Origin of the sequence: Pseudomonas sp. GD04019, from assembly GCF_029837695.1 — a bacterium.
Taxonomy (GTDB): Bacteria; Pseudomonadota; Gammaproteobacteria; order Pseudomonadales; family Pseudomonadaceae; genus Aquipseudomonas.
Map to the genome: position 1 here is coordinate 1 of NZ_JAOEEA010000013.1, position 112765 is coordinate 112765.

The 112765-nt window shown below is 65.8% G+C and carries 107 protein-coding genes, 5 tRNA genes, 3 pseudogenes and 1 riboswitch (1 of these 116 cut by a window edge); of the genes and pseudogenes, 34 read left to right on the forward strand and 81 right to left on the reverse strand.

The genetic code is table 11. The features are described from left to right. The 3 genes from N7607_RS19000 to N7607_RS19010 all read right to left on the reverse strand — a co-directional run. The coding region (locus N7607_RS19000; protein ID WP_279865202.1) for an ATPase, T2SS/T4P/T4SS family at window positions 1–690 on the reverse strand (690 nt) is incomplete at its 3' end. A gap of 236 nt (window positions 691–926) precedes the next feature. Further along, on the reverse strand, window positions 927–3668 hold the full coding sequence (locus tag N7607_RS19005) for a peroxidase family protein (RefSeq protein WP_279865201.1): 2742 nt from the start codon (window positions 3666–3668) through the stop codon (window positions 927–929). 145 nt (window positions 3669–3813) lie between these two features. Continuing rightward, on the reverse strand, window positions 3814–6447 hold the full coding sequence (locus N7607_RS19010; protein ID WP_279865200.1) for a LuxR C-terminal-related transcriptional regulator: 2634 nt from the start codon (window positions 6445–6447) through the stop codon (window positions 3814–3816). Window positions 6448–6720: 273 nt separating this feature from the next. Here N7607_RS19010 and N7607_RS19015 point away from each other — a divergent pair, with 273 nt between their 5' ends. After that, window positions 6721–7365 carry a type II secretion system protein N gene (locus N7607_RS19015; protein WP_279865199.1) on the forward strand — a complete coding sequence of 215 codons (645 nt, stop codon included), beginning with the start codon at window positions 6721–6723 and terminating at the stop codon, window positions 7363–7365. A 5-nt stretch (window positions 7366–7370) separates the two neighbouring features. Next, a complete protein-coding gene (gspD, locus tag N7607_RS19020) occupies window positions 7371–9332 on the forward strand; it encodes a type II secretion system secretin GspD (protein ID WP_279865198.1) in 1962 nt (653 codons plus the stop codon). Window positions 9333–9404: 72 nt separating this feature from the next. Here the strand turns inward: gspD and N7607_RS19025 are convergent, their stop codons facing one another. The 14 genes from N7607_RS19025 to leuC all read right to left on the reverse strand — a co-directional run bounded on the left by N7607_RS19025 (window position 9405) and on the right by leuC (window position 25767). Beyond that, window positions 9405–10616 carry an O-succinylhomoserine sulfhydrylase gene (locus tag N7607_RS19025; RefSeq protein ID WP_279865197.1) on the reverse strand — a complete coding sequence of 404 codons (1212 nt, stop codon included), beginning with the start codon at window positions 10614–10616 and terminating at the stop codon, window positions 9405–9407. Between the two features lie 14 nt (window positions 10617–10630). Beyond that, entirely contained in the window at window positions 10631–12136 is a 1506-nt protein-coding gene (gene purF, locus N7607_RS19030) for an amidophosphoribosyltransferase (protein ID WP_279865196.1), read from the reverse strand. 42 nt (window positions 12137–12178) lie between these two features. Continuing rightward, a complete protein-coding gene (locus tag N7607_RS19035; protein ID WP_279865194.1) occupies window positions 12179–12733 on the reverse strand; it encodes a CvpA family protein in 555 nt (184 codons plus the stop codon). Between the two features lie 92 nt (window positions 12734–12825). Then, on the reverse strand, window positions 12826–13446 hold the full coding sequence (locus tag N7607_RS19040) for an SPOR domain-containing protein (protein WP_279865193.1): 621 nt from the start codon (window positions 13444–13446) through the stop codon (window positions 12826–12828). Then, a complete protein-coding gene (folC, locus tag N7607_RS19045; RefSeq protein WP_279865192.1) occupies window positions 13430–14728 on the reverse strand; it encodes a bifunctional tetrahydrofolate synthase/dihydrofolate synthase in 1299 nt (432 codons plus the stop codon). Before folC ends, N7607_RS19040 begins: the two co-directional genes overlap by 17 nt. Continuing rightward, the gene (gene accD / locus N7607_RS19050; protein WP_137972535.1) at window positions 14725–15600 is read right to left on the reverse strand and encodes an acetyl-CoA carboxylase, carboxyltransferase subunit beta; all 876 of its coding nucleotides are present in this window, start codon (window positions 15598–15600) and stop codon (window positions 14725–14727) included. The genes folC and accD overlap by 4 nt, the downstream gene beginning before the upstream one ends. Before the next feature lie 131 nt (window positions 15601–15731). Beyond that, window positions 15732–16352: a phosphoribosylanthranilate isomerase gene (locus tag N7607_RS19055; RefSeq protein WP_279865190.1), complete on the reverse strand. Its 621-nt coding sequence runs from the start codon at window positions 16350–16352 to the stop codon at window positions 15732–15734. 56 nt (window positions 16353–16408) lie between these two features. Further along, complete coding sequence (gene truA / locus N7607_RS19060) at window positions 16409–17266, reverse strand: tRNA pseudouridine(38-40) synthase TruA (RefSeq protein WP_279865189.1); 858 nt, start codon at window positions 17264–17266, stop codon at window positions 16409–16411. A gap of 3 nt (window positions 17267–17269) precedes the next feature. Next, window positions 17270–20137 carry a FimV/HubP family polar landmark protein gene (locus N7607_RS19065; RefSeq protein WP_279865188.1) on the reverse strand — a complete coding sequence of 956 codons (2868 nt, stop codon included), beginning with the start codon at window positions 20135–20137 and terminating at the stop codon, window positions 17270–17272. 153 nt (window positions 20138–20290) lie between these two features. Beyond that, a complete protein-coding gene (locus N7607_RS19070) occupies window positions 20291–21295 on the reverse strand; it encodes an aspartate-semialdehyde dehydrogenase (RefSeq protein ID WP_279865187.1) in 1005 nt (334 codons plus the stop codon). Between the two features lie 119 nt (window positions 21296–21414). Further along, entirely contained in the window at window positions 21415–22527 is a 1113-nt protein-coding gene (gene asd / locus N7607_RS19075) for an aspartate-semialdehyde dehydrogenase (RefSeq protein WP_279865186.1), read from the reverse strand. Window positions 22528–22583: 56 nt separating this feature from the next. Continuing rightward, entirely contained in the window at window positions 22584–23666 is a 1083-nt protein-coding gene (leuB, locus tag N7607_RS19080; RefSeq protein WP_279865185.1) for a 3-isopropylmalate dehydrogenase, read from the reverse strand. Between the two features lie 14 nt (window positions 23667–23680). Further along, entirely contained in the window at window positions 23681–24328 is a 648-nt protein-coding gene (gene leuD / locus N7607_RS19085; RefSeq protein ID WP_279865184.1) for a 3-isopropylmalate dehydratase small subunit, read from the reverse strand. 11 nt (window positions 24329–24339) lie between these two features. Further along, window positions 24340–25767, reverse strand: coding sequence for a 3-isopropylmalate dehydratase large subunit (gene leuC, locus N7607_RS19090; RefSeq protein ID WP_279865183.1), 1428 nt, complete (start codon window positions 25765–25767; stop codon window positions 24340–24342). Window positions 25768–25942: 175 nt separating this feature from the next. On the opposite strand from leuC, the gene N7607_RS19095 reads away from it, so the two are divergent. Then, window positions 25943–26821 (forward strand): LysR family transcriptional regulator, encoded by an 879-nt coding sequence (locus N7607_RS19095; protein ID WP_279865182.1) that lies wholly within the window; start codon window positions 25943–25945, stop codon window positions 26819–26821. A gap of 116 nt (window positions 26822–26937) precedes the next feature. Then, the gene (locus N7607_RS19100) at window positions 26938–29850 is read left to right on the forward strand and encodes an EAL domain-containing protein (protein WP_279865181.1); all 2913 of its coding nucleotides are present in this window, start codon (window positions 26938–26940) and stop codon (window positions 29848–29850) included. A 222-nt stretch (window positions 29851–30072) separates the two neighbouring features. On the opposite strand, the gene N7607_RS19105 is transcribed toward N7607_RS19100, so the two are convergent. Further along, a complete protein-coding gene (locus tag N7607_RS19105; RefSeq protein WP_279865180.1) occupies window positions 30073–30522 on the reverse strand; it encodes an Hsp20 family protein in 450 nt (149 codons plus the stop codon). Between the two features lie 110 nt (window positions 30523–30632). On the opposite strand from N7607_RS19105, the pseudogene N7607_RS19110 reads away from it, so the two are divergent. Beyond that, window positions 30633–31378 (forward strand): annotated as a pseudogene (locus tag N7607_RS19110) (SDR family oxidoreductase). On the opposite strand, the gene N7607_RS19115 reads toward N7607_RS19110, so the two are convergent. Then, window positions 31375–32343: a tRNA-dihydrouridine synthase gene (locus tag N7607_RS19115; protein ID WP_279865179.1), complete on the reverse strand. Its 969-nt coding sequence runs from the start codon at window positions 32341–32343 to the stop codon at window positions 31375–31377. The pseudogene N7607_RS19110 and the gene N7607_RS19115 overlap by 4 nt on opposite strands. Before the next feature lie 92 nt (window positions 32344–32435). Between N7607_RS19115 and N7607_RS19120 the strand changes: the two genes are divergently transcribed. Then, entirely contained in the window at window positions 32436–32831 is a 396-nt protein-coding gene (locus N7607_RS19120; RefSeq protein WP_279865178.1) for a hypothetical protein, read from the forward strand. Here N7607_RS19120 and N7607_RS19125 read toward each other — a convergent pair. The 10 genes from N7607_RS19125 to N7607_RS19170 form a co-directional block, all read right to left on the reverse strand. After that, window positions 32828–33277 (reverse strand): thioesterase family protein, encoded by a 450-nt coding sequence (locus tag N7607_RS19125; RefSeq protein ID WP_279865177.1) that lies wholly within the window; start codon window positions 33275–33277, stop codon window positions 32828–32830. The genes N7607_RS19120 and N7607_RS19125 overlap by 4 nt on opposite strands. Further along, window positions 33274–33924 (reverse strand): bifunctional 4-hydroxy-2-oxoglutarate aldolase/2-dehydro-3-deoxy-phosphogluconate aldolase, encoded by a 651-nt coding sequence (locus N7607_RS19130; protein ID WP_279865176.1) that lies wholly within the window; start codon window positions 33922–33924, stop codon window positions 33274–33276. Before N7607_RS19130 ends, N7607_RS19125 begins: the two co-directional genes overlap by 4 nt. Before the next feature lie 153 nt (window positions 33925–34077). Further along, on the reverse strand, window positions 34078–34941 hold the full coding sequence (locus tag N7607_RS19135) for an alpha/beta fold hydrolase (RefSeq protein WP_279865175.1): 864 nt from the start codon (window positions 34939–34941) through the stop codon (window positions 34078–34080). 43 nt (window positions 34942–34984) lie between these two features. Next, on the reverse strand, window positions 34985–35524 hold the full coding sequence (locus N7607_RS19140) for a TetR/AcrR family transcriptional regulator (protein ID WP_279865173.1): 540 nt from the start codon (window positions 35522–35524) through the stop codon (window positions 34985–34987). 158 nt (window positions 35525–35682) lie between these two features. Next, window positions 35683–35758 (reverse strand) — tRNA-Glu (locus N7607_RS19145). A gap of 49 nt (window positions 35759–35807) precedes the next feature. Then, window positions 35808–35883: transfer RNA gene (locus N7607_RS19150), tRNA-Ala, on the reverse strand. A gap of 43 nt (window positions 35884–35926) precedes the next feature. After that, window positions 35927–36002: transfer RNA gene (locus N7607_RS19155), tRNA-Glu, on the reverse strand. A 46-nt stretch (window positions 36003–36048) separates the two neighbouring features. Next, window positions 36049–36124 (reverse strand) — tRNA-Ala (locus tag N7607_RS19160). A 155-nt stretch (window positions 36125–36279) separates the two neighbouring features. Beyond that, the gene (gene gltX / locus N7607_RS19165; RefSeq protein ID WP_279865171.1) at window positions 36280–37764 is read right to left on the reverse strand and encodes a glutamate--tRNA ligase; all 1485 of its coding nucleotides are present in this window, start codon (window positions 37762–37764) and stop codon (window positions 36280–36282) included. Window positions 37765–37792: 28 nt separating this feature from the next. Continuing rightward, complete coding sequence (locus N7607_RS19170; RefSeq protein WP_279865170.1) at window positions 37793–38707, reverse strand: LysR family transcriptional regulator; 915 nt, start codon at window positions 38705–38707, stop codon at window positions 37793–37795. Between the two features lie 106 nt (window positions 38708–38813). Between N7607_RS19170 and N7607_RS19175 the strand changes: the two genes are divergently transcribed. The 3 genes from N7607_RS19175 to N7607_RS19185 are packed head-to-tail and all read left to right on the forward strand — an operon-like array spanning window position 38814 to window position 42320. After that, the gene (locus N7607_RS19175) at window positions 38814–39863 is read left to right on the forward strand and encodes an HlyD family secretion protein (RefSeq protein ID WP_279865169.1); all 1050 of its coding nucleotides are present in this window, start codon (window positions 38814–38816) and stop codon (window positions 39861–39863) included. A 49-nt stretch (window positions 39864–39912) separates the two neighbouring features. After that, on the forward strand, window positions 39913–41403 hold the full coding sequence (locus N7607_RS19180) for an MDR family MFS transporter (protein ID WP_279865208.1): 1491 nt from the start codon (window positions 39913–39915) through the stop codon (window positions 41401–41403). Between the two features lie 23 nt (window positions 41404–41426). After that, entirely contained in the window at window positions 41427–42320 is an 894-nt protein-coding gene (locus N7607_RS19185) for an EamA family transporter (RefSeq protein ID WP_279865168.1), read from the forward strand. A 109-nt stretch (window positions 42321–42429) separates the two neighbouring features. On the opposite strand, the gene uvrB is transcribed toward N7607_RS19185, so the two are convergent. Next, the gene (gene uvrB, locus N7607_RS19190) at window positions 42430–44445 is read right to left on the reverse strand and encodes an excinuclease ABC subunit UvrB (protein ID WP_279865167.1); all 2016 of its coding nucleotides are present in this window, start codon (window positions 44443–44445) and stop codon (window positions 42430–42432) included. 187 nt (window positions 44446–44632) lie between these two features. Here uvrB and N7607_RS19195 point away from each other — a divergent pair, with 187 nt between their 5' ends. Both N7607_RS19195 and N7607_RS19200 read left to right on the forward strand, forming a co-directional pair. After that, on the forward strand, window positions 44633–45829 hold the full coding sequence (locus tag N7607_RS19195; RefSeq protein WP_279865166.1) for an aspartate/tyrosine/aromatic aminotransferase: 1197 nt from the start codon (window positions 44633–44635) through the stop codon (window positions 45827–45829). Window positions 45830–45898: 69 nt separating this feature from the next. Continuing rightward, window positions 45899–45974: transfer RNA gene (locus N7607_RS19200), tRNA-Asn, on the forward strand. A gap of 175 nt (window positions 45975–46149) precedes the next feature. Here N7607_RS19200 and N7607_RS19205 read toward each other — a convergent pair. Further along, window positions 46150–46509: a DUF5064 family protein gene (locus N7607_RS19205; RefSeq protein ID WP_279865165.1), complete on the reverse strand. Its 360-nt coding sequence runs from the start codon at window positions 46507–46509 to the stop codon at window positions 46150–46152. Window positions 46510–46575: 66 nt separating this feature from the next. Beyond that, the gene (locus N7607_RS19210) at window positions 46576–46893 is read right to left on the reverse strand and encodes a DUF2288 domain-containing protein (RefSeq protein ID WP_279865164.1); all 318 of its coding nucleotides are present in this window, start codon (window positions 46891–46893) and stop codon (window positions 46576–46578) included. 326 nt (window positions 46894–47219) lie between these two features. Between N7607_RS19210 and N7607_RS19215 the strand changes: the two genes are divergently transcribed. From N7607_RS19215 to N7607_RS19260, 10 genes are all read left to right on the forward strand, one after another. Continuing rightward, window positions 47220–48341, forward strand: coding sequence for a branched-chain amino acid ABC transporter substrate-binding protein (locus tag N7607_RS19215; protein WP_279865163.1), 1122 nt, complete (start codon window positions 47220–47222; stop codon window positions 48339–48341). 117 nt (window positions 48342–48458) lie between these two features. Continuing rightward, complete coding sequence (gene livH / locus N7607_RS19220; RefSeq protein ID WP_279865162.1) at window positions 48459–49382, forward strand: high-affinity branched-chain amino acid ABC transporter permease LivH; 924 nt, start codon at window positions 48459–48461, stop codon at window positions 49380–49382. Further along, on the forward strand, window positions 49382–50638 hold the full coding sequence (locus N7607_RS19225; protein ID WP_279865160.1) for a high-affinity branched-chain amino acid ABC transporter permease LivM: 1257 nt from the start codon (window positions 49382–49384) through the stop codon (window positions 50636–50638). The genes livH and N7607_RS19225 overlap by 1 nt, the downstream gene beginning before the upstream one ends. Beyond that, a complete protein-coding gene (gene livG / locus N7607_RS19230) occupies window positions 50635–51402 on the forward strand; it encodes a high-affinity branched-chain amino acid ABC transporter ATP-binding protein LivG (protein WP_137972504.1) in 768 nt (255 codons plus the stop codon). The genes N7607_RS19225 and livG overlap by 4 nt, the downstream gene beginning before the upstream one ends. Before the next feature lie 2 nt (window positions 51403–51404). Continuing rightward, window positions 51405–52106, forward strand: coding sequence for an ATP-binding cassette domain-containing protein (locus tag N7607_RS19235; protein WP_279865158.1), 702 nt, complete (start codon window positions 51405–51407; stop codon window positions 52104–52106). Between the two features lie 214 nt (window positions 52107–52320). Continuing rightward, window positions 52321–53532, forward strand: coding sequence for a serine/threonine transporter SstT (sstT, locus tag N7607_RS19240; protein ID WP_279865157.1), 1212 nt, complete (start codon window positions 52321–52323; stop codon window positions 53530–53532). 135 nt (window positions 53533–53667) lie between these two features. Next, window positions 53668–54219, forward strand: a complete 552-nt coding sequence (locus N7607_RS19245; RefSeq protein ID WP_279865156.1) for a DUF4166 domain-containing protein — start codon at window positions 53668–53670, stop codon at window positions 54217–54219. Between the two features lie 2 nt (window positions 54220–54221). After that, window positions 54222–54725 carry a metal-dependent hydrolase gene (locus tag N7607_RS19250; RefSeq protein ID WP_279865155.1) on the forward strand — a complete coding sequence of 168 codons (504 nt, stop codon included), beginning with the start codon at window positions 54222–54224 and terminating at the stop codon, window positions 54723–54725. Next, a complete protein-coding gene (locus N7607_RS19255) occupies window positions 54716–55180 on the forward strand; it encodes an SRPBCC family protein (protein ID WP_279865154.1) in 465 nt (154 codons plus the stop codon). Before N7607_RS19250 ends, N7607_RS19255 begins: the two co-directional genes overlap by 10 nt. 68 nt (window positions 55181–55248) lie before the next feature. Next, window positions 55249–55596, forward strand: a complete 348-nt coding sequence (locus N7607_RS19260) for a hypothetical protein (protein ID WP_279865153.1) — start codon at window positions 55249–55251, stop codon at window positions 55594–55596. On the opposite strand, the gene N7607_RS19265 is transcribed toward N7607_RS19260, so the two are convergent. The 4 genes from N7607_RS19265 to N7607_RS19280 all read right to left on the reverse strand — a co-directional run bounded on the left by N7607_RS19265 (window position 55593) and on the right by N7607_RS19280 (window position 58075). Next, window positions 55593–55982, reverse strand: coding sequence for a DUF488 family protein (locus tag N7607_RS19265; protein ID WP_279865152.1), 390 nt, complete (start codon window positions 55980–55982; stop codon window positions 55593–55595). The two genes, N7607_RS19260 and N7607_RS19265, sit on opposite strands and share 4 nt — an antisense overlap. Before the next feature lie 3 nt (window positions 55983–55985). Further along, window positions 55986–56288 (reverse strand): DUF5629 family protein, encoded by a 303-nt coding sequence (locus N7607_RS19270; RefSeq protein ID WP_279865151.1) that lies wholly within the window; start codon window positions 56286–56288, stop codon window positions 55986–55988. Beyond that, a complete protein-coding gene (locus N7607_RS19275) occupies window positions 56285–56926 on the reverse strand; it encodes a DUF480 domain-containing protein (RefSeq protein ID WP_279865150.1) in 642 nt (213 codons plus the stop codon). The genes N7607_RS19270 and N7607_RS19275 overlap by 4 nt, the downstream gene beginning before the upstream one ends. A gap of 63 nt (window positions 56927–56989) precedes the next feature. Then, window positions 56990–58075 (reverse strand): diguanylate cyclase, encoded by a 1086-nt coding sequence (locus tag N7607_RS19280; RefSeq protein WP_279865149.1) that lies wholly within the window; start codon window positions 58073–58075, stop codon window positions 56990–56992. A 132-nt stretch (window positions 58076–58207) separates the two neighbouring features. On the opposite strand from N7607_RS19280, the gene N7607_RS19285 reads away from it, so the two are divergent. Together N7607_RS19285 and gap are read left to right on the forward strand one after the other, a co-directional pair. Continuing rightward, complete coding sequence (locus N7607_RS19285; protein WP_279865148.1) at window positions 58208–58882, forward strand: hypothetical protein; 675 nt, start codon at window positions 58208–58210, stop codon at window positions 58880–58882. A gap of 75 nt (window positions 58883–58957) precedes the next feature. Beyond that, window positions 58958–59995, forward strand: a complete 1038-nt coding sequence (gene gap / locus N7607_RS19290; protein WP_279865147.1) for a type I glyceraldehyde-3-phosphate dehydrogenase — start codon at window positions 58958–58960, stop codon at window positions 59993–59995. Here the strand turns inward: gap and N7607_RS19295 are convergent. From N7607_RS19295 to N7607_RS19355, 13 genes are all read right to left on the reverse strand, one after another. After that, complete coding sequence (locus N7607_RS19295) at window positions 59992–60507, reverse strand: GNAT family N-acetyltransferase (RefSeq protein WP_279865146.1); 516 nt, start codon at window positions 60505–60507, stop codon at window positions 59992–59994. The genes gap and N7607_RS19295 overlap by 4 nt on opposite strands. Then, a complete protein-coding gene (locus N7607_RS19300) occupies window positions 60504–61595 on the reverse strand; it encodes a PLP-dependent cysteine synthase family protein (RefSeq protein WP_279865145.1) in 1092 nt (363 codons plus the stop codon). The genes N7607_RS19295 and N7607_RS19300 overlap by 4 nt, the downstream gene beginning before the upstream one ends. A 10-nt stretch (window positions 61596–61605) precedes the next feature. Then, window positions 61606–62511: a DMT family transporter gene (locus N7607_RS19305; protein WP_279865144.1), complete on the reverse strand. Its 906-nt coding sequence runs from the start codon at window positions 62509–62511 to the stop codon at window positions 61606–61608. A gap of 94 nt (window positions 62512–62605) precedes the next feature. Then, window positions 62606–63133 carry a hypothetical protein gene (locus N7607_RS19310; RefSeq protein ID WP_279865142.1) on the reverse strand — a complete coding sequence of 176 codons (528 nt, stop codon included), beginning with the start codon at window positions 63131–63133 and terminating at the stop codon, window positions 62606–62608. Between the two features lie 85 nt (window positions 63134–63218). Continuing rightward, window positions 63219–63551, reverse strand: a complete 333-nt coding sequence (locus N7607_RS19315) for a Na+/H+ antiporter subunit G (RefSeq protein ID WP_279865141.1) — start codon at window positions 63549–63551, stop codon at window positions 63219–63221. Beyond that, a complete protein-coding gene (locus tag N7607_RS19320; protein WP_137972488.1) occupies window positions 63548–63817 on the reverse strand; it encodes a K+/H+ antiporter subunit F in 270 nt (89 codons plus the stop codon). Before N7607_RS19320 ends, N7607_RS19315 begins: the two co-directional genes overlap by 4 nt. After that, complete coding sequence (locus tag N7607_RS19325; RefSeq protein WP_279865140.1) at window positions 63802–64299, reverse strand: Na+/H+ antiporter subunit E; 498 nt, start codon at window positions 64297–64299, stop codon at window positions 63802–63804. Before N7607_RS19325 ends, N7607_RS19320 begins: the two co-directional genes overlap by 16 nt. After that, window positions 64296–65783 (reverse strand): monovalent cation/H+ antiporter subunit D, encoded by a 1488-nt coding sequence (locus N7607_RS19330; RefSeq protein ID WP_279865139.1) that lies wholly within the window; start codon window positions 65781–65783, stop codon window positions 64296–64298. The genes N7607_RS19325 and N7607_RS19330 overlap by 4 nt, the downstream gene beginning before the upstream one ends. Next, complete coding sequence (locus tag N7607_RS19335; protein ID WP_279865138.1) at window positions 65780–66127, reverse strand: Na+/H+ antiporter subunit C; 348 nt, start codon at window positions 66125–66127, stop codon at window positions 65780–65782. The genes N7607_RS19330 and N7607_RS19335 overlap by 4 nt, the downstream gene beginning before the upstream one ends. Beyond that, window positions 66127–68928, reverse strand: coding sequence for a monovalent cation/H+ antiporter subunit A (locus N7607_RS19340; RefSeq protein WP_279865137.1), 2802 nt, complete (start codon window positions 68926–68928; stop codon window positions 66127–66129). Before N7607_RS19340 ends, N7607_RS19335 begins: the two co-directional genes overlap by 1 nt. Window positions 68929–69139: 211 nt before the next feature. Next, a complete protein-coding gene (locus tag N7607_RS19345) occupies window positions 69140–69634 on the reverse strand; it encodes a thioesterase family protein (protein ID WP_279865135.1) in 495 nt (164 codons plus the stop codon). Window positions 69635–69775: 141 nt separating this feature from the next. Continuing rightward, window positions 69776–70099, reverse strand: coding sequence for a DUF2834 domain-containing protein (locus N7607_RS19350; protein WP_279865134.1), 324 nt, complete (start codon window positions 70097–70099; stop codon window positions 69776–69778). A gap of 71 nt (window positions 70100–70170) precedes the next feature. After that, window positions 70171–70635, reverse strand: a complete 465-nt coding sequence (locus N7607_RS19355) for a glycine zipper 2TM domain-containing protein (RefSeq protein WP_279865133.1) — start codon at window positions 70633–70635, stop codon at window positions 70171–70173. Window positions 70636–70795: 160 nt separating this feature from the next. Between N7607_RS19355 and N7607_RS19360 the strand changes: the two genes are divergently transcribed. Beyond that, window positions 70796–71038 carry a hypothetical protein gene (locus N7607_RS19360; RefSeq protein ID WP_279865132.1) on the forward strand — a complete coding sequence of 81 codons (243 nt, stop codon included), beginning with the start codon at window positions 70796–70798 and terminating at the stop codon, window positions 71036–71038. Window positions 71039–71048: 10 nt separating this feature from the next. Here N7607_RS19360 and N7607_RS19365 read toward each other — a convergent pair whose 3' ends face one another. The 11 genes and pseudogenes from N7607_RS19365 to dinG form a co-directional block, all read right to left on the reverse strand. Continuing rightward, on the reverse strand, window positions 71049–72185 hold the full coding sequence (locus tag N7607_RS19365; protein ID WP_279865131.1) for a glycerate kinase: 1137 nt from the start codon (window positions 72183–72185) through the stop codon (window positions 71049–71051). A 7-nt stretch (window positions 72186–72192) separates the two neighbouring features. Next, on the reverse strand, window positions 72193–72870 hold the full coding sequence (gene pdxH / locus N7607_RS19370) for a pyridoxamine 5'-phosphate oxidase (protein ID WP_279865130.1): 678 nt from the start codon (window positions 72868–72870) through the stop codon (window positions 72193–72195). A gap of 73 nt (window positions 72871–72943) precedes the next feature. Further along, window positions 72944–73606, reverse strand: a pseudogene (locus N7607_RS19375) (OmpA family protein); the annotation flags it as partial. Between the two features lie 23 nt (window positions 73607–73629). Continuing rightward, window positions 73630–74775, reverse strand: coding sequence for a serine hydrolase (locus N7607_RS19380; RefSeq protein ID WP_279865129.1), 1146 nt, complete (start codon window positions 74773–74775; stop codon window positions 73630–73632). Window positions 74776–74926: 151 nt separating this feature from the next. Beyond that, window positions 74927–77209 carry a beta-agarase gene (locus N7607_RS19385; protein WP_279865127.1) on the reverse strand — a complete coding sequence of 761 codons (2283 nt, stop codon included), beginning with the start codon at window positions 77207–77209 and terminating at the stop codon, window positions 74927–74929. Between the two features lie 66 nt (window positions 77210–77275). Further along, window positions 77276–78382, reverse strand: coding sequence for a hypothetical protein (locus tag N7607_RS19390; protein WP_279865126.1), 1107 nt, complete (start codon window positions 78380–78382; stop codon window positions 77276–77278). Beyond that, complete coding sequence (locus N7607_RS19395; RefSeq protein WP_279865125.1) at window positions 78379–79092, reverse strand: hypothetical protein; 714 nt, start codon at window positions 79090–79092, stop codon at window positions 78379–78381. Before N7607_RS19395 ends, N7607_RS19390 begins: the two co-directional genes overlap by 4 nt. Beyond that, on the reverse strand, window positions 79089–80057 hold the full coding sequence (locus N7607_RS19400; protein ID WP_279865124.1) for a hypothetical protein: 969 nt from the start codon (window positions 80055–80057) through the stop codon (window positions 79089–79091). The genes N7607_RS19395 and N7607_RS19400 overlap by 4 nt, the downstream gene beginning before the upstream one ends. Before the next feature lie 9 nt (window positions 80058–80066). Further along, entirely contained in the window at window positions 80067–81098 is a 1032-nt protein-coding gene (locus N7607_RS19405; RefSeq protein WP_279865123.1) for a glycosyltransferase family 2 protein, read from the reverse strand. Between the two features lie 241 nt (window positions 81099–81339). Beyond that, complete coding sequence (locus tag N7607_RS19410; RefSeq protein ID WP_279865122.1) at window positions 81340–82164, reverse strand: SDR family NAD(P)-dependent oxidoreductase; 825 nt, start codon at window positions 82162–82164, stop codon at window positions 81340–81342. Window positions 82165–82192: 28 nt separating this feature from the next. Then, window positions 82193–84340, reverse strand: coding sequence for an ATP-dependent DNA helicase DinG (gene dinG / locus N7607_RS19415; protein WP_279865120.1), 2148 nt, complete (start codon window positions 84338–84340; stop codon window positions 82193–82195). 80 nt (window positions 84341–84420) lie between these two features. Here dinG and N7607_RS19420 point away from each other — a divergent pair, with 80 nt between their 5' ends. After that, the gene (locus tag N7607_RS19420; RefSeq protein ID WP_279865119.1) at window positions 84421–84885 is read left to right on the forward strand and encodes a DUF2269 family protein; all 465 of its coding nucleotides are present in this window, start codon (window positions 84421–84423) and stop codon (window positions 84883–84885) included. 63 nt (window positions 84886–84948) lie between these two features. Here the strand turns inward: N7607_RS19420 and N7607_RS19425 are convergent, their stop codons facing one another. Beyond that, window positions 84949–85686, reverse strand: a complete 738-nt coding sequence (locus tag N7607_RS19425) for an OmpA family protein (RefSeq protein WP_279865118.1) — start codon at window positions 85684–85686, stop codon at window positions 84949–84951. A gap of 132 nt (window positions 85687–85818) precedes the next feature. Further along, window positions 85819–86172, reverse strand: a pseudogene (locus tag N7607_RS19430) (OmpA family protein); the annotation flags it as partial. A 435-nt stretch (window positions 86173–86607) separates the two neighbouring features. On the opposite strand from N7607_RS19430, the gene N7607_RS19435 reads away from it, so the two are divergent. From N7607_RS19435 to N7607_RS19445, 3 genes are all read left to right on the forward strand, one after another. After that, a complete protein-coding gene (locus N7607_RS19435) occupies window positions 86608–87105 on the forward strand; it encodes a DUF6231 family protein (RefSeq protein ID WP_279865117.1) in 498 nt (165 codons plus the stop codon). 4 nt (window positions 87106–87109) lie between these two features. Then, window positions 87110–87580 (forward strand): YchJ family protein, encoded by a 471-nt coding sequence (locus N7607_RS19440; RefSeq protein ID WP_279865115.1) that lies wholly within the window; start codon window positions 87110–87112, stop codon window positions 87578–87580. Window positions 87581–87691: 111 nt separating this feature from the next. After that, the gene (locus N7607_RS19445) at window positions 87692–88756 is read left to right on the forward strand and encodes a hypothetical protein (RefSeq protein ID WP_279865207.1); all 1065 of its coding nucleotides are present in this window, start codon (window positions 87692–87694) and stop codon (window positions 88754–88756) included. Between the two features lie 39 nt (window positions 88757–88795). On the opposite strand, the gene N7607_RS19450 is transcribed toward N7607_RS19445, so the two are convergent. Then, the gene (locus N7607_RS19450; RefSeq protein ID WP_279865113.1) at window positions 88796–89371 is read right to left on the reverse strand and encodes a hypothetical protein; all 576 of its coding nucleotides are present in this window, start codon (window positions 89369–89371) and stop codon (window positions 88796–88798) included. 112 nt (window positions 89372–89483) lie between these two features. On the opposite strand from N7607_RS19450, the gene N7607_RS19455 reads away from it, so the two are divergent. From N7607_RS19455 to N7607_RS19465, 3 genes are all read left to right on the forward strand, one after another. Then, a complete protein-coding gene (locus N7607_RS19455) occupies window positions 89484–89978 on the forward strand; it encodes an LEA type 2 family protein (RefSeq protein ID WP_279865111.1) in 495 nt (164 codons plus the stop codon). A gap of 4 nt (window positions 89979–89982) precedes the next feature. After that, window positions 89983–90183, forward strand: a complete 201-nt coding sequence (locus tag N7607_RS19460) for an SEC-C metal-binding domain-containing protein (protein ID WP_081963338.1) — start codon at window positions 89983–89985, stop codon at window positions 90181–90183. Window positions 90184–90290: 107 nt separating this feature from the next. Further along, complete coding sequence (locus tag N7607_RS19465) at window positions 90291–92828, forward strand: penicillin acylase family protein (protein ID WP_279865109.1); 2538 nt, start codon at window positions 90291–90293, stop codon at window positions 92826–92828. A gap of 59 nt (window positions 92829–92887) precedes the next feature. Here N7607_RS19465 and N7607_RS19470 read toward each other — a convergent pair whose 3' ends face one another. From N7607_RS19470 to N7607_RS19485, 4 genes are all read right to left on the reverse strand, one after another. Further along, on the reverse strand, window positions 92888–93943 hold the full coding sequence (locus tag N7607_RS19470) for a fatty acid desaturase (RefSeq protein WP_279865107.1): 1056 nt from the start codon (window positions 93941–93943) through the stop codon (window positions 92888–92890). A 41-nt stretch (window positions 93944–93984) separates the two neighbouring features. Then, complete coding sequence (locus N7607_RS19475; RefSeq protein ID WP_279865105.1) at window positions 93985–95016, reverse strand: DUF2156 domain-containing protein; 1032 nt, start codon at window positions 95014–95016, stop codon at window positions 93985–93987. Window positions 95017–95020: 4 nt separating this feature from the next. Beyond that, entirely contained in the window at window positions 95021–95881 is an 861-nt protein-coding gene (locus N7607_RS19480) for a metal-dependent hydrolase (protein WP_279865104.1), read from the reverse strand. A gap of 232 nt (window positions 95882–96113) precedes the next feature. Next, window positions 96114–97487: a CSLREA domain-containing protein gene (locus tag N7607_RS19485; protein ID WP_279865103.1), complete on the reverse strand. Its 1374-nt coding sequence runs from the start codon at window positions 97485–97487 to the stop codon at window positions 96114–96116. Between the two features lie 571 nt (window positions 97488–98058). Here N7607_RS19485 and N7607_RS19490 point away from each other — a divergent pair. The 3 genes from N7607_RS19490 (at window position 98059) to N7607_RS19500 (ending at window position 100897) form a co-directional block, all read left to right on the forward strand. Further along, the gene (locus N7607_RS19490; RefSeq protein WP_279865102.1) at window positions 98059–98736 is read left to right on the forward strand and encodes a polysaccharide lyase family 7 protein; all 678 of its coding nucleotides are present in this window, start codon (window positions 98059–98061) and stop codon (window positions 98734–98736) included. Between the two features lie 240 nt (window positions 98737–98976). Then, window positions 98977–99456 (forward strand): hypothetical protein, encoded by a 480-nt coding sequence (locus N7607_RS19495; RefSeq protein ID WP_279865100.1) that lies wholly within the window; start codon window positions 98977–98979, stop codon window positions 99454–99456. Between the two features lie 157 nt (window positions 99457–99613). Next, window positions 99614–100897, forward strand: coding sequence for an outer membrane protein transport protein (locus N7607_RS19500; RefSeq protein WP_279865099.1), 1284 nt, complete (start codon window positions 99614–99616; stop codon window positions 100895–100897). Window positions 100898–100961: 64 nt separating this feature from the next. Here N7607_RS19500 and N7607_RS19505 read toward each other — a convergent pair whose 3' ends face one another. The 14 genes from N7607_RS19505 to cobO all read right to left on the reverse strand — a co-directional run bounded on the left by N7607_RS19505 (window position 100962) and on the right by cobO (window position 112567). Continuing rightward, window positions 100962–101510 (reverse strand): glutathione peroxidase, encoded by a 549-nt coding sequence (locus N7607_RS19505; RefSeq protein WP_279865097.1) that lies wholly within the window; start codon window positions 101508–101510, stop codon window positions 100962–100964. 74 nt (window positions 101511–101584) lie between these two features. Further along, entirely contained in the window at window positions 101585–101707 is a 123-nt protein-coding gene (locus N7607_RS19510) for a hypothetical protein (RefSeq protein WP_279865209.1), read from the reverse strand. Beyond that, complete coding sequence (locus tag N7607_RS19515) at window positions 101704–102912, reverse strand: MFS transporter (RefSeq protein ID WP_279865096.1); 1209 nt, start codon at window positions 102910–102912, stop codon at window positions 101704–101706. Before N7607_RS19515 ends, N7607_RS19510 begins: the two co-directional genes overlap by 4 nt. Before the next feature lie 25 nt (window positions 102913–102937). Then, the gene (locus N7607_RS19520; protein WP_279865094.1) at window positions 102938–103351 is read right to left on the reverse strand and encodes a MarR family transcriptional regulator; all 414 of its coding nucleotides are present in this window, start codon (window positions 103349–103351) and stop codon (window positions 102938–102940) included. Window positions 103352–103592: 241 nt separating this feature from the next. After that, window positions 103593–104330: an adenosylcobinamide-GDP ribazoletransferase gene (locus N7607_RS19525; protein ID WP_279865092.1), complete on the reverse strand. Its 738-nt coding sequence runs from the start codon at window positions 104328–104330 to the stop codon at window positions 103593–103595. Next, a complete protein-coding gene (cobC, locus tag N7607_RS19530) occupies window positions 104330–104902 on the reverse strand; it encodes an alpha-ribazole phosphatase family protein (protein ID WP_279865090.1) in 573 nt (190 codons plus the stop codon). The genes N7607_RS19525 and cobC overlap by 1 nt, the downstream gene beginning before the upstream one ends. Continuing rightward, window positions 104899–105954: a nicotinate-nucleotide--dimethylbenzimidazole phosphoribosyltransferase gene (cobT, locus tag N7607_RS19535; RefSeq protein WP_279865089.1), complete on the reverse strand. Its 1056-nt coding sequence runs from the start codon at window positions 105952–105954 to the stop codon at window positions 104899–104901. The genes cobC and cobT overlap by 4 nt, the downstream gene beginning before the upstream one ends. Next, window positions 105951–106472, reverse strand: coding sequence for a bifunctional adenosylcobinamide kinase/adenosylcobinamide-phosphate guanylyltransferase (gene cobU / locus N7607_RS19540; protein ID WP_279865088.1), 522 nt, complete (start codon window positions 106470–106472; stop codon window positions 105951–105953). Before cobU ends, cobT begins: the two co-directional genes overlap by 4 nt. A gap of 96 nt (window positions 106473–106568) precedes the next feature. Beyond that, entirely contained in the window at window positions 106569–108023 is a 1455-nt protein-coding gene (locus N7607_RS19545; RefSeq protein WP_279865086.1) for a cobyric acid synthase, read from the reverse strand. After that, window positions 108020–109006 carry a threonine-phosphate decarboxylase CobD gene (gene cobD, locus N7607_RS19550; RefSeq protein WP_279865084.1) on the reverse strand — a complete coding sequence of 329 codons (987 nt, stop codon included), beginning with the start codon at window positions 109004–109006 and terminating at the stop codon, window positions 108020–108022. The genes N7607_RS19545 and cobD overlap by 4 nt, the downstream gene beginning before the upstream one ends. Continuing rightward, complete coding sequence (cbiB, locus tag N7607_RS19555) at window positions 108999–109904, reverse strand: adenosylcobinamide-phosphate synthase CbiB (protein ID WP_279865082.1); 906 nt, start codon at window positions 109902–109904, stop codon at window positions 108999–109001. Before cbiB ends, cobD begins: the two co-directional genes overlap by 8 nt. Next, the gene (gene bluB, locus N7607_RS19560; protein ID WP_279865081.1) at window positions 109901–110551 is read right to left on the reverse strand and encodes a 5,6-dimethylbenzimidazole synthase; all 651 of its coding nucleotides are present in this window, start codon (window positions 110549–110551) and stop codon (window positions 109901–109903) included. Before bluB ends, cbiB begins: the two co-directional genes overlap by 4 nt. Further along, on the reverse strand, window positions 110548–111840 hold the full coding sequence (locus N7607_RS19565) for a cobyrinate a,c-diamide synthase (RefSeq protein WP_279865080.1): 1293 nt from the start codon (window positions 111838–111840) through the stop codon (window positions 110548–110550). Before N7607_RS19565 ends, bluB begins: the two co-directional genes overlap by 4 nt. A gap of 115 nt (window positions 111841–111955) precedes the next feature. After that, a complete protein-coding gene (gene cobO / locus N7607_RS19570) occupies window positions 111956–112567 on the reverse strand; it encodes a cob(I)yrinic acid a,c-diamide adenosyltransferase (RefSeq protein WP_279865078.1) in 612 nt (203 codons plus the stop codon). A gap of 130 nt (window positions 112568–112697) precedes the next feature. Next, window positions 112698–112765, reverse strand: a riboswitch (cobalamin riboswitch); it runs 150 nt beyond the window's last position.

The following is a 112765-nucleotide window of genomic DNA, read 5'->3' on the forward strand; positions in this document are numbered from 1 at the left end:
CTGTTTGTCCAGCAGACGCAGTACCACCCGCTCACCATTGGCCGACGGCAGTGTGGATACGCGGATATCGACTTCGCGGCCGCCGACCTTGAGCGAGATACGGCCGTCCTGCGGCACCCGCTTTTCGGCGATGTCCAGGCGCGCCATGACCTTGACCCGCGAGACCAGCAGCGCGGCCAGCTCGCGGCGTGGCTCGATCACTTCGCGCAGAATGCCGTCGACGCGAAAGCGTACGACCAGGCGTTTCTCGAAGGTTTCCAGGTGGATGTCAGAAGCACCGGCCTTGATCGCCTCGCTGAGGATGGCGTTGATCAGGCGGATGATCGGCGCGTCGTCTTCCTGCTCCAGCAGGTCACCGGATTCGGGGGTGAGTTCGGCCAGGCTGGCCAGGTCGAGTTCGGCGCCAAGGCCCTCGGCCATCTGCCGCACCTCAGAGGAGTCGCGCTGGTAGGCCAGGGTCAGTTCCTGCTCGAAGGCTTCGGGCTCCAGCCAACGCAGCGGCAGCACACGACCGGCGAAACGCTGGGCCTCCTGCACGGCCGCCAGGCTGGCGCCGCGGCGCACCTGCAGCTGTGCCTGGCCAAAGGGCTCGCGCAACAGCACGCCGTGGCGTTTGGCGAAGGCGAATGGCAGGGAGCGCAAGGCCGGACCTGCCGGAGCCGCTAGTGCGGCGTGGGTATCGGTGGACATGTGCGGGCCCGTTCCTGAAACAGAAGATCCATCTAGCTGTTGTTTTTGTTGTTATGCGGCACGACTGAGGCGCCAAGTTAACGGATTTCCAGGCAAAACTGCAGTGCGGATTTCGCAGCTTTGTACAAACAGCGACAACACTAGCGGCGAATTGTTATGGCCGCGGGTCGGAATACATCGGGCAGACAAAAAAGAACCCCGGCATTTGCCGGGGTTCTGCTACCGCAAGAAGCTTATTACTTGTCTTCGCTGCGCTGGTGCTTGAAGAACACACCGTTGTCGCCGAAGGACGAGGCGATGAACGGAGAGGTCAGCTCCATCTCGCCGATCTTCACCGCGCTGTTGCGACGCTGCTGGGCATAAGTGCGGCTGATCGACGGAATGATCGAGGTCTTGATCTCCATCGAAGTGGCATACACGTCATACAGCTTGGTACCGGCATTGAGCGTCACCAGGTCGCTGCGGAAGTCGTGCGCGGCTGTGGAGAACAGGTTGCGCACTTCCGCTTTCGGCACGAAGTAGATCTGCGTCGGCGCCTTGACCGCAGTCACGGCCTGGCCGGTCTGGGTGACCTCGGCCATATCGTCGACCCGCAGCTGGGTCGGCTTCAGCGTCACCGCGGCGAACAGCACCTGTAGGCCGAAGTTGTCGGTGCCTTCCGGCAGGACGATCTGCGACATCTCGTTGGCAAAGAAGTTGTAGTTCTGCCCTTGGCCGCTCCAGCTGGCCAGTGCCGAGACATTGCGCGAAGGCTTGCCATCGACGAAGGCCTTCCAGGCCATGCCCGGCTGAACACTGCCACCAGACGGATCGGCGGCCAGCGACAAACGCAGCAGACCGCTATCCGCTCCCTGGAACAGACCAGTGTAAGGATTGCCGGGCACCGGATTGAACTTGACCTTGGCCATCACGCCACGCTGATGCATGCCCTTCTCGTAATCGGCCGGCACCACGTCGCTCTCTTCACGCACCTTCTTCCACAGGGTATTGGCCAGCAGGGCCGAGGTATTGATGCCCTCCAGCGGCGGCAGCTGACCTTCAGTGTACTGGGTACGCATGGCACCGTTGACCCACAGGTTGTCCTGCTTGGCCTTGGCCGGCCAGGTCTGGTAGTCGGCCGGAATGTTCAGACCCCAGGGCTTGAAGGCGTTGGCCACGCCCACCAGGCTGCTGTCGAGCTGCGGGTTGTGACGCTTGATCACGTCGACCATGGTGGTGTTTTCGACCCAGGCCAGGCCTTCCGCGGTGTAGATCTCCGGGCGGTAGTCCTTGGTGTAGAAGCGGTCGGTCATCAGACGACGCGAGGCGTTCATGATGAAGATCTGGAAGGCAGTTTCACCGAAGGCGAAGCCGTCCGGGCGCACGGTCTCGGCCAGCATGCCGACCAGGGTGTCGATCTTCTCGATGTCGTTGCCGTACACGCGCTTGAGGTTGGCCAGGGTGGCCGGGTCCTTCGTCAGGTCCTCGAACTTGGTGATCGGATTGAGGCCGATCTCGCGACGAAACTCGTTGTAGCGCGGTACGCCACGTTCGCGATCACGCAGCACGTCAATGGTCGCCAGGTCGATGTTGCCGACCAGCGGAATCGACAGATTGCGCAGGAAGTTCGGGTAGTTGTTGAGGGTCAGCGAACCCGGATTGGTGATGCCGAAGGAGTACCACAGGCGATCCGCGTGCTCGCCGTTGAGTAGGTTCTCGGCGTCGCGATCACGAGTATTCTGCAGCTGCACCGAGCGCGCGATGACGTTGGATCCGATGTCATAGACGTCTACCTTGTCACGCATCAGCGGGTGCATACGATAGACCGCGACGAACTCCTCGGTCAGCGTGTAGGGCACGCCGTAGTTGTTCGGGTTGGTCGAACCAACGATCCCGCTCAGGGCATGGGAGATGGTCGAGCTGCCGACGTTGGTCGGATCGACGCCCAGGATGCGCAGGACGAAGGAGTTCGAACCGGCCAGGTCTTCCTGCAGCATGCGCGCTTCGGCCTGGTATTTATCGCGATTCGGGCCGGAGCCCAGCAGCCCCCACCAGTTGGCGTACATGGCACGCTCGGTGACGGGGTTGGCGATCACCGCCGGGGTCCACTCCACGGTATGGATCTTGGCCATCAGCGCGGCGTTGACCAGGCGCGCATGGTCATACAGCCACTGGTCATCCTTGCCCGGATACTTCTGCTTGAGCATGGTGGCGATGGCGTTGTGTTCCTTGGTGAACAGCTGGTGCAGCATGCTCAGGCCGACCCACCAGTTCTCGTTGAAGCCGGTGATCGGCTTGCCGCTGATGAACTCGGTCGGCAGGGTGCCATCCGGGTTGATCTTCAGCTTACCGTCGACGAAAGAACGCACCTTGTCGTTGGTTTCCTTGCTGCTGCCGTACAGCTGCGAACCGTCCCACCAGTGGGTGTTGTGGTTGCGGTAGGTGGCCGGCTTGCCGGCGTCGGCGGCAGTGCGGGTCGGGTCGGCCTGGGTGCGGCGCACGGACATGGTGCCGGAGCCGAGCACGTCACCGGCCGGCAGCGGAACCTGAATCGGATTGGCTTCGGCGTTGGGGCCGTGCTCCACCCAGTCGTGCACCATGAACTGGATCCAGGAGGCGGCGATGAAGTTGAGGCTGGGCGCTGGCTTGAACTCGCCTCGGGCCATCAGCAGGTTACTCACTTCCCGCGGGTTGGGGCTGAGCAGGGTGTCGGATTCGGTTTCGCCATGGGTCACGGCGGGGTTCACGTTGCGGCCGAAGCGGCGGTAGACGGAGCCTTCGGCAGGGTTCGCGAGGATGTTGCAGGTACCGTCCTCGGTACGGGCCACCTGGCTACGCGCGTCACAGGTGATCTTGGCGTTGGCGGCAGGCAGGTTGTCGACGTCGAACAGGTTTTCCTTGAACAGCACATCGCGCTCCAGCGCGAGTGAGATCAGGGCGGCGTAGATGCCCAGAGTGCCGAACTTGACCAAGCTCGGCCATGTGACCCAAACAGACATGGCGTTATCTCCCGATTCTTCTTGTACTAATACGGTTGAATGCCGGTTTACCGGCTGGCGGGAGATTAGGGATTTGCGCGCCCCCCTCCCCCCTCCCGCGGGAGGGGGGAGCGGGAATCGGGACTACCGTCGGTCAGGCAGGTGCTCAGGCGCCGCGCTGCTGCATAGCGAGGATGGCTTCGGTGCGACCGGAGAGATTGAGCTTCGAGTAGATGTTCTTCAGGTGCCACTTGGTGGTGGACAGGGCGATGCCGGTGCTGGCGCTGATTTCCGTGTTGGACAGCCCCTTGAGCAGGCAGGCGAAGATCTCCGCTTCCTTGTCGGTGAGCAGGCTGACCAGGTCCGGCAGCGCGGTGGCGGGCGCCTGACTCTCGGCCAGGAGGAACTCGGCGTAGGCCTCGCTGTAGGCTTCCGGCACCTGCAGCTGGCCCGAGCGCAGCAGGCCGAACACCGCCTCGGCGAAGCCGGGCGCCTCGTCGAACACCGAACGGTTGATATTGACGATGCCGAAGCGCGCCACCAGTTCCAGCAGCGCCTTGATCTGCTGTTCCGGGGTCTGCTGCGGCGCGCTCTGCACCAGCAGGTTGGCCTCTACCACCAAGGCCCGTGCCTTCATCTCGCTCTGCTGCAGAGACTGCGCCAGCACCTTGAGGATGCGACAGGCGCGCGGCTGGGCGCCACGCATCACCAGCCAGTACACCGCGGCCAGACCGTAACGCTCCCAACATTCGTCGTAGGGCCTCACCCTCTCCCACTCGCCGGCCGCCAGGCGCTCCTCGATACCCAGGCGCTGGGCCAGGCTATCCAGCGCTGCCAGGCGCCCGTCGAGATAGGCCTGGCGCATGCTCTCCTGGGCCACCTGGCTGGCGAAGCGTGCGTAGTTGCCCAGCTGCAGGATGCGCGACAGCTGCTCCAGCAGCCGCCCGGCGCGGCCCTGGGACTGGCGCCGATAGAGCAGGCGCGACAGGGTGATGTGCACGGTGGCGATGGTTTCGGTGGCCGAGGACGAGGTGACCATGGCCATCAGGTCCTCGCACAGTTGCTGCGCCGCGGCCAGCTGATTCTGCTCGTACAGCGCCACCACCATGGCGGTGGCGCGATTGAGCCAGGCCGGCGAGGAGCGCTCGGTGCGCTGATAATCCTGGCACACGTCCTTGCGCGCACTGGTGGCGCGCCCGGCATTGCGGTTGCACAGGGCGATGATCAGGTCGGCGTAGCTCTCCAGGAACAGCTGGCCGGTGCGCGCCAGCAGCGCCTTGGATTCCAGAGCCAGCTGGATCGACTGCTCCAGACGCCCGTGCATCAGGTGGTGGTAGGCCAGGATGGTCAGGGCCAGGGCACGGATATCCGAGGAGATGCCGGGGGCCAGCAGGTCCGACCAGCGCTCGCCAGGGTCGAACGCCAGGTCGTACTGGAACAGCTCCAGGTTCAGCGCCAGCAGCTGACGGGTCGGCGCCTCCAGCCCCGGGCGATCGGCGCAGCGCTCCGCCAGTTCGTCCACGCAGTAGCGCGCCTGGTGGAAGCGCCGCGACAGGGTCAGCGCGTAGGTCATCGGCACCAGCAGACGCGGCCGCTCGCACAACTCGGCTTCGCTGAGCGGTTCCAGCCACTTCAACACCTCGGCGAAGTGGCCGCTGCGCACCCATTGCTCGCACGCCTCCTCCAGCAGGCAGTGGAACAGCGCCTGGTCGCCGCTGCGCTGGGCATGCTGCAGGGCCTGCTCCAGATCGCCACGGGTATGGAAATGCAGGGCCGCGCGGCGGTGCAGCACCGGCACCTGCTGCGGCTGGTGCATGGCCAGGCGCTTGGCCAGGAAGTCGTGCAGCAGCGCATGGTATCGGTAGTGGCCGGGCAACTGGTCCACCGGCAGCAGGAACAGCTCGCGGGCGGCCAATTCCTCCAGCAGCAGCGCCGAGCCGGTGCGATCGAGGACCTGGTCGCACAGCTCGCCATCGAAGCGCTCGAAGATCGCGCAGCTGAGCAGGAAGTCATGCATTTGCGGCGACAGGCGCTTGAGCACCACATGACCGAAGTAGTCGACTATTTCCGGCTGGCTGCCGTTGAAACGCTCCAACGCCACCGTGCCGAAACGGGCGTAGGCCAACAGCGCCACCTTGACCCCGGCCATCCAGCCCTCGGTCATGGCCATCAGGCTGTCGACATAAGCCGGGCTGAGATCGGGCCCGCCGAGGTGGGCGTTGAGCTGCTGGATTTGCAGCGGCGACAGGCGCATGTCGTGCTGGTCGATGCACAGCAGCTTGTTCTCCAGCTTCAGGCGGCTGAGGGAGAAGCCAGGATGATTGCGCCCGGACAGCACCACCCGGGTACCGCCCGCCAGGCGCTCGAGCATGGCCGAAAGCACTTCTAGGATGGTCGGCTGGCTGATGAACTGGAAATCGTCGAGGACGAGATAGAGTTCACCGTCGACGCGGTTCAACGCATCGGCCAGGTATTCGCCCACCACCTCGGGCGCCTGGTACATCTCGGCGGCGAAGGGGTTGAACCAGGAGACGTCGAAGTCTTCGACCAGGGCGCGGATGCCCTCGGCCAGGTGGCGGAAGAAACGCACCGGCTCGTTGTCACGCGCCTGCAGCGGGTAATGCACCACACTGCGCCCGGGCCTGCCCGCCTGCCAGTGGGCCAGCAGCGTGGACTTGCCGGAGCCGGCGGGAGCCAGCAGCACGGTCAGGGGAAATTGCGCGCAGTGATTGAGCAGCTCGAGCAGCTCAGCACGGGCGAACCCCACAGGAACCGGGGCAGGCGGTTTGCGATCTTCCATTGCAGTGATCCGTCAGGCTTATTTTTATTGTTGAACGGGAAGCACGTGGGAGCCGATGATAGCGGCTCGTTTCCAGGAAGTTTCGAAACATTTCACGCTTCTGGCCGCCACTCGACATGCGGCAACAGTGCGCAAACACGCAGATAGATCAAGCAGGTGCGCCATGGACAGGATACTTGCGGTATGGTTGACGGCGCCCGCAGAGTACGGGCCCAACCGATGCGAGCCGAACAGAGCCCGCACGAATAAGAAGAACAACGGGGGATTCATGCTTTGAGCGCTACCCGCATCCGCCTTCCCGCCTGGCTGCAACGCCATGGCGTGACCGGCCTCTGCCTGCTCGTGGTGCTGCTCATGACATTGGGCCTGACCAAGCAGAGCGTCGACCTGCTGCGCCTATTGCGCAGCGAAGCGCCGAGCGTGCCGGCCGCCGCCACGGCCGCGCAGCCGCAGCAGGTGTCCCTGCAACAGCTGCAGAACCTGTTCGGCACCCCGGCCCGCCCCGCCGGTGATCAGAACGCGCCGCCCACCAAGCAGCAGATGACCCTGGTGGCCAGCTTCGTCAATCCGGACGCCCAGCGCTCCACGGCCATCATCCAGGTCGCCGGCGACAAGCCCAAGCGCATCGGCGTCGGCCAGGAGATCAACTCCAGCACCACCCTGCAGGCCGTACACAAGGACCATATCGTGCTCGACCGTGGCGGCCGCGAGGAGAGCCTGCACTTCCCGGCCCTGCGTTCGCCCACGCTGACACCTTACTCCGCCGATCCCTATTCACCGCAGGAACCCACTGCCCAGCAACTGGAACAGCTGCAGGACGAAGACGTCCAGGCTTTGCAACAGCGCATCCAGGACCTTCAACAACGCATGGAAGGCGACGGCGACATGTCCGCGCCCGAAACACCGGAAGCCGAATAAAGCCCATGACCGACTCCAAATTCCTGTCGCAGAAACGCCTTCCCCTCGCCCTGCTGCTGGCCGCGAGCTGCCTCGCCGCCCCGCTGCCGCAGGCCATCGCGGCCGAGCCGGCAGCCACTACCCAGGGTGCCGAGACCTGGACCATCAACATGAAGGACGCCGACATCCGCGACTTCATTGATCAGGTGGCGGAAATCTCCGGCGAGACCTTCGTCGTCGATCCACGGGTCAAGGGCCAGGTCACGGTGATCTCCAAGACCCCGCTGGGGCTGGAGGAGGTCTATCAGCTGTTCCTCTCGGTGATGAGCACCCACGGCTTCAGCGTGCTGGCCCAGGGCGACCAGGCGCGCATCGTGCCGGTCACCGAGGCGCGCAGCGCCGCCAATAGCAGCCACGCCGCACCCGACGACGTGCAGACCGAGCTGATCCAGGTGCAGCACACCTCGGTCAACGAGCTGATCCCGCTGATCCGCCCGCTGGTGCCGCAGAACGGCCACCTGGCCGCCGTGGCCGCCTCCAACGCACTGATCATCAGCGATCGGCGGGCCAACATCGAACGCATCCGCGAGCTGATCGACCAACTCGACTCCCAGGGCGGCGGCGACTACAACGTGATCAACCTGCAGCACGCCTGGGTGCTGGATGCTGCCGAGGCCCTGAACAACGCGGTGATGCGCAACGAGCGCAAGGACGGTTCCGGCACGCGGGTGATCGCCGATGCCCGCACCAACCGCCTGATCATCCTCGGCCCACCCGCTGCCCGTCAGCGCCTGGCCAACCTGGCCCGCTCGCTGGACATCCCCAGCACCCGCTCGGCCAATGCCCGAGTGATCCGCCTGCGCCACAGCGATGCCAAGAGCCTGGCCGAGACCCTCGGCGACATCTCCGAAGGCCTCAAGGCCCCCGAGGGCGGGGGCGAAGCGGGCGGTACCAGCAAGCCGCAGAACATCCTGATTCGCGCCGACGAGAGCCTCAACGCCCTGGTGCTGCTGGCCGAGCCGGACACCGTGGCGACCCTGGAAGAAATCGTGCGCAACCTCGACGTACCGCGCGCCCAGGTGATGGTCGAGGCGGCCATCGTCGAGATCTCCGGCGACATCACCGATGCCCTCGGCGTGCAGTGGGCGGTGGACGCCCGCGGCGGCACCGGTGGCCTGGGCGGGGTCAATTTCGGCAACACCGGTCTGTCGGTCGGCACCGTGCTACGGGCCATCCAGGAGGACGAGATCCCCGACAATGTGACCCTGCCGGATGGCGCCATCATCGGCATCGGCACCGATCATTTCGGCGCGCTGATCACTGCTCTCTCCGCCAACAGCAAGAGCAACCTGCTGTCCACGCCCAGTCTGCTGACCCTGGACAACCAGCAGGCGGAGATTCTGGTAGGCCAGAACGTGCCGTTCCAGACCGGCTCCTACACCACCGACGCCTCGGGGGCGAACAATCCCTTCACCACCATCGAGCGCGAAGACATCGGCGTGACCCTCAAGGTCACCCCGCACATCAACGACGGCGCCACCCTGCGCCTGGAGGTGGAGCAGGAGATCTCGTCGATCGCGCCCAGCACCGGGGTCAACTCCCAGGCGGTGGACTTGGTGACCAACAAGCGCTCGATCAAGAGCGTGATCCTCGCCGATGACGGCCAGGTCATCGTGCTCGGCGGGCTGATCCAGGACGACGTCACCAGCACCGACTCCAAGGTGCCGCTGCTGGGCGACATCCCGCTGATCGGCCGGCTGTTCCGCTCGACCAAGGACACCCACATCAAGCGCAACCTGATGGTCTTCCTGCGCCCGACCGTGGTCCGCGACCGTGCCGGCATGGCCACATTGTCGGGCAAGAAATACAACGACATCAGCGTGCTCGGTGCCGACGAAGACGGCAATAGCCAGCTGCCGGGCGATGCCGTGCGCCTGTTCGACAAGCCGGGAGCTGCCGCCATCGACCTGCGCAAGGCAGAGGAATGACGGTGATAGCAATGAAAAACGCCGCTCACTGAGCGGCGTTTTTCATTGCAGGTTCGTGATCGAATCAGCCGCTTATAGCGCGGCCAAACCACGGGCCAGGTCGGCCTTGAGATCGGCCACGTCTTCCAGCCCCACGGCGACGCGGATCAGGTTGTCGCGAATGCCGGCATTGGCCCGCTCCTGCGGCGACAGGCGGCCGTGGGAGGTGGTCGCCGGATGGGCAATGGTGGTCTTGGTGTCACCCAGGTTGGTGGTGATCGAGATCACGCGGGTCGCGTCGATGAAACGCCACGCCGCTTCCTTGCCGCCCGCGACCTCGAAGCTGACCACCGCACCGAAGGCACTCTGCTGCCGCTTGGCCAGCTCATGCTGCGGGTGGCTGGGCAGGCCGGAGTAGTAGACCTTGTCGATGCCCGGCTGGGTCTCCAGCCACTGGGCCAGTTGCAGGGCGCTGGCACTGTGGGCCTGCATGCGCACGCGCAGGGTTTCCAGGCCCTTGAGGAACATCCAGGCGTTGAACGGGCTGAGGGTCGGCCCGGCCGTGCGCAGGAAGCCCACCACCGCTTCCATCTCGGCCTTGCGCCCGGCGACCACGCCGCCCAGGCCGCGGCCCTGGCCATCGATGTACTTGGTCGCCGAATGCATGATGATGTCGGCGCCAAGCGCGAGCGGCTGCTGCAGGGCCGGGGTGCAGAAGCAGTTGTCCACCACCAGCAGCGCCTTGCGGGCATGGGCGATCTCTGCCAGGGCGGCGATGTCGACCAGTTCGGCCAGCGGATTGGACGGCGACTCGACGAACAGCAGCTTGGTATTGGGCTTGAAGCCCGCTTCCCAGGCAGCCAGATCGGCCAACGGCGGATAGTCCACCTCGATGCCGAAGCGCTTCAGGTACTTCTCGAACAGGCTGATGGTCGAGCCGAACACGCTGCGCGACACCAGCACGTGGTCGCCGCCGCTGCATTGGCTCATGACGATGGCCAGGATCGCCGCCATGCCGGACGCGGTGGCGACCGCTTGCTCGGCGCCCTCCAACGCGGCGCTGCGCTCCTCGAAGGCTCGCACGGTCGGGTTGGTATAGCGCGAGTAGACGTTGCCCGGCACTTCGCCGGCGAAACGCGCGGCGGCATCGGCGGCGCTACGGAACACGTAGCTGGAGGTGAGGAACATGGCCTCGCCATGCTCGCCCTCCGGCGTGCGGTGCTGGCCGGCACGCACCGCCAGGGTGTCGAAGCCAACGCCTTCGAGGTCGCTGTCCAGCCGCCCCGCTTCCCAATCCTGGCTCATGGCTGCTCCCGCTCTCAGTCGTTGTGCAGATCGATGATGGCGCTGACCATCGGGCTGCCCGCCTTGGCCGCATCGTTACGCGCCTGCTCGATCTTGTGCAGATAGTGCTCGTTGACGTCGCCGGTCACGTACTGGCCATCGAACACCGCGCAGTCGAAGTGCTCGATCTTGATCTTGCCGCCACCGACCGCCTCTTTCAGGTCGTCCAGATCCTGGTACACCAGCCAGTCGGCGCCGATCAGCTCGGCCACTTCCTCGGTGCTGCGACCATGGGCGATCAGCTCGTGGGCGCTCGGCATGTCGATGCCATACACGTTCGGGTAGCGTACGGCCGGAGCCGCCGAGCAGAAGTAGACGTTCTTGGCGCCGGCCTCGCGGGCCATCTGGATGATCTGCTTGCAGGTGGTGCCGCGCACGATGGAGTCATCCACCAGCATCACGTTCTTGCCGCGGAATTCCAGCTCGATGGCATTGAGCTTCTGCCGTACGGATTTCTTGCGCGCGGCCTGGCCGGGCATGATGAAGGTGCGACCGATGTAGCGGTTCTTGACGAAGCCCTCGCGGAACTTCACGCCCAGATGGTTGGCCAGCTCCAGGGCAGAAGTACGGCTGGTGTCCGGGATCGGGATGACCACGTCGATGTCGTGATCCGGACGCTCGCGCTGGATCTTCTCGGCCAGCTTCTCGCCCATGCGCAGGCGGGCCTTGTACACCGACACGCCGTCCATCAGCGAGTCCGGGCGGGCCAGGTAGACGTGCTCGAAGATGCACGGCGAGTACTGCGGATTCGATGCGCACTGGCGGGTATGCAGCTTGCCGTCTTCGGTGATGTACACCGCCTCGCCCGGGGCCAGGTCGCGGATCAGGCTGAAGCCGAGCACGTCGAGGGCGACGCTCTCGGAGGCGATCATGTACTCCACGCCCTCGTCGCTGTGACGCTGGCCGAAGACGATCGGGCGAATCGCGTGTGGGTCGCGGAAACCGACCACGCCGTAGCCGGTGATCATCGCCACCACCGCGTAGCCACCGCGACAGCGGGCGTGCACACCGGCAACGGCGGCGAACACGTCTTCCTCGGTGGGCTGCAGCTTGCCGCGCACCGCCAGTTCATGGGCGAACACGTTGAGCAGCACTTCCGAATCGGAATTGGTGTTCACGTGGCGCAGGTCGGACTCGTAGATCTCGCGCGACAGCTGCTCGACATTGGTCAGGTTGCCGTTGTGCGCCAGGGTGATGCCGTATGGCGAGTTGACGTAGAACGGCTGCGCCTCGGCTGAGCTGGAGCTGCCAGCGGTGGGATAGCGCACGTGACCGATGCCGACGTGACCCACCAGGCGCTGCATGTGGCGTTGCTGGAAGACATCGCGCACCAGGCCGTTGTCCTTGCGCAGGAACAGACGCCCACCGTGGCTGGTGACGATGCCGGCAGCGTCCTGGCCGCGATGCTGGAGCACGGTAAGGGCGTCGTACAGGGACTGATTGACGTTGGACTTACCGACGATACCGACGATGCCGCACATGTGACGCAACCTCTGTGTAGTGAATCAGGTAGTTCCAGGCTCTTACGGCAGTTTAGGCTGCAAGAGACCCTCGTAGGACGGAAGCTCGGGCGTCTGCGTGATGCCGCTGGCGAGCCACTGGCTGGTCAGGCTCAGAATCAGATTCTTCGACCAATCCGCCACCATCAGAAAATGCGGCATCAGGGTCGACTGCTGCCACCATTCATCCTGTTGTACCGGGGCCAGGCTGACCAGGCCCACCAGTACCACCACCAGCAAGGCCCCGCGCGCCGCGCCGAAGACCATGCCGAGAAAACGGTCGGTGCCTGACAGGCCGGTTACCCGGATCAGCTCACCGATAAGGAAATTGATCAGTGCCCCGACCAGCAGGGTCACGATAAACAGAATGGCGGAGGCCGCGATGACGCGCATCGACGGCGTCTCGATGAAATCCGTCAGGTGCTGCGACAGGGCGCCGCCGAACATCCAGGCGACCACACCGGCGATGATCCAGGTCAGCAGCGACAAGGCCTCCTTGAAGAAGCCGCGGCGCAGGCTGATCAAGCTGGAAATGGCGATGACGGCGATGATCGCCCAATCGACCCAAGTGAATGCCACGTTGCTGCCTACAGACGGGAAAGGCGGCGAATTCTAGCAGAGCGTGCCCGGCCGGGTAAGCCGGGGCTGCTATATGGCTCCGATAGAGGAAATCAGCCGTTTTCCGGCTGGAAACGCACCACGAAGCCCTTGAGATTCTGCTGGCGATTGAGCAGATCGCGCAGGCGATCGGCCTCGGCGCGCTCGATCACCGGGCCGACGAAGACCCGGTTCATGCCGTCAAAGCTGCGGATATAGGCGTTGTAACCACCGCTGCGCAGTGTCTGCTGCAGCTTCTCGGCACCGGCGCGACTGGACAGGCTGGCCAGTTGTACCGACCAGCTGACCGGCAGGTTATTGGCATCCAGGCCACTGGCCGGCTTCGTTGCAGCCTGGGTCGGTGCGGGAGTCTCCGCAGGCGGCGGGGTCTGGACCTGAGCTTGCACCTGCGGCTCGGCAACAGGCTGGGTCGGCGCGGCAATCGGCTCACTGGATGTCTGCGGCACCGGCTCCACCGGCGGCACCTCGTCCTCGGCCACCGGCTCGGGCACCACCACCGGCTCCAGGGCAACATCCGGCATGCTCGGCCTGTCCGGCATAGCCGGTGCATCCACCGTCACCTGGCGCAGCTCGTCCTCACGGGAAAACAGCATCGGCAGGAAGATCACCGCCAGCGCCACCAGCACCAGCGCGCCGACGATCCGCTGCTTGAGCCCCTTATCCAGCACTGCCATTGCCTGCCTCCGCCTGTTGGCCGAGCCACTCCAGGGCTTCGGCCACGCAATAGAAAGATCCGAACACGAGAATTTCGTCGTCCTCGCTCGCCTGGCCACACTGTACCAGCAATGCCTCGGCCACGCTGGCGCAGGCACGCACATCCGCGCCCAGGTTGTGCAGCGCCGCCTCCAACTCGCCAGCCGGACGACTGCGCGGGCTATCCAGCGGCGCCACTGCCCAGCCCTGCACTTCGAGCTGCAGCGGCGCCAGCACGCCCTCCAGATCCTTGTCAGCGAGCAGGCCGAATACGGCGAGACGCCTACCCTTGAGCGGCCGCGCGGCCAGGCGCGTGGCCAGGTACTCGGCGGCATGCGGGTTGTGACCGACGTCCAGCAGCAGCGTCAGCGCCCTGCCCTGCCAGGTCACGCGGCGCACATCCAGGCGACCGGTCACGCGCGTACGCTGCAGCGCAGCGGCCAGGCTTTCCGGCTGCCAGGCCATGCCCAGCACGGCATAGGCCTGCAGAGCCAGGGCGGCGTTTTCCATGGGCAGATCGAGCAACGGCAGATCGTGCAGCTCCAGCACGCGGCCATCGGCGGTCAGGCCACGCCAGTGCCAACCGCCTTCGCTCACCGCCAGGTCGTAGTCGCGTCCGCGCAGGAACAGCGGGCAATCCAGCTCGGCCACACGCTGCAGCAATGGCAACGGCGGGTCCAGGTCGCCACAGAACGCGGGCTTGCCCTGGCGCAGGATGCCCGCCTTCTCGAAGGCCACCGACTCGCGGGTATCGCCGAGCCAGTCGGCATGGTCCAGACCGATGCTGGTGACCAGCGCCAGATCGGCGTCGACCAGGTTGACCGCATCCAGCCGACCGCCTAGGCCGACTTCCAGGACCACGGCGTCCAGCGCTGCGCGTTCGAACAGCCAGAAAGCCGCCAGGGTGCCCATCTCGAAATAGGTCAGGGAAATCTCGCCGCGCCCAGCTTCGACTGCCGCAAAAGCCTCGCAGAGCTCAGTGTCGCTGGCATCGCGCCCTTCGAGCTGGACGCGTTCGTTGTAGCGCAGCAGATGCGGCGAACTGTAGACGCCGACCTTGAGCCCCTGCTCACGCAGCAGGGAGGCCAGAAAGGCGCAGGTGGAGCCCTTGCCATTGGTACCGGTGACGGTGATCGCCAACGGCGCGGGCTTGCCCAGGCCAAGCCGGCGAGCTACCTCGCGACTGCGCTCCAGGCCCATATCGATGGCACTGGGATGCAGCTGCTCCAGATAGCTCAGCCAGTCGGCGAGGGATCGGCTCATGCGGTGGCCGCGGGAGTCGGCAGATGCTGCAGCTGCGCCAGCAGGCGGGCCAGGCGCGGGCGCAGATCGTTGCGGTGGATGATCATGTCGATAGCGCCGTGTTCGAGCAGGAACTCGCTGCGCTGGAAGCCTTCCGGCAGCTTCTCGCGCACGGTTTGCTCGATCACCCGCGGACCGGCGAAGCCGATCAGCGCACGCGGCTCGGCGACGATCACGTCACCGAGCATGGCCAGGCTGGCGGAAACGCCGCCGTAGACCGGATCGGTCAACACGGAAATGAAGGGAATGCCCTCTTCGCGCAGACGCGCCAAAACGGCGCTGGTCTTGGCCATCTGCATCAGGGAGATCAGCGCCTCCTGCATGCGCGCGCCACCGGAGGCGGCGAAGCACACCAGCGGGCAGCGCTGCTCCAGCGCGGCGTTGGCGGCACGTACGAAGCGCTCGCCGACGACGGCGCCCATGGAGCCGCCCATGAAGCTGAACTCGAAGGCACAAGCCACCACGGGCATGCCCTGCAGTTTTCCGCTCATGGACACCAGCGCGTCTTTCTCGCCGGTCTCTTTCTGCGCGCTGGCGATGCGGTCCTTGTATTTCTTGCTGTCACGGAATTTCAGGCGATCCACCGGCTCCAGCTCGGCACCCAGCTCCTCGCGCCCCTCGGCGTCGAGGAACAGGTCCAGGCGGGCGCGTGCATCGATGCGCATGTGGTGGTTGCACTTGGGGCAGACGTCGAGGGTTTTTTCCAGTTCGGGGCGATAAAGCACGGCATCGCAGGATGGGCACTTGTGCCAGAGCCCTTCGGGCACCGAGCTCTTCTTGACCTCGGAACGCATGATCGAGGGGATCAGCTTTTCTCTCAACCAGTTGCTCATGCTTACTCTCCGTAGCTGTTCGGGGTCTTGGGCGACCCAGGCAAACTCTGATTCAGGCCGAAGGCGACGGCTGCCGCCTCCCGGCCGGGGCGCAATGGGTTATGGACGGCAGGCGCCTGCCCGTCGTCACATCAACCGCCACGCGCCGCGCGAATGAAAGCCTCGACCTTTTCTGCATCCTTGATGCCCTTGCTCGCCTCGACCCCGCCGCTGACATCCACTGCATAGGGATGCACCCGAGCCACCGCCGATGCGACGTTATCCGCATGCAGGCCGCCGGCCAGAATCAGCGGCTTGCTCAACCCCTCAGGCACCAGTGACCAGTCGAAAGCCTCGCCAGTTCCGCCGGGCACGCCCTCGACATAAGTATCGAGCAGAATGCCTTTGGCTCCAGGGTAACGGTTCACCTGAGCAGCGATGTCGTCGCCGGCCTTGACCCGCAGCGCCTTGATATAGGGGCGATGGATGCTTTCGCACTGCTCTGGAGACTCGTCACCGTGGAACTGCAGCAGGTCCAGCGGCACGCTGGCGAGGATCCGCTGCAGTTCATCGCGATTCATATCGACGAACAGGCCGACCGTAGTCACAAACGGCGGCAGCGCAGCGATGATCACCTGCGCCTGTTCGATGCCGACGGCGCGTGGGCTCTTGGAATAGAACACCAGACCGATGGCATCCGCTCCAGCCGCGGCTGCGGCCAGCGCATCCTCGACCCGGGTGATTCCGCAGATTTTGACGCGAACGGCTGTCAACGTGCCGGCACCTTCTGAGAACGAAAAATCGATGGTAGCAAAGCTGCGAGGCAGTTTCAGCCGAAGCTTTGCGGCAACGAGGAGAGGAAATGCGGCCCCAGGTAACGCTGCGGCAACTCGAACTCCTCGGGATACTCCACCTGCACCAGATAGAGCCCATAGGGATGCGCCGTCACGCCACCGGCGCGGCGATCACGCGAGGCCAGGGCATCAAGCACCCAGGAGGGCTCCCGCTCTCCGGCGCCAATGGTCATCAGGACCCCGGCGAAATTCCGCACCATGTGGTGCAGGAAGGCATTGGCACGCACATCGATGACGATGAAGCGGCCGTGCTCGATTACCTCGAGGTGGTGCACCGTCTTCACCGGTGACTTGGCCTGGCACTGCACCGCGCGGAACGAGGTGAAATCGTGCGTGCCGACCAGGTGGCGGGCCGCTTCACGCATGCGCGCCACGTCCAGCGGGCGGTAGTTCCAGGTGACTTCCTCGGCCATATGCGCAGGCCGGATATGGTCGTTGTAGATCACATAGCGGTAGCGCCGGGCACAGGCCTTGAAGCGGGAGTGGAAATGCGCCGGCATGACCTTGGCCCAGGTCACGCTGATATCGGCAGGCAGGTTGGCGTTGGCGCCCATCACCCAGGCCTTGAGCGGACGCTCGGCATGGGTGTCGAAGTGCACCACCTGGCCACTGGCATGCACACCGGCATCGGTCCGCCCGGCGCACATCAGGCCGATCGGCTCGGCGGCCACCTGCGACAGCGCCTTTTCTAGCGACGCCTGCACCGTGGGCACGCCACTGTCCTGGCGCTGCCAGCCGCGGTAACGGGTACCCTTGTACTCGACGCCAAGAGCGATTCTGAAAACGCCAGGGGCGGCCATTTCGGCCGCCCCTGTTGGTGTTGCATCAACCATGGATCAGCTCAGTTTGGAGATCAGATCGCGAGCTTCCTGCTGCTGACCTTCGCTACCCTCGGCAATCACTTCGTCGAGGATGTCACGGGCGCCTTCGCTGTCGCCCATGTCGATGTAGGCACGCGCCAGGTCGAGCTTGGTGGCGGTTTCATCGGTACCCGAGAGGAAGTCGAAGTCGTCGTCCACGTCCAGACCTGCTGCAGTAGAAGAAGCTTCTGGCAGGGAGGCCGGCAGCTCGTCGGCCAGACCGCTGCTCAGCTGATCCAGCTCGGCGGAGACTTCATCCAGCTGGGCAGCGAAGCTGTCGTCGGCCGGAGTGCTGGGAGTCTCTTCGGCGAGAGACAGATCGAAATCGGCCGGCATGTCCAGATCGACTTCGCCACTTGCAGCGCTGGAGGCGATCGGCTCGTCATCCAGGCTCAGCATGAAGTCGTCGTCGGCAGCGGTCGCGCTCGGCTTGCCGTCGGTTTCCAGATCCAGGCTGAAATCGGCCAGATCGTCACCCAGGGACAGGCTATCGTTGGTGCTTTCGCCACTCAGGTCGAGATCGAAGTCCATGTCGGCGCTGGCGGTGCTCGCCGGCGCAGCCGGAGTGTCGAAGTCCAGACCGGAATCCAGGTCCAGATCGCCCAGGGTGGTTTCGGCAACCGGAGCGGCGGGCTTGGACGGCTCGTCGAGATTGACGTCCAGATCATCCAGGCTCAGGTCGAAGGAGTCATCCAGATCGGAGGCTGCGGCTGGCTGCTGAGCCACCGGCTCGTCCAGGGTCAGGTCGTCTAGGCTGAACGCATCCAGATCGTCGGACGCGGCGACCGCGCCACCGGCAGCCAAGGCGGCCACGGCCATCGCCGGGTACTTGGCCTTCAACTGATCGACGGCACCGGCAGAACCGCCGATTTCGCGCAGCTCCTGCTCCTGGCGGGCGAAGCCATCGCGGTCACCCAGCTCGGCATAGACTTCCATCAACTTCAGGCGCAGATCGCTACGGTGCGGCTCGTCGTTGATCGCGTTGTGCAACAGCTCGGCGGCCTGGGTGAACTTGCCGTAGGCGATATAGATATCGGCCTCGCCCAAGGCATCGGCGGTTTGCGGCGCGACACGCTCTTCGGCCTGCTCGCGCACCACGGTTTCGCCAGAGGCATCACCGAGACCGGCGAAGCTGTCATCCGGCAGATCCATGTCACTGGCGAACGCGTCGTTGTCGTCATCGGCGGCCAGGCTGTTCTGCAGCTCGGCCTCCTTCATTGCATTGCGGCGCGACAGCACCATCAGACCGACCAGCAGCACCAGCAGCGCACCACCGCCGACGGCGCCGAGCAGCATCGGGTTGGCCAGCAGCTGGTCGACCATACCTTGCGGCTCGGGCTCCTTGACTACCGGAGCAGCAGGCTTGACGGCCTGGGCGGGCTTGGCCGGCTGAACCGGCTTGGGAGCGGCAGCAGGTTTGGCCGGCTGAGTGGCAGGCGCCTCAACTACCGGCTTAGCCGGCTCGGTCTTCGGGGTAGTTTCTTCGTAATTGAAGTCGGTAGTCGCTGGCTTCTCGACCGGAGGCACGGCTGCCGGCTTGGTCTCGGCGGTCGGCACAGGCGGTGCAACCGGCTTCTCTACCGGTTGTTCCGCGGGCTTGGTCGCGGTGACCGGCGCGGCCGGAACTGCCGGAGCGGCTGGCTGGGCGGGAGTCGCGGCAGCCTTGTTCTGCTGAGCCAGATCGGCCTGCAGCTTGGCCAACTGGCTGTCTTTCAGCTCGAGCAGGCGCTGGGCCTTGTCAAGCTGGCTCTGCAGGTCGGCCATGCGGCTCTTCAGCTCGGCGCTCTCACGACGGCTGGAGTCCAGGCTTTCCTTGGTCACGGCCAGTTGATCATTGAGCGCCTTGCTGTCGCCCTTGCCCTTGTCGCTACCGGCAGTGGACTTGCCACTGTCGGCGGCCACCAGCTTCAGGCTGTCCTTGGCATCGGCCTTGGCCGGAGCGGCACCGGCGCTGTCGCGCTTGGTGGCATCCAGTTGGCGGGCGCTACTGGCGGCGACGCTGCGGCCTTCGCGCCAGGCAGTGTTCTGCTCGCCAACCTGAGCGATGGCCTCGCTCTGGCTGCGGCTCTTGACCTGGGCGTCGGTCGGTAGGCGCAGCACCTGGCCGCTCTTCAGGCGGTTGATGTTGCCGTCGACGAAGGCACCCGGATTGAGATCCTGGATGGCCAGCATGGCCTGGTGCACAGAACCGCTCTGGCGGCTGCGCTGGGCGATCTCCCACAGGGTATCGCTGGAAGTGGTCTGGTATTGGTCGGCGTCGATCTTGGCGGTGGCCGGGGTGGCGGCAGGCTTCGCAACCGGCGCAACCGGCGCAGCCGGACGGGACGGAGCGGCGGCGCTCGGCGTTACCGTGCGCGGGGTCGGCGCAACGGTCTGCGGACGCGGAGTCGGAGCGGCGGCTACCGGCAGACGCGGCGCGGCAGTGACTACCGGACTCGGCGAGTACATCGGTGGATCCAGCAGCAGGGTGTACTCGCGCAGCAGGCGGCCGTTCGGCCACAGCACTTCGACCAGGAAGTTGACGTAGGGCTCGCGCACCGGCTTGGTCGAGGTGATGCGAATCACGCTCTTGCCGTTGGGCTTGATGATCGGAGTGAACTTGAGATCGGTCAGGAAGTACTGACGATCAACACCCGCCTTGTTGAACTCTTCAGGCGAGGCGAGCGTCGGGATTACTTCGGTCTGCGCCAGATCGCGCACTTCGAGCAACTCGATCTCCGCCACCAGCGGTTGGCTCAGCGAGGACTGCAGGTCGATTTCCCCCAGCCCCAGTGCATGTGCCGTACCCGAGGTCAGCGCGGAAGCAGCCGCAATTGCCAGCACCAGTTTGCGAACCCGAACCATAGCGTAATCCCTTGTTTTATCTTTTTTTCTCGTTGAACGAGAGGATTTGAAGTGCGCTGCCTGCACCCACCCGAAAGCGGCTCCCCGTCAGCGAACTACCAAAACAGTATTGCCAAGCTAGAATAATTCTTCAAATTTGGGGCTAAGTATCTTTTACAGATAGTGTTTTATCAACAACTCACCAATTTGCACAGCATTGAGCGCGGAGCCTTTTCGCACATTATCTGACGCAATCCACAAATTAAGCTCAGCTGGATCATCCAGGCCAGCGCGCAGGCGCCCTACATAGAGTTCATCCTGCCCCACCGCATCGCCGACCACGGTTGGATAATCGCCCTGCTCCACCAGCTCGATCCCGGCCTGCTGCTCCAGCAGCGCAGCGACTGCGGCCACATCCACCGGCCCTGCGGCCTCCAGGCAAACGGCCAGACTGTCGCCGAAGAACACCGGCGCCACGCAGCAGGTAACGGCTACTTTCAGCCCATCGATCGCCAGCACCTGTTTCAACTCGTCGGCAATCCGGCGCTCCAGACGCGCATGACCGCCCTCTTCCACTTCGCCGAGCTGCGCCAGCAGATTGAAGGCCACCTGGCGACCAAATACCTGCGGCTCCAACGGACGCATGTTGAGCAATTCGGTCGTCTGCCGGGCCAGCTCGCTAACGCCGGAACGGCCAATAGTGGAAACGGACAACACCGCATTCACCACGATCTTGCGCAGACAGAGCTGGGCACGCAGCGGCGCCAGTACAGCGGCCAGGGCGGTGGCCGCCGGAGCCGGACTGGCCAGCAGATAGGGAGCTCCCGCCCCGGCCAACACTTCGGCATTGGCTTCCGGCACCACGGGCAGCGCCTGCGACAGGCCGCCACTCAGGTCGATTACCGAGCAGCCGGCGGCGTGTGCCTTGGCGCCATACTGGCGACTGACATCCTCGCCCGCCGCGAAGAAGGCCAGCTGTACCTGAGCGAAATCGAAGTCGGCAACCTCGCGCACCCGCAGGTTCTTGCCGCGGAAGGCCATGGCCTGGCCGACGGAATCATTTCCGGCCAGCAGGTGCAGGCCCGCGACCGGGAACTCGCGCTCCTCCAGCAGCTGCACCAGGGTTTCACCCACGGTGCCGGTGGCGCCGATCACGGCGATAGCGAGAGACTTGGACATCGGAACACCTTGAGACAGAGACGCGAGTGGGCGGCACTCTACCCTCCGCCCGAAAGGCTGACCACAGAAACAAAAAAAGGCCGTTAATCACCGGCCTTTTTTGCTGACTGCCTAACGAATCAACGCTCCAGCAGGATCCGCAGCATGCGTCGCAGCGGTTCGGCCGCGCCCCACAGCAGCTGGTCGCCGACGGTGAAGGCGCCGAGATACTGCGAGCCCATGTTGAGCTTGCGCAGACGACCGACCGGTACGCTCAGTGTGCCGGTAACGGCGGTCGGGCCCAGGTCGCGAATGCTCGCCTCGCGGGTGTTCGGCACCAGTTTGACCCAGGGGTTGTGCTGGCTGATCAGGCCCTCGATGTCGGCCATCGGCACGTCCTTGTTCAGCTTGATGGTCAGCGCTTGGCTGTGGCAGCGCATGGCGCCGATGCGCACGCACAGGCCATCCACCGGGATCGGACTCTTGAAGCGCCCGAGGATCTTGTTGGTTTCCGCCTGGCCCTTCCACTCTTCGCGGCTCTGGCCGTTGGGCAGTTCCTTGTCGATGTAGGGGATCAGGCTGCCAGCCAGCGGCACGCCGAAGTTGTCCACCGGGAACGACTCGCCACGCATGGCCTCGGCGACCTTGCGGTCGATGTCGAGGATGGCGCTGGCCGGATCGGCCAGCTCATCGGCGACGGAAGCATTGATCGCACCCATCTGCTTGATCAGCTCGCGCATGTTCTGCGCGCCGGCGCCGGAGGCGGCCTGGTAGGTCATGGCGCTCATCCACTCGACCAGACCGGCTTCGTACAGGCCACCCAAGGCCATCAGCATCAAGCTGACGGTGCAGTTGCCGCCGATGTAGTTCTTGGTGCCGGCGTCCAGCGACTGGTCGATCACTTTGCGGTTGACCGGGTCCAGCACGATCACCGAGTCATCGGCCATGCGCAGGCTGGAGGCCGCGTCGATCCAGTAGCCGTTCCAACCAGCTTCGCGCAGCTTGGGGAAGACTTCGCTGGTGTAGTCGCCACCCTGGCAGGTCAGGATCACGTCGAGGGTCTTCAGCTCGTCGATGCTGTAGGCATCCTTCAGCGGGGCGACATCCTTGCCAATCGCCGGGCCTTGGCCGCCGACATTGGAGGTGGTGAAGAACACCGGCTCGATCAGGTCGAAGTCACGCTCTTCCAGCATGCGCTGCATGAGCACGGAACCGACCATACCGCGCCAACCGATCAGACCTACACGTTTCATAACACTCACACCTATATAGGCAGCCCGTCGGTAGATGCCCGACAGGGCTGGAAAAATTACAGACTGCGCAGGGCCTCGACCACTGCATCACCCATGGCAGCGGTACCGACTCGGGTCTTGCCTTGCGACCAGATGTCGCCAGTACGCAGGCCCTGATCCAGCACCTTGCTCACCGCCAGCTCGATGGCATCGGCGGCCGCGGCTTGGTTGAAGGTGTAACGCAGCATCATCGACACCGAGAGGATGGTCGCCAGCGGGTTGGCGATGCCTTGGCCGGCGATATCCGGCGCCGAGCCGTGGCACGGCTCGTACATGCCCTTGTTGTTGGCGTCCAGCGAGGCGGACGGCAGCATGCCGATGGAACCGGTAAGCATGGAAGCCTCATCCGACAGGATGTCGCCGAACATGTTGTCGGTGACCATCACGTCGAACTGCTTGGGCGCGCGCACCAGCTGCATGGCGGCGTTGTCGACGTACATGTGCGACAGCTCGACGTCCGGGTAATCCTTGGCCACTTCCTCGACCACGGCGCGCCACAGTTGGCTGGAGGCCAGCACGTTGGCCTTGTCCACCGAGCACAGCTTCTTGTTGCGCACGCGGGCCATGTCGAAGCCGACGCGGGCGATGCGGCGGATCTCGCTCTCGCTGTACGGCAGGGTGTCGTAGGCCATGCGCTCGCCGCTCTCCAGCACCTTGCTCTCGCGCGGTTGGCCGAAGTAGATGCCGCCGGTCAGTTCGCGAACGATGAGGATATCCAGGCCGGACACCACTTCAGGCTTGAGGCTGGAGGCCTCGGCCAGTTGCGGATAGAGGATGGCCGGACGCAGGTTGCCGAACAGGCCAAGCTGCGAGCGAATCTTCAGCAGGCCGCGCTCCGGGCGGATGGCCGGGTCGATCTTGTCCCACTTCGGCCCGCCGACGGCGCCGAGCAGCACGGCGTCAGCCGCGCGGGCGCGATCCAGGGTCTCGTCGGCCAGCGGCACGCCGTACTTGTCCACGGCAGCGCCACCCAGTTCGTCGAACGACAGCTCGAAGCCCAGAGCGTACTTGTCGTTGGCCAGGTTCAGTACCTTGACCGCTTCGGCCATGATTTCCGGGCCGATGCCGTCGCCGGGGAGAATCAGAATCTGCTTGCTCATGCTCAATCCTTAAATCACTTGATCGCGCCGAACAGCCAGGGGCTGCTCTGCTGGTGTTTGCCTTCGAAGGCCTTGATCGCGTCCTGGTCCTGCAGGGTCAGACCGATGTCGTCCAGGCCGTTGAGCAGGCAATGCTTGCGGAAGGCGTCGACCTCGAAGGAGTACTGCTTGCCGTCCGGGCGGGTCACGGTCTGTGCCGCCAGGTCCACGGTCAGCTGATAGCCCTCGGTGGCCTCGGCCTGCTGGAACAGCTCGTCGACTTCGGCGTCGGTGAGGATGATCGGCAGCAGGCCGTTCTTGAAGCTGTTGTTGAAGAAGATGTCGGCGTAGCTCGGCGCGATGATGGTACGGAAGCCGTACTCTTCCAGCGCCCAGGGCGCGTGCTCGCGGGAGGAGCCGCAGCCGAAATTCTCGCGGGCCAGCAGCACGCTGGCGCCCTGGTAGCGCGGGAAGTTCAGCACGAAGTCCTGATTCACCGGACGCTTGGAGTTGTCCTGGTTGGGCTGACCCACATCGAGGTAGCGCCACTCGTCGAACAGGTTGGGGCCGAAACCGCTGCGCTTGATCGACTTGAGGAACTGCTTGGGAATGATCTGATCGGTGTCGACATTGGCGCGATCGAGCGGGCAGACCAGGCCGGTGTGTTGGGTAAAGGCTTTCATCTATCTACTCCTCAGGCCTGCATCAGTTCACGCACGTCGACGAAACGACCGGTCACCGCCGCCGCCGCGGCCATGGCCGGGCTGACCAGGTGGGTACGTCCACCGGCGCCCTGGCGGCCTTCGAAGTTGCGGTTGGACGTCGATGCGCAATGCTCGCCGTTGCCCAGCTTGTCCGGGTTCATCGCCAGGCACATGGAGCAGCCCGGCTCACGCCATTCGAAACCGGCCTCGATGAAGATCTTGTCCAGGCCTTCCTGTTCGGCCTGCGCCTTGACCAGGCCCGAGCCCGGCACCACCAGCGCCTGCTTGACGGTGGCGGCGACCTTGCGGCCCTTGGCCACTTCGGCGGCGGCACGCAGATCTTCGATACGCGAGTTGGTGCAGGAACCGATAAACACGCGGTCCAGCTGGATATCGGTGATCGCCTGGTTGGCGGTCAGGCCCATGTACTTGAGGGCGCGCACGATCGAGTCGCGCTTGACCGGGTCGGCCTCGACGGCCGGGTCCGGCACGTTCTGGTCGACGGCCAGGACCATCTCCGGCGAAGTGCCCCAGCTGACCTGCGGCTTGATGTCCTCGGCACGCAGCTCGACGATGGTGTCGAAGTGCGCATCGGCGTCCGACACCAGGTCGGCCCACTGCGCCACGGCGGCATCCCAGTCGCTGCCCTTGGGCGCGAACGGACGGTTGCGCACGTAGTCGATGGTCTTCTCGTCCACCGCCACCATGCCCACGCGGGCGCCGGCCTCGATGGACATGTTGCAGATGGTCATGCGGCCTTCCAGCGACAGGTCGCGAATGGCGCTGCCGGCGAACTCCAGGGCATGGCCGTTGCCGCCGGCGGTGCCGATCTTGCCGATCACGGCGAGGACGATGTCCTTGGCGGTGACGCCCAGCGGCAACTTGCCCTCGACGCGTACCTGCATGTTCTTCATCTTCTTGGCCACCAGGCACTGGGTGGCGAGCACATGCTCGACCTCGGAGGTGCCGATGCCGTGGGCCAGGGCGCCGAAGGCGCCGTGGGTGGAGGTGTGCGAGTCGCCGCAGACCACGGTCATGCCCGGCAGGGTGGCGCCCTGCTCCGGGCCGACCACGTGGACGATGCCCTGGCGCACGTCGTTCATCTTGAATTCGAGGATGCCGAAGTCGTCGCAGTTCTCGTCCAGGGTCTGTACCTGAATGCGCGACACTTCGTCGGCGATCGACTCGAGACCGCCCTGACGCTCGGCGCGGGTGGTCGGTACGTTGTGGTCCGGGGTGGCGATGTTGGCGTCGATGCGCCACGGCTGGCGCCCGGCCAGGCGCAGGCCTTCGAAAGCCTGGGGGGACGTCACTTCGTGGAGGATGTGGCGGTCGATGTAGATCAGCGACGAACCATCGTCGCGGCGCTTCACCTCGTGCATTTCCCAGAGCTTGTCGTAGAGCGTCTTGCCGGCCATCTGCTATGTCCTCGATCAGGTCATGTGCGGTGCGAGGGCTTATAACCCTTCTGCTGATGTGGCGATCCTAGGGATTCGGCTCGAATAACTCCAATTCATATTTTTTATTCGAATCATTCCTGAGTGGAATGTGATGGGTTATAAACCGGCGAAATCCTTCTCTGCCGGAGCATTCATGGACCTGGCCAACCTCAACGCCTTTATCGCCATCGCCGAGACCGGCAGCTTTTCCGAGGCTGCCGAACGCCTGCACCTGACCCAACCGGCCGTAAGCAAGCGCATCGCCGGCCTGGAACAGCAGCTCGACGTGCGCCTGTTCGACCGCCTGGGCCGCGAGGTGAACCTGACCGAAGCCGGCCGTGCCCTGTTGCCACGCGCCTACCAGATCCTCGGCGTGCTGGACGACACGCGCCGCGCGCTGACCAACCTCAACGGCGAAGTCACCGGCCGTCTGACCCTGGCCACCAGCCACCACATCGGCCTGCATCGCCTGCCGCCGCTGCTGCGCGCCTTTACCCGCAGCTATCCGCAGGTGGCGCTGGATATCCAGTTCCTCGACTCGGAGGTGGCCTACGAGGAGATTATCCACGGCCGCGCCGAACTGGCGGTGATCACCCTGGCGCCGGAGAGCCGCGAGCCGGTGCACGCGGTGCCGGTGTGGGACGACCCGCTGGATTTCGTCGCCGCCCCCGAACACCCGCTGGCGCGCAACGGCGCGGTGACCCTGGCCGACGTGGCGCTGCACCCGGCCGTGTTCCCCGGCGGCAACACCTTCACCCACCACATCGTCAACAACCTGTTCGCCGCCCAGGGTCTGACGCCGAACATCGGCATGAGCACCAACTACCTGGAGACGATCAAGATGATGGTCTCCATCGGCCTGGCCTGGAGCGTGCTGCCGCGCACCATGCTCGACGACCAGGTGGTGCGCCTGCCGCTGCCGGGCATCCAGCTGCAGCGCCGCCTCGGCTACATCCTGCACAAGGAACGAACCCTGTCCAACGCGGCCAAAGCCTTCATGGTGCTGCTCGACGAACAGCGTCGCTTGCCTTGAGGCCGGATCAACGGCTAACGTGACGGCATAACGATAAGAAAACACGCTTGCATGCCTCTACAACGCCCCTTTCCACCAGGCGGCCATGTCGTGCCGAGCGCCGGACGAGAAACGCAATGTCCAAACCGAAGCTGCCGCCCTTCCCCTTCATCCCTGCCCTGGACCCCGCCGAGTTCGAGAAGACCTGGCAGGACGCCCCGCGCCTGCTCGCCGCCCTCACCGGCGCGCATTTAGGCGCCTGGTACTGGGACATCGAAAGCGGCAAGGTCAGCTGGTCGCGCGGCGCCCAGGCCCTGTTCGGCCTGGACCCCAAGCAGCCGCTGGAGCAGCGGGTCGACTACATCGAGCTGATCCCCGAGGAAGACCGTGCCATGGTCCAGCGCCTGTTCAAGCAGGTGCTGGACGGCAAGCCGATTCCGGACGCTCTGCGTCACCGCATCCGCTGGCCCGACGGCAGCCTGCACTGGCTGGAGATCAGCGGCCGTCCGCAGCTGGACGCCAATGGGCGCAAGCGGGTATTCGGCGTCATCCGTGAAATCACCCAGCAGCGGGAACAGGAACAGGCCCTGCGCGACAGCCAGGAACGCCTGACCCTGGCCCTGGAATCGGCCAACCTGGGCACCTGGGACTGGCACATCCCCAGCGACATGCTCTATGGCTCGGACCGCGCCGCCAGCCTGCACGGCCTACCCGCCGAGCCCTACCACGGCGAGTTCAGCGGCTTCTTCCAGCACGTGCCGGAAGAGGACCGCAAGGTCATGCGCAAGGCCTACCGCGACGCCGTGGGCGGCATAAAGCGCGACTACCAGGTGACGTACCGCACCCGCCTGGACAGCGGCGACATGCGCTACCTGGAGAGCACCGCCAAGCTCTACCGCGACGAACAGGGCGCGCCCCTGCGCATGGCCGGCATCCTCATGGACATCACCGAACGGGTACAGCGCGAGCAGCGCCTGGCCGCCTCCGAGGAGAAGTTCGTCACCCTGTTCCAAGCCAGCCCCGACCCGATCTGCGTCACCCGCATCCGCGACGGCGTGTTCATCGAGGTCAACCCCAGCTTCAGCCAGACCTTCGGCTGGCAGCCCAAGGAAATCGTCGGGCGCAGCGCGCCGGAGCTGGGCTTCTGGGTCGAAGAGAGCCAGCGTGACCAACTGTTCGCCAAGCTCACCCGCGATCAGGGCCTGAGCAACGAAGAGGCGCACTACCGCACCAAGGACGGCCGCGAGCTGGCCTGCGTGATCTCCAGCCGCTTTATCCGCGTCGACCGCCAGCTATGCATCACCACCACCTTCCGCGACATCACCGAGCGCCAGGCCGCCGAGGCGGCGCTCAAGGCCAGCCAGGAGAAGTTCGCCAAGGCGTTCCACTCCAGCCCCGATGCCATCACCATCACCGAGCGTGACAGCGGCCGCTATATCGAGGTCAACGAAGGCTTCTGCCGTCTCACCGGCTATCGCCCGGAGGAGGTCATCGGCCGCAGCGCGCATGAGCTGAACGTCTGGGCCTACCCGGAGGAGCGCGAGCGCATGGTCGAGCTGATCATCAACGAAGGGCGCGCCTACCACCTGGAGATGCACGGCCAGCACCGCGACGGCAGCATTCGCCTGGTCGAGGTCTCGGTCGAGCCGATCGAGCTGAACAACACCCCCTGCCTGCTGCTCAACGCCCGTGACATCAGCGAGCTGAAAGAGGCCCAGGCCCAGGTGCGCCACCTGGCCTACCACGACCCGCTGACCAACCTGCCCAACCGCGCGCTGCTGATGGATCGCCTAACCCAGCAGATCGCCCTGCTCAAGCGCCACAACCTGCACGGCGCCCTGCTGTTCCTCGACCTGGACCACTTCAAGCACATCAACGATTCGCTCGGCCACCCGGTCGGCGACGCCGTGCTGAAGATGGTCACCGCGCGCCTGGAGGCCAGCGTGCGCCTGGAAGACACGGTGGCGCGCCTGGGCGGCGACGAGTTCGTGGTACTGATCTCCGGCCTGGATGGCACCCGCTCCGAGGTCACCCGCCAGGTTCGCCAGGTCGCGGAGAAGCTGCGCGGCCTGCTGGCCGAGCCGATGCTGCTGGACGGCCATCGCCTGCAGGTGACACCGAGCATCGGCATCGCCCTGGTGCCGGACCACGGCGACAACCCCACCGACCTGCTCAAGCGCGCCGATATCGCCCTGTACCGGGCCAAGGACTCCGGCCGCAACACCATCCAGCTGTTCCGCAAGGCCATGCAGGACGCCGCCAGCGAGCGCCTGCGCCTCGAGAGCGACCTGCGCCTGGCCCTGGCCCGCGGCGAGTTCGAACTGTACTTCCAACCCCAGGTGGATGCTCGCGACGGCAGCGTGATCGGCAGTGAGGCCCTGCTGCGCTGGAGCCACCCGACGCTCGGCCCGCAGTCGCCGGCGCAGTTCATCCAGGTACTGGAAGAAAGCGGGCTGATCCTCGAAGTTGGCGCCTGGGTGCTCAGCGAGGCCTGCCATGCCGGCGCGCGCCTGATGCGCGACGGTCTGGTGCGCCGCGACGCCTTCCAGCTGTGCGTCAACATCAGCCCGCGGCAGTTCCGCCAGAACGACTTCGTCGAGCGCGTGGAGCGCTGCCTGGAGCAGAGCCAGCTGCCAGCCCGCATGCTCAAGCTGGAGATTACCGAGGGCATCGTCATCCACAACCTGGACGACACCATCGCCAAGATGCACCGCCTGAAGAAGCTCGGCATCAGCTTCGCCATGGACGATTTCGGTACCGGCTACAGCTCGCTGACCTACCTCAAGCGCCTACCGGTGGACGTGCTGAAGATCGACCAGTCGTTCGTGCGCGACGCCACCAGCGACCCCAACGACGCCGAGATCATCCGCGCCATCGTCGCCATGGCCCGCAGCCTCAACCTGGCGGTAATCGCCGAAGGCGTGGAACAACCCGAGCAGCTGGAGTTCCTCCTGCAGCAGGGCTGCCACCAGTACCAGGGCTACCTGTTCAGCAAGCCGGTGCCGCTGCTGGAGTTCCACGATCTGCTATTGGCCAGCCGCCGCGCCTAAGAACCTGCCCACGATCTGCTGCGCGTCGGAAAAAGCTGCGTTAAAAGCAGCCTGGGTCGCCAGCCCGGTCGGAATGCTCATTTACCACTCGTAAACTGCGCTTCCTCAGCTGCTTTTGCGGGGCCGCCCAGGCCTTGTTTTTCTCTAGCTCGCGAGATCGTGAGCAGATTGAAATGAAGAAGGGCACCCGCAGGTGCCCTTCTCTCCTCCTCTACCGACCTATCAGCCTTCCAGCGCCGGCTTCTCGCCGCCAATTGGGATGCGCTTGGCCTTGGCTTCTTCCGGCACGATGCGCACCAGATCGATGTTCAGCAGGCCGTGGGCCAGGCCCGCCGCCTTGACCTCGATATGGTCGGCCAGGCGGAACGACAGCTTGAAGCCGCGCTGGGCGATGCCCTGGTGCAGGAAGCTGACGTTTTCGGCGGCGCGTTCGCGCTTGCCGCCGGTGACGGTCAGCACACCGCGCTCGACCTGCAGCTCGAGGTCTTCTTCGCGGAAGCCGGCGGCCGCGACTACGATGCGGTACTGGTCGTCGCCATGCTTCTCGACGTTGTAGGGCGGGTAGGAACTGCCGTTCTCGCTGCTGCGCAGCGCCGACTCGAACAGATCGTTGAAACGGTCGAAACCGATGGACTGGCGGAACAGAGGGGCCAGGGAAAGTACGTTGCTCATGTTGCGTCTCCTGAATAATCAGCAAGTGTCGTTTCATCGCAGGACCCGACTTCGGCATCCCGCAACCCATAGATGGGAGCCCGGTTTTCGATTTCAAGGGGGAATTTGTCATGCACAAAATCATGCTGATCAGCGGTGCCAGTCGCGGCATCGGCGCCGCCACCGCCCGCCTGGCGGCGCAGCGCGGCTACCACCTGCTGCTCAACTAGCGCAGCCGGCTGAACGAAGCCACGGCGCTGGCTCGCGAGATCACCGCCCACGGCGGCGTGGCGCATACGGTACAGGCCGATATCGCCGAGGAGGCGGACGTGCTGCGCCTGTTCGCCGAGCTGGATGAGCACTATGGCCGCCTGGACGCGCTGATCAACAACGCCGGCGTACTGGAAGCGCAAATGCGCCTGGAGCGGATGGACGTGGCGCGCTGGCAGCGCGTACTGGCCACCAATGTGATCGGCAGCTTCCTGTGTTGCCGCGAGGCGATCAAACGCATGTCCAGCCAGCATGGCGGCAACGGCGGAGCCATCGTCAACGTCTCGTCCATGGCCGCCCGCCTCGGCTCACCCAATGAATACATCAACTACGCGGCAGCCAAGGGCGCGGTGGACAACCTGACCATCGGCCTGGCCCGCGAGGTGGCCGGCGAAGGCATTCGCGTCAATGCCGTACGCCCGGGCCTATCGAGACCGATATCCACGCCGCCGGCGGCGAACCGGGGCGTATCGAGAGGCTCAAGGGCAGCGTACCGCTGCAGCGCGGCGGCAGGCCCGAAGAAGCGGCGGAGGCGATTCTCTGGCTAGCGTCGGCACAGTCGTCCTACTGCACCGGCACCTTCATCAACGTCAGCGGCGGCCGCTAGGCACTTTCCGCCAGCGCCGCCTCGGGCGCGCCGAGCAACTGGTCGATGCGCTGGCAGTCGTTCTCGCGGCGCACCTCGGCGAACAGCGCCACCGCCTCCGGGTAGCTGCGGGTAAGCATGGCCAGCCACTGCTTGAGGCGCCCCGGCGCATAGCGCGGCGCCAGCTTGCGCCGGGCCTGCCGCCAGAAATCCTGGAGCAGCGGTTGCAGCTCGCCCCAGCTCATCGGCACGACCTCTTGCCCGGCACGGGCAGCGGCGATCTGCCGGGCCAGGTCGGGGCGCGAAACCAGGCCGCGACCGAGCATGATGTCCTCGGCGCCGCTGACCTCGCGACAACGCCGCCAGTCATCGACCGTCCAGATCTCGCCATTGGCATACACCGGCACATCGACCACCTCCTGCACCCGCGCCACCCATTCCCAGTGGGCAGGCGGCTTGTAGCCGTCGACCTTGGTCCGCGCGTGCACCACCAGTTGGTCGGCGCCGCCTTCGGCCAGGGCCCGGGCGCAGTCCAGGGCGCCATCCGGGCTGTCGAAGCCCAGGCGCATCTTGGCGGTCACCGGAATCTCTGCCGGAACCGCGCGGCGCACCTCGCACAGGATGGCGTGCAGCAGCTCTGGCTCCTTGAGCAGCACGGCGCCGCCGCGCGACTTGTTCACCGTCTTGGCCGGGCAGCCGAAGTTGAGGTCGATCACCGGTGCGCCCAGGGTGCAGGCGAAGGCCGCGTTGTCGGCCAGGCAGATGGGATCGGAGCCAAGCAGTTGCACGCGCATCGGCGTGCCGGCCCGCGTGAGCGCGCCGTCTGCCAGCTCGGGGGCCAGCTTGCGGTAGGCGGCCTCGGGCAGCAGGCGGTCGCAGACGCGAATGAACTCGGTGACGCACCAGTCGATGCCGCCAACACGGGTCAGCACATCGCGCAGGATCTCGTCGACCAGCCCCTCCATGGGAGCCAGGGCGATTTGCATGGGTCAGTCCGGGAAAACGGGGCGCACAGTTTAAGGCGCCACTTGCTCAGCGCAAGATGGTCCACACTGCAGGAGACCAAAGGGAGAACACCATGCTGCGCCATTCACTACTCGCCCTGTGCCTGCTCGGCGCCCTCGCCCAGGCCGCCGAACCCCTCCCGCGCGGGGTACAGGTCATGCCGCCGGACCCCGCACCCGGCGGCCCGGGCCGGCTGATCTTCAGCCGCGACAACAACGCGCCGAACGCCTGCGACGTGGAGCTGTACGTCAATCAACAAGTGGTAGCGAAACTGGGGCCGGGCGAGCGCACCAGCCTCGACCTGCCCAGCGGCGAACTCAGCGTAGCCGTGGCCATTTCCTCGGCCGGCTACTGCGGCGGACGTGGGCCAGAACAGGAGCAGTCGGTGCTGCTCGGCTCGGGCGAGACCCGGCAATTCGCGATCATGGTCGAGCCGGGCCAGGTATTCCTCGCCCCGCTGCTCCACTAGAGCTGCAGCGGATAGGGCTCCAGCAGCGCCTGACCGTAACCCTCGACGAACTCGGGCGGCATGCGCTTGGGCTTGCCGCTGGACAGCTCGATGCAGACGAAGGTGGTCTGCGCACGCAGCAGGCTGCAGGCATCGGCCGGGCGCCACAGCTGGAAGCGCCGGGTCATCTTCAGCTTGTGGTCGGACTCGACGATCCAGGTGGCCATCTGCAGCTCTTCGCCCTCGTAGGCGCTGGCCAGGTAGTCGATCTCGTGACGCAGCACGGCCATGGCCCGGTCCATACGCCGGTACTCGGCCAGGTCCAGGCCCAAATGTTGCGAGTGGCGCCAGGCGCAGCGCTCCAGCCAGCTGACGTAGACCGCATTGTTGGCGTGGCCCAGGCCGTCGATGTCTTCGGCGGTGACTTGCAGATCGATCACGAACGGCTGTGGCAAATCCCAACTCACGGCTTGACCTCCAGACTGGCCGCCAGGTCGCGAGCCTCGCTGGCCAGTTGGGTGATCTGGTCCCAGGCACGGGCGCGGATCAGGTTATCCGGGGCGATCCAGGTGCCACCGACACAGGCCACGTTGGGCAGGCGCAGAAAGGTCAACAGGTTGTCCGCGGTGATGCCGCCGGTCGGGCAGAAACGGATGCCGGTGAACGGCCCCTTGAAGCTCTTCAGCATCTTCACGCTGGCAGCGCCGTTGGCCGGGAACAGCTTGAGCGAGCGATAGCCATACTCCAGGGCCAGCAGCACTTCCGAAGGCGTCATCACCGCCGGCAGATAGGGCAGGCCGGAGTCTTCCGCGGCAGCGGCGAGGCGTTCGGTGCAGCCGGGGCTGACGGTGAACTGGGCGCCGGCATCGCGGGCCTCCTGGAACTGCTCGGCGTGGATCACCGTGCCAGCGCCGACCAGCAACTCCGGCAGCGCCTTGCGGATCGCCGACAGGGCGTCCAGCGCGCGCGGCGTGCGCAGCGTCACCTCGAGCACGCTGACGCCGCCGGCGTGCAGTGCACGGGCCATGTCCACCGCCAGCTCGCAATCCTCGATCACCAGTACCGGCAGTACCGGGCGCGCCCGCTGCAGCACCGCTTCCATTGTCAGGCTCATGTCATTTCCCCCTCATCGAGATTCCGACACCGATCGGCATAGGCTGCTGTGACGGCGCCGAGCCGGACCGGAGCACAACTCCGGTCCGCCGAGAACATGGGAGGGAGTGTAACGTTTTAGAGCGGCCCTTAGCGCTTTGCGTTCCTTACCGGCTCAGGATGCCAGCGCCGTTGCGCCGAACACCCGGTGCTCGGCGGCGGCGTTGCGCCCGGTATTACCGAGCAGCTCCAGCACCGCCTCGATCAACCGCGGATCGGCCAGCGAGCGACTGTGGCCACCCTCCTCCAGGGTCAGCAGGCGGCTCTCGGCCCAAGCCGCATGAATATTCTGCGCCTCGGCGAAAGGCACCATCGGATCATCCTTGGCATGCACCACCAGGCCGGGGAAATCCAGGCGGTAGCGCTCCACATCGAGCTGTGCCGCCGGCATGCCGGCGCTTTCCTCGACCATGCGCACGAAGCGCGTCCGCGCCTGCTTCGGTAGACCGACGAAATGAGCGAAGCGGCGCAACGCACCGAGGATCCGCGCAGGCGCGGCGATGGTTACCAGCGCCTCGGTGCGCAAGCCCAGCTGGGTCGCCAGCAACGCGCCGGCACCGCCGAGGGAATGGCCGATCACCGCCTTCAGTGGCGGCAGCTCGCTGGAAGCCTCCAGCAACGCTCGAGCGAACAGCACGACGTTGGCCTCATGCCCCGGAGAATGGCCGTGGGCCGGCCCATCCAGCGCCACCACGCCATAACCGGCGCGCACCAGGGCGCGGATCAGGTCGGCGAACTGGGTCGGCCGGCCTTCCCAGCCGTGCAGCAACAATACCGCAGGCCCTTGCCCCCAGCGCAGGGCGGACAGGCCGAAACGCAGGGTGATGCGCTCGGCCTCGGCCAGCAGCGGCAGCTCCCAATCGCGCGGCGGCAGGTCGCGCGGCGTGAGGAAGGCCCGGTGCATCTTGCTGGCCACCAGATCAGGCGCCAGGCGACCAACAGTGGCGTTGAAACCACGAATCCAGCTCATGCTGCTCATCTCGCTTCTCCCTCACACCAAAGCCCGCCAGGCGGGCATGCTTTCAGATCACTGCCGACTTGGCGGCGCGCAGAATTCGGTCGGACAGCTCGCCATCACCCAGGGCGCGGGCCAGCGCCAGGCCACCGACCATCAACGCCAGGTCAGCCAGGGCCTTGTCGGCGTCCTCGGGACTGCCAGCCAGCTCGGCAACCATCAGCTCGGTGTGCTCGACCAGCACGCTACGAAACGGCTCCGGCAGGCGACTGAGCTCAGCCAGCGAGCTGGGCAGCGGGCAGGCGTCGACTTCGGCGTCGCGGTGCTTGCGCGACAGATAGAAGGCTGCAGCCAGCACGCGACGGTCATGGGCGGACAGGCTGTCGTCGAGCTGCTTAAGCATCTGCCGGCGACGCGCCAGCAGTTGGGTGAACGCCTCCAGCATCAGCGCGTCCTTGCTCTCGAAGTGGGCATAGAAGCCGCCGACGGTCAGCCCGGCAGCCCCCATCACCTCACCGACACTGGGCTCGACCGGGCCACGCTGAATCAGCGCACTAGTGGCAACATCGAGAATACGCTCGCGGGTTCTGCTCTTCTTGTCGCTCATGGCAGCCTCCATAAGATTATGTATTTAATATTATATATGTAATAAGAAACCGCAAGCAGGCAATCAGACCGCTCGTCGGTGACTTTTCAGGAGGCTGAAAAAACAAAAGGGCCATTCCGAAGAATGACCCTTGAAGTCCGCAAAACGCGGAAAGAAAGTGGCGTCCCCTAGGGGACTCGAACCCCTGTTACCGCCGTGAAAGGGCGGTGTCCTAGGCCACTAGACGAAGGGGACAGAACCTTCGAAGAACAAGGCCAGCACTAGGCTGGCCCTGTCAGTGATTTGGTGGAGCTAGACGGGATCGAACCGTCGACCTCTTGCATGCCATGCAAGCGCTCTCCCAGCTGAGCTATAGCCCCGGATTTTGCGTCTCTCGACGTGCAGTGCAGGCACTGCGAAAAGTGGCGTCCCCTAGGGGACTCGAACCCCTGTTACCGCCGTGAAAGGGCGGTGTCCTAGGCCACTAGACGAAGGGGACGAAACCTTCATTCACTCGAACGGCTGGAATTCGTTCGGTGGCAATTTGGTGGAGCTAGACGGGATCGAACCGTCGACCTCTTGCATGCCATGCAAGCGCTCTCCCAGCTGAGCTATAGCCCCGTCGCTTGGACGGGGCGCATATTAGGGGCGAGGCCATTGCCTGTCAACACACTTTTTCGTCGAAGCCGAAAAAATTCAGAAGGCAGAACAATCACTTACCCGAGAAGCCGGCCAGCCACCACCTCGCTCGAGGCGATGACCGGCAGCCCCTTCGCTCAACCGCGGAAACCTTCCAGCAGCTTCTTCCACTCCTTGGTCTCGCCATTGCTGACACCACCGAGCAGCTCAATGGCCTGGCGCAAACGGAAGCGCGACAGATCGGCACCGAGAATCTCCATGGCATCCAGCACCGAGACCGAGCTGGCCTTGCCGGTGATGGCCGGGAAGATCAGCGGCATCAGGTCGCGCAGCTTGAGGCCGAGGCCCTCGCAGACGAACTGGATGCAGGCGGTGATCTTCTCCTTGTCCCACTGGCGCAAGGCCTCCAGCTCCCACAGCAGCAGCTGCAGGGCCTGGCGCACCTGATCGGGGCTGAGCTTCTTGTGCGCCAGCAACGCAGGGTCGAGCTGCACGCCACCGCTGAAGAAGAAGCTGGAGAGCGGCGCGATGTCGCTGAAGGTCTCGACGCGCTGCTGCACGTGCGGAGCGATCTGCATCAGGTACTGGGAGTTGAACGCCCAGTCCTGCACGCGCTTGGCGAACTGCTCCACCGGCAGCTCGCGCAGCCACTGGCCATTGAGCCAGGACAGCTTCTCGATATCGAAGATCGGCCCGCCGAGGGAAATACGCGACAGGTCGAAGTGCTCGATCATCTCGGCCAGGGAGAACTTCTCGCGCTCGTCCGGCATCGACCAGCCCATGCGCCCCAGGTAGTTGAGCAGGGCCTCGGGCATAAAGCCCATGCGCTCGTAGAAGGTGATGCAGGTGGGGTTCTTGCGCTTGGACAGCTTGGACTTGTCCGGATTCCGCAGCAGCGGCATGTAGCAGAGCTTCGGTTGCTCCCAGCCGAAGTACTCGTACAGCTTGATCAGCTTCGGTGCCGATGGCAGCCACTCCTCGCCGCGCAGGACGTGAGAGATTTCCATCAGGTGATCGTCGACAACGTTGGCCAGGAAGTAGGTAGGCAGGCCGTCGGCCTTCATCAGCACCTGCATGTCCATGCGATCCCAGGGGATCTCCACGTCGCCGCGCAGCATGTCCGGCACCACGCAGATACCCTCGCTCGGCACTTTCATGCGCACCACATGGGACTCGCCGGCGGCAATGCGCTGCTGCGCCTCGCTCGGAGCGAGGTGCATGCAGTGACCGTCGTAGCGCGGGGTTTCCTTCTTCGCCATCTGCTCGGCGCGCACCTGGTCCAGGCGCTCGGCGGAGCAGAAGCACGGGAAGGCGTGGCCCTTGCTGACCAGTTCGTCCGAGTACTTCTTATAGATGTGGCCGCGCTCGCTCTGCCGATACGGGCCGTGCGGGCCGCCGACATCCGGGCCCTCGTTCCACTCGATACCCAGCCAGCGCAGGGCGTCGAAGATCTGCTGTTCGGACTCGCGGGTCGAGCGCACCTGATCGGTGTCCTCGATGCGCAGGATGAACTCGCCGCCATGCTGGCGTGCGAAGCACAGGTTGAACAGGGCGATATAGGCAGTGCCGACGTGCGGGTCGCCGGTGGGCGACGGCGCAATGCGGGTGCGGACTTTGGTCATGACAAGTCTCGGGAACGGGGAAGATGGATCAGGGGCGCGATGTTAGCAGGCCGGCCGCCACCGGCTCCAGCAGGCCGGCCCGCGGCAGGCTGGCCATGAGGAAGTCGAGGAAGGTCTTGACCTTCATCGCCTGGAAGCGCCGCGAGGGATAGACGGCATACAGCTCGCCGATCGGCAGCTTCGCATCGGGCAGCAGTTCCACCAGGCGACCGCTGCGCAGCGCTTCCTCGGAGATCATCACCGGCAACCCGGATATGCCGGCGCCGGCCAGCACCGCCTCGCGCGCGAAGGTGATGTTGTTGCACGACAGCACTCGCTGACACTGCACCTGCTCGCCGACCAGCGGCCAGTAGCGCGGCGAATCCTGCGGCAGGAGGATGGCGCGATGCCCAGCCAGCTCGTGGATGGTCCGCGGCGCGCCGTGCAGGGCCAGGTATTCGGGGCTGGCGCACAGGCGCCGCGGGCTCTCCAGCAGCTTGCGCGCGATCAGCGTGGAATCGCGCGGCTGGCCGATCTGGATGGCGATGTCGACGCCCTCCTCCAGAGGATCGACGTCGCGCGAGGTCAGCTCCACCTCGGCGCTGATCTGCGGGTACTGACGCATGAAGCGCCCGAGCACGCCGCTGAGGAACAGCTGGCCGAACTCGATGGGCGCCGTGATGCGCAGCAGGCCGGAAGGCTCCTGCTGCAACTGCATCACCGCCTGCTCGGCCTCGGCGAAGTCGAGCATGATCTGCCGGCAGCGCTCGTAGTAGGCCTGACCCACTTCGGTCAGGCGCAACTTGCGCGTGGTGCGGTTGAGCAGGCGCACGCCGAGGCGCTCTTCCAGCAGCGCGATGCGTCGGCTCACCGTGGACTTCTGCATGCCCAGGCTCTGCGCGGCCTGGGTGAAGCTGTGGCATTCCACCACGCGGGTGAAGATCAAGGCGTCATCGAGCCCCACGATTGTTCCTCAAAAGCAACAAAGTTTGCGAATTCTACCGGCTACAGCCTTGGCGGCAACACTGTTAGATTTGCTTACACTTACGCCCCGCCGTTCGAGCCCGCTCATGCCTGCCCAATTGCAACGCCGCCTGTCCGTCTTCGTCGCCCTGTTCGCCATTGTCACCCTGGCCCTCTTTGGCCGCTGGCTGCTGGTCGGCCGCTTTCACGAGAGCACCGACAATGCCTATGTGCAGGGCGAAATCACTCGCGTCTCCAGCCAGCTGGGCGCCCGCATCGAGCAAGTGCTGGTGGCCGACAACCAGCACGTGGAAAAGGGCCAGTTGCTGCTGACCCTTGAGGCCGCCGACTTCCAGCTGGCCCTGGAGCGCGCCCGCGCCGCCCTGGCCACCCGCGAGGCGGAACTGACGCAGGCGCAGAGTCGCCTGGGCCAGCAGAGCAGCCTGATCGCCGCCAGCCAGGCCGACGTGGCCGCCGGCGAAGCCAACCTCAACCGCACCCAGATCGACCTGTCCCGCGCCCAGACCCTGCGCAAGCCGGGCTATGTCTCCGAGGAGCGCGTCACCACCCTCTCGGCTGACAGCCGCGTGGCCCGCTCGCAGCTGTCCAAGGCCGAGGCCGACCTCAGCGCCCAGCGCCAGCAGGTGGATGCGCTGAACGCCGACATCAAGCGCCTGCAGGCGCAGATCGCCAACGCCAAGGCCGAGATCGCCCAGGCCGAACTGAACCTGACCCGCACCGAGATTCACGCGCCGATCAGCGGCACCATCGGCCAGCGCTCGGCCCGGACCGGCCAGGTGGTGCAGGCCGGCGCTTACCTGATGTCGATCGTGCCGAGCGACGCCATCTGGGTACAGGCCAACTTCAAGGAAACCCAGATCGGCAAGATGCAGGTCGGCCAGCACGCCGAACTGGTATTCGATGCCTACCCGGACACCCCCATCGAAGGCCGCATCGATAGCCTGTTCGCCGCCTCCGGCGCGCAGTTCAGCCTGCTGCCGCCGGACAATGCCACCGGCAACTTCACCAAGGTGGTGCAACGCATCCCGGTCAAGCTGACCTTCGCCGCCGACAACCCGCTGGCCGGCAAGATCCGCCCCGGCATGTCCGTGGAAGTTAAGGTCGATATCGCCAGCGACGCCCAGCATGGCGGCTGACAGCCTGCTTCGCCCGGTCGGCGAACCGACCCGGCGCGACTGGATCGCGGTGATGAGCGCCATGCTCGGTGCCTTCATGGCGGTGCTGGATATCCAGATCACCAATTCCTCGCTGAAGGATATCCAGGGCGCGCTGTCGGCCACCCTGGAGGAAGGCTCGTGGATCTCCACCTCCTACCTGGTGGCCGAGATCATAATGATCCCGCTCACCGCCTGGCTGGTGCAGTTGCTCTCGGCGCGGCGCCTGGCGGTGTGGGTGTCCGTTGGTTTCCTGATCTCGTCGCTGCTCTGCTCCATGGCCTGGAGCCTGGAGAGCATGATCGTATTCCGCGCCCTGCAGGGCTTCACCGGCGGTGCGCTGATCCCGCTGGCCTTCACCATGACCCTGATCAAGCTGCCCGAACACCATCGGGCCAAGGGCATGGCGCTGTTCGCCATCACCGCCACCTTCGCGCCCTCCATCGGCCCGACCCTGGGCGGCTGGCTGACGGAGAACTGGGGCTGGGAATACATCTTCTATATCAACGTGCCGCCGGGCCTGTTGATGATCGCCGGCCTGATGTACGGCCTGGAGAAAAAGGCGCCGGACTGGCAGCTGCTGAAAAGCACCGACTATGCCGGCATCGTCACCCTGGGCCTGGGTCTGGGCTGCCTGCAGGTGTTCCTCGAAGAGGGCCATCGCAAAGACTGGCTGGAGTCGCAGCTGATCGTCGGCCTGGGCAGCGTGGCGGTGGTCAGCCTGATCCTTTTCGTCATCCTGCAGCTGTCGCGGGACAACCCGCTGATCAACCTGCGCATCCTGCGCGAGCGCAACTTCGGCCTGACCAGCATCTCCAGTTTGGGCATGGGCCTGGGGCTGTACGGCTCGATCTACCTGCTGCCGCTGTACCTGGCGCAGATCCAGGGCTACAACGCTCTGCAGATCGGCGAGGTGATCATGTGGATGGGCCTGCCGCAGCTGTTCATCATCCCGCTGGTCCCCAGACTGATGAAGGTGATTTCGCCGAAGTGGCTATGTGCCGGCGGCTTCGCCTTGTTTGGCGCCTCCAGCTTCTTTTCCGGGGTGCTCAATCCGGATTTCGCCGGCGAGCAGTTCAACCATATTCAGCTGATTCGCGCCCTCGGCCAGCCGATGATCATGGTGACCATCTCGCTGATCGCCACCGCCTATATCCAGCCGCAGGATGCCGGGTCCGCCTCCAGCCTGTTCAACATCCTGCGCAACCTCGGCGGCGCTATCGGCATCGCCCTGCTCGCCACCCTGCTCGACAGCCGTGCCAAGACCTACTTCGACTACCTGCGCGAGGCCCTGGTACCGGGTAACCCGCAGGTGGACGAACGCCTGGCCCTGCTCACCGAGCAGCTCGGCAGTTCGCAGGCGGCGCTGGGCAAGCTCAGCGAGATCGCCCATCAGCAGGCCACGATCATGGCCTACAATGACGCCTTCCACTTCGTCGGCCTGGCCCTGGCCATCAGCATGCTCGCCGTGTTGCTGACCCGCGCCCTACCCGCTGGCGCCACCGGTGGCGCAGCTCACTGAGTTCGCCAACCGCAGGTCCATTCATGTCCGCTTCACGCTACCGCTCGCTGCTGCTCGTCGGCGCCTTTTTCATCATCTATATCGGCTGGGGCACCACCTACCTGGCCAACCACTTCCTGCTGCGCGAGCTGCCGCCCTTCATCATCGGCACCCTGCGCTTCAGCCTGGCTGGCGTGCTCGCACTGCTCTGGGTCGCGCTGCAAGGCGGGCTGAAAGTACAGCGCAGCGACTGGGGCGCCGCGCTGATCGGCGGCCTGCTGCTGATCGCCGTCGGCCAGGGCGCGCTGATCTACGCCAACCAGCATCTGCCCACCGGCATGCTGGCGATGCTCTACACCACCTTGCCGCTCTGGAGCGTGGCCCTGGAGTGGCTGCTCGACGAACGCCCGCCGCTGTGGGTGCTGCTGGGCCTGGCCATCGCCAGCGGCGGCATCGTGCTGTTGATGGGCGGCGGCCTGGGCGAAGACGCCGGCCTGCTGCAATGGTTCTCCGGCGCCCTGGTACTGCTGGCCACCCTGCTCTGGGCCGTCGGTGCCTGGTGGCTGCGCCAACGCCCGCCGCTGCGTTCGCCCGCCACCGGCCTGGGTCTGCAGATGCTGGTCGGCGCGCTGGTGCTGGCCGGCTTCGGCCTCTGGCACGGCGACTGGCAGATGCTGCGATTAGGTGAACTGAGCAGTGCCGGCTGGCTGTGGCTGGCCTACCTGGTGCTGCCGGTGAGCCTGGGCGTGTACCCGGCCTACTTCTGGCTGCTGCGCGAGGTGAAACCGAGCCTGGTGTCGACCTTCGCCTTCGTCAACCCGGTGGTAGCCCTGCTACTGGGCTACCTGATCCTCGGCGAGCGCCTTGACCTGTCCGCCGGCCTGGCCTGCCTGGCGATCCTGGCCGGGGTGTCGATGATCATCTTCGGCCGCCGCTGAGCCCTTAGTGGAGGGCTTCACCCGCCCTACGACAACAGCCATGTAGCCCGGATGCAATCCGGGAGGCCGCATCGCCTGCACCCCAGCTTGCATCCGGGCTACCAAGAGTTCAGACCTGCAACAGCCGGTCACGCAGCTTCTGGATCTCGTCGCGCAGCTGCGCGGCGGCCTCGAATTCCAGGTCGCGGGCCAGCTGGTACATCTTCTCTTCCAACTGGCGGATGCGCCTGGTGATCTCGCTCGGCGAGCGCAGCTCGGCCTCGTAGCGGGCGCTCTCCTCCGCCGCCTTGGCCGCAGCCTTGCGCTTGTTGCTGCGCGCACCCGGCACCACGGCGCCTTCGAGGATGTCCTTGATGTCCTTGGTCACGCCTTTCGGCACGATGCCGTTGGCCGCGTTGAAGGCCAGCTGCTTCTCGCGGCGCCGGTCGGTCTCGCCGATCGCCCGCTGCATCGAGCCGGTCATATTGTCGGCGTAGAGAATCGCCCGGCCGTGCAGGTTGCGCGCGGCGCGGCCGATGGTCTGGATCAGCGAGCGCTCGCTGCGCAGGAAGCCTTCCTTGTCCGCATCGAGGATCGCCACCAGCGACACCTCGGGCATGTCCAGGCCTTCGCGCAGCAGGTTGATACCCACCAGCACGTCGAAGGCACCGGTACGCAAGTCGCGGATGATCTCCACCCGCTCCACCGTGTCGATGTCCGAGTGCAGGTAGCGCACCTTGACGTCGTGGTCGGCCAGGTAGTCGGTGAGGTCCTCGGCCATGCGCTTGGTCAGGGTGGTGACCAGCACGCGCTGCTCGACGGCCACGCGCTTGCGGATCTCCGAGAGCAGGTCGTCGACCTGGGTGCGCGCCGGGCGCACCTCCACTTCCGGGTCGACCAGGCCGGTGGGCCGCACCACCTGCTCGATCACCCGCCCGGCATGCTCGCCTTCGTAGTTGCCCGGCGTAGCGGAAACGAAGATGGTCTGCGGGCTGGCCGCCTCCCACTCCTCGAAGCGCATCGGCCGGTTGTCGAGTGCCGAGGGCAGGCGGAAGCCGTACTCCACCAGGGTTTCCTTGCGCGAGCGGTCGCCCTTGTACATGGCACCGATCTGCGGGACGGTGACGTGGGACTCGTCTATCACCAGCAGCGACTCCGGCGGCAGGTAGTCGTACAGGGTGGGTGGCGGCTCGCCCGGAGCGCGCCCGGATAGGTAGCGCGAGTAGTTTTCGATGCCGTTGCAGTAGCCCAGTTCGAGGATCATCTCCAGGTCGAAGCGGGTGCGCTGCTCCAGGCGCTGGGCCTCGACCAGCTTGTTGTTGGTGCGCAGGTAGTCCAGGCGCTCCTTCAGCTCGGCCTTGATGTTCTCCACCGCGCCGAGCAGCGTCTCGCGCGGGGTCACGTAGTGACTCTTGGGATAGAAGGTGAAGCGCGGCAACTTCTTGATCACCTCGCCGGTCAGCGGATCGAAGGCCGACAGGCTCTCCACCTCGTCGTCGAACAGCTCGACACGGATCGCCTCCAGGTCCGATTCGGCCGGGAACACGTCGATCACATCGCCGCGCACGCGGAAGGTGGCGCGGGCGAAGTCCATGTCGTTGCGCGTGTACTGCAGGTCGGCTAGGCGGCGCAGCAGCGCGCGCTGGTCCATTTTGTCGCCCCGATCCACGTGCAGGACCATCTTCAGGTACTCCTCCGGGCTACCCAGGCCATAGATGGAGGAAACGGTGGCCACCACGATCGCATCCGGCCGCTCGATCAGCGCCTTGGTCGCCGACAGGCGCATCTGCTCGATGTGGTCGTTGATCGAGGAGTCCTTCTCGATGAAGGTGTCGGAGGCCGGCACATAGGCCTCCGGCTGGTAGTAGTCGTAGTAGGAAACGAAATACTCGACCGAGTTGTTCGGGAAGAAGCTCTTGAATTCGCCGTAGAGCTGCGCGGCCAGGGTCTTGTTCGGCGCCAGCACCAGGGTCGGGCGCTGCACCTTGGCAATCACGTTGGCGATGCTGAAGGTCTTGCCCGAACCGGTCACCCCCAGCAGGGTCTGGTGCGACAGGCCGGCCTCCAGGCCCTCGACCATCTGGCGGATGGCCTCCGGCTGGTCGCCGGCGGGCTTGAAGCGGGTGACGAGCTGAAACTCCGACATGGTCGACCTCACGATGCCACTGTGACGCGGCGCAACCGCGGGCGTCATAGCTTGTGAATGCGCGCTGGCGCTGTCGCCGCGCACAACCTGGGCCGCTATAATAGCGGCCCGTTCATGCAACCCCTAGCCCGTTTCCGTGCAGGGTGTTGCCGGTTCCCACCTTCTCCTCTCCGAGACCGCCGCAATCATGAGTCTGTTCTCCGCCGTCGAAATGGCGCCGCGCGACCCGATCCTGGGCCTGAATGAAGCCTTCAATGCCGATACCCGCAGCACCAAGGTCAACCTGGGTGTAGGCGTGTACTACAACGAGGAAGGTCGAATTCCGCTGCTGCGCGCCGTCGCCGAAGCCGAGAAGGCTCGCATCGAAGCCCACGCACCGCGTGGCTACCTGCCGATCGAAGGCATCGCCGCCTACGACAGCGCCGTGCAGAAACTGCTGTTCGGCGCGGATTCCGCCCTGCTGGCCGAAGGCCGCGTGGTCACCACCCAGGCCGTTGGCGGTACCGGCGCGCTGAAGACCGGCGCCGACTTCCTCAAGCGCCTGCTGCCCAACGCCGTGGTCGCCATCAGCGATCCGAGCTGGGAAAACCACCGCGCGCTGTTCGAGTCCGCCGGCTTCCCGGTGCAGAACTATCGCTACTACGACGCCGCCACCAATGGCGTGAACCGCGCCGGCCTGCTGGAAGACCTCAAGGCCCTGCCGGCCCGCTCCGTCGTGGTACTGCACGCCTGCTGCCACAACCCGACTGGCGTCGACCTCTCTCTGGATGACTGGAAAGCGGTGCTGGAAGTTCTGCGCGAACGCGAGCACGTGCCCTTCCTCGACATCGCCTACCAGGGCTTTGGCGAGGGCATCGACCAGGACGCCTTCGCCGTGCGCCTGTTCGCCGAGTCCGGCCTGCCGTTCTTCGTGTCCAGCTCCTTCTCCAAGTCCTTCTCGCTGTATGGCGAGCGGGTCGGCGCGCTATCCATCGTCACCGCCAGCAAGGAAGAAGCCGGCCGCGTGCTGTCGCAAGCCAAGCGCGTGATCCGCACCAACTACTCCAACCCGCCGACCCATGGTGCCACCGTGGTCGCCAGCGTGCTCAACAGCCCCGAGCTGCGCGCCCTGTGGGAGCAGGAGCTGGGCGAGATGCGCCAGCGCATCCGCGACATGCGCCTGGCCATGGTCGAGCAACTGGCCGCCCAAGGCGCCAAGCGCGACTTCGCCTTCGTCGCCCGTCAGCGCGGCATGTTCTCCTACTCCGGCCTGACCGCCGAGCAGGTGGAGCGCCTGCGCAGCGAGTTCGGCATTTACGCCGTCAGCACCGGGCGTATCTGCGTGGCCGCGCTGAACCGCAGCAACCTGGACGCCGTCACCCGCGCCATCGTTCAGGTGCTCTGAGAGGAATTGCGGAAGTCGCCCTGCGGGTGTTGACTTCCCCTTTTTAATCAGTAGGATACGCACCGCTGTTCCGCGATAGCTCAGTCGGTAGAGCAAATGACTGTTAATCATTGGGTCCCTGGTTCGAGTCCAGGTCGCGGAGCCAAATCCAAAAGCCCTAGGTGAAAGCCTGGGGCTTTTTTGTTGCCTGCCGGACTCTCATCCAGGGCTTTTCGTTACTCGGTGGTTTTCCCGAGCCCTGACAGCAACCGCCGCTCGCTAATAAAGAAGAAGCCCCGCATCGGCGGGGCCTCCTTCTCCTTCATTCCAAGGCGGCACGATCAGAGGCCGTCTCGCTCCAGGTGATCGAAGTCCACCGCCTCCCCGGGCTTGGCGCCCAGCTTGTCGCGGATGTCCTCGAACATCCGGTCGAACTCGTCGTGGCCACGCATGATCAGCGAGTGGTTGGTCGGCAGACCGTGCTTGGCCGCGATGCGGGTGGCCACGCTGGCGAAGTTGAAGGCGGTGTCACGGTGCAGCTCGAACTCGTCCTTGAACGCTTTGCCGGCGATATGCCCTTCCATGCGGAAGTGCATCATCGGCCCCTCCTTCGGATCGCGGCGAACCTCGTAGAACAGGTCCACTGCAAAGTCGATCTGGCCAGGCAGACTGGCTCTATGTAGATGCCCCGGTTCAAACATGATGCCTCTCCTTGCTGGTCGAAGACTTCATTCTAGACCAGCATCGCCAAGCACAACGGCCCCCGATCAGTGCACCGACGCACCAGCGCCGCGCTCCTGAATCAGTACCCAAGGTGACACCACCACGGCCCACAGCTCCGGATCGCGCGCGAGGAAATCCTGCGCCAGCGTCTCCTCTACCTTGGCCACTTGCCCGGCCTGCAGCCACGCGGCGACCTGGGCACGATCATCTTCGGCCACGGCCTGCGCGACTTCCACCAGGTCCATGGCGACACCGACCCACAGCAGTTGGCCACGGGCAAAGAAGGGTTGCAGCTCCTGCCAGGAAATCTTGGCCGTTTCGCCAAGCAGCTTGGCATAGAGGGTGCTAGGTTGTTCTGTCATGACTTGCTCTGTGTAGAAAACACACGGTTGGGGAAGACGGGCGCCATGATAACGACCGTCCCTCACCAGGCAAGCTAGAAACCCGACCACACACCGGCAGAAGGACCTCCCAGTCACCACAAGACGCGCCGTTATTCTGTACGTTTATTTCAACCAAGCGACACCACCCCATCACGCCTCCACATGTGCGCTTTTCAAGCCGCAAAACAGAGTTCTACACTGTGCCGGTACAGTTGCCGGGGGGTGTGACCGGGTACTTTTACCGGTCCTGCAGCTTTTGGCCGCATGGATTACAAAAACGATAAACACATAAAGAGTGGAGCACTATGAAACAGGCTACCAACCAAGTTACCAAGCTGTTCGCCGTTATGGCCCTGGCCGGCGCTGCCAGCTATTCGATGGCTGCTGACACCATCAAGATCGCTTTGGCCGGTCCGGTGACCGGTGCCGTCGCCCAGTACGGCGAAATGCAGTTCATCGGTGCCGAGATGGCCATCGAGCAGATCAACAAGGCCGGCGGGGTGAACGGCGCGATGCTCGAAGGCGTGAAATACGACGACGCCTGCGATCCGAAACAAGCCGTTGCCGTAGCCAACAAGATCGTCAACGACGAAGTGAAATACGTCGTTGGCCACCTGTGCTCCAGCTCCACTCAGCCAGCGTCCGACATTTACGAAGACGAAGGCATTCTGATGATTACCGCGGCCTCCACCAGCCCGGACATCACCGCTCGCGGCTACCAGCTGGTGTTCCGCACCATCGGCCTGGACAGCCTGCAAGGCCCGACCGCCGGCAACTTCATTGCCGACCACGTCAAGCCGAAGACCGTTGCCGTCGTTCACGACAAGCAGCAGTACGGCGAAGGCATCGCTACCGCGGTCAAGCAGACCCTGGAAGGCAAAGGCACCAAAGTCGCCCTGTTCGAAGGCATCAACGCCGGCGACAAGGACTTCTCCGCCCTGATCTCCAAACTCAAGCAAGCCAACGTCGACTTCGTCTACTACGGCGGCTACCACCCGGAACTGGGCCTGCTGCTGCGCCAGGCTTCTGAGAAAGGCCTGAAGGTCAAGTTCATGGGTCCGGAAGGCGTGGGTAACAAAGAAATCTCCGCCATCGCCGGCCCGGCTTCCGAAGGCCTGCTGGTGACCCTGCCGAAGTCCTTCGACCAGGATCCGAAGAACCAGGCTCTGGTCGAGGCCTTCAAGGCCAAGAACCAGGACCCGAGCGGCCCGTTCGTGTTCCCGGCCTACGCCGCCGTACAGGTCATCGCCGAAGGCATCAAGAAAGCCGGCGAAGATGACACCACCAAGGTAGCCGCCGCACTACGCGCCAATACCTTCGACACCCCGACCGGCACCCTGGGCTTCGACGACAAGGGTGACCTGAAGGACTTCAGCTTCGTTGTCTACGAGTGGCACCAGGACGGTACCAAAACCGAAGCCAAGTAAGCTTCCCGCCTGAACCCAAAGCCCACTGCGCGAGCAGTGGGCTTTGTTTTATTGAGTTTTCCGGCCATCCGTCGCGTCACAAGCGCCGCTTCACGGAACGCGCCGAGGAGTTAGGTAATGCCTGAGCTCTATCATTATCTGCAACAGCTGGTTAACGGTCTGACCGTTGGCAGCACCTACGCCCTGATCGCCATCGGCTACACCATGGTCTACGGCATCATCGGCATGATCAACTTCGCCCACGGCGAGGTGTACATGATTGGCTCGTACGTAGCCTTCATCGTCATCGCCGGGCTCACCATGATGGGTCTCGACAGTCTCCCCCTGCTGATCATCGGCGCCTTCGCCGCCAGCATCATCGTCGCCAGTGCCTACGGCTACAGCATCGAACGGGTGGCCTACCGGCCATTGCGCGGTAGCAACCGCCTGATCCCGCTGATCTCCGCCATCGGCATGTCGATCTTCCTGCAGAACGAAGTACTGCTCGCCCAGGATTCCAAGGACAAGGCCATCCCCAACCTGATCCCCGGCAACTTCGTGTTCGGCGAGAGCACCATGAACGGTGTGGTGATCTCCTACATGCAGGTGCTGATCTTCATCGTCACCATCGCGGTGATGTACGGCCTCACCATGTTCATCTCCAAGTCCCGCCTGGGCCGCGCCTGCCGCGCCTGCGCCGAGGACATCAAGATGGCCAACCTGCTGGGCATCAACACCAACAACATCATCGCCCTGACCTTCGTCATCGGCGCCACTCTGGCCGCCGTGGCCGCGGTGCTGCTCGGCATGCAATACGGGGTGATCAATCCGCACATCGGCTTCCTCGCCGGCATCAAGGCGTTCACCGCCGCGGTGCTCGGTGGTATCGGCAGCATCCCCGGCGCCATGCTCGGCGGCCTGGTGCTCGGTGTGGCCGAAGCCTTCGGCGCCGATATCTTCGGTGACCAGTACAAGGACGTGGTGGCCTTCAGCCTCCTGGTGCTGGTACTGCTGTTCCGCCCGACCGGTATCCTCGGCCGCCCGGAGGTCGAGAAAGTATGATGACCAAGAACCTCAAGACCGCCTTCTTCAGCGCCCTGCTGGTGCTGGCAGTGGCCTACCCGGTACTCGGCCTGAAACTGACCACCGTCGGCATCAAGCTGGAAGTGCACGGCGCCAGCCCGGCCGTGCTGTGGACCATCGCCGCCGTGGCCGTGTTCATGTTCTTCTGGCAGCTGTTCCGCGACCGTCTCTCCGCCGCCTGGGCCAGCGCGCCCAGCGTGCCGAAGCTGCCGGCCGGGGCCAGCAACTTCCTCACCCTGCCCTCCACCCAGCGCTGGATCATCCTCGGCCTGGTCGTGGTCGCCCTGGCCTGGCCGTTCTTCGGCAGCCGCGGCGCCGTCGACATCGCCACCCTGATCCTGATCTACGTGATGCTCGGCCTCGGCCTGAACATCGTGGTGGGCCTGGCCGGCCTGCTCGATCTGGGTTACGTCGGCTTCTACGCCGTGGGCGCCTACAGCTACGCGCTGCTGTCGCACTACTACGGTCTGGGCTTCTGGATCTGCCTGCCGATCGCCGGCCTGATGGCGGCGTTCTTCGGCTTCATCCTCGGCTTCCCGGTGCTGCGCCTGCGCGGCGACTACCTGGCCATCGTCACCCTCGGTTTCGGCGAGATCATCCGCATCCTGCTGCGCAACATGACCGAGCTGACCGGGGGCCCCAACGGCATCAGCAACATCGACAAACCGACCCTGTTCGGCCTGTCGTTCGAGCGCCGCGCCGCCGAGGGCATGCAGACCTTCCACGAGTTCTTCGGCGTCGCCTACAACTCGATCAACAAGGTGATCTTCCTCTACCTGATCGCCCTGCTGCTGGTGCTGCTGACCCTGTTCGTGATCAACCGCCTGCTGCGCATGCCGATCGGCCGCGCCTGGGAAGCGTTGCGCGAAGACGAGATCGCCTGCCGCGCGCTGGGCATGAACCCCACCGTGATCAAGCTCTCCGCCTTCACCCTCGGTGCCTGCTTCGCCGGTTTCGCCGGCAGCTTCTTCGCCGCGCGCCAGGGCCTGGTGACTCCGGAGTCGTTCACCTTCATCGAGTCGGCGATCATCCTCGCCATCGTCGTGCTGGGTGGCATGGGCTCGCAGCTGGGCATCATCCTCGCCGCCGTGGTGATGATCCTCATGCCCGAGCTGATGCGTGAGTTCAGCGAATACCGCATGTTGTTCTTCGGCGCCCTGATGGTGCTGATGATGATCTGGCGTCCGCAGGGCCTGCTGCCCATGCAACGCCCGCACCTGGAGTTGAAACCATGAGCCGCCCGATTCTTGAAGTCAGCGGGCTGACCATGCGCTTCGGCGGCCTGCTGGCCGTCAACAATGTCGCCCTGACCGTGCAACCCAAGCAGGTGGTCTCGATGATCGGCCCGAACGGCGCCGGCAAGACCACCGTGTTCAACTGCCTGACCGGCTTCTACCAGCCCACCGGTGGCGTGATCCTGCTCGACGACGAGCCGATCCAACACCTGCCGGGCCACAAGATCGCCCACAAGGGCGTGGTGCGTACCTTCCAGAACGTTCGTCTGTTCAAGGAAATGACCGCGGTGGAGAACCTGCTGGTCGCCCAGCATCGCCACCTCAACACCAACTTCCTCGCCGGCCTGCTGAAGACCCCGAACTTCCGCCGCAGCGAGAAGGCGGCCATGGAGTACGCGGCGCACTGGCTGGAAGAAGTGAACCTCACCGACGTGGCCAACCGCCCGGCCGGCACCCTGGCCTACGGTCAGCAGCGCCGCCTGGAAATCGCCCGCTGCATGATGACGCGCCCGCGCATCCTCATGCTCGACGAGCCGGCCGCCGGCCTCAACCCCAAGGAAACCGAGGATCTCAAGCAGCTGATCGGCATGCTGCGCAACGACCATGACGTGACCGTGCTGCTGATCGAGCACGACATGCACCTGGTCATGAGCATCTCCGACCACATCTACGTGATCAACCAGGGCACTCCCCTGGCCGACGGCACGCCGGAGCAGATCCGCAACAACCCGGACGTGATCAAAGCCTATCTGGGGGAGGCGTAAGCATGCTGAATTTCAACAACGTCTCCACCTTCTACGGCAAGATCCAGGCCCTGCACAACGTCAGCATCGACGTGGAACAGGGTGAGATCGTCACCCTGATCGGCGCCAACGGTGCCGGCAAGTCGACCCTGCTGATGACCCTGTGCGGCTCGCCGCGCGCGGCCAGCGGCAGCATCCGCTACATGGGTGAGGAGCTGGTCGGCCAGGAATCCTGCGACATCATGCGCAAGAGCATCGCCGTGGTGCCGGAAGGCCGCCGCGTGTTCTCCCGCCTGACCGTCGAAGAAAACCTGGCCATGGGTGGCTTCTTCGGCAGCAAGGGCGACAACCAGGAGCAGTTGGACAAGGTCTTGCAGCTGTTCCCGCGCCTCAAGGAGCGCTTCGCCCAGCGCGCCGGCACCATGTCCGGCGGCGAGCAGCAGATGCTCGCCATCGGCCGCGCGCTGATGAGCAAGCCCAAGCTGCTGCTGCTCGACGAGCCGTCCCTGGGCCTGGCGCCGATCATCATCCAGCAGATTTTCGACATCATCGAACAGCTGCGCAAGGATGGTGTGACCGTGTTCCTGGTCGAGCAGAACGCCAACCAAGCGCTCAAGCTGGCCGACCGCGCCTATGTGCTGGAGAACGGCCGCATCGTCATGCAAGGCACCGGTGCGGACCTGCTGGTCGACCCGAAGGTGCGCGACGCCTACCTCGGCGGTTGATACGCCTGGCCTGAACGAAACGGCCCCTCGCGGGCCGTTTTCATTTCAGCTGACCAAAGGCCACCACTCATCCGGCCGAGCCTTTAGAATCGCCGCCTCTTTTCTGCGCCTATCGTATCCGCTGGGCCTCCGGAAATCGGCAGCCGGCAAACCCGGCCTGCCAGCTGCGGGACCGCCCACCGGCGCCCCCGTCGAAACTCAGGAACGACACCCCATGATCCTTCGTCCACTCGTAGCACTCTGCAACCGCACCAGCCTGGTCGCCCAGATCGCCATAGGCCTGGTCGCCGGCATACTTCTCGCCCTCCTCGCCCCGCAGGCCACCGATGAAGTCGGCTTCCTCGGCAGCCTGTTCATCTCCGCGCTGAAAGCCGTGGCGCCAGTGCTGGTGTTCATCCTGGTGGCCTCGGCCATCGCCAACCACAAGCCGGGCCAGCCCACCCACATCCGCCCGATCCTGATGCTGTACTTGGTCGGCACCCTGGCCGCCGCCATCGTCGCGGTGATCGCCAGCAGCCTGTGGCCGTCCTTCCTGGTGCTGCACGAGGCAGCCAGTGGCAGCACCCCGCCCGGCGGCATCGCCGAGGTACTCAAGAGCCTGGTGCTGAGCATGGTCGACAACCCGGTCAACGCCCTGCTCAAGGGCAATTTCATCGGCATCCTGGCCTGGGCCATCGGTATCGGCATCGCCATCCGCCACGGCAGCGACACCACCCGCGCGGTATTCGCCGACCTGGCCAACGGCGTGTCCTTGATCGTCAAGGTAGTGATCCGCTTCGCCCCGCTCGGCGTGTTCGGCCTGGTCGCCACCACCTTCGCCGACGCTGGCCTCAAGGTCCTGCTCGGCTACGCCCACCTGCTCGCCGTACTGGTCGGCTGCATGCTGTTCGTCGCCCTGGTGGTCAACCCGTTGATCGTCTTCAGCCAGATTCGCCGCAACCCCTATCCGCTGGTGTTCACCTGCCTGCGCGAAAGCGGCATCACCGCCTTCTTCACCCGCAGCTCGGCGGCCAACGTGCCGGTCAACCTGCAGCTTGCCGAACGCCTGGGCCTGCACGAAGACACCTACTCGGTGTCCATCCCGCTGGGCGCCACCATCAACATGGCCGGCGCCGCCATCACCATCAGCGTACTGACCCTGGCCGCGGCGCACACCCTGAATATCCAGGTCGACCTGCCCACCGCCATCCTGCTCTGCGTGGTCTCGGCCGTCTGCGCCTGCGGCGCCTCCGGCGTGGCCGGCGGCTCGCTGCTGCTGATCCCGCTGGCCTGCAGCCTGTTCGGCATCCCCAGCGAAGTGGCGATGCAGGTGGTCGCCATCGGCTTCATCATCGGCATCCTGCAGGACAGCGCCGAGACCGCGCTGAACTCCTCCACCGACGTGCTGTTCACCGCCGCGGCCTGCATGGCGCGTGACAAAGCCTGAGCCAGTCGCGTTGAAGAAAAGCCGCCCGCGAGGCGGCTTTTCTATGCCAGTGGCACTTGCCCACCCGGCCGAGCGAATGAACAATCGCGGCCAACAAAGGAACACCTCGGCAAGCTCACTCAAGGAACAGAGCCCATGGAAGGTAACTCCGTCACCAACTGGTTCGGCGAGCACTTCACCGAACTGCACCCAATGCTGCAGCGCCTTCACCGGGAAGGCGGCGAACTGACGGGCGAAGTAGAGGTGCGCTACGGCCGGGGTCTAGCCGGCCTGCTCGGCCGCCGCCTGGCGAAGAAACTGGGGCTCCCCGCGGCCAGCCAGCGCTGCGAGATGCGCGTAGACATTCGCCACTCCGCTGCATGCCTGTTCTGGAATCGCCGCTTCGCCGGTGGGCAGAGCATGAACTCCACCTTCGTACCTCATGGGCACTTTCCCGACGGCTACTGGCTGGAGAGCACCGGCAAGCTGTCCCTGGAACTGGGTGTACGGATCCTCGATGGCGGCTGGCATTGGCAGCAGCGGCGCATGCTCTTCCTTGGTAGACCATTACCCGGCTGGCTGCCGCCCCGCTCCGAAGCCTACAAGCACATCGAGAACGAGCAGTATCGGTTCTCCGTTTCCTTTACCCTGCCCTGGCTGGGCCTGCTGTTCAGCTATGCGGGCAATCTGCAGGCCTTGGAGAACTGAGCATGTTTATCGCGCATGCCCCCTCAGGCTATCTGCTCGGAGTATTGCTGCAGCGCATCCGCCGCTCGCCGGTCATCCTGCTGGCATGCGTCATCGGCGCAACCCTACCCGATCTGGATCTTCTGTATTTCTACCTGGTTGATGGCCGCCAGACCCACCATCACAGGTATTTCACCCACTGGCCGCTGCTTTGGCTCGGCCTGGCGCTGCTCAGTGCCATTTGGCTGGGCCTCAGGCGCAGCAGCGCCGCGGCCGGCGCCGCCCTGGCATTCGCTCTCGGCGGCATGCTGCACATGCTGCTGGACAGCTTCGTCGGCGATATATGGTGGCTGGCACCCTTCCATGACCATGCATACGCGCTGTTCAGCGTGCCGGCGCGCTTCCAGCCCTGGTGGCTGAATTTCCTCCTGCACTGGAGCTTTATCGCCGAGCTGGTGATCTGCCTGGCTGCGCTGGCGCTATATCGCTATCGAAAACAACCCGGAGACCAGCAGACATGCCGATGATCGAATATCAATTGATCATCCAAGCACCGATCGCACAGGTATACGACGTTTCGCAAGATTACTCCGTGCGCTACGACTGGGACCCCTTTCCTGACCATATCGAGGTCGTTTCCGGTAACAGTGAGCGACTAGAGATCGGTAACCGTGTATTGATCCGATCCAAGCTCGGCATGCGCATGCTGGTCGAATTCGTCCAGGTCAAACCATGCCAGCGTGCAGCGATCACTATGCTTGAAGGTCCGTGGTTCCTTCGTAGCTTCGCCGGCTCCTGGATATTTCAGGAACCCGAGCCTGGGCTGACACTGACACGCTTCCGCTACACCCTCACGACCAGACCTCATTGGCTGAGTTTTGTCATCGAGCCGATCGCAGCCTGCTATTTCAGAATCGTTGTGCGGCAGCGACTCAATGGGCTGAAAAGTTTCTGGGAAACCTCTGCAAGGACTCGCGTGTGAACCACATCATCTGCCTGGCAGCCGCACAAACACTGAATCTATGGACTCACCGGAAAAGGATCTTCCCCATGCGCAAACTCGGCATCACATTACTTCTGACCATGCTTGCAGGCACCGCCCACGCCGGCTGCGGCGAAGGCCGCGGCACCTGTTACTACTACAAGCAGGGCGAGCTGAAGGGCCAGGGCGCATGCGCGGTGACCACCTGCGCGGCCACCGACCAGTACTTTCACAGTGAGTGGATCTGGGACAACGGCAATACCGTGAACATCACCCCCACCAAGGACAAGCAGGGCACGCTGGTCAACGGCAAGCCGGGCTATGTGCTGCAGCTGCCGTTCAAGGAAGAGGGCATGATCTGCTACGCGATTTCCGAGAACGACGAACTGGTGTGCAACGACTCCGGCGTGTTCTAGTCGGCGTAGCACACCGGTGAGCTGGACGGCCCGCGCCGCTCCAGCTCTTCTTCGAGGAATTCGGCCAGCACCTGGGCGTTGTTGAGGCGCTCTTCACGAGCGGCAAACAGCAGGGGCAGGGTGCCGCGCTCCGCCATGGCCAGCAGGCCCTGCCAGTGCTCGGGATGGGCCGCCAGCTCGCCGCGGTAGAGCAGGCGGAACTCGTCGAACAGCGCCGGATCGTGGCAGAAGCCCTTGCGCAGGGCATCCGACGGCGCCACCTCCTTGAGCCAGGCGCTCAGGCCCAGGTTCTCCTTCTTGCAGCCGCGCGGCCATAGACGATCGACCAGCACCCGCTCGCCATCGGCGGCGTCGATCGGCTCGTATACCCGCTTGCAGCGGATCATCGCTTAGTCCACCTGGTCCGGGTCATCATCCTGATCATCATTGTCGGCGCTGATGGCGCCCAGGCAGACCAGCTCGTGCTCGCCCTCGGCACCCGCGATGCGCCAGCTGCCCGCTTCGGCACCCGCCGTGGCGGCAGCCACCGCCGCGGCACTGAACGTCCACACGCGGCGGGTGCGCCCATCCATGCATTCGATGCTGAGTTGCACCTGCTCGGCCTGGGCCTGTTCGTCCAGCTCGAACTGCCAGGCGTGCAGGCCGTCGATCAGCAGCATGTCCGCGCTGCGCAGGTCGTCGAGCAGGCTCATGCCTCACCCTCCAGGCGCGCCAGGCGCTCTTCCAGGGCGGCGATGCGCGCCTCCAGTTCGGCGATGCGACCATCGTCGCTGGCGCTACGGACCGGTGCATCGGCCTGGCGCGCCGCTAGCAGGGCCTCCAGATCAGCCGCCTCGCCCAGCAGGTGCATGTAGCGATCCTCGCGCTGACCGCTCAGGCGTGGCAGCAGGCAGGCCAGCTCGCGGCCGATCAGGCGTTCCAGCTGGTGCTGCACTTCGGCGCCATCCTCGAACTGATACAGGCGGTTGCTACGAGTAAGCAGTTCGTTGATGGTCTGCGGCCCGCGCAGGAACAGCAGGCCGAGCAGCGCCTGCTGCGGTTTGACCAGTTCCAGCCCCTTGTCCACCCGATGCTCCCAGCGGTCGGCGCGACCGCCCATCACCAGACGGGTCAGGCCACGCCCCTCGAGGGCACGCAGGGCCTGGCCGACCTGGCCCTCGGTGAGGTTCATCAGCGGCTCGCGGCTGGTCTTCTGGTTGCACGCCAGGACCAGGGAGTTGAGGGTCAGCGGGTAGGTTTCCGGCGTGGTGGCCTGCTTCTCGATCAGGCAGCCGAGGATGCGGACCTCGGTGGCGTTGAGCGGCTCGAAGCCTTCGGTGGCGCTGGACATGGGGCGATTCCGTGCGAGGTAGAAAAGGCCACTAGCCTGCCACGACCGGCGCGCGCTGGGAACTCAGGCGCCCGGGTAGGCCTGCTGCTCCTCGTCGGTGGCGACCAGGGTTTCGCTGGCGGTCACCACCCGGTCGCGGCCACGGCTCTTGGCCTGGTAGAGGGCCTGGTCAGCGGCGTTGAGCCACTGGGTGGCGTCCAGTTGGAACGGGCTGTAGCCGGCCAGACCGATGCTGAGGGTAATGCGCAGCTCCGGCGCCAGCGGGCTGCGGATCTCGGCGAGTTCCTGGCGCAGGCGCTCCATCACTTCACCTGCCAGCACTGGCGGAGTGTTGGGCAGGATCACGCAGAACTCGTCGCCACCGTAGCGCCCGGCCATGTCCTCCTGGCGCAGACTCAGCACCAGCTTCTCGCTGAGCAGGCGCAGCACGCTGTCGCCGACCAGATGGCCGTACTGGTCGTTGATCTGCTTGAAGTGGTCCACGTCGATCAGTGCCACCGTGGCGCGCTGCTGGCCACCGCGGCACTTGATGAACTCGCTCTGCAGCAGATCCTTCCAGTAGCCGTGGTTGAACAGACGGGTCAGGCTGTCGGTGCGGCTGGCCGCGCGCAGGGCCTGCTTGTGCTCGGCCAGCTTGATGCTCAGGCGATAGCTGACCCAGCCCAGCGCCAGCGGATAGAGGATCAGCATCGGCAGGCAGGCATACAGCTGCGGCATGCTGGTATCGGGATTGAACGCCGGGCCGAACAGCAGCATGGCCAGGCCGATGCCGGCGAGCATGGCCAGGCTGCCATTGAGGAAGAAGCGCGCGCCACCGGCGGCGATGTTGTTCATCGCCATCATCGCCAGGATGGTCACGGTCGGCAGCACGTTGAACTGCATGGTCGCCGCCCAGAAGCCGCCGAACACCGAGTCGATCAGCAGGCTGCGCCGCTCGGTCTTGTAGGGCGTGGCGGACAGGCGTGCGAGCTGGTAGGCCAGGTGCGGCCAGAGGAAGCCGTTGAACACCAGCAACCCCCACAGCCAGGGCGCCGGGCGCAGCGGCCAGAGCGCGAAAGCCACGCAGAAGAAGCCGATGCCCAGGCCGATGCCACGGGGCAGGTAGATGCGTTTGGCGAATGACAGGCCAGAGCCCGTGCTTCTATCCATGGTCACACTCGGGGCGGTCTCGCCTTTGAGGATGGCTCCATGGGCCCGACTATACAAGCTGCAGCATGTTTCCGAACTTGAGCTGGCGGCCCGGGCTGGGTAAGTTTGCCGCACTCGCAAGGAGAGCCATCGATGACCCACGCCCGTTCGCTGTTGTTCGCCGCCCTGCTGCCGCTGTTCGCCGGTTGCCAGCTGTTCGAAGTGTACGACGCCACGCCCCCTACCCCGGTCCAGCGCCTGCAGGGCCAATTGGTCCTGGAACAGGGCCAGCTGATTCTCCAGCCCTGCGGCGAGCAACGCAGAATCGCCCTGATCAACGACGGCAGCAGCGACATCATGCGTGACGCCAGCGGGCTGCTGGCCGACGGCAACGACAGCCTGTTCGTCGATCTGCGCGGCTGGCCGGTGGCGACCAAGCAGGCGGGCCTGGACGGCGAACTGCGCCTGGATGAGGTCTACCGCCTGCAGGGCGAAGGCCCGGCCTGCAACGAGCCGGGCTTCGACCGCCTGCTGCTGCGCGCCAGCGGCCATGAGCCGGACTGGAGCCTGGGCGTCGGCGAACAGGGCCTGGTGCTGCTGCGCCCGAGCCAGGAGCCGCTGGCCGTACCCTATCTGGAAGAACAGCTACCCAACGGCAGCTTCAGCCTCAGCAGCGAGGCCAATGGCCAGCGCCTGGAACTGTGGCTGGCGCCGCAACGCTGCGTGGACAGCATGAGCGGCGCGGTGCAGCACCTCAGCGCCGAGCTGCGCCTGAATGGCGAAGTGCAGCGCGGCTGCGCGTCCCTGGGTGGTGCGCGCAACCGCTGAGCAGCCCCCGCCTCGCTTTCGTGAGGCGTCTGGGCCGCCTATGCTGAAGACGGACCCAGACAGTCGGAGACTGCCATGCTGCGTATTGCCCTGAACGGATACGGGCGCATCGGTCGCGCCCTGCTGCGCGCCTTGTTCGAACGCGGGCTGGAAAGCCAGCTGCACGTCGAGGCGATCAACGAGACCGGCGATTTCACCACCCTCGCCCACCTGACCCGTTTCGACTCCACCTTTGGCCGCTTTCTCGGCCAGGTGGATATCCATGAAGACGTGATGCAGGTGCGCGGCCAGTCGATCCGCCTGATCAGCCACAAGGACTTCATCCAGCTGCCGTGGAAGCAGCTGGCGGTGGACGTGGTGGTGGACTGCACCGGCAAGGCCAAGAAGCGCATCCTCGCCGAGCAGCACCTGACCGCCGGGGCGCCACGCGTGCTGCTCTCGCACCCGCTGGAGACGGCCGACCTGACCGTGGTCTACGGCGTCAACCATCACCTGCTGGGCAACCAGCAGATCGTCTCCAACGCCTCCTGCACCACCAACTGCCTGGCGCCGCTGGCCCAGGTGCTGCACACCGCGGTGGGCATCAAGCAGGGGCTGATGACCACGGTGCACGCCTACACCAACGACCAGAACCTGCTCGACAAGACCCACAACGACCTCTATCGCGCCCGTGCCGCCGCGCTGTCGATGATTCCCACCGCCACCGGCGCGGCGAAGACCATCGGCCTGGTCATTCCGGAGCTGGAAGGCCGCCTGGACGGCATGGCGGTGCGAGTGCCGACCGCCAACGTATCGTTGCTCGACCTGACCTTCACCAGCGAACACCCGACCAGCCGCGAGGCGATCAACGACATCCTGCAGAAGGCTGCGCGTCAGCTACCGCTCGGCGTGATGGAGTGCAACGACCTGCCGCTGGTGTCCGCCGACTTCAACGGCTACCCGGTGTCCTGCGTGGTCGACCTCAACCACACCCGGGTGCAGGGCGGCAACCTGGTCAAGGTGCTGGCCTGGTACGACAACGAGTGGGCCTTCGCCAACCGCATGCTGGATGTGCTGCAGACCTGGCTCAAGCCACTGGAGCCGAATCGTACCGTGCCGGTGCAGCCTGGCTAGCTGACCCGCAGGTAGCACAGCGTGGTGCGGCGTGAACCGGCGCCGCGCCGCTGTGGGTCGGGAAAGGTTTCCACCTCGACGAAGCCGGCCTTGCGCATCATCCCCGCCGAGCCGGCGTTCTCCTCGTGACGTTCGATGTAGATGTCGCGAATGCCCCGGGCACTCAAACGCTCTATCGCCTCGCCGAGCAGGCGACTGCCCAGGCCGCGCCCGGCCAGCTCGCGGTGCACCACAGCCTCGCCGATATAGCCCTGGGGCAGATCGCGACGCTCGGCCGGCTGATAGCGCTCGAAGTTGCTGCTGGCCAGGAAGGTAACGAAGCCGGCCAGCGCACCACCTGTCTGCTCCGCCAGCACGGCCTGTACCGAGCCCTCGGCGATGCCCTGCAGGTGCGCCAGCACGGCGTCCTGCGGCAGGTAGTTCCAGGGATTGGGGCCGTGTTCGAAGATGAACACGGCCATGGCCGGGATGTCCTCGGGCCGCGCCGGGCGACTGGTGAAGGTCTCGCTCACAGTCCGCTCCGAGGGAAATCCGGCAGCGCCGCGCCGCGCTCGACGCAGGCCGCCACCGCCTCGACCAGCGGCGTCAGGTCGTAGCCCTGCTGCGCCAGCCAGGTGTCGCAGTAGTAGCTGGTGGCGTAGCGCTCGCCGCCGTCGCAGAGGATGGTCACCACCGAGCCGCTCTGGCCGGCCTCGACCATCTGCCGCGCCGCCAGCAGCGCGCCGATCAGGTTGGTGCCGCTGGACGCGCCGACGCGCCGGCCGAGGCGCCGTGCCAGGTAATGCATGGCGGCCAGCGACAGCGCATCCGGCACCTTGCACATGGCATCCAGCACCTGGGGCATGAACGACGGCTCGACCCGTGGCCGGCCGATGCCCTCGATGCGCGATCCGCAGTCCAGGGTCAGGCTGCGGTCGCCGCTGACGTAGCTGTCGAAGAACACCGAGCGCTCGGCGTCGGCGCACAGCACGCGAGTGGCGTACTGGCGGTAGCGCACGTAGCGGCCCAGGGTGGCCAGGGTGCCGCCGGTGCCGGGGCTGGACACCAGCCAGGCCGGCTCGGGGAAACGCTCATGGCGCATCTGCTGGAAGATCGACTCGGCAATATTGTTGTTCGCCCGCCAGTCGGTGGCGCGCTCGGCGTAGGTGAACTGGTCCATGAAGTGGCCACCGGTCTCGCCAGCCAAACGCACGGACTCGGCGTGGATGAGCGTGGGATCGTCGACCAGGTGCGCCTGGCCGCCGTAGAAGGCGATCTGCGCCAGCTTCTCCTTGGCCGTGCTGGCGGGCACCACCGCGATAAAGGGCAACCCCAGCAGCCGAGCGAAATAGGCCTCGGAGATGGCGGTGGAGCCGCTGGAAGCCTCGATCACCGGCGCGCCGGGCTTGAGCCAGCCATTGCACAGCGCGTAGAGGAACAGCGAGCGGGCCAGGCGGTGCTTGAGACTGCCGGTGGGGTGGCTGGATTCGTCCTTGAAGTACAGCTCGACACCCGGCAGACCCGGCAGCGCCAGGGGAATCAGGTGGGTATCGGCGCTGCGCTGGAAGTCCGCCTCGATGATGCGCACCGCCTCGCGGGTCCACTGGCGTGTATCGGTCATGCTTGTGTCCTCAATCGAGAATGCCGGCAGGTGCCGGCGCGGCGCTGCGCCACTGGCTCAACGCCACGCCGACGAACACCAGGGCCGCGGCGGCGTATTGCGCGGGCGTCAGGCTCTCGCCCAGCAGCAGCGCGGCGAAGATCAGGGTGAACACCGGCAGCAGGTTGGTGAAGCCCGACGCCTGGCTGGCCGGCAGGCGGCTGACGCCGAAGTTGTACAGGCCGTAGGCACCGACCGTGACCACCACGCCAAGGTAGACCACCGAACCGACGCCCAGCAGGCTGAACTGGCTCGGCAACGGCTCGGTGACCAGTGCCAGCGGCAGGAAGAACAGCGAACCGATGAAGGCCTGCATGGCCGTGAGGATGAACGGCGAGTAGCGCTCGGAAAGGAATTTCAGCAGCAGCGTGTAGCAAGTGGCGCAGAGCATGGCGACGAATTCGTAGAAGTTGCCCAGCAGCGGCGCCGGCGCATGGGAGTCCGCCTCGCTGGCCAGGCTCAGCCAGATCGCCCCGACCACCGCCAGGAGGAAGCCGGCCCAGGTGCTTCTGGCCACGCGCTCATGCAGAAAGAGGAACGCGCCCATGGCCACCAGCAGTGGCAGCAGCGCGGTGATCATGCCGGCCTGGGTGGCGCTGGTGTGCTGCAAGGCCAGGGCCTCGAAGATGAAATACAGGCAGGGCTCGCAGGCCGCCAGGGCCAGCAGGTAGCGCCAGTCACCAGGCCGGTAGTCGAGGCGCCCACGCCAGCGCCAGGCCAGCAGGAACACCAGGCTGCCCAGGGCCATGCGACCGAAGATCACCCACATCGGCGGCAGCTCGGCGAAGGCGAATTTGAGGGCGATGAAGGAACTGCCCCACAGGGCCATGGCCAGCACCAGGCACGCCATCGCGAACAACCGTCCCTGCCGGGCCATCACCACTACCTCTGGATCAAAAACTCAGTGTAGGTGGCGAGCCCTGACACGGACAGGCACAGCGACAGAGCAAAACTGTGTGGACACAGCTCGCTCAGGGATCGAGTTTAGGGGACTGGAGACTCTCAGCCATACCGAATAGCCGACTGTATAAGCCTTCGATATTCTCGAACTTTTCGAACAGTCCCTTATTCAACACGCGAATATTTGGCCTTTCGGCTTTGACGCCTTCTGCATTGCCTTTGGTGTGTCTGGCAACCCTGAGAGTTTCCAAACAAGGTAATGGTTGGCCTGGCCCAGCACCGAAAAACAAGAAAGGGCCTAGCTCCAGAGTGTCCTTATTGAAATAAACCAGAACCACGCATCCCGATGGCTTTCCGGCTAGCGCGATATGGATTTTTTGTTGCGCAGTCGTTGAGCCGACAAACGATGCCTTGAGTTGGATATGCCTGATATAGCCATTGGCTTCAGCTATGAGGTCGTAGCCTGAGCGGTCTACTTCTGGCTTGGAAATTTCAAGACTGCAATCCTTGAGCTTCCAAGAGCATTTCAACAACTCCCCAATCAGCAGGTGTTCAATCAGTTTTTCGCGATACGAAGAGTGAAGAGAATGCTCTTCCATATTGAGTTACCTAAATGCAGTGCAAGAACCAGGGTCTAGCTCCGAGTTGCTAGAGCATCGCGGCCAAAGCCGCTCCCACAGAAAGCTACTGCTCCCAGGGCTTGCCGCGGGTCTTCGGCTCCAGCGGCAGCTGCTGCAGCACCGCCGCCTTGGCCAGCATGTAGGCGCTGACCGGGGCGCTGATGAACAGGAACAGGCTGATCAGCAGCTCGTGGGAGCTCAGGGTCTGCTCGCCGGCGCTGAAGAAGATCAGCGAGGCCACCACCACGCCGCCGACCCCGAGGGTGGTGGCCTTGGTCGGGCCGTGCAGGCGGGTGAAGAAGTCCGGCAGGCGATACAGGCCGATGGCGCCGATCAGGACGAAGCCGCTGCCCAGCAGGAGCAGCGCGCAGATGAGGATTTCCAGCCACAGGCTCATTCGATGATGTCTCCGCGCAGCATGTACTTGGCCACCGCCACGGTGCTGACGAAGCCGAGCACGGCGATCAGCAGGGCGATCTCGAAGAACAGCTCGGTGCCCTTCCAGATGCCGTAGAGGATGATCAGGGCAATGGCGTTGATGTACAGGGTGTCCAGCGCCAGCACCCGGTCCGGCAGGCTGGGCCCCTTGATCAGCCGCGCGGCGGCCAGCAGCAGGGCCGCGGCGAGCATGGCCAGGCACACAGGGATCACGTAGCCGAGCATGGGAATATCTCCTTCAGCGGCGCCTCGTAGCGCTGCTTGATCTCGTCGATCATCGCCTGCGCATCCGGCACGTCCAGGCCATGCACCAGCAGGTTGCGGCGATCCAGGCTGAGGTCGGCGGCCAGCGAGCCGGGGGTCAGCGACACCACGCTGACCAGCACGCTGATGGCCAGCTCGTTGTCCAGGTCGATCGGCACCTCCACGAAGGCCGGGCGCAGCTCGCGCACGCGGCCGAGGGTCAGGCGCGCCACCTGGAAGTTGGCGACCAGGATGTCGCCCATCACCATCAGCAGGAAGCGCAGCAGCTTGAGCGGCTTCCAGCCACGCGGATGCTCGATCAGCAGGCGGTTGCAGGCCAGCGGAATCAGCACGGCCAGCACGCTGCCCAGCAGCCACTGGCCGAAGGCGAAGGTATCCACCAGCAGCATCCAGGTCAGCAGCAGCAACAGGCTCTGCGCCGGGTGCGGCAATACTCGCTTCATGGCCGGTCCTCGCCGATCAGCGCCCGATAAGACGCCAGGTCGTGCAGCTGTGCACCGGCGGCGCGCGCGTAATCCAGCAGCGGTGCGGCCAGGGCCACCAGCCCCAGGCTACAGGCGAGCAGCAGCACACAGGCCGCCAGGCGGCCGCGGTCCAGCTCGGCGCTGTCCAGGGTACTGGTGCCGACCCGCCAGAACAGGGTGCTGCCGGCGCGACTGAAGGCCACCAGCGCGGCGAAACCACCGAGCAGCAACACCGCCCACAGCGCCGCCGAGGGCGCGGCCTGGAGTAACAGCAGCTTGCCGAGGAAACCGGACAGCGGCGGCAGGCCGATCACCGCCACGGCGCCGAAGAAGAACAGCGCGCCGAGCAGGTGGGGATTTTCCAGCGCCGCGCCCTGCACCAGTTCGCCGCCGTGCCTGCCGCGCTGGCGGACGATCAGGTCGGCGAGCAGGAACAGGCCGCCGGCCACCCAGGTGCTGTGCAGCAGGTAGAACAGGGCCGCGGCAATAGCCTCGGGCGTGCCGACGGCCACCGCCGCCAGCAGCGTGCCGGCGGACACCAGCACCAGGTAGGCCAGCAGCGTTTGCAGGCTGCGCGCGGCCAGGGCGCCCAGCGCACCGAACGCCAGCGTGGACAGGGCCAGCGGCCACAGCCAGGGCTGGACCAGATTGGCCAGCTCGCCACCACCGGCACCGAACACCAGGGTGCAGACCCGCAGGATGGCGTAGATGCCGACCTTGGTCATGATCGCGAACAGCGCCGCCACCGGCGCACTGGCCGCGGCATAGGCACGCGGCAGCCAGAAGGACAGCGGCAACAGCGCCGCCTTGAGGGCGAACACCAGTATCAGCAGCAGGCCGGCGGCGGCCAGCAACGGCACGCTGTCCCCACTGGCCGTGGCGACCCGCCGGGACAGATCGGCCATGTTCAGGGTGCCGCTGACCCCGTAGACCAGGCCCAGGGCGATGAGGAACAGCGCCGAGCCAACCAGGTTGAGGATCACGTAGTGCAGCCCCGCCCTCACCCGCGCGGCGCTGCGGCCGTACAGCAGCAGCGCGTAGGAGGCGATCAGCAGGACCTCGAAGAACACGAACAGGTTGAACAGGTCGCCGGTGAGAAAGGCACCGTTGATACCCAGCAACTGGAACTGCAGCAAAGCGTGGAAGCGTGGGCCACGGCGATCATCGCCACGCAGGGCGTAGAGCACCACGGCGCTGGCCAGAACGGCGACGGCCAGCAGCAACAGGGCGCTGAGACGGTCGAGCAGCAGGACGATGCCGAACGGCGGTTGCCAGTCGCCCAGAGCGTAAACGTGCAAGCGGCCATCGTCGGCCTGCAGCAGCAGCGCCATGGCCAGCGGCAACAGGGCCAGGGTGGCGAGCAGCGACAGCGTGCGCTTGAGTCGCTCCAGCGACGGCAGCACCAGCAGCAGCGCGCCGACCAGCAGCGGGATCAGGATCGGCAGGATGATCAGGTGATTCAAGACGCCCGCTCCTGGTCCGGCTGGCCATCCGACTGGCCGTCCACATGGTCATTGCCCAGATTGGCCACGCCACGCAGGGCCAGGACCACGACGAAGGCGGTCATGGCGAAGCCGATGACGATGGCGGTCAGCACCAGTGCCTGGGGCAGCGGGTCGGCCGGATTGACTCCCTGCCCCAGCACCGCCACGTCGCCACTCAGGCGACCCATGGCGAACAGGAACAGGTTGACCGCATAGGACAGCAGGGTCAGGCCCAGCACCACGGCGAAGGTGCGCGCGCGCAGCAGCAGGTACACGCCGCTGGCGGTGAGCAGGCCGAGGGTTGCGGCGAACAGCGCCTCCATCAGTGGATCTCCTTGCTGGCGGATGGGTACAGGCTGAGCTTGCCCAGGTTGACCAGCATCATCTGGGTGGCGCCGACTACCGTGAGGTACACGCCAAGATCGAACAGCATGGCGGTGGCCAGCTCGAACTCGCCCACCAGCGGCAGCTCGAAGTGGCCGAAGGCGGAAGTCAGGAACGGCCGACCGAACACCCAGCTGCCGAGCCCGGTGAGCGCGGCAATCAGCACACCGACGCCGGCCATGCGCTGGTAGTTCAGCGGCAGGCGCTGCTCGACCCAGGCCACGCCGCTGGCGATGTACTGCAGGGCCAGGGCCACGGCGGTGATCAGCCCGGCGATGAAGCCGCCACCCGGCAGGTTGTGGCCACGCAGGAAGATGAACACCGAGATCAGCAACGCCAGCGGCAGCATTAGACGCGACAGGGTCATCAGGATCAGCGGGTTCTTCGCCCAGGCCCAGCGCCGGCCCTGGGGGTCGCAGGTCGGGTGGGTCAGACGCAGGCCGTCGAGCATGGCGAAGATGCCCACCGCGGCGATGGCCAGCACGGTGATCTCGCCCAGGGTATCGAAGCCGCGGAAGTCCACCAGGATCACGTTGACCACGTTGGTGCCGCCACCGCCGCTGATGCTGTTGGCCAGGAAGAACTCGGCGATGCCGGTGTCGTACGGGCGGGTCAGCACCACGTAGGCCAGCACCGCCACCATCGCGCCACAGCCGCCGGCCAGCAGCAGGTCGCGCGCGATGCGCGGCAGCGAGCTCTCGCCGGGCGTGCGCGATGGCAGGTAATAGAGCGCCAGCATCAGCAGGATGATGGTCACCACCTCCACCACCAGCTGGGTCTGCGCCAGGTCCGGCGCGGAGAAACGGGCGAAGGCCAGCGCCACCAGCATGCCGCCGACGCCGAGGATCAGCAGCGCTACCAGGCGCTGGCGATGGAGTATCGCGGTGAGCAGGCCGCTAGCCGCCAGCACCAGCATGCCCAGGGCGGTGAAGCCATCGAGCGGGCTCAGGCCACGCTCGCCGGTCAACTGCGGCAGCGGCGCCAGGGCCACGCCGACCAAGACCAGGGCGCTGCCCAGCAGCAGCGCCAGATAGCGCTGCAGCGAGCCGTTCTCCAGGCGCGAGGTGATCCAGCCGGCCAGGGCCACCAGGCGCTGCACCTGCTGTTCGAACACTTCTTTGGCGTCCACCTGCGGCAGGCTTTCGTACCAGCGGAACAGCGGCTTGCGCCCGACATAGACCAGAATGCCGCCGACCAGGGCGACGCAGCTCATCGCCAGCGGCAGGTTGAAACCGTGCCAGATCGCCAGGTCATAGGCCGGCAACGTACCGCCCAGGCTGGCCTGCGCCGCCACCGCGAGCAACGGTGCCACCGTGTAGCCCGGCAGCATGCCCACCAGCAGGCAGAGGAACACCAGGATTTCCACCGGCACCTTCATGTAGCGCGGCGGTTCGTGGGGCGGGAACTTGGGCAGGTTGATCGGCTCGCCGTTGAAGAACACGTCGTGGATGAAGCGCAGCGAGTAGGCCACCGAGAACACTGCGGCCAGGGTCGCCACCAGCGGGATCAGCCAGTTGAAGGCGCTGCCCTGCAGGGCGTGCTGCAGCGTCTCGCCAAAGAACATTTCCTTGCTCAGGAAGCCGTTGAGCAGCGGCACCCCGGCCATCGCCGAGGACGCCACCATGGCCAGCACGGCGGTGTGCGGCAGGTACTTCCACATGCCGTTGATGCGGCGCATGTCGCGGCTGCCGGTCTCGTGATCGATGATGCCGGCGGCCATGAACAGCGAGGCCTTGAAGGTGGCGTGGTTGATGATGTGGAACACCGCGGCGACGTTGGACAGCTGCGAGTCCATGCCCAGCAGCAGCACGATCAGGCCCAGGTGGCTGATGGTCGAGTACGCCAGCAAGCCCTTGAGGTCGTGCTGGAACAGCGCCAGCACCGCGCCGATCAGCAGGGTCGCCAGGCCAGTGAGGCCCACCAGGTAGAACCACAGGTCCGAGCCGGCCAGCGCCGGATACAGGCGCGCCAGCAGGAAGACCCCGGCCTTGACCATGGTCGCCGAGTGCAGATAGGCCGACACCGGAGTGGGCGCCGCCATCGCGTGGGGCAGCCAGAAGTGAAAGGGAAACTGCGCCGACTTGGTGAAGGCGCCCAGCAACACTAGCACCAGTGCCACGGGATACAGGGCGTGGGCATGGATCAGCTCGGCCGAGGCTAGCACCACGCTGAGCTCGAAGCTGCCGACGATATGGCCGATCAGCAGGATACCGGCGAGCAGCGCCAGCCCTCCTCCCCCCGTCACCGCCAGGGCCATGCGCGCACCCTTGCGCGCATCGCTACGCTTGCCCCAGAAGCCGATCAGCAGGAACGACGACAGGCTGGTCAGCTCCCAGAAGGTCAGCATCAGCAGCAGGTTTTCCGACAGCACCACGCCGAGCATGGCGCCCATGAACAGCAGCAGGTAGCTGAAGAAGCGGCCGATGGCCTCGCGCTCGGACAGGTAGTAGCGCGCGTAGAGGATCACCAGCAGGCCGATGCCGAGGATCAGCAGGGCGAACAGGAAGGCCAGGCCATCCAGGCGCAAGGAGAGATTGAAACCGATCTGGCTCAGCCAGGGCTGCGATACCAGCAGCAACTCGCCGGCGAATACCCGTGGCGCCAGCCACAGCAGAATGCCCAGGCCCAGCAGCGGCGCCACCGCGGTGGCCAGGCTGCAGGTGAGACGGCCATGGCGCTCGAACAGGACGGGAAGGAAGGCGCCGAGAAACGGCAGTCCGACGATGAGCAGCAGCTCCATGAATCTCCCCTGTCCAGGCCCGGTCCAGCTGGTGGATCGGGCAAATCTACTCTGTTCCTCGCGCGGCCGGGCCTCTGTTTGCGAAGGGCGTGCCGCGATTATCCATAACTATCAGAACTAAGCCATGGATAAATTATTACATTATGCACAGAGCTTTTGGCTCAGCAGCGAGGATAGAACAGATAGGGGGGCGGCTTGCGCCTATCGCCGCTCATCCCTGCAGTGCCGCCTCCCAGTGGCGCACGGCGTCGGGCATGGCGTCGAAGCTGAACGCCAGGAAGGTCGCAGGCGCCAGGGTGCGGCCGGCCTTCTTGAATTTCATCTTCACCAGCACTTCCGCCGCCAGGTTGTCCCGCACATGCAGCGCATGCTGGAAATAGGCGCACTTTTCATCGGCATAGAGCAGCCGGGTCTCGACCCGCACCCGGCTGAACAGGCCGATAGGGCGTAGGAAGCGCACCTGCTGAGCCAGGTTGACGAAACCGGCGCCACCGCGCAGCACGGCGAAGAAACGCCCGACCTTGAGCAGGTAGTCCAGCTGCGCGGTCTCGGCGTACTGCAGGTACTTGTCGCTCTTGAGCACGCGGATACCCGAGTCGAAGGGCGTGACCCAGAAGCGGGTTTCCACGGTATCGGTGGCCGCTCGGCTGGCGTAGCCGCACAGTCCGAGGAAGAAGGCGATGAGATTGCGCAGCAGACCGGACATTGGCGGCTCCCTTTCAGCCCTGATTCCTTGTCAGACCAGGCTCTCGACAAAGGAGAACATCAATACCGCCGCGTGCTTGCCTGCCGCAATCCCTGGGCCCGACGCTGATAAAGCGCAATAACTCCCGGTAATCGACGCTCTTTACTCATGGCTAGCCGCCGCCGGCTTCGCCAATCCCCTGACCACCAGATAGAGCAGCGGCCCTATGGAGACGAACACTACGGTGAGCAGTAGATAGGGAATGATGGAGGCGAACGATTTCTGCCGCGCCTGGTTGTCCCGGTACATCCAGAAGCAGGCCAGCGCCGCGAGGATGTAAAGATCGATCACCACCTGGGCGGTATCCAGGCGGGACATGAGCTGCAGGCCGAACTGCAGCAGCGACTGTTCGGCCTGCAGCATGACGAAAGCCGTATAGGCCGAAAACGCGATGAGTACCGCCAGCGGCAGAGCGATCTTCTTCATAAGCCTTCCCTGGTCGAAGAATCGGCCGGACAAAGAAAAGGCCCGGCAGATGCCGGGCCTTTTTCATTGCATCAGTGTGCGACGCGACTGGTGCCGTCGACGGTCATGATGCGTACGCGCTCGCCGACGCGGAAGATCTCGTTCTCCTGCACCTGCTGCACATAGGCGCGCAGGGTGCCGTCGTCTTCGCGCACGGTGATTTCCACGCCCTGGGTGCGGGTCAGGCCTTCCTCGGTCATGGAACCGAGCAGACCGCCGGCCACGGCGCCGATCACCGCCGCCACCACCGAGCCACGGCCGCCACCGATGGCGCTGCCGCCTACGCCGCCCACCACCGCACCGGCGCCCGCGCCGATCGGGGTCTTGGTGCCTTCGATCTTCACCGGGCGCAGCATTTCGATGGTGCCCAGGCGCACGGTCTGCACCTTGCGGGCCTCGTCGCGGCTGTAGCTGTCGCCGCTGAGGTTGGAGACACAGCCACCCAGCGTGAGGGTCAGAGCGACGAGGGAGGCAGTCAACAGCTTGGTATTACGCATGTGGTTCTCTCCATATGAGGCAGTGTCCATTAGACCGCGGCGCCAGGCAGCTGTCACCAGCCCTTCTAGCGCGAGTCCAAAGGGAGGGTGCGACATCGGGTCAGATTTGCAGTCGTGGCGGGCTGGCGCAGGATGGCGATTCATTCCCGCGAGCCATGCCATGGACTACTTCATCGTCGCCATCGCCACCCTGGCCGGCCTGGTCTTCCATGGCTGGCTGTATCTGCGCATCCGCCGCTGGATGGATCGTGACCTGGCCCTGTCCATGGCCGCCGGCGACCCGGCCATGCAGCGCTATATGCTCGAACGCCTGGCCGAGGCCGCCGACCAGGGCGTGCGCCGGGGAAAACTGGAAGACTGGCTGCACCAGGCCGCGCGCGACTATCTGCAGCGCAACAACTAACAACGACCGGCTAGGCGCCGCTCGCCAGGCGCCATATGCGCGCGAGATCGCAGGCGCGCGCCTGCAGCTCCGCGCCGGCGCCGGCCATGGCCTGTTCCAGGCTCTGCGGCCCGGCGGTCAGGCTGAACGCCGCATCGATGCCCGCCTCATACAGCGCCTGGTAACCCTCGCCCAGGCTGCCGGCCAGGGCGATGACCGGCACACCCGCCGCGCGGGCGATACGCGCCACGCCGATCGGCGTCTTGCCATGCAGGCTCTGCGGGTCCAGACGCCCCTCGCCAGTGATCAGCAAATCCGCACCCTGCAGCGCCTCGGCCAGGCCGGACAACTCGGCCACCAGCTCCACTCCCGGACGAAAGCCGGCTCCCAGAAAAGCCTTGGCGGCGAAACCCAGGCCGCCGGCCGCGCCGACGCCGGGCAGCGCGCGGTGGTCCGCACCGAGTGTCGCCGCAAGCACATCGGCGTAGCGGCCCAGGGCAGCGTCCAGCAGCGCGACCTGCTGTGGACTGGCGCCCTTCTGCGGGCCGAATACCTGGGAAGCGCCGCGCGGGCCGCACAGCGGGTTGTCGACATCGGCGGCGATTTCCACCCGCACCTGCGCCAGACGCGGGTCAAGGCCACTGGCATCGATGCGCGCCAGCTGCGCCAGCGCCGCGCCACCGGGCGGCAGTTCGCCGTCTTGGTCATCCAGCAAGCGCACGCCCAGAGCCTGCAGCAGGCCTGCACCGCCATCGTTGGTGGCGCTACCGCCGAGACCGAGGATGATTCGCTGGGCACCGGCATCCAGCGCCGCGCGGATCAGCTCGCCGGTGCCCTGGCTGCTGGTGACGGTGGCGTCGCGGCGTTCGCGCGGCACCAGGTGCAGACCGCTGGCCGCGGCCATCTCCAGCACCGCGGTGCCATCGCCGAGCCAACCCCAGTGAGCCGTAACCGGCTCGCCCAGCGGACCGTGGACCAGTTGCTCATGCCGCTCGCCACCGACGGCAGCCAGGACCGCGTCGACTGTGCCCTCGCCGCCATCGGCCATGGGCCGCAGGAGGATCTTGGCGTCAGGGAAGACCTGGCGCCAGCCACGGGCGATGGCCGCCGCCACCTCGGGCGCGGAGAGGCTCTCCTTGAACGAGTCGGGGGCGATGACCAGCTTCATGGGTGGATCAGGGTGCCAGGCGTTCGCGCAGCCAGGCGTCGTCCTGCAGGCGGTAGTTGAGACGGTCGTGCAGGCGGCTGGCCCGGCCCTGCCAGAACTCGATGCGCTCGGGCAGCAGGCGATAGCCGCCCCAGTGCGGCGGGCAGTCCGGGGCACGGTCGAGGAACCGCTGCTCGGTTTCGGCGAGCAGTTGCTGCAGCTCGTCGCGGTCGCGAATCACCCGGCTCTGCGGTGAGGCCCAGGCCCCCAGGCGGCTGCCCAGCGGGCGCACCTGGAAGTAGGCATCAGATTCCGCTGCCGAGACCTTTTCCACCCGGCCTTCGATGCGCACCTGGCGCTCCAGGCTGGGCCAGAAGAAGGTCATGGCGGCGAACGGACGCGCCGCCAGCTGCTCGCCCTTGGCGCTGTGGTAGTTGCTGAAGAAGGTGAAGCCGCGCTCGTCGAGGCCCTTGAGCAGCAGCACCCGGCAGTGCGGTCGGCCCTCGCCGTCCACCGTAGCCAGGGTCATGGCGTTGGGCTCCACCGGCAGCTGCTCGGTCTTCACCGCATCGTCGAACCAGCGGCGGAACAGGGCGAAGGGCTCGCCCGGCGCCTCGGCCTCACTGAGGCCGTCGCGGGTGTAGTCACGACGCATATCGGCGAGCGACTGGGGGGTACGGCCATCCGGAACACGGTTTTCCGCCATGCTGGCTTCCTCGAACGGTGATGCCGTCAGCTTACTGCGCCTTGTCCTTTTTCTTTTGATCTGCGGCAACCTGGGCCACCGGCATGGCTGCCGCCGGCGCCGGCTGGTTGTAGGTGGCCAGCAGTGCGACCAGGGTCTTCTGCGGGGTCAGGACGATTTCCACGCGGCGATTCAGGGCACGGCCGGCATTGCTGTCGTTGGCGGCGCGCGGCATGTCCGAACCGACGCCTTTGAGCAGCAGGCGATCACGCTGCAGGCCGCTGAGGCGGAAAATCGAGGCCACGGCCTTGGCGCGGTCCTCGCTGAGCTTGAAGTTGGCGTCCAGCTGACCGCGGCTGTCGGCATGGCCGAGAATCAGCACGCCGGTACGCTTGTCGGTTTCGAGGATCTTGGCGACCTTGGTGAAGGGACCGAGCACGGCCGGCATCAGCATGCTCGGGCGATCCGGGTTGAACGAGCTGTCCACCGGGGCGGTGACCACCAGCACGTTCTCGCGGCGCTCCAGCTCCATCTTGCTGCCGCTCAGGGCGGCCTTCAGGCGCGGCTCGTACTCGTCCAGCCAGGCATTGGTGACTTCATGATCGATCTTCGGCGGCGCCTTCTTGGCGGCGACCGCCGGCTTTTCGCTACCGCCGAAGGGCCACCAGCTGCTGGCACCCTCCTCTTTTTTCTTGTCGGAATTGGCGCAGGCGGCGAGGCTCAGGCAGCAGAGCAGGACGAGTGTTTTCTTGTGCATGGTTAGATCTTCCCCCAAGCAAGTTACAGGCATTGGCCCAGCGTTCGCGCCAGTCTCTGCGCGCGCGGGTCCATGAGTACATATGGTCCGAGACTGTTGGTGACGAAACCGAAGGCGATCTCGCGTTCCGGGTCCGCGAAGCCTACCGAACCACCCGCTCCGGGGTGGCCGAAGGCCTTGCGGCCGAGGCCGTAGGTGGCGTTGGCCACCTCCGGCTGGTCGAGCATGCAGCCCAGGCCCAGGCGGGTCTGGGTGAGCAGTGTGCGGTCTTCGCCGCAGGAGTGTTCGCGGGTCATTTCGCCAAGCAGCTCCGGTTCCAGCAGACGGCCGTCCAACAGCGCCGCGTAGAAGCCGGCCAGGGCACGGGCATTGCCGTGACCATTGGCCGCCGGCTGCTGCATGCGTCGCCATTCCGGCTTGTTGGTGCTGGTGAGAATAGACGGCGGATTGGCGAAGGCACGGGTGGTCAGCGAGGCCGGCTCGTTCATCATGCACTTGAGCAGGCGCTGGGCGGCGGCATCGCCCATGTCGCCCTTCTTGCGGGCGATATGGGATACGCGGGGAAACTCTTCCTCGGCCAGGCCGACATGGAAGTCCAGGCCCAGCGGCTCGGCGATACGGGCGACGATGGACTCACCCGGACCGCGCCCGTCGGCGCGACGCAGCAACTCGCCGACCAGCCAGCCGTAGGTGATCGGTGAGTAGCCGTGGGCTTCGCCCGGCGTCCACCAGGGGCGTTCGGCGGCCAGGGCGGCGGTCATCTGCGGCCAGTCGTAGAGGGCTTCGGCCGGCAGCGGTGCATGCAGGGCCGGCAAGCCGGCGCGATGGCTGAGCAACTGGCGCAGGGTCACGCGCTCCTTGCCGGCGGCGGCGAACTCGGGCCACCAGCGCGCCACGGGGGCATCCAACTCCAGCTTGCCCTGCTCCACCAGCTGCAGGGCGGCGACGGCGGCGAAGGTCTTGGTGCAGGAAAACAGGTTGAGGATGGTGTCGCTGTGCCAGGCCTCAGTGCCGTCCTTGTCGGTGCTGCCGGCCCAGATATCGACGACGGTTTCGCCGCCGATCTGCACGCATAACGCGGCGCCACGTTCCTGGGGATCGTCGAACAGTTCGACGAAGGCATCTTTCAGCGCATCGAAGCGCAGGTCGAAATGGCCCTGAATCTGCAACCTGATACTCCTCGGTCAGAATGGCCGGCATTGTTCCAGTCCCGGCTACTCCTGTGAATCCTGGCGCTTTGCTCAAGTCACTTCGTCGGACCAACGGTCCGCCGGGCCGGAGCGCACGAGACGCGCCGGGCTGGACTGCAAGCGAGGAAAATCAGGGATTGGCGGGCGTTTCTACCTTGGCCGGCGCGGTCTTGGGCAGCAGCGCGGCGGGCGCCTTGAGGTTGGCCTTGCGCACGGCCTCGACGAAGCCCTGCCACGGGCGATCGGTGATGGCGACCAGGCCGAAGTGGCCATTCTCGCCGTCGAGCAGGCGGCCGCTGACCGGCTGATCCAGGTACTGGAACCAGTGCACGCCGACGATCGACGGCTCCTCCAGGGCCTTGGCCAGGAAGTTGGCGTAGGCCGGGCCACGCTCCTCTTCCTTGTAGGTCTCGGCCACGCCGCCCCAGAACGGACCGCGGTCGCGGCTGCCGAAGTGGAATTCGCTGACCAGCAACGGCTTGTCCAGCGCGCGCAGGGTGGCGAAGTCGTAGCCATGCTGCGGCTCGTTCACGTAGAAGTTGAAGCTCAGCACGTCGCAGTATTGGGCGCAGGCCTCGATCGCCTCGGGGGTGGCGATGGCGAAGCGGCCGCCGAGCAACATGTGATTGGGCGAGTGCCACTTCAGCGAGTCGGCGATGGTCTTGAAGTATGTGGTGGCGAACAGGCGCTGGAAGGCCTGCAGGTCCTTCTCGATCTGCGGGAACTCGGCGCTCGGCAGCGGCGGCTCGAAGCCCGGGTCTTCCATCAGCTCCCAGGCCTTGAGCTCGATGCCCCAGGCCTTGGACAGGCCGTTCTGGTTGCGATACTTGTCGCGCAGCTGCTTGAGGAAGGCGCGCTTGGCCGGCACATCGGTGGTCAGGCGCAGGGTGCCGTAGGCCAGGGCGTAGCGGGCCTTGGGATCGTCGCCAGGCGCGGCCCAGGCCAGCTCGTTGTCGGCGAAGAAGCCGAGCAGCCAGGGGTCGTCACGGCGATCGCGGGTGGCAATGGCGATGGCGCGCTCGGCGGCCATTGCAAAGCGCGGGTCGAACGGATCGGGCATGCCGCCCCACCAGTCGTGGCCGGTGCTGATGATGGCGTAGTCACCGGAGATCGACAGCGGAATGCTGTACGGCATGCGCTGGGCATTGCCCAGGGTGTCGTCGCTCCAGTTGCCCAGGCTGTTGAAGCCCCAGGCCTGCAGGCGATCGAGGGTGTGCTGGCTCCAGCGGTCCGCATCGAAGCCCGGTGCAGGGCAAGGAGCCAGCTCTGCCGGCGCCGGCGTGGCGGCCAGCGGCGGCTGGGCGGTGGCGCAGGGTTCGGCATGGGTGCGCTGCAGGTTGGCGCGGTAGAAGTCGTACCAGCGCCCGTGATCGAAGGCGCAGCCCCGGCTGGCGCCACTGTTGCTGCGGCTGTCGCGCTTGCCGTAGTAGGCGGCCAGCGGCTCGCCGTCCTTGGGCAGTGCGGCGAACATGCTCTCGCGGCCTTCCACGTAGGTCTGGCTCTGCCAGGCGCTGACCGCGTTGACGCCCAGGGAATAGAACGGATGCCCCTCGGGGGTCACCAGATACCAGCGACCGTCGCGCTTCTCGGTGCGGAAGAAGCCCTTGGCCTCGAAGCTCGGGCCGTTCAGCCAGCCGCCGAACTTGTCCTGCTGCGGGCGCTCGGCCAGCCAGGCCTTGAGCTGCTCGCCTTCGCGGGCGGCGGCATCGCGCAGCTGCTGATCCTTGCTGATCTTCTCCGGCCACTGGCCGCGGCTGTACTGGCCCCATTCATCGACCATGCCGCTATAGATGGCCTGCTGCGCGGCCGCAGCCGACTGCACGCCGAAACGGCCGAGCAGAATGCTCTGCGGTGCATTCGGCTTGCTCATGCTCAGCACCACGGCGCTGACCTGGGCCGGGTTCAGCTCGCCCTCGACGGTTTCCGCCAGCAGCACGCGCTGACCGTCGACGCTGACCGGCATGGGCGGGCCGGCGCGCATGCCCTGGGCCCGCGGCGAAGTAGCGGCAAGCGGCACCAGCAGGGTCTGCGCCGGGCCGGCCGGCAGCGCGATGCGGCTGGTCAGCACCTTGCCGTCCCGGCTCTCGATGCGTACGTCCAGGGTGATGGCCCAGTCCATCGCACTCTGCAGGCGCAGGCTCATGGCGCCGGCCTGGGACCAGTCCCAGTCGCCGCTCTGCGGGCTCAGGCGCAGGCTGGGGTTGTCGCCGACATTGAAGGTGAAGCGGCGCAGCACCTCGCCCTCGGCGGTGGGCTCGGCGGTCAGCTCGGGAAAGCTGGCGGCCTGGCTCTCGACCTTCACCACGTCGGTGGGCTTGATGAAACTGAACAGGGTCTGCTGCCCTTCGGGGGCCGCCAGGGTGGGCGTGGCGAAACTCAGGGCAAAAACCAGGGGCAGGGAACGGTGAATCATCGAACAAGTACTCCGGAAGATGCCCAAGTAGACACTACGAGGGCTACGGATGCCACCCCGGACGTCCTAGCGCGGCGCTGCGACGAGCCCCAGCAGGCAGTCGACCCAGGCATCCAGGCGCTGCCGCGCCCGCTGCGAGCCGGCAGCGGCGCCTTCCTCGACCGCAGCCATGCGCAGCCGCTGCAATGCCTCCTGCACCTGTGTGGCAAACAGCTGGGCATCGCCCGACCAGCACACCACCTCGTGCAGCAGACCCAGCTCGGCGGCGCGGGCGGCGTTGCTGCGCTGCTCCGGCTGGTCGGTGACCAGCAGCAGGATCGGCCGGCGGTATACGTGGGCCACGGACAGCGCGGCCATGCCTGGCGCCGAGACGATCAGCGCGCTGTGCGCCGCGGCATCGATCCATTGCGGATCGCGCGGTACCCAGCCGGTGCGCCCGGCATAGCCCTCGCCCACCAGCAGCGCCTGCAACCCGGTAGCGGCCAGCCCCTGTTCCAGGCCTGTCGCCAACTGCGGATCGCGAAAATGCGGGTTGAGATAGACGGCGGCGCGCGTTTCCTGGGCCTGGACCGGACGCTGCGCCAGCGCGATGGGCGTCGGCAGGTTGAACAGCCACGGCGCCACCCGCTCAGGTTCGGCGTAGGCGAAGTCGTGCTGCAGGCAGGCGCGCGCACGGCGCAGCTCGAAGCCGATGGCCGCGGCGAAGCCCAGCGCCAGCCAGTTCGGTAGGCGCCCCTGGAAGTTGTCCAGCAAGGCCCGGCGCAGGCTGGCGCCGTAGACATGCACGATCTTGCGCCGCCAGCCAGGCAGGCAGCCCATCACCAGCAACGCCGGGTGGAAGGAGTCGTTGATCAGCAGATCGACAGTGGCGATACGGCGGCGCAGGCGCCAGATGTCGCGCAGCATGTGCCGCGGGTCTAACAGGTAGCGCGCGACATTGCCGTCGGTGGCACCGCGCTGCATGTTCTGGCGTTCATCGAACTGCACCGCGTAGTGGCGCGACAGCACCTCGGCGGCGATACCGAACTCGCCGAGAAAAGCCGCGCCCTCGTTCGAGGTGGTCAGCACCTGCACCTCTGCGCCGCGTTCGATCAGGGCATGGGCGAGCAACTGCGCACGCATCAGGTGGCCACGGGCATCGGCGGTGGCCAGGTAGAGAATCCGTGGTTTCATCCGGCGAAACGTGCCCGCAAACGCAGGGCCACGCCGGCCAGGTACATGCCCAGCGCCCCGCTAATACCGAAGGCCCGGTCCACTGCGCGCGCCTCGGCCAGCATGCGTTGCAGGCGTGGCATCTCCGCATCGCCCACGCTCAGCCCCAGGGTGCGCATGCACAGGCGCACATGCTTGCGCTCGTCATGCAGCACGCGGGTCAGCAGCGGTTGCAGCGGGTGCTCGGCAGCCAGCACCGCACAGTGACGGGCCAGCACCCGCTCGGCCATCTGTTCGGCACACAGGCCGATGGCATAGGCCGGCACCAGTACGCCCTGCTGGAAATGCGGCGCATGGCGACGGGCAATGCGCTGCCAGCGGCGAATCTTGGCCCGGCTGAGCCAGTCCGGGCGCAACTCCGCAGGCGGCTGCATGCCGCGCTCGCGCATGGCGGCGGCGAACAGTTCGCTGTGTTCCTGCTCCTCACGCAGATGCTGCTGCACCTGGCGCTCCAGCCAGGCCGGGGCGGTCGGCATCAGCTCGTGCTGCAGGGTCTTCTCGGTAGCCTCTTCGCCGATCAGGTAGATGCGCAGCAACAACAGCTCGCCGGCCCGGCTGCCGTGCAGCTGGCGCAGGGCAGCGCGCTTGATGCGATCGACCAGCCAGGCCTGCAGGCGCGGCCAGCCACGCAGCCGCGGCGCGGCGAAGGCCGCCAGGTGGACGACGGTCATTGGCTGGTGTGTTGCTGGCCGCTGAGTACCAGGCCGATGAAGCTGTCCTGCAGGAAGGCCTGAGCGGCGGCGCCAGCCTGCGGGTAGTCGATCTGCTGGCCGCGGAAGGCGAGGTAACCCTTGCCGTCGCGGGCGCCCAGCAGCAGCTTGTCGTGCTTGGCGAAGCCTTCGCTGCGCAGCGGTTGCAGCAGCTCGACGTTCTCCATGCCGAACAGGAACAGATCACGCTGGATCACCGACAGCGGCAAGCGGCTGCGCAGGGCCTGCAGCTCCAGGGTCCAGCTGCCGTTCTGCAGTGTCTTGGTCAGGTCGCCATGACCGCCCGGCACATGCAGGCTGGCACGCACCGCCGGCACGGCGGCCTTCTCCAGACCGAGGGCGATGGTGATGTCGGCGTACTCGGCCTTGGCCGCCTCGACCCGGTTGTCGCGCACCTGGACGAACTGCTTGGCCAGCCTGGCGGCGGTGGATGGCGACGCCAGTGTCTGCAGCGCCTGCTCATGGGTCAGCAGGACCTGGCGCTTGCCATCGACCTCGGCCTCGATGCGGTAGGCATCCAGCTTCACCTCGGTCAGGTCGCCCTGCACCGGCGCGTGGGCATGCACGCTGCTGCTCCACTCCTGGCCATCCTTGCTCACCAGCAGGTGCAGGCTGACCGGCACCACGCGACCATCTGCAGCCTTGGCCTGACCGTGCAGCAGCACGTCGCCGATCACAGCATCGTCGGCGTAATCATGGGCATTGCGGAACAGAACGGTTCTAGCCGTCTGGTCCAGTTCGACGCGACCGTGCTCATCGTCCAGGGCAATGCGGTTGCAGCTGGTCAGCGGCGCCAACGGGCAACCGCTGGCGTTGGCGAAGGTGTGCACGCCACGACCACTGAATGCTTCGGCATGGGCCAGGCTGGAGAGCAGCCCCAGGGCCAGTGGCAAGGCGCTGCGTGATAGAAACTTCGACACATCCATGGTCGTTCCTCAGTGAATGGCGGGCTTGTGGTAGGACAGGGCCTGGGCATCGGCGTCGCTGCGGCCCAGGGTATTGATGCCGAGGCCGCGGGCCAGGGCGCCGCACATGTCGACGGCGGAGAACGCGACTATTAGGCCCATGGCGCCGAGCCGGCGCAGCCCGTGCACGGGCGGCAGGTCCTGCCGGTTGAGCGTGCGCAGGCTGAACCCCAGACGCGCAAAGAGAATCGCCAGCGGTGCCAGTGGGCCAGTGCGGGCGAGCCACTGCAGACGGTCCGGTAGATAGGCGCGGACCAGGTAAGGCGTCAGGCCGACCGAGTCCTGACCGCGCATCCAGCGCAGTTTGAGCGCTTCGCCACGGGAATCCGGCAGGCGATGCTCGGTGTGCGCAGCAGCGGCGTAATGCAGGGCCACACCAGCGGCCTGCAGGTTGAGGCCGAGTACCTGGCAATGCGCACGGTACACGCCATCCAGCGCCCGGTAGGCATGCTCGGCGAACACCTCGCGGCGGAACACCACGTTGTTGGCGTAGAAGTTACGGGTAGCCTCGGCCTGCAACGGGCTGGGGAAGTACATGAAGTCGATGGTGGTCAGGGCCGTGCCGGCCAGGCTGCTGCTGTAACTGGTACGCCCAGCCACCACAGCCGGTGGCTGCTCGGCGCACAGGGGCAGGAGCAGCTGTTCGAGCCAGTCGGCAGCCGGGATGCAGTCAGCATCGGCGAACACCACGTGATCGCAACGCGCCGCATCAGTGGCGGCGAAGCCGAGGTTCTTCGCCGAGTAGTAGCCGGTGCTGGCGTCGATCAGCACGAACTGCAGCGCCAGGCCGGAGCTGCGAACCAGCTCGGCGCAGGTTTCCGCCGGCAGACCATCGTGGGTCACCACCACCTGGGCCAGGCGGCTCAGCGCCAGGCTCTGGCCCTTGAGGTGTTCAAACAGGCGACCGAGGCTACCGGCCACCTTGGCCAGGTCGGCGCCGCCGCGCAGGTTGTTGGTTTCCAGTACCAGGGCCGTACGTGCGGCCAGATCGTGCAGGTTCATCCTTGCCCCTCGGTTCATCCATGAGCGATGACGGCAGCCTAGCAGGCAGCCATCCGCTCCGACTTGCGCCAGCTCACGTCGGTGGCAGAGACCGCTCAAAGTCTCGCGAGCTAGAGCCAGGCTAGGCAAAAACAGGCGAGGACGCGCAGTTTACTGCGGTAAATGAGCAGTCCGAGACGCCGCGTCCCGGCCTGTTTTTAACGACGTATGGCCGACGCGCAGCAGACTTTGAAAAGGTCTCTCAGACGGTACCGCCTTTCATCCGGTCAAGCAGGCGGTCCGGCAGCAGGCGATTGAGCACGCGGAACAACTTGGCCGGCACCGTCACCGGGTAGCGGGTGCGCGGCACGCGACTGTCCAGCGCGCGCAGCACGGCCTCGGCCACCGCCTCGGCCGGCAGGGTGTACTTCACCGCGGCTCCCTCCTTGGCCAGTCGCTCCTCCATCAGCGCATAGCTGGCGACATGGGCGCCGCGACTGGTATCCACGTGCTTGCGCAGGGCCAACAGGCTGTTGGCGCGGAAGCGCGCGATGATCGGGCCCGGCTCGATCAGCACCGCCTCGATGCCACTGCCGGCCAGTTCCAGGCGCAGGGTGTCGACCAACCCCTCCATGGCGAACTTGGAAGCGTTGTAGGCGCCGCGCAGCGGCAACGCGGCGTAGCCGAGCACCGAGCTGTTGAACAGGATGCGGCCGTGGCCCTGGCGGCGCATGACCGGCAGCACCGCGGCGGTCAGCTCGATGGGGCCGAACAGGTTGCTCTCGAACTGCTCGCGCCAGGCCACGCGCGGCAGATCCTCGATGGCGCCGGGCTGGCCGTAGCCGGCGTTGTTGAACAGCGCATCCAGGCCACCGCCGCTCTGCTCCAGCACCCAGGCCAGAGCCGCGGCGATGCTAGCGGAGTCGTCCAGGTCCAGGCGCACCGCCTCGAAGCCTTCGGCCTGCAGGCGGGCGACATCTTCGGCCTTGCGCGCCGAGGCGAACACTCGCCAGCCGGCAGCGCGGCAGGCCAGCGCGGTGGCATGGCCGATGCCCGAGGAACAGCCGGTGATCAGGATGGTGCGCATGGGCCAACTCCCTGGCAGATAAATGAGGTCAGGCGATTTCGCGACGGAACGGCGGCAAGGCGTTGAGGATCGCCTTGCCATAGCGCTGGGTCACCACGCGGCGATCCAGCAGGGTGATGGTGCCGCGGTCAGCCTCGGTGCGCAGCAGGCGGCCGCAGGCCTGGATCAGGCGCAGCGAGGCGTCGGGCACGGCGATTTCCATGAACGGGTTGCCGCCACGCGCCTCGATCCACTCGGCCAGCGCCGCCTCCACCGGGTCGTCCGGCACGGCAAAGGGGATCTTGGCGATCACCACATGCTCGCAATAGGCACCCGGCAGGTCGACGCCCTCGGCGAAGCTGGCCAGGCCAAACAGCACGCTCTCCTCGCCATCGTCGACCCGAGCCTTGTGCTTGTTCAGGGTCTCCTGCTTGGACAGGTTGCCCTGGATCAACACACGCTTGCGCCAATCGCGGTCGAGGCCATCTAACACGTCCTGCATCTGCTTGCGCGAGGAATACAGCACCAGGGTGCCGCGTGCGCCCTTCACCAGCTCCGGCAGGTCGCGAATGATCGCGGCCGTGTGGGCAGCGGCATCGCGCGGATCGGCCTTGAGGTCCGGCACTCGCAGCACGCCGGCGTCGGCATGGTGGAACGGACTGGGCACCACGGCGGTGACCGCCGCCTTGGGTAGGCCGGAGCGCATGCGGAAACGGTCGAAAGTACCCAGCGCGGTCAGGGTGGCGGAGGTCACCAGGGCGCCGTAGGCGACATTCCACAGATTGCGGCGCAGGGTCTCGGCGGCCAGGATCGGGCTGGCATTGACCTCGATATCGAACAGCGCACCGCCCTCGGCCAGGGTCAGCCAGCGCGCCATTGGCGGGCTGTCTTCCGGGTCCTCGACGGTGAAGGCGGTCCACAACTCCCAGTTGCCCTGGGCGCGGGCCAGCAGGCTGCCGAACAGCGGATACCACTCCTCGGCCTGGTGGCTGGCGATACCCAAGCTAGTGCCCTCGTCGTCCATCGCCTGCTTGAGCAGCTCGGTGAGGCGGGTGAACAGGTCGGTGAGCTTGGCGAAGCCCTTCTTCAGTTCGATGCCCAGTTCGCGCAGGTGCTCGGGCACCAGGCCGCCCTCGAATCGATGGCGCGGACGCTCGCGGCCTTCCATGTCTTCGCCGGCGCGAAAATCGGCCAGCTGCTCGCAGGCGCTGAACATGAACTGCTGCTGCGTCCTGAGTTCCCTTGCCTGGTCCGGCACCTGCTCGATCAGCCGGCCGAGGTCGCCGGGAAGCGGATGCTGGGCCAGCAGTTTGGTCAGATTCTTCTCCACCTGGCCGAGCCAGTCGGCGGTGCTGCGCAGGCGGGTGAAATGGGCGAAGTGGCCGATGGCCTTGTCCGGCAGGTGGTGACCTTCGTCGAACACGTAGAGCGTCTCGCGCGGGTCCGGCAGCACGGCGCCGCCGCCTAACGCGAGGTCGGCCAGGACCATGTCGTGGTTGGTGACGATGACGTCGACCTTGGTCATGCCCTCGCGCGCCTTATAGAAGGCACACTGCTGGAAGTTCGGGCAGTGGCGGCTGGTGCACTGGCTGTGGTCGGTGGTCAGGGTGCCCCAGACCTGGTCCTCCAGCTCCTCGGGCCAGCTGTCGCGATCGCCGTCCCAGCGGTTGCCGGCGAGCTTCTCGATCATCTTGCTGTAGAGCTTCTGGCTATGTTCGTCGACGTCGATGCGGAAGCCTTCTTCCTCGAACATCTGCGCCGTGGCGCTCTGCGCCTGGCCGTCCTGTAGCAGCATGTCGAGCTTGGACAGGCACAGGTAGCGGCCACGGCCCTTGGCCAGGGCGAAGCTGAACTGCAGGCCGGCGTTGCGCATCAGGTCCGGCAGGTCCTTGTGCACGATCTGCTCCTGCAGCGCGACCGTAGCGGTGGCAATCACCAGGCGCTTGCCGGCGGCCTTGGCGGTGGGGATGGCGGCCAGGCTGTAGGCCACGGTCTTGCCGGTACCGGTGCCAGCCTCCACTGCCACCACGGCGGGCTCGCCGTCGCGCTGACCTTCGTCGTTGTGCTTGATGGTGCCCAGCACCTTGGCCACTTCGGCGATCATCAGGCGCTGGCCGTAGCGGGCCTTGAGCCCCTTGGCTTCGAGAAAACGGCTGTAGGCGCCCTGGATCTGGGACTTGAGTTCGGAGCTAAGCATGGGCGCGAAAAGGCTGGATAAATTTTCAGTAGTTTACCGATAGGTTATGCTCGCGCGCCATCCCGCGACCGAGACTCCCGATGACCGTCTTCTCTGCTCTCTATGCCGTGCACGTGCTGGCCGCCCTGGTCTGGGTCGGCGGCATGTTCTTCGCCTGGATGATCCTGCGCCCGGCCGCCGTGGCCAAACTGCAGGCACCGGAACGCCTGAGCCTATGGCTGGAAGTGTTCCATCGCTTCTTCCTCTGGGTATGGATCGCCGTGCTGGTGCTGCCGGTTTCCGGTATGGGCATGCTGCATATGCGCTTCGCCGGTTTCGAGACGGCACCCCGCTATGTGCAGGTGATGATGGGCTTGTACCTGGTGATGCTGGCGCTGTTCCTGCGCGTACGCTTCCTGCAGTTGCCGCTGCTACGCCAGGCAGTGGACGCACAGAACTGGCCGGCCGGTGGCGAGGCGCTCGGACGTATCCGTCGCCTGGTGGGAAGCAATCTGCTGGTTGGGCTTGTCCTGGTGGCCATCGCAGCCGCCCGCCCGACTTTCTGACGAGGCTAAATCGGCTCCCGCACCACCCTAAGATGGTGCGGGAGTGGATCACCGCCAAAAGCGTTATTGCGCGGGTTGCGCCTCGACCGAAGCCTCGACCCGACGGTTGACGGCACGTCCCTCGTCGGTGCCATTGTCGGCCACCGGGCGAGACTCGCCGTAACCTACCGACGACACCCGATCACCCGAGACCCCGTACTGGTTGACCAGCACGTCACGCACGGCATTGGCGCGCCGCTCGGAGAGACCCTGGTTGTAGGCATCGGAGCCGTTTGAGTCGGTGTGACCTTCCACGGTGGTGCTGGTCTGCGGGTACTGGCTCATGAAGTCGGCCACGGCCTTGATATCGGCCTGGCTCTCTTGCTTGACCACAGACTTGTCGTAATCGAACTTGACGTCCAGCTCGACACGCACCGGCTCACCTGCATCGACTACAGGCTCAGCGGCAGGGGCGGTATCCGGGTAGGTGGGAAGCGGGCAACCGTTGTGCCGTACCGGAGTGTTGGGCGGGGTATCGGGGCAACGGTCGCGGCGATCGAATACACCGTCGCCATCCTCGTCGCCATCCTGGGCATAGCAGATCAGAGTTCCGATGACCGCACCGGCCACGGCACCTCCAGCTGCCCAAGTAGAACTTTCGATGGCGCCAAGACCTCCTCCGGCCAGGCCGCCAATCGCCGTGCAAATGGGCCAGTTCCCTTGGTTGAGCGGCGCATCTCCCGTACTGGAAGTTGTGACGCAACCAGAGAGAACACTACTGACCAAGAGAAGGGGTACAACTGCCCTTGAGATGCTTCTCATGGCGGGATCTCCTGTGTCACCGGTTCGATTACCGGTAACACAGGAGTAAAGACCCGTCCCCTAAAGTGTACAAGCCAGTCCCGGTGGACGACTGCGCAGTATGCTGCAGCCGCCTTGCCGGGATATGACTACTTAGGGGCGAGCTTCAACCTCGGCTTCCACGCGACGGTTGATGGCACGGCCATCGCTGGTGGAGTTGTCAGCCACCGGGCGGCTTTCGCCATAACCCACCGAGCTCACGCGGTCACCACCGACGCCATACTGGTTGACCAGTACGTCACGCACGGCGTTGGCACGACGCTCGGACAGACCCTGGTTGTATGCGTCGGTACCGACGGAGTCGGTGTGACCTTCAACCACGGTGCTGGTGGACGGATACTGGCTCATGAAATCGGCCAGTGCCTTGATGTCGCCTTGGCTTTCTTCTTTAACTACCGACTTGTCGAAGTCGAACTTGACGTCCAGCTCGACGCGTACCGGCTCGGCAGGCTCCGGAGTGACGGTCTCTTCGACCACGGTCTCCTCGACCACTGCCACTTGCTCTTCAGCGCCATGCACCCAGCAATACGCTGCGGCCATACCGGCGCCAATCAGCGCGCCGCCACCGGCCCATTCAGAGCTTTCGATCGCACCCAGTGCAGCACCGGTCACACCACCCACTGCCGCGCAAGTCGGCCAGTCGGTTTTCTGAATGCCAGCACAGCCGGTCAGCAGGCCGCTTGCCAGGATCAGGGGTACAGCTTTCCTTGTGATACTCATCTTCTTAGGTCTCCTGTAGGGAATCGGCATACAACCGACAGCAAAGAAGTAAAGATGGCTTCCTTACTATCCGCCAGTTATAGGCAGTTTCCATACCAAGGTCCATAGGCCATTTCCAAGGAGCGCGATAGTCTTGGCATTCGTACTCGGGATTTTCACCATATGACTCACGCCCCATCCTCACGCACACCGCAGCAGGCCTTGGCCGCACTGCTGGATCATAATGCGCCGCAGCGCCTGTTGCTGGTCGGCGCCAGCCAGTTGCCGGCGGTAACCGCCTTCCAGGAAGCCCATCCGCAAACCCTGCTGGCCCATGCTCCGGCCGGGGCGTTACCGGCGGAACAGGCCGCACAGCGTTACGATCTTGCACTGGTGGTGGACTGCCTGGAGCACCTGCCCAAGCGCACCGCCCTGGAATTGCTCGGCGGCATCCGCAACCTCAACGCCAGTCGCCTGGCCGTGCTGGTCGATCTGGCCGCCTGCGGCTGGCAGGAAACCGAGCTGTTCGCCCTGGCCCTGCAGGCCAGCGAGAGCTTCCAGCGCGAGGGCCAGACGCTGACCCTGTTCACCTACGACCTGCGCGATTACAAGCAGGTTCCGGATTGGCTCAACGCCAAGTTCTGGGCCAATCCGCAGAACTTCGGCAAGTACTGGTGGTGATGCCATGAGCCAAGCCTGTCCCTGCGGCAGCGGCAGCTCGCTGGACGCCTGCTGCGGCCATTATCACCTCGGCACTCCTGCGCCCAGCGCCGAACACCTCATGCGCTCGCGCTACAGCGCCTACGTGCTGGGCCTGATCGACTATCTGGTGGCCACCACCCTGCCCGCCCAGCAGGCCGGGCTCGACCGTGACGGCATCCGTGCCTGGAGCCTGGGCAGCACCTGGCTGGGGCTGGAGGTGGAAGGCAGCGAGCTGATCGGCGCACAACCCGAGCACGCCTTCGTCACCTTCATCGCGCGCTGGCACGACGGCAGCGGCGAACACAGCCATCGCGAGCGCTCGGCCTTCGTCCAGCGCGAGGGCCGCTGGTACTTCCTTGACCCGACCACGCCACTCAAGGCCGGACGCAACGATCCCTGCCCCTGCAATAGCGGGCAGAAATTCAAGAAGTGCTGCAGCACCTATCTGAGCTGAGAAAACTCTGCTTCATTTGTTAGCCAGAACCCGGCGGGGGCCGGGGCCAACAAGGAGCAGTAGATGCAGCACAAGCACAGTGGAACGGCGGCCGGTCTGGTCGCTCTGCTAATGGTCGGCGCCGTTCAGGCGGACGACGTGCAGGTCAGCCTGGGTAGCAGCGAGCGGGTCACCCGCCTGTTCGCCTACCCCAACAACTGCAGCGTGATCTGCTATCGCGACTGGACCCTGGAGCAGACCGCCGAGCATTACCTGCAGCAGAGCCTGGAGCGCGACGGCTACGCCGATGCCACGGTCAAGGTCAGCCAGAGCGGCGATATGCTCACGGCCAGCTTCAGCGGCGTACCCGCCGACTACGGCACGCCGCTGAGCAACCTGCTGGCCGCCGGCGACTCGGCCTTCGACGGCGCCAGCAAGCTCAACGGCGACGGCAAGTGGCAGTACAGCTGGTACTTCTTCCTACCGCTGGGCATGGCCCTGGACAACCGCAAGAGCGTGGAGCTGCTGCACTTCCCGCCGGACTACTCGCTGACCCAGGCCCAGGACTACCTGGAATCCAAGACCACCGACCGCTGGGCCTCGCTGCTGACCGAGAACGGCGTGGCGGCGGCGCAGACGCCGGCCTACCAGACCATCATCGACATCGCCCCGATTGCCGCACCTGCCAGCGCCGGCAGTGACCTGGAAGGCGTCTACAGCTACTTCACCGACTACCAGACGACCATGGTCGCCCAGCTCACCGCCGGCAACGGCACGCCGCTGCCCATGGTCGCCTTTGGCGGTCCGGTGCGCACTTGGGTCAACAGCCAGTACAAGGTCAACATCGGTGTGCTGGGCCTGGACGAGATCACGCCTGCGCCGGGCCAGAACGTGCCGGTACTCGGCGCCAACCACCCCAGCTATATCTGGTATGCAGCCGACCCGGAGAACTACGGCGGCGACCAGGCCAAAGCCGACGCCGCCGGGCTTAAGGTGATGGGCCAGGACATCAGCGCCGCCTGCTGGCAGGCCGGCATGGGCCAGAACCCTGCCGCCGATCCGCAGCAAACGCTGAACAGCTGCACGCAGAAATGGCAGGTCACCGACAAGGTGCAGACCTGCGAGCTGTTCTACACCTCGATCCGCAACCTGACGCCGCCCCAGGCCCAGGCCAAGTGCACGACCGGCAAGAGCTGACGTCAGAAGCAACGAGGCCCGCAATCGCGGGCCTTGTACTTATTCCTGCAGCTTGAGGTGCGAAGTGTCGGGCGGCGGTCCGGCCGGAGCGGCCTTGGCCTGGCCCATGTCGCTGCCGGTCGGTGCCAGGCTGAACTGCGAGAAGTCCACCTGGGGCGCCTGGGCCTCGGGCTTGGCATCCTGCAGGTCGCTACCTACCGGCGCTATGCCGAAATCCGGCGCCTGCACATCACTGAAGGCGGCCATGTACTCGTCGCGCGGAATCACCCGCGCCGATGTGCCGCTGCTGGCGACCGCCACCGGCGATGCGGCGACCGCCACTGGAGCCGAAATTGGCGCAGCAACCGGAGCAGGCGCTGGCGGCGGCGCCATCTCCACCTCCTCCACTTCCAGCGCCTGAACGATGGCCAGCGCCCCGGCGCGCTCCATGGTCGCGCGGTACTTCTCGGCACCGGCGGCATCCAGGTTGCTCTTGATCACGATGCGTCGCCCGGAGAACAGCAAGGCGATGCGCTGAGCATCAGCCTGGAACAACCGCGCCAGGTTCTCCTTCACCTGCTCCAGCGCCGCACCCGGTACCACCTGTCCGGCGAACGCGATCTCGTAGAGGCTCATGGTCACACTCCTGTCCAATTCGGCCCCCAGTATGGCGCAGTTTTTTTCTCGGAACAGCAGGTGGCCGCCAAGCAGCCGCTTGTTACACTGGGGCGTCCATTGGAGCGATGCAATGTTTTCACAGATGCAATTCCACATCATCGCCCTGACGATCATTACCGGCCTGCTGTCAGGCCTCACGGGATGCACCAGCTGGTTCAGTGGTGATTTCCAGGACCCGGAAGTCCACCTCGTCAAGGTCGATGTGATCAAGGCCAAACTGCTGGAGCAGCAGTTTTCCCTGCGCTTTCGCATCGACAATCCCAACGATTTCGAATTGCCGATGCGCGGCCTGAGTTACGACATCGAGCTCAATGGCGTACCGCTGGCCGAGGGCGAGTCCAGCGAGTGGCTCGATGTCCCTGCCCATGGCCACAGCCACTTCGAGGTACCGGTGCGTACCAACCTGTGGCGCCACCTCAAGGGCGTGGTCAAGGCGCTGGAAGATCCGGATCGACCGATCCGCTATCGCCTGCGCGGCGAGCTGAAGACCGGCCTGTTCTTCGGCCGCGACGTGCATCTGCAGCGCAATGGCGAGATAATCCCCGGCGATCATATTCCGGAGTAGCTTCATGACTCAGCAACCCCACGTCCACGGCCCCGACTGCAACCACGACCACGATCATCACCACGATGACGACGGCCACGTGCACGGCCCGCACTGCAACCATCATCACCAGGAGCCGGTGCGCAACCCGCTGAAGGAAGTCGGCCGCAACGATCCCTGCCCTTGCGGCAGCCAGAAGAAGTTCAAGAAGTGCCACGGCGCCTGACCTGAACCTACCCGGCAGGGCGCAAGCCCTGTCAGGCCCCTACTCCCCGCTGCTTTCGCCCTCTACAATCCGTCCCCATCTCAGCCTTCCTGCGCCAGGAGCCAGTCATGGGTTCGCGCCTGTTTTCCCGTCCGCTGTTCGTCGCCGCTGCCGCCACCCTGTGCAGCACTCTGTTCCTCGGCGGTTGCCAATCGTTCCTGAATGGCCGCTACTCCAGCAGCGTGCACCCGGACCAGGGCATCGTCCGCGTCCAGGGCCTGGCGCAGAGCGTGGTGGTGCGGCGCAACGCGCTGGGCATGCCGCTGATCGAGACCACCACTTTCCATGACGCCCTGTTCACCCTGGGCTACGTGCACGCCGCCGACCGCCTCAGCCAGATGGTCGGCATGCGCCTGCTGGCCGAGGGCCGCCTGGCCGAGATGAACGGCCCCGGCGTGCTGGAAATCGACCGCTTCATGCGCACCGTCAACCTGCGCGCCAGCGCCGAGGTGCTGTACAAAAATGCCTCGCCACGGATCAAGAAGTTCTTCGAGGTCTACGCCCGCGGCGTCAACGCCTACCTGTTCCGCTACCAGGACAAGCTGCCGATGGACCTGGCCGAGAGCGGCTACCGCCCGGCCTACTGGAAGCCGGAAGACTCGGTGCTGCTGTTCTGCCTGCTTAATTTCGGCCTGTCGGTCAACCTGCAGGAGGAAATCGCCTCGCTGAACCTGGCGGACAAGGTCGGCGCCGACAAGCTGGCCTGGCTGCTGCCCAGCTATCCGGACGAACCGCTGCCCTTCGAGGAAGCCGAGAAGCTGCGCGGCCTGAGCCTGGCCGGCAAGATTCCGGGCCTGGCCGCGGTGAACAACGCCGCAGGCCAAGTGGCGGAGCTGAACATGCTCGGCGTCGCCGCCTCCAACAACTGGGCCATCGCCCCGCAGAAGAGTCGCAGCGGCAAGAGCCTGCTGACCAACGACACCCACCTGCCGCTGTCGATGCCGTCGATCTGGAACTTCGTGCAGATCCGCTCGCCGAAATTCCAGGCCGCCGGCGTATCCATCGCCGGGGTACCGGCCGTGGTCGCCGGCTTCAACGGCAAGCTGGCCTGGGGCATGACCATGGTCATGGGCGACAACCAGGACCTGTTCCTGGAGAAGGTCAAACGCGAGGGCGGGCGCCTCTACTACCAGGCCAACGGCAAGTGGCAGTCGGCCCGCGAGCGCCAGGAAACCTTCTTCATCCGCGGCCAGCGACCGATCCGCGAGACCGTCTACGAGACCCGCAACGGCCCGCTGCTCAACTCGGCCCTGGGCGAGCGCAAATCGCCGTTGCAGCCGCTGCAGATGTCCAGCGGCTACGGCCTGGCCCTGCGCAGCATCCAGGGCGAGGCGGACAAATCGATCGACGCCTTCTTCGACCTGTCCCGCGCCCAGTCCGTGGAGCAGGCCTTCGAGGCCACCCGCGAAGTGCGCGCCATGGCGCTGAACATCGTGTTCGCCGACGCCCAGCACATCGGCTGGCAGGTCACCGGGCGCTACCCTAACCGCAAGATGGGTACCGGCCTGGTGCCGTCGCCGGGCTGGGACGGCGCCTACGACTGGGATGGCTACGCCGACGCCATGCTGCACCCCTATGACCAGGACCCGATGCAGGGCTGGCTGGGCACCGCCAACCACCGCACCGTGCCGCGCGGCTACGGCATGCAGCTGTCCAACTCCTGGTTCTACCCCGAGCGGGCCGAGCGCATCGCGCAACTGGCCGGCGCAGGACGCCACGATCAGAAAAGCATGATCGCCATGCAGTACGACCAGACCACGCCGTTCGCCGGCAAGCTGCAGGCGATGTTCGATGCACCGGGCATGGCCGAGCCGCTGAAGAAGGCCATCGCCGCCCTGCCGGCCGCCGAGCGCGGCAAGGCCGAGGAAGCCTACAAGCGCCTGATGGCCTTCGACGGCCGCATGGCAGCCACCTCGGCCGACGCCGCGCTGTACAGCGCCTTCCTCCAGGAAAGCGCCAAGGCCACCTTCCTCGACGAACTGGGCCCGCAGACCAGCCCGGCCTGGCGTGCGCTGGTGGAGATCGGCAACAACAGCTATTCGGCCCAGGCCGACCACCTGCTGGGTCGCGACGACAGTCCGTTCTGGGACGACGTGAAGACCGCGCAGAAGGAAGACAAGCCGGCGATCATGGCGCACAGCCTGGCCGGCGCCGTCAGCTACCTGGAAGCCGAGCTGGGCGCCAATCGCAGCGCCTGGCAGTGGGGCAAGCTGCACCAGTACAACTGGACCAGCGAGGCTACCAAGATGGCGCCCTACCTGAGCGCCAGCCAGCGCAGCGGCATCGAGGCCATCAGCAGTTACCTGGACCGCGGCCCCTACCCGGCCGGCGGCGACCACGGCACCCTCAACGTGGCCGCCTACGAATGGGGCAATGACTTCAACGTCTGGCTGATCCCGGCCATGCGCGTGGTGGTCGACTTCGGCCTGGAAGAACCGATGATCGGCGTCAACAGCTCCGGCCAGTCCGGCAACCCGGCCAGCCCGCACTACGCCGACGGCATCGAGGCCTGGCTCAAGGGCGGCTACATGAGCTTCCCGTTCCAGAGCCGCAACCTCGACAAGGTCTACGGCAACAAGCGCCTGATGCTGATGCCGGGCAAGTGATCATCGCCTGAATCACGCACCGCGGCTAAGCACAAGCCGCGCCTGCCTGCCCCTCCCCTTTATGCGGGGGAGGCGCTGGAGCCGGGCGCGGAGACTTCCTCAGCCACGGGGAAGCGATAGCCTTCCTTGCCCACATAGCGCCCCGTCTGCTCGTCCCAGAGCCTGAGGCGCAGCGCCTGCAAACCCTCCCAGAAGGAAATCACCTGCGCGTCGGCGAACAGCTCGTTCTCCTTCCAGCAGCGCTTCAGGTTGTAGTTGGGGATATGCGGTATCAGGTGATGGACGTTGTGAATGCCGATGCTCGCGGAGAACCAGCGCAGGACGGGCGGGAAGATGAAGACGGACGAGCCGTGCAGCGCGCTGTCGACGAAGCTCCACTCCTGCGCCGGGTACCAGCGTGACTGTTCGAAGTGGTGATTGATGTAGAACAGGAACACCATCACCGGCGTGCCGAGGGCGTAGCTGAGCAGCTGGATCACGAACACCAGGTCGTAGCCCGAGGCCCACAGACCCAGCCCGATCAACAGGATAGCCAGGCTGGTGAGGTGCACGGACAGGTGCACATGGCGCGGCCAGCGCCGGTCCGCGACGACGCGCGGGAAGATCACCAGCTTGTACAGCGCGTGCAGGGTGAAGAAGAAGGCCGGATGGCGCAGGACCCGATAATAGAACCGCTGCCGGCGGCTCAGCGCCTGGTACTGGCGAACGCTGAGGAGCGGCATGTCGCCGATGCCGGTGCGGGACAGGTCATTGGTGCTGCCATGGTGATAGTTGTGCTCGTGCTGCCAGTGGTGCGCCGGCATGAACACCAGCAGCCCCAGCAACGGACCGACGACATCGCTCAGGCGCTTGGAGCGGAACAGAGAGCCGTGCATGACGTCATGGAACAGCACGAAATTGCGCGCCAGGAACAGGCTGTTCAGCAGCAGCAGGGAAACGGTTATCCACAGCGGCCCGCTCCAGTTCTGGTAGATCAGGTAGTTCAGCGCGAAATGCGGGATCAGCGTCGAGGCGATCTGCCAACCCGAGCGCGCATAGCTGGGGGTCGCGTAGCGCCGTGCCAGCTCGACCATCTGGCCTCTGGCGAGTTTTTCCTGCGAGTTCTGTACGGACATATGCACCCTGCCTCGTGACGTTGTGCCTGTGGGACTGCCGATCACAAGGCCCGCAGAGCCTTGAGGATTCCCAGCAGGTGGTAGAGCCTGAGCGTCGGTAAGCCGGCGACGAAGGAAGCTTCCTGGCGCCCGCAGTACTTCTGCTTGTGAAAGAAATTGCCCTGGCAGGGATAGATGAACGCACAGCGGCGATAGATGAAGTCGAACGCCCAGGCCACCCAGGCGTTGTGCGGATAGGCCTCGCCCTTCTTCAGCGCCAGTGGCGACAGCCCCAGGCTAAGGAGCTCCTTGCCCTCGGCTTTGAACTGGCCCATGGCGTGCAGCACGATGGCGTCGTTGGTGCCGTTCGGCGCGTCCTTGATCGCCCGCGATGCGTTGTGCAGATAGCCGATGACCCGACCGTCGCGGTACATGGGGTCGAACACGGCGAGGGCCAGTAGCCGGCCGTGCTTGCGCGCCCAGAAGTAGCGGACGTCCTCCTCGTCCTCGAACACCAGTGGCCGCGTCAGGCCGGCGAGATCATGGCCGCCCTTGCGCGCGAGCCATTCCCGGTTGAGTTCGTCCAGCTCCTCGCCGCCCTGCTCGCTGAGCCGACCCTCGTGCACCTCCACGCCTTCGCTGCGCGCCTTGTTGCGCCAGCGGCGCAGGTGGGCGTACTGCCTGCCGCGCAGCTCGAGGTCGAAGCCGGCCAGGTCGATCTCCGAATTGACGCCAAACTCGTTCACCGGATAGCCGCGGGCGCTCAGCAGATCGGCGAAGGCACTGCCGATGTCGAGAAACACCGTGAGCGTCTTGGTGCTCGCCAGATAGGCATCGAGCAGCGGCGCGAAGTCGGCCTTGGCCGCTATCGGGTCGCCAATCACCACGTTCATCCCGCGCGGCGCATAGAGCGGGTGCCTGACCGGGATATAGGCCAGGTAGCCCAGTTGCTCGTGAATGAAATGGACCGCGCCGGGCTGCAGCGAGGAATAGGCCATCGCGCTGCCGCCGTGGCGCAGCAGAAAGGGCCACAGCCGCGTGTGTTGCGCCTGGTCGGCGAAGTCACCGGCCAGCGCCGAGGAAACGGGCTGCATCGCATCATCCCCCGGATGGCTGGGTTTCGCCGATATCCGCGCGGATCACCTGCTGGCTCAGCACGTGTTCGGCGAGCGCATGGTTGTCGGTTTGCGTGGGGTGGAAGCCGCGCTTGAGCACCTGCAGGCAGCCACGAGTCATGCGCGCGAAGAAGCGCTCGTCGCGGAAGAAATAGCGGAAAGCGCGACGCCAGGTAGCGAGACGGAACAACTGGCCGTCCTGGCGCAGGAAGGTGGCGCAGGCGAGCGCCAGGTAGCTCATGTTGACCAGGTAGGCCATGACCACCCCGTAGCCCAGCCAGAAGCGGCTACCCTCGGTGGCCTGGTAGACATCGAAGGCCACGGACTTGTGTTCGATTTCCTCGGCGAAGTGCCATTCGTACAGCGCGCCGGCCCGCGCATCGCACTGCCGCAACCGGCCGCTGCTCAGGGTGATCTCCGCGAACAGCTCGTTGATGCGCTCGACGCCCACCACGAAGGCCAGCTGCTGCCGCGCGGTCGAGGTCGGGGTGAGGATCTTGAACGACAGGAAGCCGGTGAAGCGCCGGAACGTCTGCATGCGGAAGCCCTGGCGCTGCAGCACCTCGATGAACTGCTCGTGGCCGCGGGAATGGGAGAGCTCCTGGCCGATCAGGCCGCGTGCCTGCTGGAGCAGCACCGGGTCTTCGATCTTGCCGAGGTACTTCTTGATCGTCTGAACGATGAAGGTCTCGCCATCGGGGATGGTCATCGAGTAGGCATTCAGCCAATGGGTCAGGAAGACGTCGTCCTTGACCCAGATCCGCGGCGTATCGTGTTCGTCGTAGCGGATGTCGAAGCGCCGGGCAGAAAGGGCTTCCCGGCTGTCGCTGGCGTTATCGCTCATCAAGCATTCCCCGTGGTTATGGTTATTGGGCTGGAGGTGCAGGGACAGCACTGCCCACCTGCCTCGCTTGCGATAAGCGACGGGACTCTAGAGCACAACGAATGCGCCGCGACATCGGCCGAATGGCGTAGCGGGATGGGCTGGCGGGCGGAGTCAGCAGTGCGGGCCAGCCGACAGAGCGGCCAGCCCGCACAGCCCACCGCCGGTCAGGCGGGCGGCGCTGACGGGTATGTCAACGCTCGTAGGCGCCCAGGTCGCAGATCGCGCTGCCGTTGCGGTCGCCATCGCGCGGCCGCGCCACGCCGCGCTGGTCGTTGTGGGTACAGGAGCCCAGACCGGCATCCACCGCCGGGCTGCCATTGCGCAGCTGGTGGTACTGGGTGCCGGGCCCGTTGCCATTGGCAACCGTTGTCGAGGACAGCCGCGCAGCCAGCACCTGGGAGAACACCACATCGTCCTCCACCGTGACACTGTTGCCGGTGCAGGTGGTGACGTCCGACCCGAGCAGCAGCCCCGAGGCCCGATAACCAACCCCCTGGTGGCTGCAGTTGATCGGCACCTGGTTGAGGCGGTTGCCGGCGACGATGCTGTTGCGCAGCGTCAGGCTGCCCAGGTTGCTGATGCCGAGCCCCTCGTTGCCGGCCACGGTGACATAGCTCAGCTGCATCTGCGCCTCCGCGCCGCTGGGCGAGAAACCGGCCAGGCCGTTGGCGATCACGCCATTGGTGTCGGTACCGAAGTTGCCGCTGACCGTACTGTTGACCAGACGCAGCACGCCGCGCTGGTTGTTGACGATCGCCGCCCCGCCACCGCCGCCGGCATATTGCCCGGCCAGATTGCCGACGAAGGAGGAACGGGCCACGTCGGCATATCCCTCGTTATAGAGGGCCCCGCCATGGGCGTAGTCGACGTCGTTGTCGGTGACGCTGTTGCCCTGGAAGTGAGTGTCGCGCACCACCAGCGTGCCCAGGTTGTAGATAGCGCCACCCTGCCCGGAGAAGCCCTCGTCACCGTTGGAGTTGTTGTCGCGGAACAGGCTGAACCTGACATTCAGCTCACCGAAGTTGGCAATTGCCCCGCCCTTGCCCTGGATGCCTGGCGTGGCGCGATTGTCGTAGAAGCCGACGTAGGTGATCACCGTCTCACCGTCGTTGCGTATCGCCCCGCCATAGGTGTCGGCACGACCGCCACGCAGGCTTAGGTTGCGCAGGTTCAGCTTGGCGTCCGGCAACACCTCGACCAGGCGATCGGAAACGCCCTGAATGAAGGTGTTGGTATAGATGCCACCGACGATGGTCAGCTCGCCGGTGATATCCAGGTCGCCGCGAGTACCAACGTCCTCATCGGGATCGGGCTCCTCGTCCGGGTTCCAGCCAGGGTCGGCCAAGGTAAGGGAGTAGGTGCCCGGGCGCAGCTCGATGCGATCCGGGCCGGGATTGAGGTTGGCCTTGTAGATGGCCTCGCGCAGCGAGCAGTCATCCGTACAAGCAGGACGAAATACATCCTCCGTGTTGTTGACGACTATGGTCGCGGCGCCCTGAGCCATGGGCGTGGAGAGCGCGGCGGCCAGAGCAATGGAAGAGAAGCAGGCAGAGCGGATGTGCATGGCGATTCTCCAGATGGTTGAGAACTCCCAGTCGGAGAATGCTCGGCTTCCGGCGACCGCCATCGACGCCTGAACGATGGGCAGCTCTCACTAGACTGGCGAAACCCTCCCGGGTTCGCCGCCGCTCTGCCGATGCTGCGTGACCTCCATCACACCCCGCTACCACTAGCCGTTTCGCTGCTGAAACAGCCTCTCCCTGCGAGTTGAGAATCGCTTCACAAACCGCTCTAGCCTGGGGGTTTCCGTTCGTCGGCAGTGACCTTTGAACAGACGCCCAGAACCTGCCGTTTCGCTGACGGAAATCCCTTGCGCATCAATGCGATAGAGAGTCCCCACATAGCGCCGAATTATCGTCAATTTATAGGCGCCAGTATCTCGACGAACGGTAATTACCAAAGCCGAAACAGCACCGTATAAAGCGCTCCATTCCCGGCCGGATCACTGGCCAGGTGGCAAAAGCTTCATTCTGTGTGCGAGTAACTGGCAGGGCGGCTAGGCAGTTTTTCAAGTCGGGATCGACCTGCGCTCCGAATGAGATTTACATCGTTATTCGTCGGAGTTTTTTACTTTCATGATCGACCTCAATACCTGGAACCTCACCATCCCTGTCGGCGAACCCGCTACCACCATCAACACCCCGATGCTCGCCGGCGGTTACCAGGACGACTACTTCCAGAACATCAACGGCGTCCTGTTCTTCTGGGCGCCGGTGGACGGCACCACCACCAAGAACGCCAAGTACCCGCGCAGCGAACTGCGCGAGACCTATGCCGACGGCACCCGGCGTAACTGGAAGTATCAGGACGCCAACAACAACGCTTTGGACGCGACGCTGAAAGTCACTCAGGTTCCGTCCACCGGAAAGATCGTGATCGGCCAGATCCACAACGTGGAAGGCGACGATCCGCCCATCAAGGTGCAGTACCAGTACAGCGCTTCGGACAAGACCGGGAAGATCGTTGCGATCTACCGCACCAAACCGGGCGTCGATAGCGTCAGCGTGACCATTCGCAATGGCGTAGCGATGAACCAGTCGTTCTCCTACTCCATCCGCCTCACCCGTGCCGGCACGCTGGCGGTCTACACCAAGGTCAACTCGGTGAGCGAGCGCTGGACGACCAAGCTGGACCCGACCTGGGGCGCGCAGACCATGTACTTCAAGGCCGGCTCCTATGTGCAGGACAACATTGGCGACAACACCGAGGCAGGTGCCGTGCAGTTCAACCAGCTGAAGATCACCCACCAATAAGCATGGGAAACAGGCGCCGGCTGAAGCCGGCGCCTGCTTGTAAATAGCGGACTCTTAATCGCAGCTCGACATATGCAGAAGCGACTAGAAGCTCAAATGATTTAAAAACAAGCCTTTACATCTTATTTGTCGCACTAGACTTCAAGTTGAGCGGCTAACCCCGCTTCCGGCGGGGTCTTTATTAGAACCAAGAACAGCTGCCAAGCACCTGACCCCGCCGGCACCTTTCGCGAGGGCCTCATGGGAATTGCTGCCAGCGAGTTGTGCCAACATGTCATCCGCCCCACGCTTGTCTATCTGGGGCGACACTCAGCTACCGCCGAAGCCCTGCTCCTGGGCGCCGCCGCCAGCCAATCGGCACTCGGTAGCGCACTGACCGACAGCCAGGGCCACGGCCTCTACCGCATCAGCGCCGTGCGCCACCAACAGCTGTGGGATCAGCATCTGGCCCTCGATCCGGACTTGGCCAGCCTGGTCCGCGGCCTGGCCAGCCAGCACGCCTTCCTCGCCGCCCCGCACCTGGAACTGACGGTCAACCTGCGCTATGCCACGGCCATCGCCTGGCTGCTGGTGGAGAGCGAACAGGCGACGCTACCGGCGGCCGACGACCTGCACGGAATGGCCCGAATCTGGCGCAAGGTGTTCCATCCGCATGGTCGTCTGCGCGACTTCCTGCAAGCCTGGCAGCAATGCGTCCCACCACCGCACCAGGCAGCCTGAATGGGGAAAGACCAAACCTTTGCAGTGACTGACCAGTCACCTACAGGCCATCCTGGGGTTAACGAAAGTTCACGAAAAACCCGTCCCAGAGCGGTTGGCAAGGCCCGGCAAACCAGTTAGCTTGCCGCCCTCGTTTTTGCTGTTCGTGAGCCTCCTAATGAAAAAACTCTGGTTGAAGACTTCTCTCGCACTGGCCATCGGTGCGGTTTCCACTCACAGCCTGGGCAATGGAGTTGCCATCAATGAACAGAGCGTCAGCGGCATGGGCACCTCCTTCGCCGGTCGCGCCTCCGCGGTCAACGACGCCTCCATCCTGTTCGGCAACCCGGCGGGCCTGACCAAGCTCAAGCGCCCGGAAGTGACCGGCGGCTTCGGCCTGGTCGACGCCAAGGTCGACCTCGACAACGCCAGCGCCGAAACTTCCAAGGGCGACATGGTGCCACTGACCCCAGTGCCCTTCGCCTTCTATGCCAGCCCGATCGACGAGAGCTGGCACTGGGGCCTGGGCCTGTATGTGCCCTATGCATTGATCAGCGACTACGAGAAGAGCTTCGGCGGCCGCTTCAAGGGCCAGTACAGCAAGGTGGAAGTGGTCACCCTGCAACCGACCCTCAGCTACCAGATCAACGACCGCGTGTCCGTCGGCTTCGGTCCGACCATCAACAAGATCAAGGGCAAGCTGGTCAGCAAGCTGGACAACAGCGCCGCCTTCGGCACCGGCGAGACCAAGGTCGGCATCAAGGGCGACGACGTCGGCTACGGCTTCAACGCCGGCGTGATGGTCGATGTCACCGACCAGCTGACCTGGGGCCTGACCTACCACTCCAAGGTCGACTACACCCTGGAAGGCCGTACCCGCATTACCGGCGGCGACGGCCCGATCTTCAGCGCCTTCAACGGCCAGTACGACGCCTCCCTGGACTTCACCACCCCGGAGACCGTGGACACCTCGGTGACCTACGAATTCGATGACAAGTGGACCCTGTACGCCGGAGCCACCTTCACCCGCTGGAGCCGCCTGCAGGAAATCGTGGTCGAGAACCAGGGCACCCCGAGCATCCTCGGCCTGAGCCCGATCGCCGAAGTCGCCGAAGAGCTGAAATGGCATGACACCTGGTCCTACGCCATCGGCGCCTCCTACCAGCTGAACCCGCAGTGGGTGCTGCGTACCGGCCTGGCCCTCGACCCGTCGCCGGCCGAGAACGAGCACCGCAGCGTGCGCATCCCGGTGGGCAACCGCAAGGTGTTCTCCCTGGGTGCCGGCTGGTCGCCGAACCCCGACCTGACCATCGATGTGGCCTACTCCTACCTGCGCGAGAACGAGGCCAAGGTCAACCAGCACTCCACCGAGCTGGCCGGCCGCGAGATCGCCCCGGGCTTCAGCGCCGAGTACAACAACAGCGCCCACGGCGTTGGCCTGCAGGCCACCTACCGCTTCTGACGGCGGGTTCTGCAAACATGAAAAAGCCGGGCCTTTGCCCGGCTTTTTCATGGGTCACCCTTAACTACTGGGCGATAGCCTTCTCGATGGCCGCCAGCAGATCCTCGTCGTCCGGCTTGGTCAGGCTGGAGAAACTGGCGATCACTTGGCCATCGCGGCCCACCACGTACTTGTAGAAGTTCCAGCGCGGCGCACTGCTCTGCTCGGCCAACTCGCTGAACAACGGTATCGCCTCGTCGCCGCTGACCGCCTGCGGCTCGCTCATGGCGAAGGTCACGCCGTAGTCGATGAAGCACACCTTGGCCGTCTCGCCGCTGCTGTCGGCCTCCTGCTTGAAGTCGTCCGAGGGTACGCCCAACACCTCCAGCCCCTGGCCCTTGTAGCGCTGGTAGAGCGCCTCCAGCCCCTTGAACTGCGGGGTGAAGCCGCAGCGACTGGCGGTATTGACCACCACCAGAGCCTTGCCGGCGAAGCGCTGGCACAGGTCGATGCGCTCCTTGGAACGCAGCTGCTGCAGCTCGCCCTGGTCCTTGAGCAGCGGTGGACACTCAGCCGCCCACAGCGGGGCGGCAAACAGGGACGACAGCAGCAGGCAGGAAAGACGAGCGATCATGGGGACATCTCCAGACGGTATGCGCTCACGCTACTCGTCCGCGCCCATGCCGGCAACGGTCGCCACGGCGACGCTCAGCACAGGCTCATGCCCAGCTGCAGCAGGGCTAGCCCGCCACGACTCCAGCCCCACCAGGCCAGCGCCAATAAGAGCGCCACTGGCGGCAGGGCCAGCATGGTGACGGTCGTACGGCTCACGCCGCCGCTCCGGCCCGCAAGCGCGCCACCGGCTGCTCACGCACCGGCCAGTTGAGCGCCGCCGCCAGCAGGCCGAAGAGGATCGACAGTTGCCAGACCACCTCGTAGCTGCCGGTATGGTCGTATAGATAGCCACCCAGCCAACCGCCGAGGAACGAGCCGATCTGGTGGAACAGGAAGACGATGCCACCGAGCATGGACAGGTTGCGCACACCGAACAGGGTGGCCACCGTGCCATTGGTCAGCGGCACCGTGGACAGCCACAACAGCCCCATGGCCATGCCGAACGCATAGGCGCTCCACTCGGTCAGCGGTGAATAGACGAAGGCGACTATCACCACCGTGCGCGCCAGATACAGGCCGGTAAGCAGGCGCGGCTTGGACATGCGCCCGCCGAGCCAGCCGGCAATGTAGGTGCCGAATACGTTGAACAGCCCGACCAGCGCCAGCACCGTCGTACCGACCGAGGCCGGCAGGTGCTGATCGACCAGGTACGACGGCAGGTGCACGCCGATAAATACCACCTGGAAGCCGCAGACGAAGAAGCCCAGCGCCAGCAACCAGAAGCCGGAGTGGCTGCAGGCCTCGCGCAACGCTTCGCCCAGGCTTTGCTCGCTGCCGGCCGGGGCCGGTTGCGGGGTGTCACGCACCATCAGCGCCAGTGGGACGATCAGCGCCACCAGCATGCCCAGAGCGATCAAGGCCGACGACCAGCCCAGCCAGCCGATCAGCCCGAGGGTACCCGGCAGCATGGCGAACTGGCCGAAGGAGCCGGCAGCCGCCGCGATACCCATGCCGATGCTGCGCTTCTCTGGCGGCAATGCGCGACCGACCACGCCGAGCAGCACCGAGAACGAGGTGCCGGACAGACCGATGCCGATCAGCAACCCGGCGCTCAGCGACAGCGACCAGGCCGAGTCGGCACCGGCCATCAGCGCCAGGCCGACGGCGTAGAGCAAGCCACCGGCGACTATCACCCGGCGCGCGCCGAAGCGGTCGGCGATGGCTCCGGTGATCGGCTGGGCCAGGCCCCAGATCAGGTTCTGCAAGGCGATGGCAAAGGCGAAAACTTCACGCCCCCAGCCGTATTCGCCACTCATCGGCGAGAGGAACAGGCCGAAGCCGTGGCGGACGCCGAGCGACAGGGCGAGGATCAGCGATGCTCCCAGCAGGAGCCAGCCTGCCGTGCGCCATGGGTTGTTCATCTGCGTTCTCCGCGGGGCGTTCCCGTCAGTCGATGGTTTCCAGATCGTCCAGCAGCGCCATCAGCTCTGCCCGCTTGTCCGCGCCCAGGCGCAGCGCCAGCGCCTGCTGGGCCCGCTCCCATAACGGTGCGCCCTGCTCCAGCACGCGCACGCCGGCAGCGGTCAGGGTTACCTGCCGGCTGCGCTGGTCGGCACCGCCACCGAACTGCAGCAGCCCCCTGCCCTCCACCACCCGCAGGTTGCGCCCGAGGGTGCTTCGATCCAGCCCCATGGCCTCGGCCAGGGCGGAAATGCTCGGCTGCCCCAGGCGCTGCAGGTTGCGCAGCAGGGAAAACTGCGCGGCATTCAGCCCGACATCGGCCAGGGCTTCGTCGTAGAGGCGGGTCACCCCGCGGCTGGCGCGGCGCAACTTGGTACAGAGGCAATGGGTCGGCAACATGGGGTACAGGTATATACCCGCATCTATCGATCAGGCAGTTACAGTTGCGACAAAAACGAGGGGAACAGCCGCGTCACCCTATGGGTGCGCGGCGCGTACCAGACACGCTTATCCATTCATCGATGGTCGACTGCCGCTGCGCTCCGAGACCGCCCTAAGGTGTGGCGCTTTTGTACGGTGCCACTCGCCGAGGGCAGTGCACCACTAGGCACTTAGGCCGCGACCAGGCGAGACGCTTCGATCAACTCCACAGCGCCAACGCCACCAGCACCGCACACTCACCCAGCTCCAGCAGCGCGCCGGCGGTATCGCCGGTGGTGCCTCCCAGGCGAGAGATAAGCGCGCGGCGCAGCAGCCAGAACACCAGGACGGCAGCGAGCAATGCCAGCACGGCGGAGAAACCGAGCAGCAGCATGGCCAGGCCATGTAGCGCCAGGATCAGGGGCAGGCGCTCACGCGGCAGATGCTCGCTAAGCGCCGCGCCCAGGCCGCCGGCGCGCACATAGGCGGTGGTCAGGAACAGCAGCGGCAGCAGCGCGCGGCCCAGCCAGGGCGCCAGCAGTAGCCCGGCCCAGGCACCTCGTTCGAGCAGTACCACCAGGGCGGCGAACTTGAGCAGCAGCACCAGCAGCAGCACCACCACCGCGATCGGACCGCTGCGCGGGTCCTTCATGATCGCTAGCGTACGCTCGCGATCGCCGTAGCCACCGACCCAGGCGTCGGCTGTGTCGGCCAGGCCATCCAGGTGCAGACCACCGGAGAGCCCGACCCAGACGGCCAGCAGAATGGCCGCCTGCAGCAGCGCCGGCGTGTCGCCGAGCAGCCCGCGCAGGGCCAGCAGCAGGCCACCGAGCAGCAGCCCCACCAGCGGATACCACAGCAGCGAGCGGCCGATCTGCGCAGGCTCCGGCATGCCCGCCAGCCGGATAGGCAGGCGGGTGAGGAACTGCAGGGCGATCAGTAGCGGCTGCGGCAGCATCAGGCTTCGGTCAACGCCAGGCCAGGACCGACGTTCAGACCGTGCAGCGCGCCGTAGCCCACGTCCACCTGCAGCAGCTGGTTCTCCGGCAGGTTGCGCGCACGCGCCAGCAGCAGGCGCATCACACCGCCGTGGGTCACCAGCAGCACACGCTGGCCATCCAGCTCGGCCTGCAGGCGCTCGACCGCGCCCAGCACGCGCTGGGCGAAGTCGCGCACCGGCTCGGCCTCGGGCGGGGTGAAGCGGTAGGGATCGTTCCAGAACTTGCCGAGCGCCTCCGGGTCCTCCAGCAGCACCTCGGCCGAGTTGCGGCCCTCCCAGGCGCCGAAGTGCAGCTCACGCAGATCGGCCTCGATGCGCAGCGGCAGGCCGTTGGCTTCGGAAAACTCGCGGGCGAAGGATTCGCAACGCTGCAGCGGCGAGCTGATCACCAGGTCCCAGCCGCCCTTGCCGGCCAGGGCCATCTGCATTTGCTGACGGCCCTGCGCGGTCAGTGCGTCGTCGCTGCTGCCGCGAAAACCGGGGCCGGCGTCGGTCACGCCGTGGCGCAGCATATCCAGGGAAAGGGTCATTGTTTGTCCTCAACGAGAGCTTCAGAAAAAGTAGCCATGCCGCCGTGCAACACACAGGCAAGCTTGATCAGGGGCAGCGCTAGCGCCGCGCCGCTGCCCTCGCCCAGGCGCAGGCCGAGGTCGAGCAGCGGGCTGGCATCGAGTTCGGCCAGCAACGCCGCGTGTCCCGGCTCGGCGCCGGCATGGGCGAACAGCAGCCAGGGCCGCACGCCGGGGTTCATGCGCACGGCGCAGAGGGCTGCCGCACTGCAGATAAAGCCGTCGACCACGGCCGGAATACCGGCCTGGGCACAGGCCAGGTAGGCACCGGCCAGGGCGGCCAGCTCGAAGCCACCAACCCGGCGCAAGGCCTCGAAGGGATCGGCCAGCTGCGAGCCGTGTAACGCCAGGGCACGCTCGATTACTGCTTGCTTGTGGCTAACGCCGGCGCCGTCGAGACCGGTGCCGGGGCCGGTCAGCAGGCCGGGTTGCAGATCACTCAGGGCGCAGGCCAGGGCCGTGGCGGCACTGGTGTTGCCGATGCCCATCTCACCGGCCAGCAACAGGTCGCAGCCCTCGGCCAGCGCCTGCTGCACCGCGTCGCGGCCAGCCTGCAGCGCCGCCACGCATTGCTCGACGGTCATGGCTGGCTCGATGGCGAAGTTGGCAGTGCCGGCGCCCAGGCGCAGGTGGCGCACGCCGGGCAGCTCCAACGCCAGATTGATGGTGCCGAGGTCGACCAGGCGCAGCGGCATGCCCTGCTCGCGGGCCAGCACGCTAACGGCGGCGCCACCGGCGACGAAATTGCCGAGCATCTGCGCGGTCACCGCCTGCGGATAGGCCGACACGCCCTCGGTGACTACCCCGTGGTCACCGGCGAACAACACCAGCTGCGGCTGGGCGATGGCCGGTTTCTCGCGGCCCTGCAGCGCAGCCAGGCGCACGGCCAGAGCCTCCAGCGCGCCGAGGGCGCCGGTCGGCTTGGTCAACTGCGCCTGGCGCGCCAGAGCAGCGGCCTCGGCGACGGTGTCAGGCAGGCGGCAGGCCTGCTGCCACCAGGGTGAGGAAGTCATAGCGGCGCTCCTTTGAGCAGCATGGGCAGGCCGGCGACGCAGAACTGCACGCGCTCGGCCCGTTCGGCCACAGCCTGGTGCAGCCAACCGGCCTCATCGACGTAGCGACGGGTCAGCTCGCCCAGCGGTACCACGCCCAGGCCAGTCTCGTTGCTGACCAGGATGATGCGCCCGGGCAGCTCACCCAGCGCTTCGAGGAAGGCGTCGCGCTGCATGGCCAGACGCGTCTCGTCTTCCAACATCAGAAGGTTGGTCAGCCACAGGGTCAGGCAGTCGACCAGCAGGCAGCGGTCGGGGGCGGCATTGTCGCGCAGGGCACGGGCCAGTTCGAGAGGTTCCTCCACCAGGCCCCACTCGGTCGGGCGAGAGCTGCGATGATGGGCGATGCGCTTGGCCATCTCGCCGTCCCAGGCCTGGCCGGTGGCGATATAGGTGACCGGCAGGCCGCTGTCCGCCGCCAGTTTCTCGGCCAGACGACTCTTGCCAGAGCGGGCGCCACCGAGGATCAGTTCAAGCATTTGGGCTCCTCTCAAGAATGCCGGCCGGTGTAGGGTGGATCGCGCTCCATCGATCCACCAGCAGCGCCCAGGTAGATGTACACAACGACATCCACCCTACAGACCACAGAGTTCGCGGAGCAGCCGGGTATCCAGATGCGCCTCGACCAGGTCGGCCAGGCGCTCGATATCGCGTTCGCGGCGCGCATGGTAATCCACCTGGCGCGCCTCGCGTAGGCCGGCCCAGGCGAGCAGCGCGGCGCAGGCGGCCGGCCGCTCGAACAGGCCGTGCAGGTAGGTGGCCATGACCTGGCCGTCGGCGCTGATGGCGCCATCGGCGCGGCCATCGTCCAGGCGCACGGCGGGATTGCTCAGCGCCGGGCCGGAGCTGACGCCGGCATGGATCTCATAGCCACTGACCGGCAGATCGCCAAGGACCAGCCGACCCTGCACATTGCGCAGCTGCTTCTCCTGCTCCAATACGGTGGCGTAGTCGAGCAGGCCGAGGCCCGCGCTGCTGCCGGCCGGGCCCTCCAGGCCGTGGGGGTCATCAATGCGCGTGCCGAGCATCTGCAGGCCGCCGCAGATGCCGAGCACCTTGCCGCCATAGCGCAGGTGGCGGGCGATCGCCGCGTCCCAGCCATGCTCGCGCAGGCGCGCCAGGTCGGCGCGCACGCTCTTCGAGCCGGGCAGGATGATCAGGTCGGCCGGCGGAATCGCCTGGCCGGGGCCGATGAACTGCAGGTCCACCTGCGGATGCAGGCGCAACGGATCGAAGTCGGTGTGGTTGCTGATGCGCGGCAGCACCGGCACGGCGACGCGCAGCACCTCGCGCTCCTTGTCCGGCTGCAGCACCTGTACCGCGTCCTCGGCCTCCAGGTGGAAGTCCATCAGGTACGGCAGCACGCCGAGCACCGGCTTGCCGGTGCGCTGCTCCAGCCAGTCCAGCCCCGGTTGCAACAGGGCGATATCGCCACGGAAGCGGTTGATCACGAAGCCCTTCACCCGCGCCTGCTCGCTTTCCGAAAGCAGCTCCAGGGTGCCCACCAGATGGGCGAACACCCCACCCTTGTCGATATCGGCGATTAGCAGCACCGGGCAGTCCACCGCCTCGGCGAAGCCCATGTTGGCGATGTCGCCGGCACGCAGGTTGATCTCGGCCGGCGAGCCGGCGCCCTCCACCATCACCACCGGGTACTGCGCCGTCAGCCGTGCGTGGGACTCGAGCACCGCCTCGCGGGCGACGCGCTTGTAGTCGTGGTAGGCGACGGCGTTCATATTACCCACGGCTCGCCCATGAATGATCACCTGGGCGCCGGTATCGGAATTGGGCTTGAGCAGTACCGGATTCATATCGGTGTGCGGCGCCAGGCCCGCGGCCTGGGCCTGCACCGCCTGGGCGCGGCCGATCTCGCCGCCATCGGCGGTGACGGCGGAGTTCAGCGCCATATTCTGCGGCTTGAACGGCACCACGCTCACGCCCTGGCGCTGCAGCCAGCGGCACAGGGCGGTCACCAGGGTGCTTTTGCCGGCGTCCGAGGTGGTGCCCTGGATCATTAGAGTGGCGCTCATTGCGGCCTCTCCTTCAGCGCCTGCTCCAGGCGCTGCCAGCCTGTTTCGTCGCCGGGCAGGCCGAAGCGCAGGCAGCGGGTCTCGGCGAACAGGCGCAGGAGAATGCCGCGCCGTGCGAAGTAGCCATGCAGGCCGACCGCCTGGGGATGGCCGACCAGTTGGAACAGCGCGGTGCCACCGGCCGGGGCCAAGCCATGGTCGCTGAGCAGCACGGCCAGGCGCAGGCCATCGGCACGCAGGCGCTCGCGCTGGCGGCGCTGCCCCTCGCTGTCGGCCAGCAAGGCGCTGGCCACCGCACGGGTCGGTCCGCTGACAGCCCAGGGCCCGAGCTGCTCGCCCAGGCGTTCGAGCCATTCGCTCTCGGCCAGTACGAAGCCCAGGCGGATGCCGGCCAGGCCGAAGAACTTGCCGAACGAGCGCAGCACGATCAGCCCCGGCAGCTGGCTGTCGGCCGCCAGGCTGTGCTCCGGCGTGCAGTCCATAAAGGCCTCGTCCACCAGCAACCAGCCGCCGCGCTCGGCCAGACGCGCATGCCAGGCGAGCAGGCGCTCGCGCTCCATCAGCCGGCAACTGGGGTTGTTCGGGTTGATCACCAGCAGTACGTCGAGGCGCTCCAGCGAGCGCTCCACCGCGCCCTCACCCAGTTCCTGCACCAGATGCCCTTCGCGGCGCCACGCCGCGGCATGCTCGGCGTAGGCCGGCGACACGACGCCGACCCGCAAGCCAGGGCGGCGCAGACGCGGCAGGGCCTGGATCGCCGCCTGGGAACCGGCCACCGGCAACAGTGCTGACACGCCGTAATAGTCGCGAGCGGCCGCCTCCAGACCGTCGTCGACCTCGGGCAGGCGCTGCCAGGCAGAGCCGGGGATGGCCGGCAGTGGCCAGCCATAGGGCGCGATGCCGGTGGACAGGTCGAGCCAGTCCGCCAGCGCAATGCCGTAACGCCGCGCTGCCTCGCGCAGGCGGCCACCGTGCTCAAGCAAGGTACAGCCCTCCCACGACCAGTATCAGCAGCCACAGGGCCACACCGCCATGCACCAGGTTGAGCGCCCGCTCGATATCGCGGGCCTGGGGCGGCGCGCCCTCGCCCAGCTGCGGGCGCTGCTCCTCGATGCCATGGTAGACGGCCGCGCCACCCAGGCTGACGCCCAGGGCACCGGCGCCGGCGGCCATCACCGGCCCGGCGTTGGGGCTGTCCCACTGCGGCGCCTGGCGCCGCCAGCAGCGCAGGGCCAGGCCGGTGCGCCCGAGCAGTGCGTAGGTCAGCGCAACCAGGCGTGCGGGGATGTAATTGAGCAGATCGTCGATGCGCGCGGCGGCCCAGCCGAAGCGCTCGAAGCGCTCGTTGCGGTAGCCCCACATGGCATCCAGGGTATTGCTCAGGCGGTATAGCACTACGCCTGGCGCACCGAGCAGGCAGAACCAGAACAGCGCGGCGAACACCGCATCCGAGCCGTTCTCCAACACCGACTCGGTGCCGGCGCGAGCCACGCCGGTGGCGTCCAGCTCGGCGGTGCGCCGGCTGACCAGATAACCGACACGCTGCCGCGCCTGCGGCAGATCGCCCAGGCGCAGCGCCTGCGCCACCGGCAGCGCATGCTGACCGAGGCTCTTCAGGCCGACGGCGAAATACAGGGCGAGAATCTCCAGCAGCCAGCCCAGGTCGGTCAGGCTCAGCAGCCAGACCAGTGCCACCGGCGGCAGCACCGCCAGGCACCAGCCGCTGACACCATGACTGCGCCAGCCGCGACCACCGGCGTTGAGGCGCTGCTCGATGCGCTTGGCCAGGTTGCCGAAGCCCACCAGCGGGTGCCAGCGCCGCGGCTCACCGAACCAGGCATCCAGGCCCATGCCGGCCAGGGCGGACAGCGCGAGGCTCACGTCTGCTGCCCCCAGCGGTCGGCGAATACCAGCTCGCTCAGCGGCCGCTCGCTGGCCCAGCCTTCCTGCACCAGCATCGGCCGCTCATAGAACTCGCTCACCGGCCCCAGGCACAGCACCGCCACCGGCTGGCTACCGGCCGGCATGCCGAGCAGCTCGGCTAAGGCGAGCGGATCGAACAGCGACACCCAGCCCAGTCCCAGGCCTTCGGCACGCGCCGCCAGCCAGAGGTTCTGGATGGCGCAGCTGAGCGAGGCCAGGTCCATCTGCGGCAAGGTGCGGCGGCCGAACACATGGGCCTCGCGGCCGTCCATCAGGGCCGCCACCAGCAGCTCGGCGCAGTCGCGGATGCCCTCGACCTTGAGCCGCATGAACTCGTCGCTGCGCTCACCCAGCGCCTCGGCGGTGCGCACCCGCTCGGCCTCGACCAGGCCATGGATACTCTCCCTGAGTTCGGGCCGGGTGACGCGGACAAAGCGCCACGGCTGCATCAGGCCGACGCTGGGCGCCTGGTGCGCCGCCTGCAGCAGACGCGCGAGCAGCTCCGGGGCCACCTGCCCGCCGGCGAAGTGGCGCATGTCGCGGCGCTCGGCGATGGCGCGGTAGACGGCGGCGCGCTCGTCGGGGCTGAAGGCGTGGTCGTTCATGGCAACAGCAACTCGGCCGTCGCCCTGGGGTTGGACGGCAGGTAGAAGTGGATATAGGAAGCGGTCAGGCGCCCGCTGCGGAACACCGCCTCGGCCACCGGCTTGCCGTTCGGGCACACGCCACGGGCCAGCGGCGCCTGGGCGCAGTCGAGCACGGAATGGTGGTAAGTATGCCCGCGCAGGCTGCCTTCCGGCAGCTCTACTGCCTGCAACGCCAGCGCCGCCAGGCGAGGCTGCATCACCGCGCGCCCCGGCAGCAGGCCGAGCAGTTCGGCGCTCTCACCCTGCTTGTCGGTCAATGCCTCGAGCAGATAGAGCATGCCGCCGCACTCGGCGAGGATCGGTTTGCCGGCCGCGTGATGGGCGCGAATGGCATCGAGCATCGGTCGATTGCCCTGCAGTTGGCGCAGGTGCAGCTCGGGATAGCCGCCGGGCAGGTACAGGCTGTGCACCTCCGGCAGGGTATGGTCGGCCAGCGGCGAGAACATCACCAGCTCGGCGCCCAGCGCGCGCAGCAGGTCGAGGTTGGCCTGGTAGAGGAAGGCGAAGCTGGTGTCGCGGGCCACGCCGATGCGCACGCCAGCCAGCAGCGGTTCGACGACCTGCGCGGTCGGCGCAGCGAAGCTCACCGGATCTGGCAGCAGCTCGCCGGCGCTGGCCAGCAGGGCATCGGCGGCGGCGTCGAGGCGGGTGTCCAGATCGGCCAGTTCCTCGGCCTGGATCAGCCCCAGGTGACGGCGCGGCAGCTCGATCGCGGCGGAACGCGGCAGGCCGCCGAACCAGCGGATCGAGGGAGGCAGACTGTCGCGCAGGATGCCGTTGTGGCGCTCGCTGCCAGTGCGGTTGGCCAGCACCCCGGCGAACGGCAGGCTGTGCTGGAAGTGCGCCAGGCCATAAGCCATGGCGCCGAAGGTCTGGGCCATGGCGCCGGCGTCGATCACGCCGAGCACCGGTACTTGCAGACGGCGCGCGAGATCGGCGGCCGAGGGGCTGCCGTCGAACAGGCCCATGACGCCCTCGATGAGTATCAGGTCGGCCTCGCCGGCCGCCTGCCAGAGCAGGCGCCGGGTCTCGTCCTCGCCGACCATCCACAGGTCCAGCTGGTACACCGGCGCGCCGCTGGCGCGGGCGAGGATCATCGGATCGAGGAAGTCCGGGCCGCACTTGAACACCCGCACCCGTTTGCCGGCACGGCTGTGCAGGCGCGACAGGGCGGCGGTGACGGTGGTCTTGCCCTGGCCCGACGCGGGCGCGGCGATCAGTAGGGCCGGGCAGTGGCGTGCGGTCATCGCCCTCTCCCCCAACCCCTCTCCCATAAATGGGCGAGGGGAGTAGTACGCGCTGGCTTCAGATTCACATCCCCCTCTCCCGCCTGCGGGAGAGGGCCGGGGAGAGGGTAAGCGCTCAAAACTCCACTCCCTTCTGGGCTTTCACTCCGGCCTTGAATGCATGCTTGACCAGGGTCATCTCGGTCACCGTATCCGCCGCCTCGATCATCCCCGGCTGCGCGCCGCGGCCGGTCACCACCACGTGCTGCAACAACGGCCGCGCCTCGATATCGGCGAGCACCTGGCCCAGTTGCAGGTAGCCGTGCTTCAACGCGATGTTCAGCTCGTCCAGCACCACCAGGCCGATGCTCTCGTCGGCCAGCAGCCGGCGTGCCACCTGCCATGCCTCGCCGGCCATGGCGATGTCGCGCTGGCGGTCCTGGGTCTCCCAGGTGAAGCCCTCGCCCATCACGAACCATTGCACCTCGTCTGGGAAGCGGCGGAAAAAAGCTTCTTCGCCGGTGCTGGCGGCGCCCTTGATGAACTGCACCACGCCCACCCGCATGCCGTGGCCCAGCGCGCGGGCGACCATGCCGAAGGCCGAGCTGCTCTTGCCCTTGCCGTTGCCGGAATGCACCAGCAGCAGGCCGTATTCGTCCTGGGCCTGGGCGATCTTCTCGTCGATCAGGGCTTTCTTGCGTTGCATGCGCGCCAGGTGACGGGCGTCGCGTTCGGCCGACTCGTTCATGTTCGGACTCCTCTTTGCCGGCGCCAGAGCGCCCTGCGCACCCGGCTGGCGGGTACACGAGCATAAACAAGGACAGAACGAGGAAAGGAGCGGCCAGGCCCGAGGGGCCGCAACCGCAGAGCCCGCCGCACTGCCGTGGATCGCGACAGGCCGGTCTCCGGGCTCGTGAGCCAGGCCTCGCGGCCTGCGGATCGCGCC

Bases quoted from the DNA above. Each gene is read 5' to 3' on its own strand.
- N7607_RS19005 (WP_279865201.1), bottom strand. From the start codon at position 3,668: ATGTCTGTTTGGGTCACATGGCCGAGCTTGGTCAAGTTCGGCACTCTG.
- N7607_RS19010 (WP_279865200.1), bottom strand. From the start codon at position 6,447: ATGGAAGATCGCAAACCGCCTGCCCCGGTTCCTGTGGGGTTCGCCCGT.
- gspD (WP_279865198.1), top strand. From the start codon at position 7,371: ATGACCGACTCCAAATTCCTGTCGCAGAAACGCCTTCCCCTCGCCCTG.
- N7607_RS19025 (WP_279865197.1), bottom strand. From the start codon at position 10,616: ATGAGCCAGGATTGGGAAGCGGGGCGGCTGGACAGCGACCTCGAAGGC.
- purF (WP_279865196.1), bottom strand. From the start codon at position 12,136: ATGTGCGGCATCGTCGGTATCGTCGGTAAGTCCAACGTCAATCAGTCC.
- N7607_RS19040 (WP_279865193.1), bottom strand. From the start codon at position 13,446: ATGGCAGTGCTGGATAAGGGGCTCAAGCAGCGGATCGTCGGCGCGCTG.
- folC (WP_279865192.1), bottom strand. From the start codon at position 14,728: ATGAGCCGATCCCTCGCCGACTGGCTGAGCTATCTGGAGCAGCTGCAT.
- accD (WP_137972535.1), bottom strand. From the start codon at position 15,600: ATGAGCAACTGGTTGAGAGAAAAGCTGATCCCCTCGATCATGCGTTCC.
- truA (WP_279865189.1), bottom strand. From the start codon at position 17,266: ATGGTTGATGCAACACCAACAGGGGCGGCCGAAATGGCCGCCCCTGGC.
- N7607_RS19065 (WP_279865188.1), bottom strand. From the start codon at position 20,137: ATGGTTCGGGTTCGCAAACTGGTGCTGGCAATTGCGGCTGCTTCCGCG.
- N7607_RS19070 (WP_279865187.1), bottom strand. From the start codon at position 21,295: ATGTCCAAGTCTCTCGCTATCGCCGTGATCGGCGCCACCGGCACCGTG.
- asd (WP_279865186.1), bottom strand. From the start codon at position 22,527: ATGAAACGTGTAGGTCTGATCGGTTGGCGCGGTATGGTCGGTTCCGTG.
- leuB (WP_279865185.1), bottom strand. From the start codon at position 23,666: ATGAGCAAGCAGATTCTGATTCTCCCCGGCGACGGCATCGGCCCGGAA.
- leuD (WP_279865184.1), bottom strand. From the start codon at position 24,328: ATGAAAGCCTTTACCCAACACACCGGCCTGGTCTGCCCGCTCGATCGC.
- leuC (WP_279865183.1), bottom strand. From the start codon at position 25,767: ATGGCCGGCAAGACGCTCTACGACAAGCTCTGGGAAATGCACGAGGTG.
- N7607_RS19095 (WP_279865182.1), top strand. From the start codon at position 25,943: ATGGACCTGGCCAACCTCAACGCCTTTATCGCCATCGCCGAGACCGGC.
- N7607_RS19100 (WP_279865181.1), top strand. From the start codon at position 26,938: ATGTCCAAACCGAAGCTGCCGCCCTTCCCCTTCATCCCTGCCCTGGAC.
- N7607_RS19105 (WP_279865180.1), bottom strand. From the start codon at position 30,522: ATGAGCAACGTACTTTCCCTGGCCCCTCTGTTCCGCCAGTCCATCGGT.
- N7607_RS19115 (WP_279865179.1), bottom strand. From the start codon at position 32,343: ATGCAAATCGCCCTGGCTCCCATGGAGGGGCTGGTCGACGAGATCCTG.
- N7607_RS19120 (WP_279865178.1), top strand. From the start codon at position 32,436: ATGCTGCGCCATTCACTACTCGCCCTGTGCCTGCTCGGCGCCCTCGCC.
- N7607_RS19130 (WP_279865176.1), bottom strand. From the start codon at position 33,924: ATGAGCCTGACAATGGAAGCGGTGCTGCAGCGGGCGCGCCCGGTACTG.
- N7607_RS19135 (WP_279865175.1), bottom strand. From the start codon at position 34,941: ATGAGCAGCATGAGCTGGATTCGTGGTTTCAACGCCACTGTTGGTCGC.
- N7607_RS19140 (WP_279865173.1), bottom strand. From the start codon at position 35,524: ATGAGCGACAAGAAGAGCAGAACCCGCGAGCGTATTCTCGATGTTGCC.
- gltX (WP_279865171.1), bottom strand. From the start codon at position 37,764: ATGACCAAAGTCCGCACCCGCATTGCGCCGTCGCCCACCGGCGACCCG.
- N7607_RS19175 (WP_279865169.1), top strand. From the start codon at position 38,814: ATGCCTGCCCAATTGCAACGCCGCCTGTCCGTCTTCGTCGCCCTGTTC.
- N7607_RS19185 (WP_279865168.1), top strand. From the start codon at position 41,427: ATGTCCGCTTCACGCTACCGCTCGCTGCTGCTCGTCGGCGCCTTTTTC.
- uvrB (WP_279865167.1), bottom strand. From the start codon at position 44,445: ATGTCGGAGTTTCAGCTCGTCACCCGCTTCAAGCCCGCCGGCGACCAG.
- N7607_RS19195 (WP_279865166.1), top strand. From the start codon at position 44,633: ATGAGTCTGTTCTCCGCCGTCGAAATGGCGCCGCGCGACCCGATCCTG.
- N7607_RS19205 (WP_279865165.1), bottom strand. From the start codon at position 46,509: ATGTTTGAACCGGGGCATCTACATAGAGCCAGTCTGCCTGGCCAGATC.
- N7607_RS19210 (WP_279865164.1), bottom strand. From the start codon at position 46,893: ATGACAGAACAACCTAGCACCCTCTATGCCAAGCTGCTTGGCGAAACG.
- N7607_RS19215 (WP_279865163.1), top strand. From the start codon at position 47,220: ATGAAACAGGCTACCAACCAAGTTACCAAGCTGTTCGCCGTTATGGCC.
- livH (WP_279865162.1), top strand. From the start codon at position 48,459: ATGCCTGAGCTCTATCATTATCTGCAACAGCTGGTTAACGGTCTGACC.
- N7607_RS19225 (WP_279865160.1), top strand. From the start codon at position 49,382: ATGACCAAGAACCTCAAGACCGCCTTCTTCAGCGCCCTGCTGGTGCTG.
- livG (WP_137972504.1), top strand. From the start codon at position 50,635: ATGAGCCGCCCGATTCTTGAAGTCAGCGGGCTGACCATGCGCTTCGGC.
- N7607_RS19235 (WP_279865158.1), top strand. From the start codon at position 51,405: ATGCTGAATTTCAACAACGTCTCCACCTTCTACGGCAAGATCCAGGCC.
- sstT (WP_279865157.1), top strand. From the start codon at position 52,321: ATGATCCTTCGTCCACTCGTAGCACTCTGCAACCGCACCAGCCTGGTC.
- N7607_RS19245 (WP_279865156.1), top strand. From the start codon at position 53,668: ATGGAAGGTAACTCCGTCACCAACTGGTTCGGCGAGCACTTCACCGAA.
- N7607_RS19250 (WP_279865155.1), top strand. From the start codon at position 54,222: ATGTTTATCGCGCATGCCCCCTCAGGCTATCTGCTCGGAGTATTGCTG.
- N7607_RS19255 (WP_279865154.1), top strand. From the start codon at position 54,716: ATGCCGATGATCGAATATCAATTGATCATCCAAGCACCGATCGCACAG.
- N7607_RS19260 (WP_279865153.1), top strand. From the start codon at position 55,249: ATGCGCAAACTCGGCATCACATTACTTCTGACCATGCTTGCAGGCACC.
- N7607_RS19265 (WP_279865152.1), bottom strand. From the start codon at position 55,982: ATGATCCGCTGCAAGCGGGTATACGAGCCGATCGACGCCGCCGATGGC.
- N7607_RS19270 (WP_279865151.1), bottom strand. From the start codon at position 56,288: ATGAGCCTGCTCGACGACCTGCGCAGCGCGGACATGCTGCTGATCGAC.
- N7607_RS19275 (WP_279865150.1), bottom strand. From the start codon at position 56,926: ATGTCCAGCGCCACCGAAGGCTTCGAGCCGCTCAACGCCACCGAGGTC.
- N7607_RS19280 (WP_279865149.1), bottom strand. From the start codon at position 58,075: ATGGATAGAAGCACGGGCTCTGGCCTGTCATTCGCCAAACGCATCTAC.
- N7607_RS19285 (WP_279865148.1), top strand. From the start codon at position 58,208: ATGACCCACGCCCGTTCGCTGTTGTTCGCCGCCCTGCTGCCGCTGTTC.
- gap (WP_279865147.1), top strand. From the start codon at position 58,958: ATGCTGCGTATTGCCCTGAACGGATACGGGCGCATCGGTCGCGCCCTG.
- N7607_RS19300 (WP_279865145.1), bottom strand. From the start codon at position 61,595: ATGACCGATACACGCCAGTGGACCCGCGAGGCGGTGCGCATCATCGAG.
- N7607_RS19305 (WP_279865144.1), bottom strand. From the start codon at position 62,511: ATGGCCCGGCAGGGACGGTTGTTCGCGATGGCGTGCCTGGTGCTGGCC.
- N7607_RS19310 (WP_279865142.1), bottom strand. From the start codon at position 63,133: ATGGAAGAGCATTCTCTTCACTCTTCGTATCGCGAAAAACTGATTGAA.
- N7607_RS19315 (WP_279865141.1), bottom strand. From the start codon at position 63,551: ATGAGCCTGTGGCTGGAAATCCTCATCTGCGCGCTGCTCCTGCTGGGC.
- N7607_RS19320 (WP_137972488.1), bottom strand. From the start codon at position 63,817: ATGCTCGGCTACGTGATCCCTGTGTGCCTGGCCATGCTCGCCGCGGCC.
- N7607_RS19325 (WP_279865140.1), bottom strand. From the start codon at position 64,299: ATGAAGCGAGTATTGCCGCACCCGGCGCAGAGCCTGTTGCTGCTGCTG.
- N7607_RS19335 (WP_279865138.1), bottom strand. From the start codon at position 66,127: ATGGAGGCGCTGTTCGCCGCAACCCTCGGCCTGCTCACCGCCAGCGGC.
- N7607_RS19340 (WP_279865137.1), bottom strand. From the start codon at position 68,928: ATGGAGCTGCTGCTCATCGTCGGACTGCCGTTTCTCGGCGCCTTCCTT.
- N7607_RS19345 (WP_279865135.1), bottom strand. From the start codon at position 69,634: ATGTCCGGTCTGCTGCGCAATCTCATCGCCTTCTTCCTCGGACTGTGC.
- N7607_RS19350 (WP_279865134.1), bottom strand. From the start codon at position 70,099: ATGAAGAAGATCGCTCTGCCGCTGGCGGTACTCATCGCGTTTTCGGCC.
- N7607_RS19355 (WP_279865133.1), bottom strand. From the start codon at position 70,635: ATGCGTAATACCAAGCTGTTGACTGCCTCCCTCGTCGCTCTGACCCTC.
- N7607_RS19360 (WP_279865132.1), top strand. From the start codon at position 70,796: ATGGACTACTTCATCGTCGCCATCGCCACCCTGGCCGGCCTGGTCTTC.
- N7607_RS19365 (WP_279865131.1), bottom strand. From the start codon at position 72,185: ATGAAGCTGGTCATCGCCCCCGACTCGTTCAAGGAGAGCCTCTCCGCG.
- pdxH (WP_279865130.1), bottom strand. From the start codon at position 72,870: ATGGCGGAAAACCGTGTTCCGGATGGCCGTACCCCCCAGTCGCTCGCC.
- N7607_RS19385 (WP_279865127.1), bottom strand. From the start codon at position 77,209: ATGATTCACCGTTCCCTGCCCCTGGTTTTTGCCCTGAGTTTCGCCACG.
- N7607_RS19390 (WP_279865126.1), bottom strand. From the start codon at position 78,382: ATGAAACCACGGATTCTCTACCTGGCCACCGCCGATGCCCGTGGCCAC.
- N7607_RS19395 (WP_279865125.1), bottom strand. From the start codon at position 79,092: ATGACCGTCGTCCACCTGGCGGCCTTCGCCGCGCCGCGGCTGCGTGGC.
- N7607_RS19400 (WP_279865124.1), bottom strand. From the start codon at position 80,057: ATGGATGTGTCGAAGTTTCTATCACGCAGCGCCTTGCCACTGGCCCTG.
- N7607_RS19405 (WP_279865123.1), bottom strand. From the start codon at position 81,098: ATGAACCTGCACGATCTGGCCGCACGTACGGCCCTGGTACTGGAAACC.
- N7607_RS19410 (WP_279865122.1), bottom strand. From the start codon at position 82,164: ATGCGCACCATCCTGATCACCGGCTGTTCCTCGGGCATCGGCCATGCC.
- dinG (WP_279865120.1), bottom strand. From the start codon at position 84,340: ATGCTTAGCTCCGAACTCAAGTCCCAGATCCAGGGCGCCTACAGCCGT.
- N7607_RS19420 (WP_279865119.1), top strand. From the start codon at position 84,421: ATGACCGTCTTCTCTGCTCTCTATGCCGTGCACGTGCTGGCCGCCCTG.
- N7607_RS19425 (WP_279865118.1), bottom strand. From the start codon at position 85,686: ATGAGAAGCATCTCAAGGGCAGTTGTACCCCTTCTCTTGGTCAGTAGT.
- N7607_RS19435 (WP_279865117.1), top strand. From the start codon at position 86,608: ATGACTCACGCCCCATCCTCACGCACACCGCAGCAGGCCTTGGCCGCA.
- N7607_RS19440 (WP_279865115.1), top strand. From the start codon at position 87,110: ATGAGCCAAGCCTGTCCCTGCGGCAGCGGCAGCTCGCTGGACGCCTGC.
- N7607_RS19445 (WP_279865207.1), top strand. From the start codon at position 87,692: ATGGTCGGCGCCGTTCAGGCGGACGACGTGCAGGTCAGCCTGGGTAGC.
- N7607_RS19450 (WP_279865113.1), bottom strand. From the start codon at position 89,371: ATGAGCCTCTACGAGATCGCGTTCGCCGGACAGGTGGTACCGGGTGCG.
- N7607_RS19455 (WP_279865111.1), top strand. From the start codon at position 89,484: ATGTTTTCACAGATGCAATTCCACATCATCGCCCTGACGATCATTACC.
- N7607_RS19460 (WP_081963338.1), top strand. From the start codon at position 89,983: ATGACTCAGCAACCCCACGTCCACGGCCCCGACTGCAACCACGACCAC.
- N7607_RS19465 (WP_279865109.1), top strand. From the start codon at position 90,291: ATGGGTTCGCGCCTGTTTTCCCGTCCGCTGTTCGTCGCCGCTGCCGCC.
- N7607_RS19470 (WP_279865107.1), bottom strand. From the start codon at position 93,943: ATGTCCGTACAGAACTCGCAGGAAAAACTCGCCAGAGGCCAGATGGTC.
- N7607_RS19475 (WP_279865105.1), bottom strand. From the start codon at position 95,016: ATGCAGCCCGTTTCCTCGGCGCTGGCCGGTGACTTCGCCGACCAGGCG.
- N7607_RS19480 (WP_279865104.1), bottom strand. From the start codon at position 95,881: ATGAGCGATAACGCCAGCGACAGCCGGGAAGCCCTTTCTGCCCGGCGC.
- N7607_RS19485 (WP_279865103.1), bottom strand. From the start codon at position 97,487: ATGCACATCCGCTCTGCCTGCTTCTCTTCCATTGCTCTGGCCGCCGCG.
- N7607_RS19490 (WP_279865102.1), top strand. From the start codon at position 98,059: ATGATCGACCTCAATACCTGGAACCTCACCATCCCTGTCGGCGAACCC.
- N7607_RS19495 (WP_279865100.1), top strand. From the start codon at position 98,977: ATGGGAATTGCTGCCAGCGAGTTGTGCCAACATGTCATCCGCCCCACG.
- N7607_RS19500 (WP_279865099.1), top strand. From the start codon at position 99,614: ATGAAAAAACTCTGGTTGAAGACTTCTCTCGCACTGGCCATCGGTGCG.
- N7607_RS19505 (WP_279865097.1), bottom strand. From the start codon at position 101,510: ATGATCGCTCGTCTTTCCTGCCTGCTGCTGTCGTCCCTGTTTGCCGCC.
- N7607_RS19515 (WP_279865096.1), bottom strand. From the start codon at position 102,912: ATGAACAACCCATGGCGCACGGCAGGCTGGCTCCTGCTGGGAGCATCG.
- N7607_RS19520 (WP_279865094.1), bottom strand. From the start codon at position 103,351: ATGTTGCCGACCCATTGCCTCTGTACCAAGTTGCGCCGCGCCAGCCGC.
- N7607_RS19525 (WP_279865092.1), bottom strand. From the start codon at position 104,330: ATGCTGCCGCAGCCGCTACTGATCGCCCTGCAGTTCCTCACCCGCCTG.
- cobC (WP_279865090.1), bottom strand. From the start codon at position 104,902: ATGACCCTTTCCCTGGATATGCTGCGCCACGGCGTGACCGACGCCGGC.
- cobT (WP_279865089.1), bottom strand. From the start codon at position 105,954: ATGACTTCCTCACCCTGGTGGCAGCAGGCCTGCCGCCTGCCTGACACC.
- cobU (WP_279865088.1), bottom strand. From the start codon at position 106,472: ATGCTTGAACTGATCCTCGGTGGCGCCCGCTCTGGCAAGAGTCGTCTG.
- N7607_RS19545 (WP_279865086.1), bottom strand. From the start codon at position 108,023: ATGAGCGCCACTCTAATGATCCAGGGCACCACCTCGGACGCCGGCAAA.
- bluB (WP_279865081.1), bottom strand. From the start codon at position 110,551: ATGAACGACCACGCCTTCAGCCCCGACGAGCGCGCCGCCGTCTACCGC.
- N7607_RS19565 (WP_279865080.1), bottom strand. From the start codon at position 111,840: ATGACCGCACGCCACTGCCCGGCCCTACTGATCGCCGCGCCCGCGTCG.
- cobO (WP_279865078.1), bottom strand. From the start codon at position 112,567: ATGAACGAGTCGGCCGAACGCGACGCCCGTCACCTGGCGCGCATGCAA.